This window comes from Pseudomonas germanica (assembly GCF_019614655.1).
GTDB lineage: Bacteria > Pseudomonadota > Gammaproteobacteria > Pseudomonadales > Pseudomonadaceae > Aquipseudomonas > Aquipseudomonas neuropathica.
Genome location: NZ_CP071586.1, coordinates 4817672 through 4932778, shown reverse-complemented (window position 1 = coordinate 4932778; position 115107 = coordinate 4817672). Strand labels below are relative to the sequence as shown.

The window sequence follows — 115107 nt, the reverse complement described above, 5'->3', positions numbered from 1 at the left end:
CTTAACCCGATGACCAGCCTTATGGCCGCCTTTCAAGGGGTTCTTGTTTCCGGTCAGTGGCCGCAATGGGAAACTTTGTGGCCGATCACCACCCTGGCGGTGTTTTTGTGTTTTGTGGGTATGCGTTTTTTCCGCAAGCACGCAGGCGAAATAGTGGACGAACTTTGATGGGTAGCATTACGGTTGTTGGACTGGGCAAAGCATACAAACAATATCGCACGCGTTGGGGGCGATTGGCTGAGTGGCTCATTCCCAAACTAAAGCCCCGACATACCCTTAAGTGGGTATTACAAGACATCAGCTTTTCTGTAAATGCAGGTGAGGCGGTAGGGATAATCGGGGTCAATGGTGCAGGCAAAAGCACGTTGCTGAAAATGATTACGGGCACTACCCAACCTACAACCGGGAGTGTAGACATAAATGGGCGAGTCGCCGCTCTGCTCGAGTTGGGTATGGGGTTTCACCCTGATTTTACGGGTAGACAGAATGCCTATATGGCCGGTCAGTTGCTTGGGCTTTCTCTGGAGGAGGTCTCTCTGCATATGTCGGAAATCGAGGCGTTCGCCGACATAGGTGATTACATTGATCAACCGGTGCGTGTGTATTCCAGCGGTATGCAGGTGAGGCTGGCATTTGCAGTGGCAACGGCAGTGCGTCCAGAGATTCTCATCGTCGATGAAGCCTTGTCGGTGGGGGACGTTGCTTTTCAGCGAAAGTGCTATCGACGGATTGAACAGTTTCGTGAAAAGGGCACAACTCTGCTTTTTGTGACTCACGATACTGAAACAGTTAAAAAAATCTGCGATAAAGCGCTCTTCCTTCAGAATGGAAGTGTCGCCGCTTTTGGTGCTGCGAAAGACGTATGCGATACCTACGAACAAGTTTTGTTCGGCGGTGGGAAGAAATCGGCTCTGCCAGTCGCAAAGAGTGTCGAGGCTGTGGTTGATCCCAGCTTGCTGAGTAGTTGTGAACTTTCTTATGGCGACGGCCGCGCGGTTGTTGAGTCGATATGGATGGAAAGCTCGGAGGGGCATCCTGCCAACGTTTTTGGCAGCAACGATAGTTTGATACTGAAGTATCGCGTTCGTTTTACCGAGGAGGTGACACAGATCGCCTTTGCCTTCATGGTCAAGACGCGTGATGGTATTGCGCTGTTTGGTATGGATACCGCGGATATGCCTGAAGTGAAAGGCAGAACCTTCAGTGCCGGCGAAACGCTCCTGCTAAAATTTGAATTTGGTAATTCATTTGCCCCCGGAACCTATTACGTGAACTGCGGTGTACGGGATGACACGGGTGATGTTGCTTTGTTTTTGCATCGCCGTATTGATGTTGTCCTGTTTCGCGTGCGAGCAGATGAGGGTACGTTTGCGAAAACTGGCGTTATAAATGTCCCAGCAAAATTCGAACTTGCAATGGAGTAAGAGGGTGAGCATTTTAAAGGATTCTAAAACCTGCCCTGTATTTGTTCACTCTTTGTTTCGGGCGGGAAGTACTTACATATTTAGTGTTTTTAGAAGCTCGAGCGCAGGCTACTGGTGTTATCAGGAACCGATGAGCGAGTTTGTCTTGTCTGCGCGCAACGAGCGTGAAAGCATGCTTGCTGCAGATGACAATCTGGCAAAAGTGCTGCGTCATCCGGATATGAAGGGGGCGTATTATTCCGAGTTGTATAGCGTATCTGACGAATGTATAACGAAGCTAGACGAGTCCTGCATCTATGATGGTTATTTTGCCACGACTCCAGAGCAGGCGGGCGTACCATACTTATCAGGTTTGATATCTTCGGCCAAAGGCAGACCACTTATACAAGAGTGTCGTACAAGCTCTCGTATCGGTGTGATCAAGAATGCATTGGGCGGTCGTCATATTTATCTCTGGCGAAATCCTTGGGATCAGTGGTGGTCTTACAAGGTGGATCACTACTTTGATGATGCAAATCAGATGTGTATCAATGGTGCGCATCACCCCGAAATTATTAATCGCTTGATCGACGAAATCGGATTCAACGGTTTGACGGAAGGGAACATTTTTCAGAAGTTTTCGTGGTTCTACCAGAACCGCTTGTCTCCGGAAAACAGTTACCTTGTTTTTTATGTGCTTTGGTTTCTAGGCTTGAAAGAAGGCCTGAAGCACTCTGAACTGCAGATCAATATTGATCGACTCAGCGACAGTTTAGAGTGCCGAAATGACATTACCCATGCTCTTAAGGAAATGGGTATCGACGGGCTCGATTTTTCTGAATGCTCAGTTCCTCAAGCCGTGTACGGTGCTAAAGACAAAGCTTTCTTCAACAGCGTTGAGCAACGGGCCCATGGTCTATTACTTCTATCAGGGACATCACAGACGCTTATTGATGAGGTTGTTGCGCTTCGTAAAGCAAGCGAGCCTCTGGTTTGGCAACGTGATTATAGAACCGATCCCGGCGCCAGTCTAATTCGGGATGCTGAAAGAGCGCGTGAATTAGTTCTCGGTTTTGAGAAGAGGGTGGTGGACGCGAGCGTTGATCATCAGCGGAAGTTACTTGGTGAGCACGAAAGATATAGCTCCATAGAAACAAGTTTGTTAGCCGAGACGGAAAAAGTAAGAGCACTTGACGCCAAGTGTTTGGAGTTTGCTGAAATCCTAGTCGAAGCTGAAACTAAAATATCGGAAGCGAACGCGGAGCGTCAGAAGGTCGAGGACAAACTCGTATTGAGGGAGGCTGAGTTTGAGTGTGCGCATTTGGAGTCTAAAGCGTTAGTGTTCGAACTTGAAAGACAGATTAAAGAATTAATGACGAGTGCTTCATGGCGGCTAACCAGGCCGTTGCGAGTTTTGAACAAGCTGATAAAGGACCCAGGTACTAATTTGAAGGCTTCTCCATTATTGAAGATCAAGCACAAGCTAAAATCTTTCATTTCTCGTTTAATGCGAAAGGCAGTTGAAAATCCGAGAATCAAGGGTTGGGCTGTCGGTTTTCTTTCGCGTCGCCCGGTATTGAAGGCCCGGCTTAAACGGATTGCGTGGGGAATGCAACAGAGTCATGTTGGCGCCGTGAGTCCATCCAGCACCACGGTAGACACGTCAACTTCATATGCACAGCTTTCAAGTTTTAAGAAAAAAGGGAACGGTGAAGAGTTGAAATCACCCCTTGAGTCTTTTTTCTACTGAGTATTTATTTTGAAAAAAATATTGGCATTTAGCTTTTTTCCTGCATTTACGCCTGTCTCGAATGGTGGTGAATCTAGGGTTTTTAATTTTTACAGGTCTCTGAGTCGTACGCATCAAGTTACCTTGTTGAGCTCAACTCACCAAGGCAGTGATGAAGAGCGTGTTTTTCATGGTGTCAACTTTATCGAGCGTAGAATTCCTAAGGATATCGCGTTTAATGAAGTCTGGGCTGCACTGTCCAAAGTTTCCGGGAAAGGTGATCTGTCAGGTCCTGCCCTTGCTGTGTGTGCCAAGTACCCAGGCGCTTTGCACGATGCTTATCTTGAAGAGTATGAGTCGGCGGATATAATTATCCATGACTTCCCATTTACCATCGACTATGACGTGTTTGCCGGTTTTGATAGTAAACTACGTGTTTATAACTCTCAGAATTGCGAAAGTATCCTCTATCGTTCCTTGCATAGCGATGCCGGATCGGATGATATTCCGAACTTGGTAATAGGGCTGGAAAAGAAGATACTTGAACTCTCGGATCTGGTTTTTTACTGCGGTGACGATGACCTCGTCGCATTCCGTGACTTGGCGCCAGCTGCGAAATTCGAAACTGTCTTTGTTCCTAACGGTATGACACCTGTTCGAACGGCGTCTTTGAAGGAAAATTCGAACTCAGGTTTTTCTACTGTTTTCATGGGCAGCGGCCATTTACCTAACCAGATAGCTGCGCTGACACTTGTTAATGAAATTGCGCCTCTAGTGCCAGAGGTGAAGTTCAATATTTTGGGTACATGCCTCCCTGAAGGTAAGTATCCCGCTAACGTCATCCGTCATGGTCGGGTGAGCGATACGCTGAAAGAGGAGTTGCTGGGGGCTAGCCACTTGGCATTGAATCCTATGTCCACTGGCAGTGGGTCCAATATTAAGGTGTTGGAGTATCTGGCTAGAGGTCTGCCGGTTCTTTCAACTGAGTTCGGTGTGAGGGGACTTTCTGGTCAGGAGGACGAGCATTTTCTCATCTCTTCACTGGAGTCGTTTGGTCAGGCCATTAGAGATGCAGCGAACTCTCCTGAGCGTCTCTCGTGTATAGGTCAGGCCGGACTATCATTTGTAAATGCCAACTATACATGGGATGCCATTGCTGAAAACGCTAGTAAAAAAATAGTAGATGTCTATCAACGCAATAAAGAAAATACTCCAAAGAATCTTGTAACGGTATTGAACGATTACAATTCTTTTGCGGGAATTGGCGGTGGTGCAACTAGGACGCGTGGATTATACGCCGCAGTTTCCGAGACGAGTACGGTTGTATTTTTATGCTTTTCCAGTGATCGTTTCTTGCAGGTAGATCGTCACAATGACAATACATTAGTCATCGCTGTTCCAAAAACTGCGGAGCATCTAGGAGAGTTACAATACGTCAATGCACAATCGCATATATCGTGCGACGACATCGTTGCCGGCCGACATTGCGCACTTAATCCTCTGCTGGTCAAAGTCTACCAGGCCTTGAGGGGGAACTCTCAGAGTGTTGTAATTGAGCATCCATTCATGGTGGAGTTACCAGTCGCACATGCTGACCGATTTGTTTACTCGTCCCAGAATAATGAATTGACGCTGAAAACGCGTCTATTGGAACACCATCCACTCAGGCACTCTTTGATAGATGATGTTGCTGAGTTTGAGCGTAAAGCCGTTGAACTTTCGGCGCTGACGATTGCTGTTTCTGACGATGATGCCGATAGTCTGCTCAGAAAGCGTCGTACAGCAGGGCCCGCGATAGTTGTACGCAATGGATCTGCGCCTGCAGCATTAGTAGATGCAGAAAATGCAAGTAAAATTCAGGCCGGTATTTCTGCCCGGTCCGCGGTTTTTCTTGGCTCCGCGCATATGCCCAATGTTGACTCCGCGAACTACATTGTTGAGCACATTGCTCCAAACTGCCCGGACGTCGAGTTCCATCTGATCGGCTCCGTGTGCAGTTCGATTAGTGGCAAGATGACTCGAAATGTTCATCTATGGGGTGTTTTGGATGATTCGGACAAGTCCGCAGTTATGCAGTCATGTTCCATTGCCATCAACCCCATGATGTCTGGCAGCGGTTCGAATGTGAAGTTGGCCGACTATCTCGCCAACGGATTATTTGTGGTGACGACGATTTTTGGGCAGCGAGGGTATCCTGACGTCATTCAAGATCATATCAATGTAGTGACGCTGGAGGATTTTCCCTCGGCGATAATGACTGCGCTGTCCGATGTGGAACTGCAAACACCCGAAGTAAGACTGTTACGTCAGTCCATATTTAATCGTTGCTTGTCCATGCAGGCGCTGGCGGCAGATTTTGTTTACGCGTTAAAAGGCCTTTCAGTCCCTAAGAAGCGTGTGCTCTTTGTAACTTATCGTTATACCTCTCCTGCCATGGGCGGTGCTGAGTTGATGGTTGAGCAACTGTTGAGGGCTCTTGGCAGAAATAACAACTTTCAAATTGATGTTGTTGCGCCTGAAGTCAGCTCGATGCACAGCAAATTCCGATTTGCGGAAGACTATCATTTCAACGCGAATGACAGTGCGTTCATCAATATGCACAACGTCAGATTTGCTCGCTTTCCTATTCAGCCATCAATGGGGCAATCCGCGACGCAGGGGCTGGAGCGTGCCTGGCAATTGCAACCGACATTCGAGCGTATCATCTCGGATTCTGTGAAAACGGGATTTGATCGCAGTGGCCTGACTTGGGGCTGGGCATTGCCGGAAGGTAAGGCAATAAAAGCCTCTCGCTGGGCGTATGCCACGTGTGGGTTGTATGTTGTGGAGGATACAGACGTTCGAATTGACGGCTTCGCCCACCAAAAGGCTTATGTGACGGTAATGGACGCTCAAGGGGTGATAATCCTGAGCTCGGAAGTTCAGGGGCAGTTTGTGTTGGCGTTTTCCGCTCCGGCAGGGGAGTTGGAAATAACAACATCAATTGGATCCTCTCGACATGAAGATCCTCGTCCTCTGGCATTTATGATGACAGCGTTGTATTTCAATAGCGTGCAGCTTGATATCTCCAACCCGTCGCTGGTTAATTTGGCTACTGTCGATGCCGAGACGGCGTTTGAGGTGTTGGCGGACGCTGCCAAGGGGACTCGTGATCCCTTGAATGTTAAGCTAAGTGATATACGCGGTCCTTTCTCCGAAGCCCTTGAGAATTATGTTGAGTCTCAAGTAAGTAATTATGATTTGGTGATTACTCATAATCACGTATTTCGCCCGGCTGTTGTCGCGGTTGAAAGTGCCAAGCGGCACGGGGTGCCGGTAATTATCATACCTCACGCGCACTTAGATGATGATTTTTACCATTTTCCAGACATTAATGACGCGGCACGAGACGCTAGTCTGGTATTAGCTTCGCCTCTTGCTGCTTGCGAGTTTTATCGTCGCCGAGGGGGTAATGTCAGTTATCTGCCAGCCGGGATTGATACCAGTGAAATATTCCATCAAGACGACGTAGATGCCTTTCGAGCTGTCTTTTCGGTAGATCGCCCCTTTGTTTTAGTGTTGGGCAGAAAATCAGGCGCGAAGGGCTATAAAGACACGATTGCAGCCGTTGAAAAGTTAAATGCAAATGGTAAGAACTTACATGTAGTACTGATTGGACCTGACGATGACGGTGTGCCCGTGTTATCTGCCCATGCGAGCTACTTGGGCAAGCAGCCCAGGAATGTTGTTCGTGGAGCGCTCATGTCGTGTCTTTCATTGATTAACATGAGTAGTAGCGAGAGCTTCGGCATCGTGCTGTTGGAAGCTTGGTTGGCCGGTAAACCGGTAATTGCGAACAGTGCTTGTGCAGCTTTTCATGATATGGCGATTGATGGTGTCAATGCCGTATTGACGGAGCGCGAAGGATTAGAAGAGGCAATCACTCGATTGATTCGAGATCCTGCATTGTGCGCGACACTGGCGGAGAACGGACAACGCATTACTCATGAGTATGACTGGTCGGTTATCGGTGATCGTTTTATCACCACATGCAACGAGCTTCTGATATAGCGTTCGAGTTTATATATTGGTTTTTTGCGAGGAGCAGGCTTTGAGTTTACTTATAAGTCGTTCCTCGAATTGTTAGAGGGAATTGATTCTATAAAGGTCGCATGCTACTTGGTCGACGGAGAAGGAAATATGGTCGGTATTGAAAGTGATTCTTTGAAAGTGGCTGTGACTTTATTGGTGGGTGATTTGAGCCTCTATTGGCTTGGGGGATCGAAGGTTCAAGTGGCATATTTGCATAACGTTGATGGCGTCTGTTTTTTACCGGCTGCCAATCACAGAGATGCAATAAGTTTAGGCACGAGGGGGCAGCGTTTTGAATAGCAATGATTTTGGCGTGAGGCCATTGAAGTGGCTCGCATTGGTCCTTGTAATATTGGCTTGCGTGTTTTACGTGGTTTACCTTGGTCACGCGATTCTAAGTGAAAGAGTCTTGTACGCTGACGGTTCGAATTTTTTTGTGCAACTGTTGAGTCAGAATAAGGTATGGCCAGTTGCCGATGATCCAAAGCACATACGGTTGTTTGCGAATATAGTAAATCAACTTCCTGTTGCTATTGCTATTAAGTTAGGAGTGGAAAACCTAGGCTGGTTGAGGTTCCTGTTTGGTGCTGGAACGTTTTTGGGGCCGGTGTTTGTTTATTTTTTCTGTTTTTTATTGAGTCGTCGGGCAAATGACTATCGCGTTTTTTTCTTTGCTCTAGCAAGTCTGGTTACGTGCGCGATTCCATCCGATATATTTATTCTTAATCAGTCTTTTATATCTTTGGCGTTTGCTTGGTTGCTGATTCATTATTTGCTGTTGAAGATAAATTTTCGATGGTTTGACTGGCTAGTGATAGCTATTGTTTCTTTGATATTGTTCAGAGGGCATGAAAATCTGGTTCTTTGGGGCGGCAGTATATTTTTTGGCGCGCTGACTGCATTCTGGTTCGGCGGAACAGGCGGTAATTTTTGTAAAAATTTACACCTCTATGTACTTGGCGCTGTCGGCCTAGCCCAGTCGCTGTTTGTTCTATATTGGCAGTTTAGTCATCCGGTTGGTCAGGAAACAAATGCCTTTCTAGAGCTTGTCAATTTTGCAATGCCGCGGGAAATGTGGGTAGGCAATACTAGAATAAGTCTATTGGCAACTGTTCTACTTATTGTTGCTGGGCTTTACGGATGGATAGCTCGTAGCATAAGCGCGGGCGGCGGAGCAATTTTTTTGCTGGTCTTTTTAATATTTTTGTCGTTGTCGGGTCTTGCGGTGTATGCCGGGGTTTCAGCAATACAGGATTTCAATCTGACTGATCCGCGCAGAGAGTTTAATTATCGGTTTCTGATGACTATCGGATCCACGGGATGGATGCTCTCTTCAATTATATTTGTGCGTGCAAAAGTTAATTTTGATGTGCGTGGTGCTTATTTTGCGATTGTCGCGCTCTCAGTCAGCCTGTTGTCCGCGTCGCTCTGGCAGGTCTCCAATAGTATACAATGGCTCGAATTCAAGAATGCCGCTCTGCACGAGCTTAGTGTGGCGCCAGGGCCAATTTTACAGCCTGAGTCAGTGAGAGAAATACTGATTTCGGAGCAGCGGGAGTATGCTTATAAGTATCGTTGGGTCTGGACGTGGCCAGTATTCGGTATGAGCTTACAGAAAGATGGTCGGGTCGTTAAAATATTTAGGCCGGAAGGCTTTGATGATTATTTCAAACCTCCCAAAAAGATTCCTTTTGTTCCGCTTTCGGGCGGCGAATATGGTAGCGAAGGACCCGGGTTGTATTCATTTGACGGTTTTCAGGCCGCTGGAAAAAATAAATAATGAAGTTGTTTCTAGGGTTCTTACTGGTGTCTGGAGTCGGGTGGATTCTTGATCTGCTTTCCTATACGACTTTGACCCAGGCTTTTGATGTGTCACCTGCCTTTGCGAATTTCGCATCATCCATGGTCGGTGTTACATACGTATGGTTGATTGCGCTAAATCGGGTTTTCAAACAAGGTGGGCACGGAAAATATATTTTTCTACCGATCTATTGGACTTATCAAGCGGTGTCTATCTTAGGGTATTCGATGCTGATTTCCATCGTCGTTGTAAAACTGGTAGATTTTGGGATTGATCAGGTACTGCCACTGCCAGCGGCTGTTCTGGCGAAGCTAATGGTCACGCCCGTTAATTTATTGACGAATTTCCTGTTTATGACTGTTCTTACGAAATTTATGAGTACTGACTCCGATGGCCAAGTCCGAAGCTAATCCGAAAATCCTGGTTTTCATCCCTGCCTATCGCTGTGAAACGCAGATTACTCGCGTTATCGATCAGTTTGATGAGAGCGTACAGGCTAGGATCGATACCGTTATGGTTGTTGATAACCGCTCGCCTGACGGTACCCTGGAGGCTGCCATTGAGCGCGGCAAATTGGTCCTAAAGAATTGTAATTTCATCGCTTGGTGTAACGATGACAACTATGGTCTGGGAGGATCGCACAAAGCAGCCTTTCGCTATGCAGTAGATAATGGGTTTGACTACCTTGTTGTGCTGCATGGCGACGACCAGGCCGATATTCGTGATTTGATGCCTCAGCTCGAATCAGAGTTGGATAAAGGTGTTGATTGCTTGTTAGGTGCACGTTTCATGCGTGGTAGCCGTTTGAAAGGATATTCCTGGTTCCGTACATTCGGTAATCGGGTTTATAACGCACTGTTTTCCATGGTCACAATGCGTGCTATTTATGATTTGGGATCTGGATTGAACCTTTATCGTGTGGCGGCGTATCGTGACTTCTACTACAAAGCATTTCCTGACGACTTGACGTTCAATTATGTGATGCTGTTGGCAAGCTATCAGCGCAAGCAAGTAGTGCGTTTTTTCCCCATCAGTTGGAGAGAAGACGACCAGATATCGAACGTCAGATTGTTCCGTCAAGCATTTAAAGTCTTGAGGTTGCTTGCGGGATTTGGCATGCGCCGCGATAGCTTTGTTTCTACAGAACTGCGCTCTCGGGCATTTGATTCTTACACGGGGCAAATTCGCTATAGCCAAGGCTCAGCTTCCAATGAGTAAAAGCTTGAAGGTCTACTTCGGACTGCTGCTGATCGTGGTGATGGGTTGGCTGTGGTTACGTGCGCCGGATATCGCCAGTTTTGGTCGTGAGACACAGTGGGCTGGTCTGGTGGGTATTACTCTGCTTTATCTCGGCTCACATGTATTGCGTATGCTGCGCCTGGTGCTGTTGACGCTTGATGATCGCGATAAGGCGTTTCCTCTGGTTGCGGCGCATACATTGACAGCTTTTCCAAGTAGCTTTCTGCCATTCAAGCTGGGCGAGATTTTACGCCTTGCTTCCTTTTTTCATGTGTACGGGAAACGGCAGAAGGCGCTGGCGGTATGGTTGGCGGAGCGCTTTGGAGATGTAGTGGTGATCTCCGCCTTTATTCTGGGGTTGTACATTTTTAATATTCAAGTCGTGCCCGCAATGCGCACTGTCTTTGTATTATTTGTACTGGCCAGTGGTTTGAGTCTGTTGGGGTTCTTCGCTGTTGCTAAGATCTTTGTATATTTGAATCGTCATCTTGTACTGACTAGCTACACGCCGCGCGGACTGACCGTGCTACGCGCGAGCCAAGTATTACGCAGGCTTGAAGTCGCGATCTATAAGTCCGTCGAGGGGCGTGTGTCAGGTTTCCTGCTGCTCTCTGTACTTATCTGGTCTGTCGAGATTCTGGCGTTGTCTTTATTTATTAACCAGCTTGGGATCGGAGATCCGGATCTCGCGGCGCTGTTCACCTCCGGTTTGCTGGCGAGCTTACCCGGCGGCGGGGGAGTCTCGAATGCCTTCGGTCTCTACCAGTCGCTGGGTCTGGTGGCGTTGACATTGGTATTTCTGCTCGTCGTTTCGTTGCCGGCGCGCTCCAAAATTCTAAGGACCCGAGATGTCTGAAGCATATACCAAACTATTGCTTATCCTTGATGATCGCGAGTTCGCCTTTGGTGAAGTGCGCAGCTTGGTTGGCTCCCGCCGATTCGGTGATATCGTCTTCAAGCGCCGACCACTGATCGAACATTTCCTTACCGCGCTGCCGGCGTGGAGTCGATCACGTGTGATTCGTTTGCAGAATGAAGATGATCTTGTCGCGCTGCGCTCTACACTGGAAGCGTGTAGTGAGGATACATCTGTCTGCGTTATCGCCGGGCGTGCCGGCTTTTCACAACCTGAACGCCTCACCCAGTTGATAGAGCGCCTGCCGTATGCTGAAGAGGACTTTACCGATACGTTGTACAAACCGATGCTGGTATTTCTGCGCAATGCCCACATGTTGGTCGACCAATGGTCGGCGTTTCTGGCGGCACCTCTTCATACATGGGATAGGGCGTGGCAGGGCGCTCAGCGTTTGCAGTCGGTCGAACCCCTGGATTTAGGCAAGATCCGCGATTTCCTTTCTTACACCAGCGGTTCTACAGCAACGCGCCATTTCAACGAAATGCAAATGGACGCGTATTACTACACGAAGCGATCCACTGACAAGACCAAGATGCGCGCGGAGTATTCCTTTTATAGCCTCGCTCCCGAAGGCATGCGGCCTTGGCTGATACAGCCTTTTGATTTTCAGGATGATGGTGATCGCGCATCTTACAAAATGCTGCGTTATTACTTGGCAGATACTGCTTTGCAATGGGTTCACGGCGCTTTTGAGCCCGATACGTTCACTTCTTTTGTTGACCGTCTGCTGTTTTTTCTCGCGGAGCGCTCAAGACAAACCTGCACTAAGGAGCAGTCGGCTGCCACGGCGCGAGAACTGTTCGTTAATAAACTTGAAAAACGGGTTGAGCAGTTTCTTGCGATGGAGGAGGGACAGCGGATCAATCGTTTGGCTGCTAGCGCTACTCCTGAACTGGATGTTTCACGCCAGCTAGAGCGTTTTGTGAAGCTCTACAAACGCTTCGAGAAAGGATTTGCATTTGATTACCGTGTGGTCGGGCACGGTGACCCTTGCTTCTCCAATATACTTTATGATCAACAACGCTATCTGCTAAAGCTGATCGACCCTAAAGGGGCGCTGACGGAGGAGGGGCTGTGGACACACCCTTTGTATGATCTGTGCAAGGTGTCGCACAGCGCATTGGGCGACTACGATTTTATTAACAATGGTCTCTACAATGTAGGTTTCACCGACAGTAATCAGTTGTTGCTGAGTTTTAAACACACCAATCACGCCGTCCTGAAACCTGTCTTTGTTCAGCGAGTCAAGGCGGCAGGCCACGACGTTCGCGTCATGCGTCTGGGCGAAGCATCATTGTTTTTGTCGATGCTGCCGCTGCACATAGATTATCCAAACAAGGTGATTGCTTTCCTGCTGAACGCTCACCACATACTCAATGAGGTTGAAAGTGAATCAAGAGTTTGAGAGCGTCGACGGTGTATTGGTCGTTGATATTGACGGCACGCTGTGTGGAATTAAAACGGCGAATCAGTCGTACGCAGATCTGATTCCCGATCAGGCCATGCTGGCTAAACTTCGCGAATACCAGGCTAAAGGTTATCGAATCTTACTGTTCACTGCGCGTAATATGAACACTTATAAGGGTAATCTGGCGCTTATTAATAAACATACTGCACCAGTTCTTCTCGAGTGGCTCGCTAAGTGGGAAGTTCCTTACGACGAAATTCTGTTTGGCAAGCCTTGGCCGAGAAAACGCGGCTTCTATATTGATGATCGATCTGTGCGCCCGGACGAGTTCCTCAACATGACCGAAGAAGAAATCCATAAATTGCTGGGGCAGGAGTAGGAGTCTGAGATGTCGGTGAATATTGTTATTACTATGGCGGGCCGCGGATCGCGCTTCTATGAGGCTGGATATACGGTACCAAAGTATGAAATCCCCGCGCACGGCAAAAGTCTGTTCGATTGGTCGATGCTTTCTTTACGGAATTTTCTTACAACCGATTGCCGTGTGATCTTTGTATGCCTTGAAGAAAATAACTCGGCTGATTACGTTCGCAGGCAGAGCGAGGCAATGGGGCTTCGTGATGTGCACGTTATCGAGATTGGGCAGGTAACTGATGGCCAAGCGACAAGTGCGTATCTGGCACGTGAATTCTGGCGGCCGGAGGATCCTCTGCTTATTTATAATATCGATACGTACGTTAATCCACGCGCCTTGCTCCCAGAGTCTATTCGTGAGGGTGCTGATGGATGGGTTCCGTGCTTCCAGGTTCCGGGCGATCATTGGAGTTTCGTAAAATTGGGCGATGATCAGTGGGCTACCGATTTGGCTGAAAAGCAGCGTATTTCGGATTTCGCATCAATCGGTCTGTACTGGTTTTCACGAGCTGAAGACTATGAGAAAGCCTATGACCGTTTCTTTGCTGACTCCCAAAATCTTGTTCGCGGCGAGCGTTACATTGCGCCACTTTATCGACAACTGATTGCCGAAGGCCGGAAAATTTCTATAACTGATCTTGCTGTTAATGACGTCCATGTATTAGGTACACCGGCGGAATTGAATGCATTTCTCGAACTGAACCAAGAAGATTTGCTTGTCAATTGATTGATGCGCGTTGAAATTGGCCAGCTAAAGTAAGTTCCCGTATTCGGCGAGTGCATTACAAAATGTTACCCGCCGGGTCGTCTCGAGTGACGCTCGGCGCCCACCTTTCAATCGATCAGTGGTACGACGGGGTTATCCTCTATTGTCTTGGAGATCTTGGCGGTGGGTTGGAGCGGGGTGAAAGGTCGCTTCCGACGCCGCTGTCGTGAGTACGCGAATTCAATGATAATCTGAGATGTCAGTGATACGAGGTACCGGTGTGTCCAATAAAAATTTAGTTTTCCAGGCGTCTGTTGTCGACGCTTCAACGAGAGCGCTGGTCAAGTCGCAAAAGCCGATCACTTTATGGTTGACCGGGTTGAGTGGCGCTGGCAAATCCACCATCGCAAACGCGCTGGAGCTGGCTCTGGTCGAGCGTGGTCGACATACTTATTTGCTGGATGGCGACAATGTACGTCTGGGTCTGTGTAAAGACCTTGGGTTCAGTGATGCTGACCGGGAGGAAAATATTCGTCGAATTGCAGAGCTGGCCAAATTGTTCATGGATGCCGGCCTGATCGTGATCACTGCATTCATCTCCCCATTTCAACATGATCGTGCCTTGGCTCGCGATGTGATCGGCGATGAAAAATTTATCGAGGTCTTCATTGACACTCCCTTGTCAGAGTGTGAGCGCAGAGATCCAAAAGGCCTATACGGGAAGGCTCGCTCCGGCGTAATCAAGAACTTCACGGGAATCGACTCGGCCTATGAAAGCCCGCTGAATCCCGATGTTCGTGTCAATACTCTGGAAGAGAATCTGGAAACCTGCGTGGCGAAAATTCTCGACTGTCTGAATCAGCGGGTAGTGGCATGAAGACTCTCGTCATTATCGGCGCAGGTTTTAGTGGGACAGTAACGGCCATTCAGTTTTTGAAGCATTGCCCGCCTGGCGCTCAAGTTATTTTGATCAACCGCTCAGGCGGTATGGCTCGTGGCCTGGCGTATGGAACAAATAGTGCTCAGCATCTGCTCAATGTTCCGGTTGGCAACATGACAGCTTTGGTAGATGAACCTGAATCTTTTCAAAAGTTTTGCCAGGAAACCGATCGGAGCGTTTCGGGCTCATCATTTGTGCCTCGTAAGCTTTACGGCGATTACCTGTCTTTCTTGCTGGATTCGGCCGTGGAGCGTGCAGAAGACACTTCGCTTCAGCGATTGGCGGCGGAGGTGCGCAGCCTCAGGTCTGGTCAGAAGGGCGTGATCGTAGAACTGGCAGATGGGGAGCAATTACGTGCAGATCACGTCGTACTCGCATTTGGACACTTTGCCCCACTGAATCCTCAATGTGTTGCACCTGCCATCTCCGCTGGCTGCTATCAGCAGGATCCTTGGGATCGTGAACGTCTGTTACCCGATGCAGGCAAGCCCGTCCTTCTTATAGGTGCCGGGCTGACCGCTCTGGATGTAGCACTCAACATCGATCAGCGCAATTCACGCCCAATCTACATGCTGTCGCGCCGTGGCTTGCAGCCATTGGCTCATCGCCCTCATGGTAAGGGACTGGCGTCGAATGCAGGAATCAGCGAGCGATTGTTTGGCGTGGAGCCTACAGCGAGCAATTATCTTCGCGAAGTTCGCAGTCTTGTTAAAGCGGGTGCTGCTGAAGGACGGGACTGGAGGGATTTCATTGCAGCCTTGCGTCCCGCAACGCCAGCGCTTTGGGCTCGATTGCCGGAGATCGAGCGACGCCGTTTTCTGCGCCACCTGCAACCCTACTGGGATGTGCATCGTCATCGTGTTGCCCCTGAGACCCATGAGCGCTTTCTAGAGGCTCTGGGCAGCGGACGAATCATTTCCTTGGCAGGGCGAATCAAGGACATGAGCCCTGAAGGCGAGGGCGTGCGTGTGAGCTTTCAGAGACGGGGTAGCGATCAGACCGAATATGTCGATGTCGGGCAGGTTATCAATTGTACCGGGCCCAATTCGAATTTACGGTATGTCGATGATCGGTTGATTACCCAATTACGCGATGAAGGACTTCTCCAGCCAGACTTACTGGGTTTGGGTTTGCATGTAGATGAACGCCTGGCGGTTAAAAATGCTGACGGGAATGTTTCAACATGGCTTTCCTATATAGGGCCGATGCTCAAGGCCGATTTATGGGAAGCCACAGCTGTACCTGAATTGCGCGAGCTCGCGAAAAATTTGGCTTGCAGGCTTGCCGATGACTTTCGCCAGGATCCCCGGGCAGGTTAATCCAAGCGTCTAAAAAGTCGCCCAGGGGGCGGCAAATGGCGGTTCATGGGGTACTATTCTCCTGTTCCGCAAAAAAATGCACAGTCTTGGCCTCATCCGCATTGCCAGGCTAGATTTTTTCTTGTTATCAACAACGTTCAAATGGAGTTTAGAGGATTCGCATGAAAGCAATCGTTACTGGCATTACCGGTCAAGACGGCGCCTACCTGGCGGAACTGCTGCTGGAGAAGGGGTACACCGTTTACGGTACCTACCGTCGTACCAGTTCTGTCAATTTCTGGCGTATCGAAGAGCTGGGTATCCAGCAGAACCCTAACCTGCATTTGGTCGAATATGATCTGACAGATCTCTCTGCCAGCATCCGTTTGCTGCAAACCACTGAAGCCACCGAGGTGTATAACCTCGCCGCGCAGAGCTTTGTGGGCGTGTCGTTCGAGCAGCCAATCACTACTGCTGAAATCACTGGTCTTGGTGCTGTGAACCTTCTGGAAGCGATCCGCATCGTCAATCCAAAGGTGCGTTTCTACCAGGCTTCGACGTCTGAAATGTTTGGTCAGGTGCAGGCCATCCCGCAGGTCGAGAGCACGCCTTTCTATCCGCGCAGCCCTTACGGTGTCGCCAAGCTTTACGCTCACTGGATGACCATCAACTACCGTGAGTCGTACGGTATTTTTGCGACCAGCGGCATCCTGTTCAACCACGAATCTCCGCTGCGTGGCCGTGAGTTTGTAACTCGTAAAATCACTGACTCCGTAGCCAAGATCAAGCTCGGCCTGCTCGATAAAATGGAGTTGGGCAACCTTGATGCCAAGCGTGACTGGGGTTTCGCCAAGGAGTACGTAGAAGGTATGTGGCGTATGCTGCAGGCCGACGTACCGGATACCTTCGTATTGGCGACCAATCGTACCGAGACCGTCCGTGATTTCGTATCCATGGCGTTCAAGGCCGCTGGTATCACTATTTCCTGGTCGGGTACTGCTGAAGCCGAACAGGGCACTGATGCTGCTACCGGCAAGGTACTGGTTACCATCAATCCGAAGTTCTACCGTCCTACCGAAGTTGAGTTGCTGATCGGCAACCCGGCCAAGGCCAAGGAAGTGTTGGGTTGGGAACCGAAAACTTCGCTTGAAGAGCTTTGCCGCATGATGGTCGAGGCTGACCTGCGCCGTAACAAGCAAGGGTTCTCTTTCTGATGATCAATGCTGGCAAACGTGCGCTGATTACGGGTATTCATGGATTTACCGGTCGCTACATGGCGGCTGAGTTGCAAGCTCATGGCTACGAAGTTGTCGGGATGGGTAGTCAACCCTCCGACGATCACAATTATCATCAAGTCGATCTGGCTGACGGTATTGGTCTACGCACGTTGCTGGCAAAGATTCAGCCGGATGTCGTTGTGCACCTTGCAGCTCTGGCATTTGTCGGACATGGTGCGGCGGATGCGTTCTATCAGGTCAACTTGATAGGCACGCGTAATCTGCTGGATGCTATTGCCGCTAGCGGGAAGGCTCCGGATTGCGTTCTGATTGCTAGCAGCGCCAATGTCTATGGCAATGCATCAGGTGGCATGTTGTCGGAAGCTACAGTGCCGGCTCCTGCCAACGATTACGCCGTTAGCAAGCTGGCCATGGAGTACATGGCCAAGCTCTGGATGGATCGTCTTCCCATAGTTATCGCGCGGCCATTCAATTACACAGGTGTTGGGCAGGCCGAGAACTTCCTGTTGCCGAAAATCGTCTCCCATTTCCTGCGCAAGGCGCCAAGGATTGAATTGGGTAACCTCGATGTTTGGCGCGACTTCAGTGATGTTCGGGCTTTGGTCAAGGCTTATCGTGGTTTGATCGACGCGAAACCCTTGGGGCAGATCGTGAATGTCAGTTCGGGACAAACGCACTCACTTCGAGAGGTTATCGAGTTGTGCAAGTCGCTGACTGGGCATGACATCGAAGTCGACGTGAATCCAGCGTTTGTTCGCGCCAACGAGGTGAAAACCTTGTGCGGGGATAACTCGAAGCTGCGGGATCTGGTTCCCGGATGGGCAACGGCGCCTTTGAGCGAAACCCTGAGCTGGATGCTGACGGTTGATAAATGAAGTTAATTCTTTCTGTTGAGCCGGTCCGTTTTCCACTGACCGGCATTGGTCGCTACACCTATGAGTTGGCGCTGCGACTGCAGCAGAATCGTGAAATTACTGACCTGCAGTTTTTTGCAGGTCGGCGATTTCTACCGTCGTTGCCTGCTGCTTCCGATACGTCGGGTAACGGTTATGGTCTGAAGCGAGCCGTTCAGAAGAATTTCCTGGCGGTTGAGGCCTATCGTTTGCTGATGCCATTGCTCAGGAAGCGAGCGCTTAAAGGTCATGGTGAATTTCTTTACCACAGCCCCAATTATTATCTGCCTCCGTTTGCCGGACGCAGTGTTGCTACCTTTCACGATCTTTCTCCCTTTACGTGGTCCCACTGTCATGCGCCGCAACTTGTGCGCTATTTGCAGAAGGAGCTCAAGACGACGTTGGTCAGGGCTGATGCTTTGATAACGGACTCTGAATACACGCGTAAAGAGTTGTCCGACTATTTTTCCTGGCCTATTGAGCGGATTCACACTGTGCCGTTGGCCAGTTCTGCCGAGTTTCATCCTCGGTCCGCGGACGACCTTCGGTTGACTCTGTCGCGACATGGTCTTGAGGTGGGCGGCTACAGCTTGTTTGTGGGTACCATCGAGCCGCGCAAGAATATTGATACCTTGCTCAATGCTTATTCACGTCTGCCACTGGAGCTGCGCAAGCGCTGGCCGCTCGTGTTGACGGGTTACTATGGATGGCAAAACGAGGATATTCATAACCGGCTTGAAAGCGCACGTCGCGAGGGCTGGGCCTACTATCTCGGTTTTGTTCCCAGCGAAGACTTGCCTCTGTTGTTTGCCGGTGCGCGGCTATTTACCTTCCCTTCGTTGTACGAGGGTTTCGGTTTACCGGTGCTAGAGGCTATGAGTTCGGGCGTTCCCGTCGTTTGCTCCAACAGTTCTTCCCTGCCAGAGGTTGCCGGTAATGCGGCACTTATGTGCGAAGCAACGGACACGCTGGCGTTGACTGAGCTTTTGCGCCGAGGCCTTGAAGATGAGGTGTGGCGCGCCAGTGCCATTGAACAGGGATTACTGCACGCAGCGAAGTTTTCCTGGGAGCGGTGCGCAAAAGAAACGTTCGAGGTTTATCAGAAGGTGGTCGACGGGCGATGATCAAGGTTCTGCACTTCTTCAAGACTTATTACCCGGAGACAATGGGGGGCATCGAACAAGTCATCTTTCAGATTGCCGAAGGTGGTTTACAACACGGGTACGAGTCCCAGGTGCTCTATCTCAGTGAGCGAGGGGCTGCACGCAATGAACCGATTGCGCATCATCTGACCCATCGCTCAAAACTGGATCTTCACGTTGCTTCTACGGGATTCTCGTTTTCGGCGCTCAGGGATTTCATCGAGCTGGCTCGAGAAGCGGATATTGTTCACTACCATTTTCCGTGGCCTTACATGGATCTCGTTCATTTTGCGAGTCGAGTCGGCAAGCCCAGTGTGGTCAGCTATCACTCCGATATCGTCAAGCAGAAAACGCTGCTCAAACTTTATCAGCCATTGATGAATCGCTTCCTGTCCAGTGTTGACTGTATTGTCGCGTCGTCGCCAAATTATCTGGCAAGCAGCCCGGTTTTGACACGATTTGAAGATAAGGTACGTGTTGTTCCTTACGGTCTGGATCGCTCGACTTATCCCGTCCCTTCTGCAGAGAAACTGGCATTCTGGCGAGACCGGTTGGGTGAGCGTTTTTTTCTTTTTGTAGGTGCCCTGCGTTATTACAAGGGCCTGGATTTTTTGCTTGAGGCAGCCAGGACGACCGGGTTACCGGTGGCCATTCTTGGAGGCGGGCATCTTGAAGCAGAACTCAAGGCTCAAGCCGCGGAAGCGGGTGTGTCCAACGTGCATTTTCTGGGGTTGTTACCTGACGAAGACAAGGCTGCGCTGCTGACACTTTGCTACGCTTTTGTCTTTCCGTCGCATTTGAGATCGGAGTCTTTCGGAATTTCCCTGCTCGAAGGGGCTATGTACGGAAAACCGATGATCTCTTGTGAAATTGGATCGGGCACCACCTACATCAATATTGCCGAAGAAACCGGATTGGTCGTCCCTCCCAGGGATTCCATTGCATTGGCACAGGCTATGACAAGGCTGTGGAGCGAACCTGCGACAGCTGCCAGGATGGGCTTGGCCGCCGAACGCCGGTTTGAGGAGGTGTTTTCCTCAAGTTTGATGGCGCAATCTTACGCTGATATTTATCGCTCGTTGCTATAAAGCTTTTCGCAACCCATGTTAATGGGCTGTCAGGACAATGCCTCGTCTGGCGGATGTTTGCGGATAATTAGAGTCGATTTTTTTTCGTTTTATTGTCTGGCTACTTGCGCGCAAGTTTTTCTCAAGCAAAGTTTGTTTCATTTAATATTGCTTGTTGCAGAGTGTGTGCGTGAGTTTGCCAAAGAACTTGGTTTGTTAACAGTCTGTAAGCCGCGCAAAATGCAGCAGTGAATTTTGCCTCAATGAAGGCGGGTTTCAGGGTGTGTTTTTATGACGTGGCGCAAGTTGTCTTTTCCTGCTGCTTTGAAGTGGCCAAGAATCGCGTAATTCAATAGACTGCCACTCGCATATCCCTCGACGAAGCGATCTCCATGGTTGCTGCAGTCACGCATCCATTTGCCGCTTCAACGAGGCTGTTGTCGACAGGCAAGCATTGATTTCTTAGCTCAAGGTGCTTTCATGAGATCCAAGACATTCCTGATTACCGGCGGTAATGGTTTTCTGGGGAGAGCACTTATAGATCGGCTAATGCTGGAATCGGATTGTTCTGTCGTCGCGCCGATGCGTTCCAGAACTCATGAGCATGCTCCAGGCGTGGACGTTATACCCTTCGAAGGTCTCAGTGGGGCTAACGATTGGAGTCGCGTCCTGACAGAAGTTGATGTTGTCGTTCATGCGGCAGCGCGCGTTCACGTCATGGACGAAGTCGCGGTCGATCCCTTGGCTGCCTTCCGGGAAATCAATGTCGACGCGACTTTGAACCTCGCTCGTCAGGCTGCGGCATCGGGAGTTAAACGGTTTATCTTCGTCAGTTCGGTGAAAGTTAACGGCGAGCGCACTTCTCCAGGCGCTCCTTTTTACGCTGATGATGTGCCTGCCCCGCTTGACGCTTATGGCATTTCCAAATTTGAAGCCGAGCAGGGCTTGAAGCGACTGGCGCAGGTTACGGATATGGAAGTGGTGATTATTCGCCCGGTTCTGGTCTACGGTCCGGGGGTGAAAGCTAATTTTCTCACTATGATGCAATGGCTGGATCGTGGTGTTCCGTTGCCATTTGGCTCAGTGCGTAATAGCCGCAGTCTGGTGTCAGTAGGCAATCTTGTGGATCTCATCGTGACCTGTGCCGACCATCCGGGTGCTGCCAATCAAACTTTTATGGCGAGCGATGGCGAAGATGTTTCTACAAGTGACCTGTTGCGCAAGCTGGGCCAAGCGTTGGGGAAGACCAGTTATCTCTTGCCTGTTCCGGTATGGATGATGGAGCGGCTGTTGGCATTGGTAGGACGGCGGTCTATATCTCAGCGGCTTTTCGGCTCTCTGCAGGTCGATATCAGTAAAAATCGACAGTTACTGGGTTGGACCCCGCCCATCAGTGTCGATAAGGGCCTAGGCCTGACCGCACAGCATTTTCTGGAAACCCGCAAATCATGACTTATGGATGGTTCCTTTCCGTCTTTCTCTGCCTATCCTTCTCCCTCACTTGGGCGTTACGCCGTTACGCGTTGGCGCGCAGTTTGATGGATATTCCGAATGCGCGCAGTTCGCACTCTGTGCCTACTCCTCGTGGCGGTGGCGTAGCGATAGTGATCGCATTTGTTTTTGCGCAAGTAGTGTTATGGGGCGTCGGAATTACTTCGGGTAGCGCTTTTCTCGCTGTTGCCGGCGCTGGAAGTCTGGTTGCAGTGATTGGCTTCATGGATGACCACGGCCATATCGCGGCGCGCTGGCGTCTGCTGGGGCATTTTCTGGCTGCGGGATGGCTGTTGTTCTGGATGGGCGGCATGCCCGTGGTGGAGGTACTCGGAGCGCAGGTCGATCTGGGTATCTTTGGTCATTTCTTGGCACTGTTTTATCTCGTATGGCTGCTCAATCTTTACAACTTCATGGATGGCATCGATGGCATCGCAGGTGTCGAGGCGGTTTGTGTTTGTCTTGGGGCGTGTGTGTTGTATTGGCTTGTCGGTGCAGCAGCGTTGATCTGGGCTCCGTTGATGTTGGCTGCGGCGGTGATGGGCTTTCTCTGCTGGAATTTTCCGCCGGCAAAAATTTTCATGGGTGATGCGGGTAGCGGATTTCTTGGCGTTGTTCTGGGCGGTCTTTCTCTGCAGGCTGCGTGGCATGATCCTTCACTATTTTGGGGCTGGCTCATCCTGCTCGGTGTGTTTATCGTGGATGCCACCTTCACGTTGTTCCGGCGCCTGCTCAGAGGAGACAAACTGTATGAGGCTCACAGAAGCCACGCCTATCAGTTTGCTTCCAGGCAATTTGGCCGGCATTTGCCCGTAACCTTGGCAACAGGCTTGATCAATCTATGCTGGCTGTTGCCGATTGCGGTAGGTGTTACACGGTTTGGGCTTGGCGGCGTATGGGGTGTACTTTTAGCCTATATCCCGCTGGTTTTTCTCGCGATCAGGTTTCATGCGGGAGAGCTCGAAAAGACCGCTTAGTATGGAAAAGAACACAGTTCTGGTATCCAGGTTTAGAGTCATGATGGCGGCTTGTGGTGATTCATTACGGTGATCAGCATTTGAAAGAGGGAAACTGAGGTGCTTGAAGAGTTAATGGATAAAGTCAGAGAGCGTCTCGTTGGACTTCCACGGCGGCGCAAACGACTGATACAGGTTGGCACAGACATCTTTCTGGTTTGGGTGGCCCTGTGGTTGGCATTCATCGTGCGCTTGGGTATCGATGATATGTACAACCCCTTCAAAGTCCACTTCTGGCTATTCGTCTGCGCCCCTGTTGTGGCCATTCCATTGTTCATTCGCTTCGGCATGTACCGTGCCGTCATGCGCTATTTCGGCAACGATGCACTGATTGCGATTATCAAGGCTGTCAGTTTGTCTTCGCTGATTCTGGCGGTTGTCGTTTATTGGTACAGCAATCACGAAGCGGTTGTGCCTCGCTCGATCATTTTCAATTACTGGTGGTTGAGCCTGGTCATCATTGGGGGGTTGCGGTTATGTATGCGGCAATACTTCATGGGGGACTGGTTTACAGCCGCGCAGCATGTTCCTTTTGCCAGCCGCGACGATGGTCTGACCAAAGTTGCGATATACGGCGCAGGTGTTGCAGGCAATCAACTTGTCGCCGCACTGCGTATGGGGCGCGTTATGCGCCCTGTTGCCTTTATCGATGATGACCCGGGTATTTCCGATCGCTCGATCTCAGGCCTGCAGGTTTACAAACCCAAGCATATTCAGCAGATGATCGACGTCACAGGAGCGCAGGAAATCCTTCTCGCGTTGCCATCGTCGACTCGTGCTCGGCGCCGGGAAATTCTTAACTTGCTGGAAGGCTTTCCACTGCATGTTCGTAGTGTGCCGAATTTTTCCGATCTGGCGAGTGGCCGGGTCAAGGTCGAAGATATTCAGGAAGTCGATATTGCGGACCTGCTGGGGCGCGATGCCGTTCCAGCTCAGCCTGATCTTCTGGAGCGTTGTATCAAAGGCAAGACTGTCATGGTCACAGGTGCCGGCGGTTCGATCGGTTCGGAGTTGTGTCGGCAGATTTTTGCGTTGGAGCCAACCGCGCTTCTGTTGTTCGAACACAGTGAATTCAATCTCTACAACATTCTTTCAGAGCTGGAGCAACGCAGCTCTCGAGAGTCGGCTCCGGTTCGATTGCTTCCCATACTCGGGTCCATACGTCACCAGGATAAATTGCTCGATGTGATGAAAACCTGGAAGGTCGACACGGTTTATCATGCGGCCGCCTACAAGCATGTGCCCATGGTCGAACACAACATCGCCGAGGGTGTGTTGAACAATGCAATCGGGACGCTCAATACTGCTCAGGCTGCCTTGCAATCCGGCGTAGCAAATTTTGTGCTGATCTCGACCGATAAGGCGGTGCGGCCCACTAATGTCATGGGCAGTACCAAGCGCTTGGCGGAGTTGACGCTTCAGGCGCTCAGTCGTGAAGTCGCGCCGGTATTGTTCGGAGACAATGCAAAAGTTTCCCGGGTTAACAAAACCCGTTTCACGATGGTTCGCTTCGGCAATGTGCTGGGCTCCTCCGGGTCGGTGATTCCGCTGTTCCACAGCCAGATCAAATCCGGCGGGCCGCTGACCGTCACTCATCCGAAGATTACCCGTTATTTCATGACCATCCCCGAAGCCGCGCAACTGGTTATTCAGGCCGGTTCGATGGGGCAGGGTGGCGATGTGTTTGTGCTGGACATGGGCGAGCCGGTGAAAATCGTCGAACTGGCAGAGAAGATGATCCACTTGTCCGGTTTGAGTATTCGTTCCGATCGCAATCCGCAGGGCGACATCTCCATCGAGTTCACGGGGTTGCGTCCAGGTGAAAAGCTCTATGAAGAGCTGTTGATCGGCGACAACGTCGCTGCAACACCGCATCCGATGATCATGACGGCCAATGAGGATCATCTACCTTGGGAAGTGTTAAAGGTTAGATTGGCCAGTTTGTTGGCGGCGGTTGATGAGGATGATTACTCGCGCGTTCGCCAGTTATTGCGCGAAACCGTCAGCGGCTATACCCCCGATGGCGAGATCGTCGACTGGATCTACCAGCAGCGTCGTCTCGAACCCTGATTGTTTCACATCCTGTAACGCACGCATTTTTGACATCCCTCCACCATGACCTAAGTTTGGAGAGCAGCTTCGGAAAAGCTGCTTTCTCAAACGATGATGGAGCGTCACTAATGCGTACCGGTTACTTCTATTCTCTGATCTTTGCTTTCCTCACCAGCGCCTCGATCGCCGCTATTGCCGCGCCTGTTGCGCCGGCGGAGTCACCCAAGGCGCCGTTGGTGATGGAGACAACTGCACCTTCCCAAAGCGCAAAAGTCGACCTCAACGATGCCGATGCGGCAACGCTGCAAAAGGAACTGGCGGGAGTCGGAGAGGCCAAGGCCAAAGCGATTGTTGCTTATCGTGAAACAAACGGGCCGTTTGCGTCGGTGGATGAGTTGCTGGAAGTGAAGGGTATCGGTAAGGCGATTCTGGATCGCAATCGCGACAAGCTGGAAGTCAACTAAGCTGAGTGTTTAATGCCAAGGGGGCCGGTCATTGACCGGCCTTTTTTACTTGCGCAGCGCATGGCTGCGGGTAGTGGAAGAGAGGGCAGCAGTCCGACGATTTAAAATTACGGCTATCATATTGCGTTTGGATTATGCCTATAATAATTTGCCGCTGCGTCGAGCCAACACATCTCATCGGCAACTCCCTTCATCAAGCATTCCAGGAGCATTCTCATGAATTCCGCACAATCTCTAGGTACTGCTCTCGTCACTGGCGCATCGTCCGGAATCGGTGCGATTTACGCTCAGCGCCTGGCGGCGCGTGGTTTTGATTTGCTGCTGGTTGCCCGTGACAAGGATCGTCTGGAAAGTGCTGCGAGCCAGTTGCGGGATGCCCACGGCGTTCAGGTCGAAGTGCTGAAAGCAGACCTGACGCAAAAGGATGATGTACTCAAACTCGAACAACGCCTGCGCAGCGATTCCAGCATCAGTTTGCTGGTGAATAACGCCGGTGTGGCGTCGGACGGTTTACTGGCTAACGCCGACATGGATCAGTTGGAGCGGTTGATCCAGTTGAATATCACCGCCGTCACGCGCCTGGCATCGGCGGCTGCTGCCAGTTTCGCCAAGGCCGGGCGTGGCACGATCATCAATATCGCCTCGGTGGTGGCATTGTTTCCGGAACGTTTCAACGCTACTTACAGCGCCAGCAAAGCTTATGTACTGAGCCTGACGCAGTCGCTGAACACTGAACTCGAAGGCACCGGCGTGCAGATCCAGGCCGTGCTGCCGGGTGTGACCCGCACCGAAATCTGGGAGCGTTCCGGTATCGATGCCCGTGGCATTCCGGCAGAAATGGTCATGGAGGCGGGCGAGATGGTTGATGCGGCGCTGGCCGGTCTGGATCAGGGCGAGTTGATCACCATTCCTTCGCTGCCTGACGCAGGCGAATGGCACGCCTTTGTTGCGGCTCGCCATGTCATGGCGCCGAACCTTTCCCGCAGTGCTGCTGCGCAACGCTATAAGTCCGGCAATTGAATTGATCAGAGGTCACCACAGTATGGATTCGCGTCGAATAGTCGTCACGGGCATGGGCCTGGTTTCACCCTTGGGCAGCGATCTCGAAGTCGTATGGCAGCGTTTGCTGGCTGGGCGTTCTGGTTTGCGTAACTTGCCTGAGGCAACGGTCGCTGATTTGCCCACGCGAGTCGGCGGCGCGGTGCCGACGCTGGAAGAGGACGCTGAAGCAGGTTTCGATCCGGATCGCGCCACGCCGCCCAAGGAGCAGAAGAAGATGGATCGCTTCATTCTGTTCGCCATGGAGGCTGCCCGACAGGCGCTGGAGCAGGCCGACTGGCATCCTTCAGAAAGCAAAAGTCAGGAGCGTAGCGCAACGATCATCGGTTCCGGTGTCGGTGGTTTCGGCGCGATTGCTGACGCCGTACGCACGACCGACAGTCGCGGTCCTCGGCGTTTGTCACCGTTTACCATCCCGTCGTTTCTGGTCAATCTCGCGGCGGGTCACGTGTCCATTCAACACGGCCTCAAGGGGCCTTTGGGTGCGCCGGTGACGGCGTGCGCTGCGGGTGTCCAAGCGATCGGCGATGCGGCGCGCTTGATCCGCGCCGGCGAAGCGGATATTGCCGTGTGTGGCGGTGCGGAAGCCTGCATCGACCGCGTCAGTCTGGCCGGTTTCGCGGCAGCGCGGGCACTGTCGAGCGGTTACAACGACACCCCGCAGCGCGCCTCGCGGCCGTTCGACAGCGGGCGCGACGGTTTCGTCATGGGCGAGGGCGCGGGGTTGTTGGTGATCGAATCCCTGGAGCATGCGTTGGCGCGTGGCGCGACGCCGCTGGCGGAGCTGGTCGGCTATGGCACCAGCGCCGACGCCTATCACCTGACGGCCGGGCCGGAAGATGGCAGTGGGGCACGTCGGGCGATGACGCTGGCATTGGCGCAGGCGGGTATCGAGCCGGATCAGGTGCAGCATCTCAATGCCCACGCCACGTCGACCCCGGTCGGGGATCTGGGTGAATTGGCGGCGATCAAAAGTGTTTTCGGCGAAGAGAATAAAATCGCGGTGACGTCGACAAAATCGGCCACAGGTCATCTGCTCGGCGCTGCCGGTGGGCTTGAAGCGATTTTCACGCTATTGGCGATCCGTGATCAGGTGGTGCCGCCGACGCTCAACTTCGACAACCCGGATCCGGCGAGTGCCGGTGTGGATATCGTCCATGGCGAGGCGCGGTCAATTCCGATCGAATATGCACTGTCCAATGGTTTCGGGTTTGGCGGGGTCAATGCCAGCGTATTGTTCAAGCGCTGGCAGGCTTAGTCGCGGTTCTTGAGGTGATCGCGGGTGATATCGAGGATGCGTTGCGCAAACCCGGCATCCGCGACACTGCGCGACAGCATCAGTGCACCGACCAGGGTCGACATGATGACGATGGCGCGGTCAGCGCTGTTCTCGCCTTCGAGGCTGTTTTCGATCTGCTCCAGCCGTGCGTTGAGTACCACGTCACTGGTGGGACTCGGTTGCCCGCGCAGCCCCAACTCGGAAGAAATGGTCAGCAGCGGGCAGCCTTCATCTGGCGATGTCTGGTGCCATTCGGACAGATACGTCTCGATGAACACATCTAGCGCGTTGTCCTGGGCAAAAATCTCGGCACATAACCCGTCGACCTGGTTGCCGGCCTCTTGCAAGGCCTTCTCGACCAACTCGTCCTTGGACTTGAAATGTGAGTAGAAACCGCCATGGGTCAGACCCAGCGCTTTCATCAGGGGTTGCAGGCCGGTAGCGCCGATTCCGTCCTTGCGAAAGCGTGCCGAAGCCTCCTTGATGATGCGCTTATGGGTCTGGGCTTTATGGTCCTGCGAATAACGCATCTGGAACTCTCCGCAACAATGTCCCCATCTTAACCAAGGAAAATTAGATGGTGACTGTACTTCTACTTCTTAAAAGCGTGCAGATAGCTCCAATGGCTATAAAAAGCGCAAACCCCGCCGATCAGGCGGGGTTGTGTTCAGCGGTCTTGGGCGTCTTTGGCGTCCGCTTCGGCATTGCGTTGGGCAACGCGTCGGCGTTCTTCATCGGTCAGATCGACCTTATTGGCGGTGTCGCGCAACATCATTAATCCGCCGACGATCGAGCCGATTGCAACGACCAGAATCAACCAGGCATACCAAGGCATAACGGCTCTCCTTAAGGGCAGGTCGACGGACGAGGATTTCGCCGTGCAACGCTGCATACCACTTTTGAGCGAAGTGAACTCGCAGTGGTTCCATTCTAGGCCGCTTGCACCCGGTACACCCGAAATCCCTGTAGGAGGTGCCGAAGGCTGCGATCTTTTGATCTTGAAAAGCAAAGATCGCAGCCTCGTTTCACTCGTCAGCTCCTACAGGAGACGGGTCGTTACAGGCCGGTGAGCATCGCATCGGCTGGTGCGTCGGCACGCAGTTGTCCGGTCAGCAGGAAGTAGCAGAAACCGACCGCCATGAAGCCAAGGAAGATCAAGCCGATCAACGTGTTAAACCACGCCATCGCCACCAGACACACCACCGCCAGCACCAATGCAATCAGCGGAATCAGCGGATAGCACGGCGCGCGAAAGGTGCGTTCCAGATTCGGCTCCGATTTACGCAGTTTGAACAGGCTGAGCATGCTCATGATGTACATCACGATCGCACCGAACACGGCCATGGTGATCATCGCGGCGGTAAGGGTCATGCCACCGAGGTTGATCAGGCCGTCGCTGTAAATCGCGGCGATGCCGATGATGCCGCCGACAAGGATTGCCCGGTGCGGCGTCTGGAAGCGCGAGAGTTTCGCCAGCGAGGCCGGTAGATAGCCGGCGCGGGCGAGGGCGAAGAACTGGCGTGAATAGCCGAGGATGATCCCGTGGAAACTCGCCACCAACCCGAACAGGCCAATCCATACCAGCATATGCAGCCAGCCGGAGTTATCGCCGACCACGGTTTTCATCGCCTGCGGTAACGGGTCGTTGATGTTGGCCAGGGTGCGCCAGTCACCCACGCCGCCAGCAAAGAACATCACACCCATGGCCAAAAACACCAGCGTCAGGATGCCGCTGATGTAGGCCTTTGGAATCGTGCGTTTCGGATCCTTGGCTTCTTCGGCAGCCATCGCTGCGCCTTCAATCGCCAGGAAAAACCAGATCGCAAACGGAATCGCGGCGAACATCCCGGCAATCGCTGGCGCACCGAACACATCCGAACCGGCCCAGCCATTCAGTGCGAAGTTGCTGAAGCTGAAGGCCGGCGCGACCACGCCCATGAACACCAGCAACTCGGCCACCGCCAGTACGCAGACCACCAGCTCGAAGGTCGCCGCCAGTTTCACCCCGAGAATGTTCAGCCCCATGAACACGATGTAAGCGCCGACCGCCGCATGCTTCGGATCGAGTGCCGGAAACTGCACATTCAGGTAGGCGCCAATCGCCAGCGCGATGGCCGGTGGCGCGAAGACGAATTCGATCAGCGTCGCCAGGCCTGCAATCAATCCGCCTTTTTCACCAAACGCTCGACGACTATAGGCAAACGGCCCGCCCGCATGAGGAATCGCGGTCGTCAGTTCGGTGAAACTGAAAATGAAGCAGGTGTACATGGTCGCGACCATGAACGAGGTCACCAGAAAACCCAGCGTCCCGGCCACACCCCAGCCGTAACTCCAGCCGAAATATTCCCCGGAAATCACCAGCCCTACGGCAATGCCCCACAGGTGCAAGGTGCCCAGTGTGGGTTTGAGTTGTGTGTTCATGCGTTTGCTCCCTGAACGGTTTGGAAAGCTCGGGGGAGGGCGTGTGCAGTGGGCGTGCCATTGCTGTGAAACAAGTCGTAATGAGTTGAAAGCTGTCGTATCGGGGATGTTCGCGGTGGAATAGCTGCTTTTTGTGCGCCAGTTGAGTGCGATGTTGTTCGTTATGCCGTCTTCGCGAGCAAGCTCGCTCCCACAGGGGAATGCATTTCAAATTGTGGGAGCGAGCCTGCTCGCGAAGAGGCCTGCCCATACGGCGCAAAACCCACCTGTAACGCCGGCATAAACCCACTCTTTACGCTTTCTTTATGCCCAGCCAGACCCCTCGCTCTCGTTCCTTTACAGCCTCCTTTCCGACAATGCCTCCACACGCGGCAATACGCCGTAACACGGAGATCTTCCATGAGCGTTCTGGACGGGGTGTCACTGCTGTTGGCAGTGGGGCTGTTCATTTATCTGTTGGTTGCGCTGTTGCGCGCGGATCGGAACTAGGAGCGGCTATGCACAGTTATGACTATTGGCTGATCCTCGCGTTTTTTGCGGTGGTCTTGCTGCCAGCGCCGTTCCTCGGGCGCTTCTACTACAAAGTGATGGAAGGCCAGCGGACTTGGCTGACACCGGTTCTCGGCCCGGTCGAGCGCGGTTGCTATCGCATCGCCGGGGTTGATCCTAACGCCGAGCAGAGCTGGCAGAAGTACACGCTGGCGCTGCTGGCCTTCAACCTCGCCGGTTTCCTCCTACTGTTCGCGATTCTGCTGTTTCAGGATCACTTACCGCTGAACCCGCAAAATCTGCCCGGCCAGGAATGGACCCAGGCGTTCAACACCGCGGTCAGTTTCATGACCAATACCAACTGGCAGTCCTACAGCGGTGAAGCGACGCTCAGCTATCTGAGCCAGATGGTCGGCCTCACCGTGCAGAACTTCGTCAGCGCCGCCACCGGCCTCGCCGTTCTGGTCGCACTGTGCCGTGGCATCGGCCGCAAATCGACGAAAACCCTCGGCAACTTCTGGGTCGACATGACCCGCGCCACCCTCTACGGCCTGTTGCCGCTGTGCCTGCTGCTGGCGCTGTATCTGGTCTGGCAGGGCGTACCGCAAACCTTCGCGCAGTATGTGAACGCAGTGACGATGCAGGGCGTTGATCAAGTGATCCCGCTCGGTCCGGCGGCCAGTCAGATTGCGATCAAGCAACTGGGCACCAACGGTGGTGGCTTCTTCGGCGTCAACTCGGCGCATCCGTTCGAGAACCCGACCGCGTGGAGCAACTTGTTCGAAGTCGCTTCGATCATTCTGATTCCGGTGGCGCTGGTGTTCACTTTCGGCCACTACGTCAAGGACCTGCGTCAGAGCCGCGCGATCATCGCCTGCATGCTCGCGCTGTTCCTGATCGGCGGCGCGACCTCGCTGTGGGCTGAATATCAACCGAACCCGACCCTGAACAACGCTGCCGTTGAACAGACCGCGCCGCTGGAAGGTAAAGAAGCGCGCTTCGGCACCACCGCTACCGTGCTGTGGTCGGTGACCACCACGGCCGCCTCGAACGGTTCGGTCAACGGCATGCATGACAGCCTCAACCCGCTCAGCGGCATGGTCGCGCTGGTCAACATGATGGTCGGCGAAGTGATCTTCGGCGGCGTCGGTGCCGGGCTCTACGGCATGTTGCTCAACGTGCTGATCGCGGTGTTCCTCGCCGGTCTGATGATCGGCCGTACGCCGGAATACCTCGGCAAGAAACTCCAGGCGCGCGAAGTGCAATTGCTGGTGGTGACTTTGCTGGTGATGCCGGTTGGCGTGCTGGTGCTCGGTGCGATTGCCGCAGCGGTTCCCAGTGCCGCGGCAACCATCAGCAACCCCGGCCCGCACGGTTTCAGCCAGTTGCTCTACGCCTACACATCGGCGAGCGCCAACAATGGCTCGGCGTTCGGTGGCCTGAGCGCGAACACGCCTTTCCATAACCTGATGCTGGGCCTGGGCATGTTGATCGGTCGCTTCGGCTACATCCTTCCGGTTCTGGCATTGGCCGGCAGTCTAGCGATGAAGAAAACCGCACCGATCGGCCAGAACAGTTTCCCGACTCATGGCCCGCTGTTCGTGACCCTGTTGACCGTGACCATTTTGCTGGTGGGCGGCCTGACCTTCTTGCCGACTCTGGCGCTCGGCCCGATTGCCGAACATTTAAGTATGGGCTTCTAAGGAATCCATCATGAATATGCACGTTCCTGCAAAACCTGCAGAGCCGACCAAGTCGGCAGAAGCACCGAAAACCGCGATCTCGGCCCTGTGGCGGCCGGCGCTGGTGCAAGCTTTCGTCAAGCTCGACCCACGGCAACTGAAGCGTTCGCCGGTGATGCTGGTGGTTGAGTTGACGGCGATATTCACCACCGTGCTGTGCTTCATTCCTGACGCGGATGTACCGACCTTCGTGGCCGCGCAAATCGCCCTGTGGTTGTGGTTCACCGTGTTGTTTGCCAACTTCGCTGAAGCTTTGGCCGAAGGTCGCGGCAAGGCCCGTGCCGACAGCCTCAAGGCCGGCAGCGAAGGCCTCAGCGCACGTCGTAAACAGGCTAACGGCAGCTTGCAAGTGGTGCCAGCGGCAAGTCTGCGCAAAGGCGATGTGGTGCGCGTCGAAGCCGGGGAGATGATCCCCGGTGATGGCGAAGTCATTGAAGGTATCGCGGCGGTCAACGAAGCGGCGATCACCGGTGAATCGGCGCCGGTGATTCGCGAATCCGGCGGTGACCGTTCGGCCGTCACCGGCAACACGCGACTGGTCTCCGACTGGTTGCTGGTGCAGATCACCGCCAATCCGGGCGAGTCGACCCTCGATCGCATGATTGCGCTGGTCGAAGGCGCCAAACGCCAGAAAACCCCGAACGAAGTGGCGCTGGATATTCTGCTGATCGGCCTGACCCTGATCTTCCTGCTGGTGGTCGTGACCCTGCAACCGTTCGCCCATTTCGCCAACGGCAGCCTTCCGCTGGTGTTTCTGGTGGCGCTGCTGGTCACGCTGATTCCGACCACCATTGGCGGTCTGCTGTCGGCCATCGGTATCGCCGGGATGGATCGTCTGGTGCGCCTCAATGTGATCGCCAAGTCCGGTCGTGCGGTGGAAGCGGCGGGCGACGTGCATGTGTTGCTGCTCGACAAGACCGGGACCATCACCTTCGGTAACCGTCGTTGCAGTGCGGTGTATGCCGCGCCGGGTGTGAGTGGTCGCGAGCTGGCCGAAGGCGCGCTGTTCGCCTCGTTGGCTGACGAAACCGCTGAAGGTAAATCCATCGTCGAATACCTGCGTGGTCTGCACCCGCAGCCTGAGCCGGCGCTGGAAACCTTGACCGCTGTGCCGTTCAGCGCTGAAACCCGTTTGTCCGGCGTCGACTATCAAGGTCGTGTCTACCGCAAAGGTGCGGTGGATTCGCTGCTGAGTTTCCTCGGCCAAAAGCGCTCGGATCTGGCTCCGGCCCTGTCGCGGGAAATCGACAAGATCGCCCAGAGCGGCGGCACGCCGTTGCTGGTCTGCGCCGACGGCAAACTGCTTGGCGCGATCCATCTCAAGGACGTGGTCAAACCCGGCATTCGTGAGCGTTTTGCCGAACTGCGCAAACTGGGGATTCGTACCGTGATGGTCACCGGCGACAACCCGCTGACCGCCGCTGCCATCGCCGCTGAAGCAGGCGTCGATGACGTCCTCGCTGAGGCCACGCCGGAGAAAAAACTCGCGCGCATTCGTCACGAGCAAAACGACGGTCGTCTGGTTGCGATGTGCGGCGACGGCGCCAACGATGCCCCGGCGCTGGCCCAGGCTGACGTGGGTATGGCGATGAACGACGGCACCCAGGCTGCACGCGAAGCGGCGAACATGGTTGACCTCGACAGCGACCCGACCAAGCTGCTCGACGTGGTGCAGATCGGTAAGGAGTTGCTGGTGACACGCGGTGCGCTGACGACGTTTTCCATCGCCAACGACGTGGCCAAATACTTCGCGATTCTGCCGGCGTTGTTCGCTTCGATCTATCCGCAACTGGGCGTGCTGAACATCATGCAACTGACCAGTCCGCAGAGCGCGATTCTCTCGGCGATCGTCTTCAATGCCTTGATCATCGTTGTGCTGATTCCGCTGGCGCTGCGCGGTGTACGCGTGCAGGCGGCGAGTGCTGCAGCGTTGCTGCGACGCAATCTGCTGATCTACGGACTGGGCGGGATTCTGGTGCCGTTCGTGGGGATCAAGGCGATCGACATGTTGCTCACGGCGCTGCATCTGGTGTGAGGCCGGAAAAAGCCCCTCACCCTAACCCTCTCCCAGAGGGAGAGGGGACTGACCGAGTGGTTCAACAGAGGTACACCGACCTGAAATACCGAGCCGAACTCAGGTCTTGAACTGCACAAGGATCGGCTCCCTTTCCTCTTGTCACCTTCGTGGGAGAGGGGACTGATTGAGGTGTTTGCGAGAGCTACACCAACCTGAAATAACGAGCCGAACTCAGGTCTTGAAAAGCACAGAAATCGGCTCCCTTTCCCTCGCGCACTTATAGCGAGGGGACTGATTGAGGTGGTTGCATGAACTACACCGACTTGAGATACCGAGCCGAACTCAGGTCTTGAAAAGCATACAAGTCGGCTCCCTTTCCCCCTCGCCCCCTTGGGGGAGAGGGCTGGGGTGAGGGGGAAAAGATCTCCCTGACACCCCGCAAAAGTTTGCCCAACGAATTCGAGGATCTTGAAATGTCCACAATGATACGTCCGGCCCTGAGCCTGCTGGTGCTGATGACCCTGGTCACCGGTGTCGCCTATCCACTGGTGGTGACCGGTGTTGCGCAAGTCGCATTCCCCGCCCAAGCCAATGGCAGCCTGGTGCGAGACGCCGACGGCAAGGTCCGCGGCTCGTCGCTGATCGCGCAGGATTTTGTCGGCGATGCGTGGTTTCATCCACGTCCCTCCGCCGGTGCGTTTGCGACCGTTTCCAGCAGCGCGAGCAACCTGGCCCCGAGCAATCCGGCACTGGCAACCCGCGTGATCGACGACGCCAACAAACTCCAGGTTCCCGGCCAAGGCCCAGTGCCATTGGCCCTGCTCACCACCTCCGGCAGTGGCCTCGATCCGCACTTGCCACCGGCGGCAATTGCCTATCAACTGGCGCGAGTTGCGGCAGCGCGAAACTTGCCGGTATCGACTCTTCAGCAACTGCTCGATGCGCATATCGAACAGCCGCTGGTGGGGCCGCCGGTGGTGAATGTGCTTGAGCTGAATATGGCACTGGAAAAACTCTGAATCAGCGGCGCGGCCATTCGCGAGCAGGCTCGCTCCCACAGGAATATGCGTTCCAAATGTGGGAGCGAGCCTGCTCGCGAATAGGGCCGAAAGAACATCGCATAACTATCAGCAAGAGAGAACATCAAGCATGAGCGACTCCGGCCGCGCCGACGCGCTGTTAGCAGACCTGCCCCGTGACGGCCGTGGCCGGCTCAAGGTTTTCCTCGGCGCCGCTCCCGGTGTCGGCAAGACCTACGCCATGCTCCAGGCCGCCCACACGCAATTGCGCCAAGGCGTGAAAGTCATCGCTGGCGTCGTCGAAACCCATGGCCGCGCCGAAACCGAAGCGCTGCTCGGCGGCTTGCCGCAGCAAGCGTTGGTGCGCTCGGAATACCGTGGCGTGATGCTCGAAGAAATGGACCTCGACGGCATTCTCGCGGCCAAACCGAAACTGGTGCTGGTCGATGAGCTGGCCCACAGCAACGCCCCCGGCAGTCGCCACACGAAACGCTGGCAAGACATTCAGGAACTGCTCGCCGCCGGCATCGACGTGTTCACCACGGTCAACGTCCAGCACCTGGAAAGTCTCAATGATCAGGTGCGCGGCATCACCGGTGTGCAGGTGCGCGAAACCCTGCCGGACTGGGTGCTGCAAGAAGCTTACGAACTGCTGCTGATCGACCTGCCGCCGCGCGAATTGCTCGAGCGCTTGCGTGAAGGCAAGGTCTACGTGCCGGAGCAGGCGCGTGCGGCGATCGATGCGTTTTTCACCCAGACCAACCTCACCGCATTGCGCGAACTGGCGATGCAAACCGCTGCCGCACAGGTCGATAACGATCTCGCCCAAGGCTATCGCCAACTCGGTCAGGCGGCCCCGGCAGTGCGCGGGCGCTTGCTGGTCGGCGTCGATGGTGATGCTCAGGCCGAACGCCTGGTGCGCCATGCAAGTCGCGTTGCCCAGCGCCGGCATTTACCGTGGAGTCTGGTGCATGTCGATAACGGCAGCGTACGCGACGAGCAATCGCGCCTGCGCCTGCAAAGCGCTCAGCAACTGGCCGAGCGCCTGGGCGGTGAAGTGGTGTTGCTGCGCGCCGGTGAGGTGGCAAAAACCCTGATCCAGCACGCTGCCGAACGCCGTGCGAGCCTGGTGTTGGTTGGGCAGTCCCGGCCACGTCTGCGCCGGCGTCTATTCGGCGGCGGACTCGCAGCGCGCCTTCTGCGTCAGGCCCACGGACTGGAAATCAACGTCCTCGACAGCGATCAGCAACAGCATCAACCGCGCCCGCGCAACGCGCTGACCCTGGTGTGGTTCGACTATGCCTTGGCGCTGGTCGCCACCGTATTGGCCACCGCCCTGGCGTGGGCAGTGTCGAGCGTGCTGCCGCTGCCGAACATCTCGCTGGTGTTCCTTGCGGCGGTGCTGTTGGTGGCGGTGCGCAGCAGTCTCGGCCCGGCGCTGGCCTGTGCCGCGCTGTCGTTTCTGACCTATGACTTCCTGTTTATCCCGCCGAATTTTTCCTTCAGCATTCAGCGCGAAGAAGACGTCCTGACTCTATTGTTTTTCCTGTTGATGGCGGCGCTCACCGGCAACCTCGCGGCGCGTCAGCGTCGGCAATTGCAGGCCCTGCGCGACACCCAGGAAGAGACCACTGAACTGCTCGACCTGTCGCGCAAACTCACTGCCGCGACGGATCGCCAAGCGGTGGTCAGCGCTGCCGCGCAACACCTCAATGGCTGGAGCGATCTGCAGTTATGTCTGCTCAACCGGGACGGGCAGGGCGGCTGGAAGGTCGAGACCGGCGGGCCGTTGGAGTTTACCGAGTCCGAACGCGCCGCCGCTGACTGGGCCTGGCAACACGATCAACCGGCAGGCATGGGCACTGGCACGCTGCCGTTCGGACGCTGGTGGTGGTGGCCGCTGTCGGTCGAGGACGGGCCGCTGGCGCTGCTCGGTGTCTGCGCCAAAGAAGGCCAGACCTTGAGTGGCCAGCGTCGGCGCTTGCTCACCGCATTGAGTCAGCCGCTCGCCCAAGCGCTGGCGCGCGCGCAGTTGGCTGATGACCTGGAAGCCGCGCGCCTGCACGGTGAAACCGAACAACTGCGCAGTGCCTTGTTGGCCTCCGTATCCCACGATTTGCGCACGCCGCTGACGGCCATGCGCGGCAGCATCGACAGCCTGTTGGCCCTCGGCGAAGCGATCCCGCTGGAAGATCGTCGTGAACTGCTCGAAGGCACCCGCGATGAAGCCGAGCGCCTCGATCGCTACATTCAGAATCTGCTCGACATGACCCGCCTCGGCCACGGCGCGCTGAAGCTGGCGCGGGACTGGGTGTCGCCGGCCGATATCGTCGGCAGTTCGCTCAATCGCCTGCGCGCGGTGCTCGCGCCGTTGCAGGTCAGCACTGATGTGCCGGCCGAGTTACCGCTGTTGTTCGTGCATGCGGCGCTGATCGAACAGGCGCTGGTCAATGTATTGGAAAACGCCGCACGTTTCTCACCCGCTCACGGTCGCTTGCAACTGAGCGCAGGCGCGGATGACCAAGAGATTTTCTTCTCGGTCAGCGACGAAGGGCCGGGGATTCCGGAGGATGAGCGGGCGAAGATTTTCGACATGTTCTACACCGCTGCCCGAGGGGATCGTGGCGGCCAGGGCACGGGCCTCGGCCTAGCGATCTGTCAGGGCATGGTCGGCGCACACGGCGGGCGCATCAGCGTCGCCGACGGCATCGAGGGACACGGCACCTGCATCACTTTGCACTTGCCGTTGCAGACGCAACCGGGGATGGACGATGAAGGCTGAAGCTGACTGCGCTACTCTCTTGCCAATCATTTGTGTTGATGTGAATTCATGAGCCAGACCACGACCATTTTGGTCATCGACGACGAACCGCAGATCCGTAAGTTCCTGCGCATCAGCCTTACCTCACAGGGCTATAAAGTGCTCGAGGCCGGCAACGGTGCCGAGGGTTTGGCGCAAGCGGCGCTGAACAAACCGGACCTGCTGGTGCTCGATTTAGGCCTGCCGGACATGGATGGCCAGCAAGTGCTGCGCGAGTTTCGCGAGTGGGCGACGGCGCCGGTGCTGGTGCTGTCGGTGCGCGCCAGCGAAGGGCAGAAAGTCCAGGCGCTGGATGGCGGCGCCAATGACTACGTGACCAAGCCGTTTGGCATTCAGGAGTTTCTCGCCCGAGTCCGCGCCTTGTTGCGCCAGGCTCCGGCAGGGGAGGCGCAGCAGGCGGCGCTGAGCTTCGGCCCGCTGACCGTGGATCTAGCTTATCGGCGGGTGTTGCTCGACGGTGTCGAAGTGGCGCTGACCCGCAAGGAATACGCGGTGCTGGCGCAACTGGCACGGCATCCGGGGCGGGTGATTACCCAGCAGCAATTGCTCAAGGATATCTGGGGGCCGACGCACACCGAGGACAGCCATTATCTGCGGATTGTGGTGGGGCATTTGCGCCAGAAGCTGGCGGATGATCCGACGCGGCCGCGGTTTATCGTGACCGAGGCGGGGGTTGGCTATCGGCTGTTGAGTGACAACAGTCTTTAGCCATTTGTTGTCCCGGCAGACGCCATCGCTGGCAAGCCAGCTCCCACAGGTTTTTCAGCTGTGATTGAAATCTGTGTATCACCTCGATCACTGTGGGAGCTGGCTTGCCAGCGATGAGGCCCTTAAAGACTGCGGAAAACTTCAGGGCTCTCTGCTCTGCTCACTGTCATACCGATCCAGCGTATCCCGCGCAATCTCGCGTCCCAACGCGATCAGCTCCGGCGCCTTGTAAAACTCGAAAAACCGGCACACCCGCTTCGGCACATTGATCAGGATATCCGGCGGATATCCGGCGATCTTGTACTGCGCCAGCGAGGTCTGCATCACCTCGAAACTCTGGTTGATCAAGTCCAGCAACGAGGCCGGTCCGACGTTATCGATGATGAATGAACCGGTCGCCGATTTCGGTGCGCCTTCACGCTCGGGCGCGGCTGCCGGTTGCTGGCTCTCCGGCTCGGCGCCGTCCAGCCAGGGATTGATGTCCGCCGCTTCGGCGCGCAGCGCTTCCTGTTCGAGCCGCAACAATTGCTCGGCCTGTGTACGGCGGAATGGCATCTTCGATCCCAGCGAACTGATCAGGCTATCGAAGCGTGAGCGAAAAGCGGCAGGGCGCTGGATCACCGGCAGTTTGTAGTGACGCTGATTGGTCGAATTGAGATTGACCGCAATGATCAGATCGCAGTGGCTCGACACCACCGGCACGATCGGCAACGGGTTGAGAATGCCGCCGTCGACCAGCATGCGATTGCCCTGCATCACCGGGGTGAACAGGCTGGGAATCGCCGCCGAGGCTCGCATCGCCTGATGCAGGCAGCCTTCCTGAAACCAGATCTCCTGCTGGTTGGTGAGGTCAGCGGCGACGGCGGTGTAGGGGATGCGCAAGTCTTCGATGTTGACATCGCCGACGATCTTGCGGATCTGCCCGAAGACCTTTTCGCCGCGAATCGCGCCGAGGCGAAAACTCACGTCGACCAGGCGCAGCACATCCAGATAATCGAGACTTTCGATCCAGTTCTTGTAAACATCGAGTTTGCCGGCGGCGTAGATCCCGCCGACCACGGCACCCATCGAACAGCCGGCAATGCAGGCGATTTCGTAACCGCGTTTCTCGATCTCTTCAATGACCCCGATATGGGCATAGCCCCGGGCGCCACCGGAGCCCAGTACCAGCGCGACACGTTTTTTTTTCATCCAGCGTCCTCCCGACAAGGTTCCACAATGCACCCATCGCCGGGCAGGCTCAATCGCCGAGGTCGTTGAGTGCGCCGGTGACGTCGTTTTTTCGCTACTGCATGGCCCTTCAGCGCTATCCTTCTCAGTTGCGCGGTTTCACCCGCCGGCAAGGCACTTTTTCGCAGCCTTACCGTCTTACCTGCACGACTGTTGACCTATTTTGAGGTGTGAGTGATGAAAGCCTGGATCTGTGTGCCGTTGATGGCTCTGGCATTGGCCGGTTGCGCCGGTAAAACCGCTTACCGCGACAGCTGCGGCAGCCAGCTCGACGCGGCCTGGCATGAGCTGGATCTGGCCAAGGCTGAAGGCTTTGCCGGCACTGTCAGCTACTCCAAAGCGTTGTCGCTGCTGACCGCTGCCAAGACTCAGCAGCAATTCGAAGGGTTCGAAGGCTGCAGCAAGAAAGCCGAGAAGGCGCGTTTCTACATTCGCGAATCCCGCGCCGGCCGCTAAGCTGCTGACGTGAAGCAAGGAGGCTGCGTTCGCTGGGCAGCAGAATGATCTTCAAGCCATTTGAATCAGGAGCAAGTGATGTCTGCGTTGGTTGACCGGTTGGTGGCTCATGTCCTGAGTCTGGAAGTGCGCCTGCTAGCCTGTCAGGCACGGCTCACTGCACGGACCGACCCCGAGGCGCTGCATGATCTGCGCACCACAGTGCGGCGCTTGCGCAGTCTGTTGCGGCCATTGCGTGGCTTGCCCGGGGTCGAGCAACTGGAAGATGCCGCCTCGGCGGTCGGCCAATTGACCACGCCGTGGCGTGATCGCGAAGTGCTCGCGGCGTATCTGCTCCTGCATGATCAGCCTGAGGCCGCGCAACGGCGCATGGCGCAAATGGCCGAGGCCTATCCGGCGCTGGCGGCGAGCGCCGAGGTGGCTTCGCTGTTGATGATTCTCGACGCTTTCCCGCGATTTCTGCGTGCGTCTCAGCGTCAGGGCTTGCTCAAGGGCTTGGACAAACGCATCGAAAAACGCTTGGGCAAGCAATGGCAGAAACTCGACGAGGCGCTGCACGACCCCGCTCACGACCGTCATCGCCTGCGCCTGTTGATCAAGCGCGTGCGCTACGGCATCGACGCCTATCCCGAACTGGATCGCTTGCCCGAGGCGGCGCTGGCTCGCCTCAAGTCTGCCCAAGGCGCGCTGGGCGACTGGCACGATTGCTGGCAGTGGCTGGCGAAGGCTGAGCTTGAGGCGGATCTGCAGCCCTGTGTCGCCACTTGGCAGGCGACCATGATCAAAGCCGAAAGCAAGGCTGATCGCGTGCTGGAAAAACTCAGTTCAGCCTGCTTCAAATAACCTTAGCCCCGCGATATCCCCTGTAGGAGCTGCCGAAGGCTGCGATCTTTTGATTTTGATTTTTAACAACAAGATCAAAAGATCGCAGCCTTCGGCAGCTCCTATAGGGTTTTGTGTCTGTATTTGAAATACGCTAAGGCCTTTCTGTCAGCCCATTTGACCGGAATAGACGCTGCGGCGCTCTGCAGCTCTGGTTAAGATCCCTGCATTCCTTTCTTGTTTTCTGAGGTTGCCATGCGCTTTAGCGATCTGCTCGAGGCGGTCCGCCGCCAACCGGAACTGACGATCCCTGCCGAATGGGGCCAGGGCCGTGCCAGTTTCGGTGGTCTGGTGGCTGCGCTGCAATACGAAGCCATGCGCGCGAAAGTCCCGGCAGATCGCCCGGTGCGTTCGCTGGCGATCACCTTTGTCGGCCCTGTCGAACCTGAAGTCCCGGTGAGTTTCGAAGTCGATGTACTGCGCGAAGGCAAGGCCGTCAGCCAGGTCATGGGCCGGGCGATGCAGAATGGTCAGGTGGTAACGATCGTTCAAGGCAGCTTCGGTGCTTCGCGGCCGTCGGAGGTGGCAGTCGAAGCCTATCCGGCGCCGTCAATGAAACACTGGGACGAATGCCAGGAATTACCCTATATCAAAGGCGTGACCCCGGAGTTCATGCGTCATCTGGCAATGCGCTGGAGTGTCGGCGGCATGCCGTTCACCGGCACGCAATCGCGGCTGATGGGCGGCTGGGTGCGCTTGCGTGGGGATGTCAAAGAAGAACCGGTCAACGAGGCGCATCTGCTGGCCTTGGTCGATGCGTGGCCGCCCGCGCTGTTGCCGTATCTGAAGAAGCCTGCACCCGGCAGCACGCTGACCTGGACCATCGAATTCGTTCAGCCACTACGCGACTTGAGCACGCTGGACTGGTGCCAGTACCTGGCCGACATCGAGTATGCCGCCGATGGATACGGCCATGTCGCCGCCAAGTTGTGGAGCGCGGAAGGAGAGTTGATTGCGATGAGTCGCCAGACCGTTACGATTTTCGCCTGACTCAATGCCGACGGTGGCGTTCACGCCAGGCGCGCCACCAGCCGCCACTGAGAAAGAAGCGCGGGAAGGTCAGGAACTGCTCGACCAGTAAACGCGACATCGCATCTTTACGATCACTGAACGGCTCGGAGGCTTGCGCCTCCAGGCTGTGGCCGTGGCGCTGCAAACCCAGCGCCGCGATGATGCCGATCACGCCGATGGCCACACTGGCCAGACTCAGGCTGAACACCCCGGAGACGATCAGCAGAAACGCGACGATAAACAACGGCACGGCAATCAGGTGCAGCACCAGATTGGTCGGGTGCTGATGATTGCCCGGGTATGCGCGCCATTGCCACGCGGGAAGGTTGGGATGACGTTTGCCCATGTTTTCTACTCCTCGATCCTTGTTGAACACATGGTTGAAGAATAGGCCTGGGCACGGAGGGCGGCGAATCAAGGTTGGCTATTGAAGTGATAGGCGTCATCGCAAGATTCGATGTTGCCGGGGCTGACGCTTTCGCGAGCAGGCTCGCTCCCACATTGGATCAGTGCGCACACAAATCCCCTTGTGGGAGCGAGCCTGCTCGCGAAGGGGGCATCAGAGTTTCAGTTGACCGATCGCCTTGCTCAATTCCCCGGCCAACGTCGCCAGTTCATTACTCGTGGTCGCCGAATCCACAGTCTGCTGCACCGTGTTCTCGGTCACATCGCGAATGCTCACCACCGCTCGGTTCATCTCCTCGGCGACCTGACTTTGCTGCTCCGCTGCCACGGCAATCTGCGTATTGCTTTCACGCATCTGCGCCACCGCGCCGGTGATTTCCGCCAGCGCCGCGCCAGCCTCCTGCGCCTGCTGCACGCAGTCGTCGGCCTTGTACGAACTCTCCTGCATGAAATCCACCGCATCGCGAGTGCCGGCCTGCAAGGCCGAGACCATCGTGGTGATCTCGTCGGTCGAGGTCTGCACACGTTTGGCCAGGTTGCGCACCTCATCGGCCACCACCGCAAAGCCGCGGCCCATCTCACCGGCGCGGGCCGCCTCGATGGCGGCGTTCAGTGCCAACAGGTTGGTTTGCTCGGCAATGCTGTGAATCACGCTGACCACGCCGTTGATCTTCTGACTGTCCTCGGCCAGCCGTTGAATCATCTCGGCCGTCTGCTGCACTCCGCTGGAGAGTCCGGCAATCGACTGCTGCACCCGCGCGACCACTTGCTGACCGCTGCCGGCGAGGCCATCGGCGGTCTGCGACAGGTCGCGGGTGGCGCCGGCGTGCTGGGCGATGTGGTAAACGGTGGCGGTCATTTCGTTGATCGCGGTGGCGGCCTGATCGGTTTCGCTCTGCTGGCCGAGCATGCCGTGGCGCACTTCGTTCATGCTCGACGCTAGCCGTGCCGCGCCGACATCCAGTTGCCGCGCGGTGTTGGCGACGGTCGTCACAACGCGCTGGTAACCGGCCTGCATCGCGTTAAACGCATTGGCCATCTGCCCGACTTCGTCTTTGCCGGCCAGCGGCACACGGGCCGAGAGATCGCCGCTTTTCTCGACGTGGAGCATCACGTCTTTCAAGGTGTTGAGCTGGCTGAGCAGGAAGCGGATTAACAGTTGCGAGGCGCACAGCATGGCGAACATCAGGATGAACACCGCCACCGCATAGTTGGCGAAACGTTCGCTGAACACTTGGCTCAGGCTCGGACCATAGGCAATCACCGCGACCTGCTGGCCATCGGCGCGGCTGAACACTTCGGCGCCCATCAACGGATTTTCGCCGAACAGCGGCAGGTGATTGATCTCGTTCCAGCCGTTGCTTTCCGTGATTTCCAGCAAGGGCTGATCATTCAGGCGCGGTGCTTCGCCGCGTTTGAAGGTCAACACCTGATCGGCCTTGGGCAATGGCTGACCGACCGGCCAGGCTTTAAGCAGTTGTGCTTGGGCTTGCGCCGAGGCCTGTGATGCGTGACTGCGCGCCTGTTGTTCGAGTTGCACGGCGTACAGCACCAGCAACAGGGTAGTGACGAAGGCGACCGCATTGACCGCCCAGAATTTGTATTTCAGCGAGATATTGCTAAGCCAGGCACCCATGGAGGTCTTCTCTGATAGCGGAAACAGTTTTGGCAAGGTGCCATTATTGTGCCGCTATGCAGAAGGCTCGATTTGATGTGGGTCAAGAGATCAAAAGATCGCAGCCTTCGGCAGCTCCTACATTGGGATGGCGTATGCCCTGTAGGAGCTGCCGAAGGCTGCGATCTTTTGTGGCTTACGCCAATGCGGGAAGGTTGTAGAACGCGCGGGCACACGCGGTGGTGTGTGCCGCCAGATCTTCCTCGGTTTCGCCACGATGCAGCGCCACTTCGCGCAGTACTTCGGTCAGATAGGCCGGCTCATTACGCCCGTTCTTCGGCTTCGGGCGCAAGGAGCGCGGCAGCAAGTAAGGCGCGTCACTTTCCAGCATCAAGCGCCCGCGTTTGATCTCTTTCACCAGCGGATGCAAATGCGTGCCACGGCGCTCGTCGCAGATCCAGCCGGTGATGCCGATATGCAGATCCAGGTCGAGATAGCTGAACAAGGCTTTTTGCTCGCCGGTGAAGCAATGCACTACAGCGGCGGGTAATTGATCGCGGAAGTCTTTGAGTATTTCCAGCAGGCGCTGGCTGGCGTCACGCTCGTGCAGGAACACTGGCATTTGCAGTTCAACGGCTAGCGCCAAGTGTTCCTCAAGGACTTTTTCCTGCTGTGGGCGCGGGGAGAAATCCCGGTTGAAATCCAGCCCGCATTCGCCTACCGCGACGACATTGGATTCTTTCAGCAAATTGCGCAGGCGGCGCGCGCTGTCTGCGTTCCAGTCGCTGGCCGAATGCGGATGAATACCGGCGGTGGCGAACAGGCGCTGGCCGCTTTCATCGAGTTGCTGGCACAGCTCCAAGGCTTGCTCGCTGCCCTCGACGCTGGTGCCGGTCAGCACCAGTTGGCATACGCCCGCGGCATAGGCGCGCTCGAGTACGGCCTGATGTTTGTCGGCGAAACTGGGGTTGGTCAGGTTGACGCCGATATCGATGAGTTGCATGGTTGCTACCTCGGGCCGAAGGCCGGAAAGCATACCAGAGCTGTAGATTCATAAGAAAAGCCAAGAACTACAACGAGTTATAGCTGTCTGTTGATGCCGCGACGCAGACCGGTTTGGTAGAAGTGCCATTACTGTGCCGGTCTCTCGCACGTTGCCAGCGCTCATGGCGCTCTGTTTTCGTCGGTGATTTCGACCTTTTAAAGATGAAATCGCCCCGTATTCTTTCCGGAGAGTGGATGGTTCGTCCCTCGGTTTTGCTCCTGTTGTGTGGCTCGCTGCTACTGCCGATGACGGCGGTCGCGCGCCTGCCCGGGCCACTGCAAGCCGTGCCGGCGGCCAAGGTGCGTGACTTGTCCGAGATTCGCAGCAGCCGCGTGTTGCGCGTACTGGTCAATCAGAGTCGCAACAGCTCCGGCGAAGTCCAGGGCCAGGCCATCGGCGTCGAATACCATCGCCTGCGCGCCTTCGAGCAATACCTCAATGGCCACGCCCGCGATGGTCAGGAAGTCACCCTCAAGATCATTCCCAAAGCCAAGGATCAACTGCTCGGCGCCTTGCAACGTGGCGAAGGTGATCTGGTCGCGCCGGGCGAATTGCTCGATCTGCAACCGGGCTATGCCGTAGCCAGCAGCGAACCGATTGCCAGCAATGTGCCGCTGGTGTTGGTAGGGATCAAGGGCGAGCGGCGCTACACCAAGGTCGAGCAGCTTTCCGGCAAAACCCTGGCGTTGCCCACCGGCAGTGCGGCGGGGGAGGCGGTCAGTCAGCTCAATCAGAAACTGGCGTTGCACAAACTGGCGCCGATCAAGATCGAATGGGTCGATCCGACCCTGGCGGTCGAAGACGTGCTGGAGATGGTTCAGGGTGGCATTTTCCACCTGACCATCGTCGAGCAACCTATCGCCGAGCGCTGGGGCAAGATCTTGCCGAAGCTGCGTTTTGACCGGCAACTGATAATCAGCGAGCCGGGCGAGGAGTACTGGTTCGTACGCCGCGATGCCTCGATGTTGCGCGCGAGCATCGATCGCTTTCTCGGCGGTTACAAGAAGCCATCCAATGAAGATGCGGCGTTTTTGCGCATCTATCGTCGTCTCTATCAAGTCCACTATCCCTTGGCCAAGGCTGATCGCCAGCGCCTGGAAAAACTGCGCCCGACCCTGCAAAAGCATGCCGACGCGCAGAACATGGACTGGCTGAATCTGGCCGCACTGGCGTTTAAGGAGTCACGCCTGCAACCCAATGCCCGCAGCGGCAGTGGTCCGACCGGGCTGATGCAGATCACGCCTTCTGCCGCTCAGCGAGTCGGCGTGAACAACATTCAGAATCTCGATGCGAATGTGCAGGCCGGGGCCAAGTACCTGGCGATGATCCGCCGCAAGTTCTTCAACAGCCCCAAGCTCAATGAGCGTGAACGCATGGCGTTCACCCTGGCGGCCTACAACATCGGCCCTGAGCGCGTGCAGGGCATGCGCGCCGAGGCCCGGCGGCGCGGGTTGAATCCCAACCAGTGGTTCTTCCAGGTCGAGCGCATCGCCATGGAGCAGGTAGGAATGGGGCCGGTCAGCTATGTTAATAGCGTGAACAAGTATTACTTGGCGTTCGACCGGGAGCGGGAGTCGTTGGAGCCCGGGGTACAAAAAGTCGTCTCACGTAAATGATCTAATAAACTGATTGTTATGGCGAAATATTTGCGCTTTTAACATGGAATTTATTGATTAATATAGCGGCCAACCAACACACACAACTTCTCGCAAAAACAAGGAATGCCCATGAGCTCTCTGATCAACAAAGTACTGTTCACTCGCGCTGGCTACGGTCTGACCATCCTGCGCATCGCTGTCGGCGTGATCTTCGCGGCTCACGGTTCGCAAAAACTTTTCGGTCTGTTCGGTGGTTATGGTCTGGCAGGCACGGCGCAGTACATGGACAGCATCGGTCTGCACCCGGGCTACCTGATGGCCACATTGGCGGGCGGTACTGAGTTCTTCGCTGGCCTGGCGTTGATCATTGGCCTGCTGGTGCGTCCGGCAGCATTGGGCCTGACCTTCCTGTCGCTGGTGGCGATCTTCACCGTACATATCAGCAACGGTCTGTTTATGGCCAACAACGGTTACGAGTTCGCCCTGGCTCTGCTCGGTGGCAGCCTCGCCGTCCTGATCGAAGGCGCCGGCAAGCTCTCGGTGGATCGCGCCATCGCCGGTTAAGCGCTCTGGCTCAAGGAACAGGCCCGCATTGTGCGGGCCTTTTTTTGTTGCGGCTGATTCTTGACACTGATCGGTCACGTTCTCTAGGATGTTGCCCATGCGCCGATTTAAACAGCTACTTGCGGGGCGCCAGGTGACTTAAACAGTTGCCGTCAGAAGCCGGAACAGGGCTTCGAAATACCGCTAAAGCGCTGGTTCGGTGTTGCCTCTCACCTGCCATGCAGACTTTTGAGGCAGAGACACGACACGATGAATGCACTACGCCCTCCAGCACGTCCCGCACCGATCACGGCGCATATCACCCAGCGCAACCCGAAAATCCTTCTTGGCGGCAAACATCAGCCAACGCTGCTGCGTTATCTCGATGGCTGGCCACGGCGCAGTGGCGGTCCTGCCGCGTTCCTGATCCAGTTCGTTGAAGACGGCGAGTCGCTGTCACGTTTTGCCAGTGACAGTTTTGATCTCGCGGTGATTCAGACACCGAGCGCTGAAGATGCGCCGGAGATGATCAAGCAACTGGTCCGCGTTGCGCGGCAGGGCCTGATCACCCGCCGCTGATTCGCTTTACGGATAGTCGATGGCGACGATGTAAACGAACTGCTCGCCGGTCGGCGTCTGCACCCGGACTTCTGCATCCAGCGCCTTGCCGATCAAGGCGCGGGCCAGTGGCGAGTCGATGCTGATCAGGCCCAGTTTCAGATCCAGTTCATCGGGGCCGACGATGCGGTAGCGCGATTGCTTGCCGTCTTCGTCTTCGATGGTCACCCAGGCGCCGAAGTAGACTTTGTTCGGATCGCTGGGTTTTTCACTGACGACTTTCAACGCTTCCAGACGTTTGGTCAGAAAGCGCACGCGACTGTCGATCTCGCGCAGCATCTTCTTGCCATAGGTGTACTCGGCGTTCTCCGAGCGATCGCCTTGAGCCGCGGCCTCGCTGACCGATTGCGTCACTTGCGGGCGGCGCACATGCCACAACTCATGGAATTCGGCGCGCATCCGCGCTTCACCTTCAGGGGTGATCAGCGCGGTGCCGGCGGTGCGGGGAGGGCGATAACGGCTCATGGCAACTTCTTGTGATTAAGACCGCTTGAGTCTATCAACCCTCACGTAACACTGTCAGTGGACTTGCATTGAGTGCCCGGCGCGTACCGAACACGCCGGCGCCACCAATCAACGCCGCGCCAATCAATGGCAGCACCAGCAACCACGGATGCGGGTGCCACGGCAGATCGAACGCGTAGCGATACAACACCAGACTCACCACTTCCGAGCCGATCGCGGCGAGTAATCCGCTGACTGCACCAAGCAGGCCGAATTCGATGCGCCGCGCCTTGATCAGCAACTGCCGTTCCGCGCCCAATGCACGCAACAGCGCACCTTGGCGGATACGTTCATCCAGCGTTGCCTGCAAACCGGAAAACAGCACGGCCATACCCGCTGCCAACACAAACAACAGCACATATTCGACCGCCAAAGTGACTTGGGCGAGGATGCTGCGCAGCTGTTCGAGCAGCGCTTCTACCTGAAGAATGGTCACCGCCGGGAAGGTACGCGACAGTTCGACGATCTGCTGGTCATGGCCCGGGGCCAGATAGAAGCTGGTCAGGTAAGTCGCCGGCAGATCCTTCAAGGTGCCGGGCTGGAAGATCATGAAGAAGTTCGGCTGGAAGTTGTCCCAGTTGATCTCGCGCAGGCTGGTGACCTTCGCTTCACGATTGACGCCGCCGACGCTGAACACCATGTGATCGCCGAGTTTGAGCTTGAGGCTTTCGGCGACTTTGCCTTCCACCGATACGCCGGGAACACCGTCGGTTGGCTGATCTTTCCACCACTCACCGGCAGTGAGCTTGTTGCCCGCCGGCAAATCCGCCGCCCAGGTCAGGCTCAAGTCGCGCTGCACAGCGCGATCGCCCGCCGAATCCTTGCTGACGATTTGCTGCACAGCTTCGCCGTTGATGCTGATCAATCGGCCGGGTACGACCGGATAAAGAGGTGCGGCTTGCGCGGACACTTTGATCAGATGATCGGTGAACGCCTGTTTGTCTGCTGGCAGGATGTTCAGAGCAAAGTAGTTCGGCGCATTTTTCGGCAACTGGTTTTGCCAGGTGTCGAGCAATTCGCCGCGCAGCAGGGCAATCAAAGCCATCGACAGCAGAATCAGACCGAATGCCAGCGACTGACCAGCCGCTGCCAAGGGATGGCGCAGCAACTGGCCCAGACCCAACCGCCACGGCAGCGAAGCACGGGCGAGCATCCGCCGCAGGCTTTGCAGCAGTAACAACAGCAGACCGCCCAACACCAACGCGGCGACCACGCCACCGCCGAGCAGAGCGAATGTCAGCAGCAGATCGAGGCTCAGGCGCCACATGATCAGGCCGAGCGCACCCAGGGCGGCGCCGTAAACCATCCAGGTGCTCGACGGAATCGGCAGCATGTCGCGGCGCAGTACACGTAACGGTGGCACACGACCCAGTGCGGCCAGCGGCGGTAAAGCGAAACCGGCCAAGGCCACCAGCCCGGTGCCGATCCCGGCGATCGCTGGAAACAGACCGCCCGGTGGCACGTCGCTTGGCAACAAATCATGCAGCAGCGCGAACAGGCCCAGTTGGGCCAACCAGCCGAGCAACGCTCCACTGAGCGCGGCGAACAAGCCGAGCACGGTCAACTGCAAACTGAACAGCACCATGGTTTCCCGGCGCGAAAGACCGAGGCAGCGCAGCAAGGCGCTGGCATCGAAGCGGCGACTGGCAAAACGGTTAGCCGACAACGCCACGGCGACACCGGCCAACAGCACGGCGACCAGACTGGCCATGTTCAAATAGCGCTCGGCCTTACCGAGTGCACCGCCAATCTGCCGGTTGCCATCGCGGGCGTCCTGAATCCGCTGGTTCGCGGCGAGCCCGGGTTTGATCAGTTGCCGATAGGTTTCCAGCGCCTGCGGTTCACCCCGCCACAGTTCGCGGTAACTCACGCGGCTGCCGGGCTGTACCACGCCGGTGGCCGCGAGGTCGTCGAGGTTGATCATGACCCGCGGCGTAAGGCTATAGAAGTTGCCGGCGCGATCCGGTTCGTAGGTCAGCACGCGGGTCATTTTCAATGTCTTCATGCCGACATCGATGCTGTCGCCGATTTTCAGATCCAGCGCGGTCAGCAGGCGTGCCTCGACCCAGGCTTCGCCGGGTTGCGGTTCGCCACCGGTTTCTTCAGTGGCGAAAGGCGCTGGCGCGCTCTTCAGTTCGCCGCGCAACGGATAGGCGCGGTCGACGGCTTTGATGCTCGACAACTGAATGCCATTGTCAGTAGCGATGACGCTGGAAAACTCCACCACTTGCGCATGCTTCAGGCGCAGTTCGGTGCCGCTGCGAATCTGTTCTTCACGGGCTGGAGAGCTGCCTTCCAGCACCAGATCGGCACCGAGAAATTCGGTCGCGCGCAGCATCATGGCGCCGTTGAGGCGGGCGCCGAAATAACCGATGGCGGTACTTGCCGCCACCGCCACCACCAGCGCGAAGAACAACACGCGCAATTCCCCGGCGCGGGCATCGCGCATGAGTTGGCGTATGGCGAGACTGAACAGACGCAACAGCGGCAAACGTGCCATCAAGGCTCCAGAGGGGCGACCAACAGCCCGGCTTCAAGACGGATCAGGCGCCGGCAGCGATGGGCCAGGCGTTCGTCGTGTGTCACCAGCACCAGGGTGGTGCCGCGTTCCTTGTTCAATTCGAAGAGCAAATCGCTGATGCGCTCACCGGTGTGGCTATCGAGGTTGCCGGTCGGTTCGTCGGCAAACAGCACGTCAGGTTCGGCTGCGAAGGCGCGGGCAATGGCCACACGTTGCTGCTCGCCACCGGAGAGCTGGCGCGGCGAGTGCGTCAGGCGCTGGCCGAGGCCGACGCGCTGGAGCAATTCGGTGGCGCGGTCACGCGCATCTTTGCGGCCGTCGAGTTCCAGCGGCAGCATGACGTTTTCCAGTGCGTTGAGGCTGTCGAGCAACTGAAAGGACTGGAAGACGAAGCCGACATGCTCGGCACGAATGCGTGCACGCTGGTCTTCATCAAGATTGCTCAGGCCCTGGCCGGCGAGGATGACTTCGCCGCTGCTCGGCAAGTCGAGGCCGGCGAGCAGGCCCAGGAGGGTGGATTTGCCCGAACCGGACGCGCCGACGATGGCGAGGCTGTCGCCCTTGTTCAGTTCCAGGCTGAGTTCGTGCAGGATAGTCAGTTCACCTTCCGCGCTGGGAACCACTTTGCTGAGGTTCTTCGCGGTGAGAATGCTTGCGCCCATGGAGAATCCGATGCGTGTGTGGTTTTTGAGTGCTGGCCTGGCCTTGATGTGCATGGCCCAGAACGCAGCGGCGGGTACTGTCCTGATCGTTGGCGATAGTATCAGCGCCGGTTTCGGACTGGATACCCGCTTGGGGTGGGTGTCGTTGCTCGAACAACGGCTCAAACAGGAGGGTTTCGACGACAAAGTGGTCAATGCCTCCATCAGCGGCGACACCAGCGCCGGAGGCCAGGCACGGCTGCCGGCGCTGCTTGCAGAGCATAAGCCTGAGCTGGTGATCCTCGAACTCGGCGGCAACGATGGCTTGCGTGGAATGCCGCCAACTCAATTGCAACAAAATCTTGCCTCGATGATCGACAGCTCTCGTCAGAGCGGGGCCAAGGTGCTGCTGCTCGGCATGCAACTGCCGCCCAATTACGGCAAGCGTTACACCGATGCCTTCGCCGAGGTCTACGGCAAACTCGCCGACGATAAAAAGATCCCCCTGGTGCCGTTTTTTCTCGACGGTGTGGGCGGTCATCCGGACCTGATGCAGGCCGATGGTCTGCACCCGGCAGCCGGGGCTCAGGGCAAGTTGCTGGAAAATGTCTGGCCGACGCTAAAACCGCTGTTATGAGGCTTTTCTAAGGACAGGCTTTCGGCTAATGTGGCGCCCCCTTATCTGGAGCCCCCGATGTCGCGTTCTGCCTGGTCCCTGTTTGCCTACCAACTGATCGAGCCTGACGAACAGCTGGATCTGTTCGCCTGCCAGGAAGTGCGGGTGCATCTGGTGACCCGTCAACTCGAACTCGGTGGCTCGGCTGATCGCACCCTGTGCGGCAGCTTGCTGCCGGCGCAACCGCGCTGGTCGAGCGTTGATCGCCGGGTGTTTCAGGATCAGCGCCTGTGTTCGCTGTGCCGGGCGATTCTGGAATCGCAGAAGCGCGGCACCTCGCCGATCTGGCCAGAGCTGCGTTTCGAGCTTTAAGAGCAAAAGATCGCAGCCTGCGGCAGCTCCTACATGGGTTCGCGTAATCCTGTAGGAGCTGCCGAAGGCTGCGATCTTTTCGCATTCAGCACGCTCCATCGGCGTGGCTCCCCGAATATTCAAAGTGCGGTGTACAATCGCGCTCTTATACCCTTGTTGATCATGCGAAGGATTTTCCGGATGTTGCCGCGCTTTCCTGCCGTCACCCGCTGCCTGTCACTTGCCGCCCTGTGTGTGGCCGGTCCCGTTGCTGCATTGGAGTTTCCCCTGCCACCACCCGGTGAAGACATCATCGGTCAGGTGCAGGTGATCAAAGCCAAGTACGAAGACACCTTCGCCGATCTGGGCACGAAGTACGATCTGGGCTACTCGGAGATGGTCGCGGCCAACCCGGGCGTCGATGCCTGGTTGCCGGGTGCCGGCACTGAAATCGTCTTGCCGACCCGCTTCATTCTGCCGCCGGGCCCGCGCGAAGGCATCGTTATCAACCTTGCCGAATACCGCCTCTACTACTTCCCGAAAGGCCGCAACGTGGTGTACACGTTCCCGCTGGGTATCGGTCGCGAGGGGTGGGGTTCGCCAATCGCACACACCTCGATCATCGCCAAAACGCCAAACCCGACCTGGACGCCTCCAGCATCGATCAAGGCTGAACACGCCGCAGACGGTGATCCGCTGCCAAACGTAGTGCCGGCCGGCCCAGACAATCCGTTAGGCCCGTTCAAGTTCACCCTGGGTACGCCGGGTTACCTGATCCACGGTTCGAACAAGAAATTCGGTATCGGCATGCGTACCAGCCACGGCTGCTTCCGCATGTTCAACAATAACGTGCTGGAAATGGCCGGCATGGTGCCGGTAGGCACGTCGGTGCGTATCCTCAACGATGCCTACAAGTTCGGCAGCAGTGGCGGCAAGGTTTATCTGGAAGCGCACACGCCGATCGACGACAAGGGCAACCCGTCTGTGGTCGACAAGCACACCGCAGTGATCAACGCGATGCTCAAGCGTGAAGACGTCACCAGCAACCTGCGCGTGAACTGGGATGTGGTGCGTGATGTGGTCGCGGCCGAAGATGGCCTGCCAACGGAAATCGGCACGCCGAGTGCCTCGGCCCCGATGGTTTCGAGTACACCGATCGACTTGCAGCAGTAAGTCGAGGTTAAAGGCCCGCCGATGCGTACAGCGCCGGCGGGTTTTTTAATGCCCGGGCAAAAGCATCGGGCACAAAAAAGCCGACCCGAAAAATCGGGTCGGCTCGATAACAACCCCGAAGGATTATTACTTGCGGCTAGCTTTGTCCAGCATGCGCAGAGCACGCTCGTTAGCTTCGTCAGCAGTCTGTTGTGCTTTTTGAGCAGCAGCCAGAGCTTCATCAGCTTTACGGTAAGCTTCGTCTGCACGAGCCTGGGAGCGAGCAGCTGCGTCTTCAGTAGCGGTCAGACGTGCTTCGGTTTCTTTCGATGCGCTGCTGCAACCGGTAGCCAGAACTGCGGCCAGAGCCAGAGCAGAGAATTTCAGAACGTTGTTCATCGTGTTCCCCTTCAAGGACTTTCAATTAAGTGGCTGTCTCCTCACGATTGAGGAAATAGCCGGCGTACATACTACCCATTACTTGTAGTAAGTAAACTGACGTAAGGCAAGAAGCAAAAAAAATTGTAGGCGTTGATTCTTTTTCGAGCAACTTTTAACTGCGCTGTTTAAAAAATATACAGCTACAAGCCCCGAGCTGAGCGAGTTAATGCGAAAAAGTTCCCGTTGCCACGTGCTGTTTTTGCAGTCTTGGCTAAAGTCTTTCTAGATGAATACGTCGACACTTTTGTTCCGAATTTGCGTGCTGCTTCGCTTATCTTTGTCCATGTTGAGGTGACTTTAAAAAAGGCTGCACGTCTTAAGTCTCAACATCCGGCAATGTTCAGGTGACCGGTTTGGCAAGATCTTCTTCCAGGCCCACCCTGCGTCCATCGGAGCAACCCCCCGTCAACCCGCTTGATGACGAGCGTACCTTGAGCATTTTTGCCAATGGTGCCTACTATTTATCAGGTGCCAGGTTGCGCGAGATCGGTGTGGCTCTTCTCGGTGTCCATCAGGCACGGGGTGGCGTAGATGTTCCTTCGCCGGAAAAACATCGGTAAGGTAGGGGTCAGAATTCAAGACCCGCGAGGAGTAGTGATGAGCGAGGCGTTGTCCATCCACCATGACCAGGCTGGTCATCAGTTCGAGACCAATGTGGACGGTCATCGTGCCTACCTGACCTATATGGATCTGGGGAAACAGACCCTGGATATCTATCGCACCTTCGTGCCCAATGCCCTGCGTGGCCGTGGCATTGCCGCAGCGCTGACCGAAAGCGCGCTGCAGTACGCCGAAGAAATGGGCTATACGGTGATCCCGTCGTGCTCCTACGTCGAGCGCTACATGGAGCGTCATCAGCGCCGCGCCGCCAAGATCTGAATCGCATACACAAAAACGCCGGGCATTGCCCGGCGTTTTTTTATGCCTGTAAAACGTGTATCAACTGCGCTGGCGTTTTGGCAGAACATCCTTGAGCTTTGCGTGCATGCTGCGCAGGGTGTTCTCGGTAGCGGACCAGTCGATGCAGGCATCGGTGATCGACACGCCGTATTGCAGGTCGGCGAGGTCTTTCGGAATCGCCTGGCAGCCCCAGTTCAGGTGACTTTCGACCATCAGGCCGATGATCGACTGGTTGCCTTCGAGGATCTGGTTGGCGACGTTCTCCATCACCAGCGGTTGCAGGGCCGGATCCTTGTTGGAGTTGGCGTGGCTGCAGTCGACCATGATGTTCGGCTTGATCTTCGCTTTGTTCAGCGCCTGCTCGCACAGGGCAACGCTGACCGAATCATAGTTCGGCTTGCCATTACCCCCGCGCAGCACCACGTGACCGTAGGCATTGCCTTTGGTGGTGACGATCGACACGCCACCTTCCTGGTTGATGCCGAGGAAGCGATGCGGGCTGGAGACCGACTGCAAGGCGTTGATCGCCACAGTCAGACCGCCGTCGGTGCCGTTCTTGAAGCCGACGGCCGAGGACAGGCCGGAAGCCATCTCACGGTGAGTCTGCGATTCAGTGGTACGTGCGCCGATGGCCGACCAACTGATCAGATCCTGCAGGTACTGCGGGGAAATCGGGTCAAGGGCTTCGGTCGCGGTCGGCAGGCCTTTTTCGGCCAGATCCAGCAGCAACTGACGACCGATGTGCAGACCGTCCTGAATCTTGAACGAGTCGTCCAGGTATGGATCGTTGATCAGGCCTTTCCAGCCCACGGTGGTGCGTGGCTTCTCGAAATACACGCGCATGACCAGATACAGGGTGTCGGAAACTTCCGCAGCCAGCACCTTGAGGCGATCGGCGTATTCGTGGGCAGCCTTGATATCGTGGATCGAGCACGGGCCGATCACTACGAACAGACGGTGGTCGGTGCCATCAAGAATGTTGCGAATGACTTCGCGGCCCTTGGTGACGGTGCGCAGGGCAGCATCGCTCAGAGGGATATCACGCTTGAGCTGATCGGGAGTGATCAGGGTCTCGTTAGAGGCGACGTTTAGGTCGTTGATCGGTAAATCAGCCATCGTTTACTCGTCAGGTCACGGGTGCCGGCCGCCAGCGATCCCCGCGCGGCGGAGCACAGCAGATTTAAGCGCGTCGGGGAGCGGAACCTTAGCGCGTAAAGCGCCTGCTCGACAATGGGCAAAAGGTGCTTTAGTCCAGCGCTGGCTGCGCAAAAGCCTTGCGCACGCTGTCGTGGGAGAACTCGTCGGCGTGTTGCTCGACCCATTGCAGGGCCACCGCCTGAATTTCTTGCAGGTCATCGTGGGTGTCGTGCATGCGGCAGTAGCGCTCGATCTGACACACTTGCTCACCCATTCGCGCACTGAACAGCGTCTGCTCATCGGTAAACGCGATGCCCACCAGATAGCCTTTTTTGCGCCGCAGGCACCACGCCACGTAGCCCGGATAACAAATGTCGGCATTCACTGACGGCATGCGCACTTGCAGCGCCGTGCCATGGCGCCAGGCACGGTGGTAATTGCAAGCGATGCCGCCGAGGCTGATAGTGTGCAGCTGTTGCCTGGAAATACACTCAGGCTTGAGCAAGGTTAATTCAACCGGCACCTCGTCCGGATGAGGAATGAAACGTCCCATGAGCACAGACTCCCTGTGTCAGCCATTTGACATTGTTTCCCCCAGTATAGTGGTCGAATCCGAACTGACCGATTTCGACGCCGACCAACGGCTGTTGGCGATGAGCGGCGTTTCGCTGGTGATTTTCACCAGCGTCGGCTGCGCCAGTTGCCGTTATGCCCGCGAAGTGTTGCCGGCTATGGCGCTGGGGATTGATCGTCTGTGCTGGATCGATGCCGGCGACAACGGCGGGTTGGTCGAGCGCTATCAGGTCTTTCATTTACCGGCGTTGTTCGTGGTGCGCGACGGCGAGTTCTTTGGGGCATTGCACACGCGCCTGACGGCCGATGCGTTGAACGCGGCGCTGGCGCAGGCACTGGGGCGAATTGCAGAGGAGTTGCCATGATGGGGGCAGTGAATAAACCGGTCGTAGGGATCATCGGCACCGGCGCAATTGGTGGTTTTTACGGTGTGATGCTGGCGCGCGCCGGTTTCGACGTGCACTTTCTGTTGCGCAGCGAGTTTTCGGCGGTGGCTGAGCGCGGTTTGCAAATCAACAGCGCGGTGTATGGCCCGCTGACGTTGCATCCGGCGCAGGCCTATTCGTCCGCCGAAGACATGCCCAAGTGCGACTGGTTGCTGGTGGGGGCGAAAACCACCAGCAACGCAGGTCTCGCGCCTTCAATCATTCAAGCGGCCAAACCGGACGCGAAAGTACTGGTGCTGCAAAACGGTCTCGACGTCGAAGACAGCTTGCGTGAGCTGCTTCCCGATTCCTTGCATCTGCTGGGCGGCTTGTGCCTGATTTGCGTACACCGCGAAGGTCCGGGTCTGGTGACCCATCAGGCACTCGGCGCGGTCAACGTTGGCTATCACAGCGGCCCGGCCATGGATGATGGCGCGCGCATGGCGATTGTCGAGGAGGGCAGCGGGTTGTTTCGCGCTGCCGGCATCGATTCCCAGGCAATGCCCAATCTGCAACAGGCGCGCTGGCAGAAACTGGTGTGGAATATTCCCTACAACGGACTCTCGGTGTTGCTCGGTGCAAGCACCACGCCGTTGATGGCCGATGTCGACAGCCGCGCGTTGATCCAGGCGTTGATGGCCGAAGTGGTGCAGGGCGCCAAGGCCTGCGGCCACGACGTGCCGCCGGGATACGCCGAGTATCTGTTCATGATGACCGAGAAAATGCCCGACTACTGGCCGAGCATGTACCACGACTTTTTGCATAAACGACCGCTGGAGCTGGAAGCGATCTACGCTCGGCCATTGGCGGCAGCGAAAGCAGCGGGTTGTGAGTTGCCGCGCATCGAAGCGTTGTATCGCAATTTGAGTTTTATCGACCGGCGCAACATTTAAGCCGGTCGCTCTGGGGGAAAGCATGGCCAAAAACATCGATGACAAACTGGTGCTGGCGATTTCGTCGCGCGCCTTGTTCGACCTGAGCGAGAGCCACAAGGTCTATCTGTCGAGCGGCGTTGAAGCCTATCGGCAATATCAGATCGAGCACGAAGACGAAATTCTTGCGCCCGGCGATGCCTTCCCGCTGGTGGAAAAACTGTTGGCACTCAACAGTCGCCTCGGCCGAGCACGGGTCGAGGTGATTCTGGTCTCGCGCAACAGCGCCGACACCGGCCTGCGCGTGTTCAACTCGATTCACCATTACGGTCTGGCGATTTCCCGTGCGGCGTTTGTCGGTGGGCGCAGTCCGTATCCGTATCTCAAAGCCTTTGGTTGTGACCTGTTTTTGTCGACCCATGCCGAAGATGTGCGCGCGGCGCTGGATGCCGGTTTCGCCGCTGCGACGATTCTTTCCGGCGGAGCGAGCCGTGCGGCCAGCGACGAATTGCGCATCGCCTTCGACGGCGACGCAGTGATTTTTTCCGACGAGTCGGAACGCGTCTATCAGTCCGGCGGGCTCGAAGCGTTTCAGGCCAAGGAGCGTGAGTCGGCTCGCGAGCCGTTGCGCGGTGGGCCGTTCAAGGGCTTTCTGGCGGCGCTCAATCTGTTGCAGCGCGAGTTTCCCGATGACGATTGCCCGATCCGCACGGCGCTGGTCACTGCACGTTCGGCGCCGGCCCATGAGCGGGTGATCCGCACCTTGCGCGAGTGGGACATTCGTCTCGACGAGTCACTGTTTCTCGGTGGCCTGACCAAGTCGGCGTTTCTCGAAGCGTTTGCTGCCGACGTGTTTTTCGACGATCAGGCCGGCCACTGCGAACTCGCCCGCGAAGTGGTCGCCACCGGTCACGTGCCTCACGGCATCAGCAATGAGCCGTCCATCTAAAGCCCTGTGCTTCAAGACGTTGCGTCGCCCGTCGTAGTCGCCAAGGCACTGCTAAGCTGAATCAAATCTCCGCCATGTTGGCACGCGAGGAGGTCATATGATTCGTTCGATGCTGTATGCCACTGACCTCGGTCTGTACGCACCGTTAGTCATGCAGCATGCCCTGGCATTGGCGCGAACGTTCAATGCCGATCTGTACGTGGTGCACGCGGTGGAGCCGATGGGGTTGTTTGCCGAATCGGTATTGCAGAGTTATCTCGACGAGCAGGCATTGAACGAATTTCACAGCCAGGGTCTGAAAACTGTCATTGCCAATATCGAGCAGCGGGTGCTGGACAGTTTTCGCGAAGAATTGGGAGATGAAGGCGAGCTGGATCTGCAGCGCATTCGCGCCGTGCGCGTGCTGCAGGGCGATCCGTCGCAGGTGATTCTCGACCAGGTGCAGAAACTCTCCGTCGATCTGCTGATCGTAGGCAGTCATAGCCATGGGGTGGGCGCGGAAACGCCGTTGGGGCGCACGGCGGCGCGGGTCCTGCAATTGGCCAAGGTGCCGGTTTATCTGGTGCCGTTAGTGGAGCGGCGGCGGCGGGAGGATCGCTAAGGCAGGAATAATGGCGCTTTGATAAAAAAGTTCTAGATTTATTATTCAAACCATTAATATAGTTATATACCGTCGCTGATGCCCGTGGCGTCTACCTGCTTTGAGGGATTCATATGAAGCTTCAACAATTGCGCTACATCTGGGAAGTGGCGCACCACGACCTCAACGTTTCCGCTACAGCCCAAAGCCTTTACACCTCGCAACCGGGCATCAGTAAACAAATCCGCCTGCTGGAAGACGAACTCGGCGTCGAAGTGTTTGCCCGCAGCGGCAAACACCTGACCCGCGTGACCCCGGCCGGCGAGCGCATCATCACCACCGCCGGTGAGATTCTGCGCAAGGTCGAAAGCATCAAGCAGATCGCCCAGGAATTCTCCAACGAGAAGAAAGGCACCCTGTCGATCGCCACCACCCACACCCAAGCACGTTATGCACTGCCGCCGGTGATCAGCAATTTCATCAAGCAATACCCGGACGTGGCGCTGCACATGCACCAGGGTTCGCCGATGCAGATCGCCGAAATGGCCGCTGATGGCACTGTGGATTTTGCCATCGCCACTGAAGCGCTGGAGCTGTTCGGCGATCTGGTGATGATGCCGTGCTACCGCTGGAATCGTTGCGTGGTCGTACCGCAGGGCCATCCGCTGACCAAGTTGCCAAAGCTGACCCTGGAAGCGCTGGCCGAATACCCGATCGTGACTTACGTGTTCGGTTTTACCGGTCGTTCGAAACTCGACGAAGCTTTCAGCCATCGTGGTCTGACACCGAAAGTGGTGTTCACCGCAGCCGACGCCGACGTGATCAAGACTTACGTGCGTCTGGGGCTGGGCGTGGGCATCGTCGCTAAAATGGCAGTCGACACCAAACTCGACAACGATCTGGTGGTGCTGGACGCCAGCGAACTGTTCGAATCGAGCGTGACCAAGATCGGTTTCCGTCGCGGCACTTTCCTGCGCGGCTTCATGTGCGACTTCATCGAGAAGTTCGCGCCGCACCTGACTCGCGAAGTCATGGCCAAAGCCATTCAGTGCCACAACAAGCAGGAACTGGAAGAACTGTTCGACGGCGTCGAACTGCCGGTTCACTGATTCGTTGAATCAAAGCACCTCGGTGACAGCAAACTGTTGCCGGGTGCCCGCCACCAGAATCTCCACCTCATCACCTTCGCACTTGCCCAGCAGACCTTTGCCCAGCGGCGAGCGCGGAGTGATGACGGTAATCGGCTGACCGACCACATCGACTTTCAGGCCTGCTGCATCCGGCGCCAGAAACAGCCATTGCTCGCGACCCTTTTCGTCCTCCAGGCCGAGCAGGGCACCGACTTCGATACCACGATTTTCATCGTAGGCTCGCAGCGTCAGGTTCTGGCACAACGCCAGTGACTTACGGATTTCCTCGACCCGTTTTGCTTGCCCGGCTGCCAGATACGACGCTTCCAGACCCAGCGTGTCGTACTTGTTTTCGGCGATGTTTTCTTCGTGCGTCGCGGTTTCGTAAGCGGTTTGCGCGGCGCGTTCGGCGATGTCGAGGTCGATGCGCAGTTTGTCGAGAATCAGTTGGTGGACGATGTGCTTGTTCATGATCAATCGCAAAATTGCAAAACGTTGGCGCGGCTTTTTTCGCTCGGGGCCGTCTGATCCTGTTGCAGCCAGAACTGGCACTTCGGATTGGACAGGTTACGCGTGCTGCCGCGTGCCTGATCCAGACGTGCCTGTTGTTCGTTCTTGCGCAGGTTTTCTTCGTACTGCTGGAACTGCGGGCTCGGCGGCGCAATATCCGGTTGTACCTGCACGGCCGGCGGATTGGCCAGTTGCTGCACCGCTTGTGCAACCGGTGCCAGTTGTTCTTTGAAGACAAACTGCGACAGCAGCCAGCAAGTCAGCGCAATGGCGACAAAGCCCAGCCACATGCCCAGGGCAATGCTGCCGGTCAAATGCAGCGCGCTAAGCTGAACAGGCAACGGGCGACGCGGATTGGGGCGATACGGCATGGCTGCCTCCTGGCGGATGATTGCGGGCAAGTGGCGATTGTCGCACGAAGATTAATCGCCGTCGGCTCTTCTGCGCGAGGTGATTTATGCGGACAATCGCAGCTTTTGCCAACGGGAGTCTTGAATGCCGCAATTGAAACCCCGCTGGGATATTTTTTGCACCGTGGTCGACAACTTTGGCGACATCGGCGTGACCTGGCGCCTGGCCCGGCAATTGGCCGCTGAGCACGGTTTGACGGTGCGATTGTGGGTCGATGATCTGCGCGCCTTCGAACGCATTTGTCCGGCGATTGATATCAACGCCTCACAGCAATGGCAACAAGGTGTCGAAGTGCGGCACTGGCCAGCCGAGTGGGTGCACATAGAGGCGGCGGATGTGGTGATCGCTGCGTTCGCCTGTCAGTTGCCCAGTGATTACATGGACGCGATGGCCACGCGAGAGCCGCCGCCCTTGTGGATGAACCTCGACTATCTCAGCGCCGAAGACTGGGTGATTGGTTGTCACGGCTTGCCGTCGGTCAAATACAAATCGGTGCAGAAGTTCTTTTTCTTTCCCGGATTCCAGCCAGGCACTGGCGGGCTGTTGCGTGAGCGCGGCTTGCTCGAGCAGCGTCGGCAGTTTCAACAGGATGCCGAAGCTCAACGGCAATTCCTGCAAGGTCTCGGGATCGATCCTGCGTCTGACGCCGAGCTGATTTCGTTGTTTGCCTACGAGAATGCCGGGCTGGCCAGTTGGCTGGACGTTTTGGCGGCGGACTCTGCGCCGACTCACCTGTTGGTGCCGGAGGGGCGGATTCTTGGCGACGTGGCGCGCTGGCTCGGGGTGGAGACCCTGAGGGTGGGCGAGATTAATGTGCGGCAGTCTTTGACTGTGCAGGTGTTGCCGTTCGTCCGTCAGGATCAATACGATCAGTTGCTCTGGTGCTGTGATTTCAACGCGGTGCGTGGTGAGGACTCGTTCGTGCGGGCGCAGTGGGCGGGGCGGCCGATGCTCTGGCACATCTATCAGCAGGACGAAGACATCCATCTGGACAAGCTTGATGCCTTCCTCGCGCTTTACACAAAAGGTCTATCACCGGCCGCTGCCGAGGCGATGAACGGTCTGTGGCGAGCCTGGAGCGCCGGTCAGCCCATCGGTGAACAGTGGCTCGAAGTCCGCAATCATTGGCCAGAACTGCAGGAAAATGCCGAAGCGTGGTGTCTGGAACAAGGCTTGCAGGCCGATCTTGCCGCAGCGCTGGTACAGTTTTACCTAAATTGGATATGATACGCGGCCTAGATTTTTGTAAATCCCATCCAAATTCGGATATTCGCAATGAAAACTGGTAAAGAACTGAAACCCGGTACCGTGATCCGTCTCGAGAACGATCCTTGGCTGGTTCAGAAAGCTGAATTCACCAAGTCGGGCCGTAACAGCGCGATCATGAAGACCAAGCTGAAAAACCTGCTGACCGGTTACAAGACCGAGATCGTTTACAGCGCTGACGACAAACTGGACGACGTAATCCTCGACCGCAAAGAAGCGACCCTGTCCTTCATCAGCGGCGACACCTACACGTTCATGGACACCACTGACTACACCATGTACGAGCTGAACGCTGAAGACATCGAAGCTGTTCTGCCTTTCGTTGAAGAAGGCATGACCGATGTTTGCGAAGCGATCTTCTTCGAAGAGCGTCTGGTTTCCGTAGAGCTGCCGACCACCATCGTGCGCGTAGTTGACTACACCGAAGGTTCGGCTCGTGGCGACACTTCCGGCAAAGTCATGAAGCCAGCCAAGCTGGCCAACGGTACCGAGCTGCAAGTTGCTGACTTCATCGAAATCGGTGACAAGATCGAAATCGACACCCGCGAAGGCGGTTCCTACAAAGGCCGTGCCAAATAAGCACTGCTTTTTACGGAAAGAAAAAGCCCGGCCATTGAGCCGGGCTTTTTTGTGCCTGCGATTTGAGCTTCACACAATCCCCTGTGGGAGCGAGCAGGCTCACTCCCACAGGGGATTGTGGTTACTTCAAGTGTTGCTTGAGTTCTTCAGATGCCTGCAACATCGCCGAACGTACTGCCGGCACCTGGCTGACCACGTTAAGCAAACCGTAATCGTGGATCATGCCGTTGTAACGCACCGACGTCACCGCTACACCGGCCTCGTCGAGTTTGCGTGCGTAGGCTTCACCTTCATCACGCAGCACATCGGCGCCTGCGGTCTGCACCAGTGCTGGCGGCAGGCCCTTCAGTTGTGCAGTGGTGGCCCGCAGCGGCGACGCGTAAATCTCGTTTCGCTGCTTGGCGTCGGTGGTGTAGTTGTCCCAGAACCACTTCATCATGTTGCGCGTGAGGAAGTGCCCTTCGGCGTACTGGTTGTAGGAGCCGGTGTCGAAATTGGCGTCCGTCACAGGCCACAACAGCACCTGGAACTTGATCGCCGGCGTGCCTTTGTCTTTGGCCATCAGTGCAACCACGGCCGCCATGTTGCCGCCGACGCTGTTGCCTGCGACGGCCAGACGTTTCCCATCGACATTGATTTCTTTGCCGTGCTCGGCGACCCACTTCGTTGCCGCGTAGGCCTGGTTGATCGCCACCGGGTAATGCGCTTCCGGTGAAGGCGTGTAATTGACGAACACCGCCGCCGCTCCTGAACCGACCACCAGATCCCGCACCAGCCGCTCGTGCGTCGGGAAATCGCCCAGCACCCAGCCACCACCGTGGAAGAACATGAACACTGGCAGCTCGCCCTTGACCCCGGCCGGCCGGACGATGGTCAGGCTCAACGGTTGGCCATCGACCTGGATGGTTTTCTCGCTTATGTCCGCTTTGGGCAGCGTCAACTTGACCCCGGACTGCGCGCCGACCAGCACGGCGCGGGCATCTTTGGGTGTCAGCTGTTCCATCGGTTTGCCGGTGCCGGCATTCAGCACATCGAGAAATGCCTGAGTGTTGTGTTCGACATCACCGGCAAATGCACTGTGGATGGACAGGGCGAGAAGGGTACCGGTCAAGACTTTGCTGAAAGTGTGCATGTTCATTTCCTGTTCGGGCCTGGGGTATCAGCAGTTAAACGGTGACGTGCAGACGCACATCGACGTTGCCACGGGTGGCGTTGGAGTACGGGCAGACCTGATGGGCCGCGTCGACCAGCGCTTGTGCGTCGGCTTGTTCCAGGCCAGGCAGGCTGATGTGCAAATCGATGTCGAGACCGAAGCCACCGGGGATCTGGCCGATACCGACATGAGCGGTGATCGAGGCGTCGTCAGGGATTTTGCGTTTGGTCTGGCTGGCGACGAATTTCAGTGCGCCGATGAAGCAGGCCGAGTAGCCGGCCGCGAACAGTTGCTCTGGGTTGGTCGCCGCGCCGCCGGCACCGCCGAGTTCTTTCGGAGTGGCGAGTTTGACGTCGAGGATGTTGTCGCTGGAGATCGCACGACCATCACGGCCGCCAGTGGAGGTTGCGATTGCGGTGTAGAGAGTTTGCATGGTGTGAGCCTCATTGGGTGTGGTTTTGTGCGCTAATTGTTTGTGCGCTAAGTAAGTGCGAGGTGAATGTATCGCGCGAATATTTAGTGCGCAAGATAAATTTTTGAAAAAGCTGCACTTCCACGAAGGGGCGGGTATGAGAGGGTGGCTGTAAGGCTTGAGTTAGAGCGGATTGCGCGGTAGATCAGGTGGTGAAAATATTTTGCTGTCGATGAACCCAATGTGGGAGCGAGCCTGCTCGGGAATGCGGTGTATCAGTCACCATTCATACCGACTGACACTACGCATTCGCGAGCAGGCTCGCTCCCACAGGGACTGTGTGAAGGTCAGATCAGGCTTTCTTGCAAGTGACCGCGTAGCGCCTGCAACTCTGATTGCAGCTTCTGCAGGCGTTCCAGAGAGAAGCCGCTGGCGCCGAGGATGCATTGCGGAACGGTCTGGGCTTTTTCTTTCAGCGCTCGGCCTTGCTCGGTCAGCTCGACAATCACTACCCGCTCATCCTCACGACTGCGCGTGCGGCTGAGCAACCCTTCGCCCTCCAGGCGTTTGAGCAGCGGAGTCAGCGAGCCGGGATCGGTCAGCAACCGCGAGCTGATTTCTCCGACCGTCAATCCATCCTTCTCCCACAACACCATCATCGCCAGGTACTGCGGATAGGTCAGGTTCAAGGCTTGCAGCAGCGGCTTGTAGACCTTGGTCATCATCAGCGAAGTGGAATGCAGGGCGAAGCAGGCCTGGTTATCCAGCAGCAGGTCGTCGCAGGTGTCGCGTTGGGAAGTCATGTCAAAGCCTTGTTCGGTGATGGTCATGAATCTAGCGCTCGAATCTTTAATGCGCCAGATAATTCTCCGGATCTAATGGCGGCCGAGATCCCGTTGCAGCGCCAGATCCCACGGCGGCACTGGACTGAAACGAGTTTTGAGGTATTCAAGCAACAAGCGGCTGCGCGAGTTGGTTTGCTGTTCCATGCGCAGTGCGTAGATGCCGGTGGATTCCGGGGCCGGCAGACCGTTCTCGCAGAACAGCGGGACCAGTTCACCGCGCAGCAGGTATTCGCTCGCCAGCCAGGTCGGCAAATGCGCAATCCCTAATCCCGCCAAAGCCCCACACACCAGCGCTTCGGCATTGTTGGCGCTCATGCGGATGCGCGCCGGGCGGTGCAAATGCATCTGGCCGTCCTGCTCGAACCGCCAGGCGAAGGGCGGGGCGAGGCCTTCCCAGTCCAGACCGTCATGTTCACCAAGTTGTGCCGGACTGCCGGGCACGCCCCGGCGTTTGAGATAGTCAGGACTGGCACAGGCTATGCGCACCATGCTCGCCAAAGGCGTGGCCACCAATCGCGTGTCAGCCATTTGCCCGGCACGCAGTACCAGATCGACCTTGCCCAGGTTCGAGCCGCCCATGTCGACGAAACTGTCGATCAAGTGCAACTGCACATCCAGCCCCGGGTAGAGGACGAGAAAGTCGGCGATCACAGGTGCCAGATGCCGTCGCCCGAACGCGGCGGGGGCGTCGATGCGAATCAAGCCTTCCGGCGCGCTGCTCAAGGACACGGCTTCGGCCCGCGCCAGTTGCAACTCGGCGACAATGCGCCGGGCACGTTCAGCAAACGCCAGACCGGCGGGTGTGGCTCTGACGGCGTGGGTGCTGCGTATAAATAACTGGCTGCCGACGGCGCTTTCCAGGCTGTCGATGCGTCGCGCAACGGCCGAAGGTGTCAGCGGATGACGGCGCGAGGCGGCGGAAAAACTGCCACTCTCCAGCACATCGAGAAACAGCCCTAACTGTTCAGTCAGTTGGTTGGGGTTCATAAGAATTCACGCTTGTGCGAAATCAGCATAGCCATTGTGCGTTGCTGTGCGTTTCCCCGCCAGCCACGACTGCGTAGGATGAATCGCCTGACGTAAGAGGAATTGAGCTGTGATGGAGTTTTTGTTGTACCTGCTGTTCGGCGCCGCGCTTGGCACCCTTGGTGGCATTTTCGGTATCGGTGGCGGTTTGATCGCCATTCCGTTGCTCGGTGTGTGGTTCGGCCTCGATCAGCAGATTGCCCAAGGCACGGCGCTGGTCATGGTGGTGCCGAACGTGATGCTGGCGCTGTGGCGCTATCACCAGCGCAATCGCATCGAACTGCGGCATGCGTTGCCCTTGGCGGTGATGGGTTTTTGCTTTGCGTGGATCGGTTCGATCTGGGCGGTGGGTATCGATGCGCAAACCATGCGCATCGGTTTTGTCGCTTTCCTGGTGGTGCTCTCGGCGTACAACCTGCTGAAGATGTTCGGCAAGCAACCCGCTGCGACTTCCGAGATGCGCTATTCCTGGCCTTGGCTCGGCGTCCTCGGTGCGGCGTCCGGAACCATGGGCGGCTTGTTCGGTGTCGGTGGTGCCGTGGTGGCAACGCCGGTGCTGACCAGCCTCTTCGGCACCACGCAAGTGGTCGCTCAGGGCTTGTCGCTGGCGCTGGCGTTGCCAAGCACCGGCGTGACCCTGGTGACCTACGCGGTGCATAACGAAGTGGACTGGATGATTGGCCTGCCGCTGGCCATCGGCGGTCTGGCGAGCATCAGTTGGGGGGTGAAAGTTGCCCACGCCATGCCGGAAAAACTTCTGCGCGGGCTGTTCTGCGGTTTCCTGGTGCTGTGTGCGGTGATGCTCGCGTTTAAAGTTTAAAACCTTCGACGATATGCTCGGCCAGGCACTCGGTTATCGGCGACGGATTGTTCAGGTTGCGGATCAGCATGATGCTGGCCTCGGGCAACAGCGGCAGATCTTCGGCGGCGCCGAGAATGCGCATGTCCGGGGTGATCAGGCTTTCCAGTTGCGCGGTGATCGCCAGACCCGCACTCACCACCGCCATCAACGCCGAGAGGCTGGTGCTGTTATAAGCGATGCGGTATTCGCGGCCCATCGCATCCAGTGCGTTACACGCCCACAAGCGGCAGAAACAATCACTGTTGAACATCGCCAGAGGTAGTGGCGTTTGTTCGTGGGCGCTGAAATTCTGCGCCTCGGCCCAGACAAAACGCTCCTTGCGCAGCAACTGACCGATTTCGTTGCCCGGTTCACGGGTGACGATCGACAAATCCAGGTCAGTACGCTGCAACAGTTGTTTGGTCGATTCGCAATGCACTTCGATCTGGATCAGTGGATAGAACTGCGCAAACCGCGACAGGATCCCCGGCAGAAAACGCATCACGTAGTCATCCGGCGTGCCGATGCGCACGGTGCCGACCATGTGCGGCTCGCGCAAGGTGTTGAACACTTCGCTGTGCAGCTTGAGGATGCGCCGCGCGTATCCGAGCAGCACCTGGCCTTCAGCGGTCAGGCGCACCTGGCGTCCGTCGCGCTCAGACAACTGCCGCTGCAACACGTCTTCTTCCAGGCGCTTCATCTGCATGCTCACCGCCGATTGCGTGCGGTTGACCATTTCGCCGGCGCGGGTGAAACCGCCCTGATCGGCAATCGCGACAAAGGTGCGCAGGACATCGGTATCGATACTGGGGTAGGCCGACAATTGATGAATCTCCGTGATGCATGCCATCAGAAACATTCGTTGGATTGATCTTAGCGCCGGCGCGAGACTTGAGCCATCCACAAAGGAGGCAACACGATGAAAGGTCAAAGAGAGTATGTAGATGACGCAAAATTTTCCGGCCACGGCCATATCGTTTCCGACCTGCTGCACAAGTTTAGCCGCTGGTACGAATTGCACCGTGAACGCGAGTTGCTTGCCAGTCTGAGCGACGAAGCGTTGAAAGACATCGGCGTCAGTCGTGCCGATGTTGAACACGAGTCCGTGCGGCCGTTCTGGGATGATCCGATGCATAAATGACCCGTTGCATAAATGATCAGCAGAACGCTACACAAACCCTCTTCCAGTGAGGTAGGTTGCGAGCAGACAAGGAGATGCTCATGCCCGCGACTCTGGCCTTTTCCCTCAAACAGGCGCGACGACTGGCGCTGGCTGCCCAAGGGTTCAACGGGCGCCAGCCGCCGACCGTCAAGGCGCCACACGTCAACCGGCTGATCGAAAGGCTGGGTTTGCTGCAAATCGACTCCGTCAACGCCGTGGTGCGCTCGCACTACCTGCCGCTGTTTTCCCGTCTCGGTTCCTATTCTTCCGACTTGCTCGACCAGGCTGCCTGGAGTTCGGGGCGACGTCGCACGTTGTTCGAGTACTGGGGACACGAAGCCTCGTTGCTGCCGATGTCGATGTATCCGTTGCTGGGCTGGCGCATGCAGCGGGCCAGGCGTGGCGAGGATATTTATCAGCAACTGGCCAGATTCGGTCGCGAGCAGCAGGACGTGGTGCGTCGGGTCTTGAATTCGGTGCAAGAGCAGGGCGCGTTGGGCGCCGGCAGCCTTTCAACCCGTGCAGACAAAGCCGGGCCGTGGTGGGACTGGAGCGCGGAAAAACATGCGCTGGAGTGGCTGTTCGCGGCGGGTGAAGTGACGGTGGCGGGGCGGCGTGGTTTTGAGCGTTTGTATGATTTGCCGGAGCGGGTGATCCCTTCATCGATCCTGCAACAGGCGTTGCCTGATGAAGCCGAAGCGCAACGCGGGTTGCTGTTGCACGCGGCACAGGCCTTGGGTGTCGGTACTGAAAAAGACCTGCGTGATTACTTTCGCCTGAATCCGGCGGATGCGCGGCCACGTCTCGCGGAACTGATTGAAGCCGGGCAGTTGCAGATGTGCGAGGTTGCCGGTTGGCGGCAAATCGCCTATTGCCTGCCGGAGCCGAGCGTCCCGCGCAAGGTCATGGCCAGTGCGCTGCTGTCGCCCTTTGATTCGTTGATCTGGGAACGCAGCCGGACTGAGCGCTTGTTCGATTTCCGTTATCGGCTGGAGATTTATACGCCACAGGACAAACGGGTTTACGGCTATTACGTGTTGCCGTTTTTGCACAACGAGCGGATTGCTGCGCGGGTGGATTTGCGGGCTGAGCGGGCGGCGGGGCAGTTGGCGGTGCATGCGGTGCACGAGGAAGAGCCGGGGCTGGATGAGCAGGGGATGCTGGCGCTGGCGGAGAATCTGCGGCGGATGGCGGATTGGTTGGGGCTGGCGCGGGTGCAGTTGAATTGTCAGCGCGAGAGTGCGGCGCGGTTGCGGGTGGCATTGGCACAGATTGGGGGCGACTGAACCGGCCTCTTCGCGAGCAGGCTCGCTCCCACATGGGTTTTGTATACGACACAAATCCAGTGTGGGAGCGAGCCTGCTCGCGAAGGAGGCGACGCGGTCTAGCGGCGAACCTGTTTCAGGGTTTCAGCGATCAAAAACGCCAACTCCAGCGACTGATCAGCATTCATCCGTGGATCACAGTGCGTGTGATATCGATCCGACAAGCCATCTTCAGTAATCGGCCGCGCACCACCGATGCACTCGGTGACATTCTGCCCGGTCATCTCGATGTGAATGCCGCCGGCGTAAGTGCCTTCCGCCTCGTGCACCTGGAAGAACTGTTTAACCTCGCCAAGGATCTGCGCGAAGTCGCGGGTCTTGTAGCCGCTGCTGGCCTTGATGGTGTTGCCGTGCATCGGGTCGGAACTCCACAGCACTTGCTTGCCTTCGCGCTGCACCGCGCGGATCAGCGCCGGCAGGTGATCGCCCACCTTGTTCGCGCCCATCCGAGCAATCAGGTTGAGGCGCCCCGGATCGTTGTCCGGGTTGAGCACGTCGATCAGGCGGATCAGGTCATCGGGGTCCATGCTTGGGCCAACTTTGACGCCGATCGGGTTGTTCACCCCGCGCAGGAATTCGACATGCGCGCCGTCGAGCTGACGGGTACGGTCACCGATCCACAGCATGTGCGCCGAGCAATCGTAGTAATCGTTAGTCAGGCTGTCGCGGCGCACGAAGGCTTCTTCGTAGTTCAGCAGCAGTGCTTCGTGGGCGGTGAAGAAGCTGGTTTCGCGCAGTTGCGGCGAGCTGTCCATGCCGCAGGCGCGCATGAACGCCAGGGTTTCATCGATGCGGTCGGCGAGGTGACTGTATTTTTCTGCCAGCGCCGAGTTGGCGATGAAATCGAGGTTCCACTTGTGCACTTGGTGCAGGTCGGCAAAACCGCCCTGGGCAAACGCGCGTAGCAGGTTCAGGGTCGCGGTGGACTGGTGATAGGACTGCAGCAGGCGCTCCGGATCCGGCACGCGGCTCTTTTCGTCGAAGCCGATGCCGTTGACGATGTCGCCCCGGTAGGCCGGCAGCGTCACGCCACCGATGGTCTCGTCGTTGGCCGAACGTGGTTTGGCAAACTGACCGGCCATGCGCCCGACTTTGACCACCGGGCAGCCGGCGGCGAAGGTCATGACGATCGCCATTTGCAGTAACACTTTGAACGTGTCGCGAATCTTCGCGGCGGAGAATTCGGCAAAGCTTTCCGCGCAATCGCCGCCCTGCAGCAGGAATGCCCGGCCCTGGGTGACTTCGGCAAACTGGCGGCGCAGTTCGCGCGCTTCGCCGGCAAACACCAGTGGCGGATAACTGGCCAGCGTCTGCTCGACCTGGCGCAGATGCGCCGCGTCAGGATATTGGGGTTGTTGCTGGATCGGCAGGGCGCGCCAGCTATCAGGACTCCACGGTTGGCTCATCACGGTCTCTAATTGGTTCTACGCACGGGAAGCCCATGGTAGCAGCAATTAGTGCGTGACCTGCTCCCGCCCCATCGCCGACAATCGCCGCTTTGCCACGGCGCCACAGCGGTGCCATCGCGTCACCGCGCCCGGTGACCATCAGGAGACGAAATGACTGAGGAGCGCGTCGAGCATCTGCTCGCCGAAGTACAGGATGAGTTCGGCGTGATTCGCGTGCTGGAAGTGGCCGATTACCGCTTTCTCGAATTCGGCGATGCGATCGAGCAGAGCTGCGTGTTCACCGCCGACCCGAGCTGGCTCGAATACGATTACACCCGGGCGATGCTGATCGGCGCGTTGTGCCACGAGCAGCCGGAGAGCGCGCTGTTTCTAGGACTCGGCGCCGGTACATTGACCCAGGCCTGCCTCAAGTTCCTGCCGCTGGAAGATGTCGAAGCCATTGAACTGCGTCCGGATGTGCCGCGCCTAGCCATCGAATACCTTGGCCTGGACGATGATCCGCGGCTGTACATCCGTGTTGGCGATGCGCTGGAGTTACTGCCGACGGCTGAGCCGGCGGATCTGATTTTTGTCGACCTGTATACCGATGTCGGCCCGGGCGTCGGGCATCTGGCCTGGAGTTTTCTCGGCGACTGCCAGAAGCGTCTGAATCCGGGTGGCTGGCTGGTGATCAATCAGTGGGCCACCGATGACGGCAAGCCTCTGGGCGCGGCGTTGTTGCGCGGGCTCTATCACCGGCATTACTGGGAATTGCCGGTGAAGGAGGGCAACGTGATTCTGATTGTGCCGGCGGACCTCGATCAGGAGTTGGACATGCAGGCACTGACGGCCCGGGCTGAAGCGCTGGCGCCGCGGTTGGGGTATTCGTTGCAGTCGTTGATCAACAGTATTCGCCCAGCCACCTGAGGCGTCAGTGCTGTCCCCATCGCTGGCAAGCCAGCTCCCACAGGGTTCGCGCCGTACGCAAAATGTGTGAACGACTCGGTCACTGTGGGAGCTGGCTTGCCAGCGATGGCGCCCTGACAGGCGCCATAATTCTCAGATCCCCTTGAATATGCCAGGCCGCCGCTCCACCAGCGACCGCACCCCTTCCTTGGCATCCTCACTCGCCAACAATTTCTTCACCAACGCCGGTAACCCTTGCGCGGCCGCCGTCTCACCCTCATACCTTGCCTGCCGCGCCGACATCAACGTCGCCTGTACCCCCAACGGCGCCTGCCGGGCAATCCGCTCAGCCAATTCAATCGCCCGCGGCAACAGGTCTTCGCTGGCCATGACTTCCTGCACCAACCCCAGGTGCAACGCCTCGTGCGCATCAAACTCATCGCCGGTCAGCAGCCAGCGCATCGCGTTGCCCCAACCGGCAATCTGCTGAAAACGTAAAGTCGCACCACCAAAAGGAAAGATCCCACGCTGCACTTCCATCTGCGCGAAGCGGGTATTGCTCGCACACAGGTTTATATCGGCTGCCAGCATCAGCTCGATGCCGATGGTCAGGCAGTAACCCTGCGCGGCGACAATCACTGGCTTGCTCACCCGTGGCCCGACGAAAACACCCCATGGATCGCAACCGCCGGTCGGAACCTGCCAGCCCTGGGCGAGGGCCGAACTGGCGTTGACCAGATCCAGGCCAGCGGTAAAGTGCTCGCCATGCCCGAACACCACCGCCACCCGCGCTTCGCTGTCGGCCTCGAACTCGCCGTAGGCCAGGCTCAGCTCGTTGAGCAGGTCGAGGTCGAAAGCATTGCGCTTGGCCGCTCGATCCAAGCCAATCAGATGGACGTGACCACGACGTTCACGGCTGACGCGGCCGGGGCAGGGCTGATTCATGGCGAAATCCTCGGGCGGGAAGGGCGGGTGCAGCGACGGTATGCCGCACATCAGTGAATCGTTTAAGCGTCATCGCCCGCAGGGCCGGGCCTTTGAAAAATAGACCTTCGCGCGATTATCCGCAAAACCCCGTTACACAGCGGTGACACGCTCATTCAGGCAATAAAAAAAGCTCCCTTTTTGGGCAAAATCCGGTATAGTGCGCGCCGGCCTTTAACCGGGCCGCGTTTAGGTAGCGCATTTCCCGAAGTCAGCTTCGGCTGCACGTCCGCATTGCGGGCTCTTCCCGGACGATTCTTTTTTTCATTCATTCGTTTTCGCAAATCCCCGCCGACAAAGCTGCCAGGGCGACTCTTGAGTCTCAACACGGCATGCGCAGCTTTGGAGCATGGGTCTTTGCGGATGCACTTAGAGGCAGACCCATGACCCAGGAAACCGGCGGATTCGCCGCTTTTAATCTTAACCCGAATATTCTTGCAGCCGTCGCAGCGACTGGCTACGAAGAGCCTTCGGCGATTCAGCAGCAATCGATCCCGATCATCATGGCCGGCCAGGACATGATTGGTCAGGCGCAAACCGGTACCGGTAAAACCGCCGCGTTCGCACTGCCTATTCTGCACCGCATCGATCCTGCCAAGCGCGAACCGCAAGCCCTGATCCTGGCGCCAACTCGTGAGTTGGCGCTGCAAGTAGCAACCGCTTTTGAAACCTACGCCAAGCAAATGCCGGGCGTTACCGTTGTGGCCGTTTACGGCGGCGCGCCTATGGGCCCACAACTGAAAGCAATCCGTAATGGCGCACAGATCGTTGTCGCCACTCCGGGCCGTCTGTGCGACCACCTGCGTCGCGACGAAAAAGTTCTGTCGACCGTGAACCACCTGGTTCTCGACGAAGCTGACGAAATGTTGAAACTGGGCTTCATGGATGACCTGGAAGTCATCTTCAAGGCTCTGCCAGCGACCCGTCAGACCGTTTTGTTCTCGGCGACCCTGCCGCAGTCGATCCGCGCCATTGCCGAACGCCACCTGCGCGATCCGCAACACGTGAAGATCCAGACCAAGACCCAGACCGTTACCGCGATCGAACAGGCTCACCTGTTGGTTCACGCTGACCAGAAGACTTCGGCCGTTCTCAGCTTGCTGGAAGTGGAAGATTTCGACGCTCTGATCATGTTCGTACGCACCAAGCAAGCGACCCTGGATCTGGCCAGCGCCCTCGACGCCAAAGGCTACAAAGCCGCGGCGCTGAACGGTGACATCGCCCAGAACCAGCGTGAGCGCGTCATCGACTCGCTGAAAGATGGCCGTCTGGACATCGTTGTCGCGACCGACGTAGCTGCTCGTGGTCTGGACGTTCCGCGCATCACTCACGTGTTCAACGTTGACATGCCGTACGACCCAGAGTCCTACGTTCACCGTATCGGCCGTACTGGCCGTGCCGGTCGCGAAGGTCGTGCACTGCTGCTGGTGACTCCACGTGAGCGCCGCATGCTGCAAGTGATCGAGCGTGTAACCGGTCAGAAAGTCGCTGAAGTTCGCCTGCCGGACGCTCAAGCCGTTCTCGATGCACGCATCAAGAAACTGACCAACAGCCTGTCGCCACTGGTCGCTGATGCCGAATCGACCCACGGTGAGCTGCTCGATCGTCTGACTGCAGACATCGGCTGCACCCCGCGTGCTCTGGCTGCTGCGCTGCTGCGCAAAGCCACCAACGGTCAAGCGCTGAACCTGGCTGCCATCGAGAAGGAACGTCCACTGGTGCCGAACAACGCACCGCGTGGCGACCGTCCTGAGCGCACCGGTGATCGTCCTGATCGTGGTGACCGTGAGCGTCGCGCGCCAATGCCTTTGGGCGAAGGCCGTGCTCGTTGCCGTACCGCGCTGGGTGCGCGTGACGGTATCGCTGCGAAAAACCTGCTGGGCGCCATCCTCAACGAAGGCGGTCTGGCCCGTGAAGCGATCGGTCGCATCCAGGTGCGTGACAGCTTCAGCCTCGTCGAGCTGCCGGAAGATGGTCTGGACAAACTCCTGACCAAACTGAAGGACACTCGCGTTGCCGGTAAGCAGCTGAAACTGCGTCGCTATCGCGAAGATTGATCCGCCCTTGGGCTGATTGATCGCACATAAAAAATCCCCGACTGGTTCGGGGATTTTTTTTGCCTGTTTTTTGCCTTTGTGGGAGCGAGCCTGCTCGCGAAGGCGTCAACCGAAACGATAAATATCCATGCCCAGCGCGCCCATCGTGAAACCCTGATGAGCAACGCTGAACTCTCCCCCCGCGCCCCGGGCAAAATACAACGGCAACAAATGCTCATCGCTCGGATGGCTGCGCACCGCATTTGGTGCCTGCTGGCGATAATCATGCAGCGCTGCCTCATCGTCGGCCGCCAACTTCTCGATCACCCAGTCACGGAAATCCCGCGCCCACGGCTCGACACTTTCCGGGCCGGCGTGCCAGTCCAGTTCGCGCAGGTTGTGCGTGATGCTGCCGGAACCGATCAGCAAAATGCCCTGATCACGCAGACTCGCCAGCGCGCGGCCGACCCGGGTTTGCAGCGCCGGGCCCGCGCGGCTCGGTAGCGAAACCTGCACCACTGGAATATCCGCCAGCGGGTACATCAGCGACAGTGGCACCCAAACACCGTGATCGAACGGGCGTTGCGGATCGAGACGGGCAGGCAGGTTGTTGGCAGTCAGTAGATCAGCCACCTCAGCAGCCAGTTGTGGATTACCCGGCGCCGGATACTGCACTTCAAACAGCGCCCGGGGAAAGCCGCCGAAGTCATGCCAGGTTTCCGGTTGTGCATGGCTGCTGACCTGCAGTTCCTGGCTTTCCCAGTGCGCGGAGACGATGACGATGGCTTTGGGTTTCGGCAATTCGGCGGCCAGACGAGCCAGAGCCGGGCCACTGGCGCCGGGCTCCAGGGCCAGCATGGGTGAACCATGGGAAATGAACAGGCTGGGCAACATGGCGGGTTCCTGAGCGTTAAGATGGCTTCATCTTCAGTCAGATCATTGATCTAAATCTAATATAAGTTTTAACGCTTTTTGATCGAATTATTGGGAGTGATGCATGCAGCCTGAGTTTTGGCACAAGAAGTGGGCTTCGGGGCAGATTGGTTTCCATCTGCCCGAGGTAAACCCGTATTTGCAGCGGCACTGGGCGGTATCGGCTGCGGCGCGAGTGCTCGTGCCTCTGTGTGGGAAAAGTCTGGATCTGGCGTGGCTGGCCGGACGTGGTCATCAGGTGCTCGGGGTCGAACTGTCGGAAAAGGCTATCGAGGACTTTTTCAGTGAATATCAGGTGCAGCCGCAGATTAGCCAGAAGGGCGCGTTCAAGGTCTATCGCGGTGATGCCATCGAACTGTGGTGCGGTGACTTTTTTGCGCTGACGGCCGCCGATGTGGCCGATTGCGCCGCGTTGTACGACCGCGCCGCGCTGATTGCCTTGCCGGCGCCGATGCGTGAGCGTTATGCGGCGCATCTTCAGCAGATCCTCCCACAGGGCGTGCACGGGTTGCTGATTACCCTGGATTACGATCAGGCGCAGATGCCGGGGCCGCCGTTTGCGGTGGGGGATGATGAGGTGCAGCGGTTGCTGAGTGGTGCCTGGCAGGTGCCGGTGCTGGAAGAGCAGGATGTGCTGGGGGAGAGCGGGAAGTTCCTTCAGGCTGGCGTGACGCGGCTGGAGGAGCGGGTTTATCGGGTTTCTTCTCGATAGTTTTTGGCTGACAGTGCCTGCTCGCGAAGAGGTCATCAGCAACAATCCATTATTTGCACAGAAACAAAAAAAGGCCCGCATCACTGCGGGCCTTTTTCATTGTTACACCGGTCGGATCAACCGCGACGACGCAGGGCGTCGATACGCTCTTCCAGCGGCGGGTGGCTCATGAACATGCGGGCAAAGCCCTGTTTGATACCACCGTTGATGCCAAAGGCGTTAAGGGTGTCTGGCATGTGCACCGGCAGACCTTGTTCGGCGCGCAGGCGTTGCAGTGCGCCGATCATTGCGCTGGTGCCGGCCAGGCGGGCGCCGGCTTCGTCGGCACGGAATTCGCGCTTGCGCGAGAACCACATGACGATCGCACTGGCGAGAATGCCCAGTACCAGTTCGGCGAAAATGGTCGCCACGTAGTAGGCGATGCCCTGGCCTTCTTCGTTCTTGAAGATCACCTTGTCGACGAAGTTGCCGATGATCCGTGCAAAGAACATCACGAAGGTGTTCACCACGCCCTGGATCAGCGCCAGGGTGACCATGTCGCCGTTGGCGACGTGGCCGATTTCGTGGGCCAGCACGGCTTTCACTTCATCGGGTGAGAAGCGCTCGAGCAAGCCCTGGCTGACCGCGACCAGTGCGTCGTTCTTGTTCCAGCCGGTGGCGAAGGCGTTTGCTTCGTAGGCCGGGAAAATACCGACTTCGGGCATCTTGATCCCGGCTTCGCGGGACAGTTGCTCGACAGTTTGCAGCAGCCATTGCTCATGCCGGGTACGTGGCTGGCTGATGATCTGGGTGCCAGTGCTCATCTTCGCCATCCACTTGGAGATGAACAGCGAGAACAGCGAGCCGGCGAAACCAAAGACTGCACAGAAAACCAGCAGCTGACTAAGGTCGAGATCAACCCCGTTGGCCGCCATGAACCCGTTGAAGCCGAAAAGGCTCAGGGTGATGCTGGCTATCAGCACGACCGCCAGGTTAGTGGCCAAAAACAGCAGGATGCGCATCATGGTTGTAGAAATCTCCTCAAGCTAAAGATGTAGCGTACTGCGGGGTATATAAGGTGCTGCACCGGGCTATTCAACTGAGTGACTATTTCAAACTGTGTCCTACAGCGGATTCTTCGGTGCCTGGCACATTTCCCACGACAGATAACGATAGGGATGACGGCCAGCCGCGACCCGTCGCCATTAAGCTGGACGCAGGTAAACGGTACGAATCGCAAGTGTAGAAGGCGTGCGCGGACGCGGAACGCAGAAGTGTTGCTGAATCAGACAGTGCGCAACGTTTGGCCGTTGCGCACTGCTGGCCAGTTACTGGCGGTAGGACTTGAGGAAGTTGCCGATACGGCCGATGGCCATTTCCAGATCGTCGACGCGGGGCAGGGTGACCACGCGGAAGTGATCCGGCCACGGCCAGTTGAACGCCGTGCCCTGTACCACCAGCAGTTTCTCGGAGAGCAGCAGGTCGAGGACGAATTTCTCGTCGTTATGGATCGGGCAGACCTTCGGGTCGATCTTCGGGAACGCATACAGCGCGCCCATCGGCTTGACGCAGCTCACGCCTGGAATGTCGTTAAGCAATTCCCAGGTGCGGTTACGCTGTTCCAGCAGGCGACCCTGCGGCAGCACCAGGTCGTTGATGCTCTGATAGCCGCCCAATGCGGTCTGGATCGCATGCTGGCTTGGCACGTTGGCGCACAGGCGCATGTTGGCCAGCATGTCGATGCCTTCGATGTAGCTCTGCGCGTTGTGCTTCGGTCCGGAAATGGCGATCCAGCCGGAGCGGAAACCCGCCACACGGTAGGACTTCGACAGACCGTTGAAGGTCAGGCAGAGCAAGTCCGGGGCTAGCGACGCGGTGCAGATGTGTACGGCATCGTCGTACAGAATTTTGTCGTAGATCTCGTCGGAGAAGACCACCAGATTGTGCGCGCGGGCGATTTCCAGCATGCCCAGCAACACTTCCTTCGAATACACCGCGCCGGTCGGGTTGTTCGGGTTGATGATCACCATCGCTTTGGTGTTCGGGGTGATCTTGGCTTTGATGTCGGCCAGATCCGGGAACCAGTCGGCGCCTTCGTCGCACAGGTAATGTACGGCGTTACCGCCGGCGAGGCTGACGGCGGCAGTCCACAGCGGATAGTCCGGGGCGGGCACCAGCACTTCGTCGCCGTTGTTGAGCAGCGCTTGCAGCGACATCACGATCAGTTCGGATACGCCGTTGCCCAGATAGATGTCTTCAATGCCGACACCTTCAACATTCTTCTGCTGGTAGTACTGCATCACCGCTTTACGCGCGCTGAACAGACCTTTGGAGTCGCTGTAGCCTTGCGCGGTCGGCAGGTTGCGGATCACATCCTGAAGAATTTCGTCCGGCGCTTCGAAACCAAACGGCGCCGGGTTGCCGATGTTCAGCTTGAGGATGCGCTGGCCTTCCTCTTCCAGTCGTTTGGCGTGCTTGAGCACTGGGCCGCGAATGTCGTAGCAGACGTTGGCGAGCTTGTTCGATTTGCTGAACTGCATGGCGATGTGATCCCGAAAATGAACGATCCAGGCGGCGGGTGGACAACCGTACTGGGATTCCTGCGTCTTCACACAGGCGGACGTCTTGAGCCGTGGCTCCCATAATCCGTTTGAATGCGCCCGGTCTGGCTGCCAGACTGGTGCGTGACGAGGCGCAATCATACGTGCCGCCCGATCCGTGGAAAAGGTACAGATCGGGCTTTTTCAGCCGCTGAGGTGTGATGATGGAAAAGTTGGAAAAAACCCTGGAAGAATGGCGTGCGATGCTCGACCCTGAGCAATACAAAGTTTGTCGTCTGAGTGCGACCGAGCGCCCGTTCTCCGGCAAATACAACGACACCAAAACCGACGGTGTCTACCACTGCGTTTGCTGCAACGAAGCGCTGTTCGATTCCAAGACCAAATTCGATTCCGGCTGCGGCTGGCCGAGCTTCTACGCGCCGATTGGCGAAAGCGCGATGACCGAAATCCGTGACATCAGCCACGGCATGATCCGCACGGAAGTGAAGTGCGCGCGCTGCGATGCGCATTTGGGTCATGTATTCCCGGACGGCCCGCCGCCGACTGGTTTGCGTTATTGCATCAATTCGGTTTGCCTGGATCTGGTTCCACGCGCATAAACGAATGAAGGCGACCTTCGGGTCGCCTTATTATTCGATAATTAAATTGCACACAATTTAATTGCTCGCTATGTTTGATCTTTCTTGACTGTCTGCGGAGCCCGACGCCATGAGCGACAACCTGTTGAACATTCCGTGCACCACCATCAAGGGTGAGCAAAAGACCCTGGCCGATTTCGCCGGCAAAGCGGTTCTGGTAGTCAACACCGCGAGCAAATGCGGTTTCACCCCACAGTACAAAGGCCTCGAAGAACTGTGGCAGACCTACAAGGATCAGGGTCTGGTGGTCCTGGGCTTTCCGTGCAATCAGTTCGGCAAGCAGGAGCCGGGTAACGAAGGGGCGATCAGTGAGTTCTGCGAGCTGAACTTCGGCGTCAGCTTCCCGCTGTTCAAGAAGATCGACGTGAACGGTGGAGACGCGCATCCGCTGTTCGTGCAGCTGAAAAAACGCGCGCCGGGTCTACTTGGCTCCCAAGGCATCAAGTGGAACTTCACCAAGTTCCTGATTGGCAAGGACGGAAAACTGGTCAAGCGTTTTGCCCCGACCACCAAGCCGCAGGAGCTGAGCGGCGAGATCGAAGCCCTGCTCAAATGAACAGCTTGCCGGTCGATTCGCTGAAGCTCGACAACCAGTTGTGCTTCAAGCTGTACGCCGCTTCCCGGGCGGTGATTCGTGCCTACAAACCGATGCTCGATCAGCTCGGCCTGACGTACCCGCAATACCTGGCGATGCTGGTGTTGTGGGAATGGCAGGACGCTGCGCCGGAGCAACCGACGGTTAAGGCGTTGGGCGAGCGTCTGGCACTGGACTCGGGCACGCTGACGCCATTGCTCAAGCGTCTGGAACAGTTGCAATGGGTACAGCGCCAGCGTTCAACGCGTGACGAGCGCGAAGTGCACTTGAGTCTGACACCGGCAGGCCAAGCCTTGCGCGAGCAGGTCGGGCCGCTCAAGGCCCGATTGTTGTGCGACAGCGGGGTGGATCTGGACCGTCTCAATGACCTGCGCAGCGGACTTGATCACTTGTTGGGACAGATCAAAGCGCTGGCGTAGTCGGGATCCACTGATCGAGCAGTGCCGCCAGCTCTTCACGGCGGAACGGCTTGGCCAGATAGTCGCTCATGCCGGCTGCGCGGCAGCGTTCGCGTTCCTCGGACATGGCGTTGGCGGTCAGAGCGACGATGGGCAGGCTCGGCCAGCGCCCGCTCTGACGGATCTGCCGGCTGGCTTCGTAGCCATCCATCACGGGCATGTTGCAGTCCATCAGCACCAGATCGAATTCGTGATACTCCAACTGATCCAGCGCTTCGGCACCGTGGGCGGCGACGATGACCTCGCAGCCCAGTTTGCCGAGCATGCCTTTGGCCACCAGTTGATTGACCGGGTTGTCCTCAACCAGCAACACCCGCCCGCGCCGCACCGAGGGAGACGTTTCGAGTTGCGCATCGTTAACGGCGACCACGTCCGGTTGCAGGGTGCGTCGCAGGTTCTGGTACAGAGCATTTCGCGCCAATGGTCGGGCCTGTTGCTGCAGAGGCGCGAGTGCGGCGGCTTCTTCGCTCGGCAGGAAACTGCCGTAGGCGGTTACCAGCAAAATCGGCGCCCCAAGCGTCGGGCGCAAGCCGAACAGACACTCCGGACAATCGGTGATCACCACGTCCGGCGTCAGGCCCAGCAGTGAGTCATCGATGGTGCGCTGCTCATATGTAAGTCCCCACACCGGCAGCAGGCTCTGCAACAGTTCCGCCAGTCCACTGCTGGCAGCGGTGATGGCGAGGATTTTCCCGTGCAGCGGCGCCGGAACCAGTGCGCGGGTATGACACGGCAGTGGCAGCTCGGCACAGAACTGACTGCCGAACCCGGTCTCGGAGCTGATGGTCAGGCGCCCCTGCATGGCTTCGCAGAGGTTGTAAGTCAGCGCCAGACCCAGCCCGGTGCCGCCGTATTGTCGAGTGATGCCGGCGCCCGCTTGAGTGAACGGCTGGAAGATTTTCAGCTGCGCGTCCTGGGCGATACCGATGCCGGTGTCGCAGACCTCGATGCGCACGCCATCCTTGTACGCCGACAAGCGCACATCCACCCGGCCGAAGCGGGTGAATTTCAGCGCGTTGGACAGCAGATTGCTGACGATCTGCCGCACGCGGGTCGGATCGCCCAGTACCAGTGCCGGGAAGTGCGGGTCGATCAGGCAGGTCAGTTCGACGCTCGGCGCGGCATTCTGCGACAGCAGGTTGGCGGTGTCTTCGATCAATGAGCCAAGATCGAACGGGATGTGCTCAAGCTCCAGTTGCCCGGCATCGAACTTCGACAGGTCGAGAATATCGTTGAGCAATTCGACCAGCACTTTGCCCGAGTCGTGGGCGATCGACAGTTGTTGCTGCTGTTCGGCATTCAACGGACCGTCGAGTGACAGCGCGATCATTCCCAGCAGGCCGTTGAGCGGCGTGCGGATCTCATGGCTCATGTTGGCGAGGAACGCCGAGCGGGCCTCGGCCATTTCCAGGGCGGTGCTGCGGGCGACTTCGAGTTCCTGATTGGACTGGCTCAGCCGTGCGTTGATCGCCTTGAGTTCAGCGGTGCGCGCCGAGACGATGTTTTCCAGTTGTCCGAGGTAGTCGGTCAGACGGTTTTCGGCGTTGCGTCGCTGCTGGATCTCGGTGGCAATGTTCTCGAATTGCTGATTGGCGACTTTGACCAGCACGCCGATTTCATCGTTGCCGTGCCCGGACGGGCACTCCAGCGTGGTCGGCTCGGCGCTGCGCGGGTCGCGCCCGCTGAGTTCGCGGATGACCCGCACCAGTGGTTTGGTCAACATCACATAGAACAGCGCCAACAGGATGCCGGTGAGAATCAGGCTGCGGGCGAAGCCATTGAGCAGGGTCACCTCGGCGCGGCGCAGGAAGCGGCTGCCGAACGCATAGGTGTCGACCTCAAGGCTTAACACGCCCAGCGATTCATTGGGCAGATGATCCAGATACAGACGGTCTTCGAACTGGCGTTTGGCGCCAAACAGGAAGTCGCTGATGACCCGATAGCCGCTTTGCAGTTCCGGGCGTTTGACGCTGGCCAGCACCGTATTGTTGTTGTCGATCAGTTGCGCAGAAATGATTGCCGGCGAGCGCAACAGGCCCAGGGTCAGTTCCTGCGCCAGTTCGGCGTCGATGTTGTAGGCGATCCGTGAGGCCGGGTTATGGCTGATTTCCAGCAAAGACAGGATTTCACGGTTGATGGAGGCGTCTTCACTGGCATAATCGATGCCGATTTGCAGCAGGCTGAGCAGCGTGCCCAGAATGAACCCGACCAGCACGGTAAGCCTGGCTTGCTTGTAAGACAGCCGGTGGGTGAATTTGATATCCATGGGGTGTTGAACCACTTCCGTTTCCCTTCGCTGCTCAAGCATAGTCGATCATGTATGGATACCGAGGTTCCCGAATCGCCTTGTAACAAGGCTTGGTAGGGTGATTTTTATCTGTGTGTCGTCGCAGGATTCACCATCATCACTGTGAACGTGCCCGAGGAGAAGACGTGGATTCCCGATTAAATGCTTTTCTTGAACGCGCCGAGTCGGTTCTGGCGCGTATCGAACCGTTGTTGCCGGCACCACGGCCGGTGATCGACTGGGGCACTTGTCTGGCGGCGCGCTGGCAACGCGACGGGCGCAGCGGCTATCTGATGCCGCTGGACGTCAGCCTCGACATGCGCCTGTCCGACCTGATCGGCGTTGACCGTCAGCTCGAACAACTGGGGCGCAACACCCAGCAGTTTCTCGATGGTATGCCGGCCAACCATGCGTTGCTCTGGGGTTCGCGCGGTACCGGCAAGTCGTCGCTGGTGCGGGCCTTGCTGGCGGAACACGCCGCCGCCGGCCTGCGCCTGATCGAGATCGAGCGTGATCATCTGGCGGATCTGCCGCGGGTGGTCGAGCAGATCGGCAAGCTGCCACAACGCTTCGTGCTGTTTTGCGATGACTTGTCGTTCGAATCCGGTGAAGGCGATTATCGCGTGCTCAAAAGCGTCCTCGACGGTTCGCTTGAGCAGGCCCCGGACAATGTATTGCTGTACGCCACCTCCAACCGCCGCCACCTGGTGCCGGAAAAGGAGAGCGATAACGAAAACTGGAAACGCGTCGACGGCGAACTGCATCCCAGCGAAGCCGTTGAAGACAAGATCGCGCTGTCGGACCGTTTCGGTCTGTGGCTGTCGTTCTATCCGTTTACCCAAGAACACTTCCTTAACGTCGTCGAACACTGGATCGGCCAGTTGGCCGCCAAGGCCGGCCTGAGCTGGCAGCGCGACGAAGCACTGGACATCCTTGCGGTGCGTTGGGCCACCGGCCGCGGTAATCGCAACGGACGTTGCGCGTACCAATTCGCCCGTTACTGGGTGGGACTGAAATTGTTGGAGCACAAGGCATGATTGATTTGCAACAAAGCGGCCAGGGCCTCGAAGGCTATGGCATGTTGGCCGCACAACTGGAATCGCTGCTGGCGGACGAGCGTGATTTTATCGCCAACGCCGCGCAGTTTTCGGCGTTTCTGTTCAACCAGCTCGATGACCTGAACTGGGCGGGTTTTTACCTCAACCGCAACGAAGAACTGGTGCTTGGTCCGTTCCAGGGGCAGATCGCCTGCGTGCGCATCCCGTTTGGCCGTGGTGTGTGTGGCGCGGCGGCGGCCACTCGGCAAACCCAGCGCGTTGAAGACGTACACGCGTTCCCGGGGCATATCGCCTGCGACAGCGCCTCGAACAGCGAACTGGTCGTACCGTTGGTCAAGGAAGGGCGCCTGATCGGTGTACTCGACCTCGACAGCCCGAAACTGTCGCGTTTTGCCGCGCAGGATCAGGCCGGCATCGAGCAACTGGCGGCAATTTTCCTGCGTCTGACCGACTGCTGATCACGCGGTGAGGCCAGCCTTGTGCAACAGGCTGGCCGGATCGACGTTATCGATTTGACCGGGATCGAGAAAACGCACGGCGTACTGCATGTAAACGCCTTCGTTGATGAACAATCCAAACAGCTGGGCATCGATGTGCGCCTCACGGCACATGGTGGCCATGATCGCCAAGGCCTCGCTCAGCGTTTTGGCCTTTTTGTACGGGCGATCGGCTGCGGTCAGCGCCTCAAAGATATCGGCAATCGCCATCATCCGCGCGGGCAGGCTCATGTCCTCACGCTTCAGGCGTTTCGGGTAACCGGAGCCGTCCATTTTTTCATGATGGCCGCCGGCGATTTCGGCAATGCTGTCGAGGTGGCCGGGGAAGGGCAGGTGGCTGAGCATCATGATCGTCTGCACCATGTGGTGATTGATCATGTAACGCTCTTCGCGGGTCAGGGTGCCACGGTTGATGCTCAGGTTGTACAGCTCGCCGCGATTGTATTTGTGTTGCGGTACATCCAGTTTGAAGCCCCATGGATTGTCTTCGGGGATCAACTCGTTCGGGTCGCGTTCAAGCAAGTGCTCCGGCTTGTCTGCCAAAAGCTTTTCACTGACCGGCAGATTCGGTGCCGGCGTGCGCGCCTGACGCCGGTTCTCTTCCCATGACACGCCCAAGCGGTCATCAAGGGTGCGCAGCCAGGTGCGTTGCGCCAGATGGTCAAGGCGCTGCAGATCCGCCTCTGCCATCGCTTCACTGCCCAGATTACAGCGCGCGACAAACGTAAAATCGTCGTCCAGCGCCGTCAGCGTGGCATCGCGCAATTTGGCCAGTGCAGTCTCATCGCCGCCCAGAGCACACGCCTGCCAATAGCTGATCCAGGCATCACGCTTGAGCACTTCGAAACGCGTGCGAATTTCATGAATACGGTCGTTGATGGTTTCCAGTTTGGTGGCCTTGTCGACCACATATTCCGGCGTCGTCACTTTGCCGCAGTCGTGCAGCCACGCGGCAATGTGCAAGGCTTCCCATTCATCCTCGCTCGGTTGGTAGGCACTGAACGCCGGCGCCTCGCTTGCCGCTGCCGCTTGGGCGAGCATCAGCGTCAACTCTGGCACGCGCTGACAATGGCCGCCGGTGTACGGACTCTTGGCGTCGATAGCGCCAGCGAGCAGTTGAATGAAGGCGTCGAGCAATTGCTTCTGGCGGGCTTGCAGGCGTTGGCTCTCGATACTGACCGCCGCCGCGCCCGAGACAGCCTGGAGGAACGCGATGCGATCAGGGCGCAGTTTTTCCAGATCGGCTGCCGTGCCGCTGTCGCTCACCAGCAGAATCAGCAGGCCGATGGTTTCGTCGTGGCGGTTGTGCAGGCGGATGCCGATCAGATGGATGCGGGGCGATTGCATTGCCAGCAGGACCTTCTGCAAGTCGCCGGCCTGATCGACGCCGAAGTTGCTCACCACGTTGTTGGCGCCGACCAATTGTTCAAACCACGCCGGCCCTTTGTTCTGTTGCAGGTCGTGTCCCTGAATGTCGAATGCTTCCAACGCCTGAGACGTACCATCGATCACCAGCCCGTATGGCTCCATGCGGCTGCTGTCGCTTTCACGCAGATAGATCAGCCCTGCCTGTGCCTGAGCAATCTGCACCGTTTCAAACAGCACCCGTTGCAGCAGCGGGGCGAAGCGGGTTTCGGCGCCGAGGGTGTCGGTAATCCGAAAGAAACTCGCCAGAGTGTCTTTCATCCGCGCCATCGACACACTCAACTGGTCGACTTCAAGCACCGGCGAGCGGCGGGCCAGAGGAAAGTTGAAATCGAAACTGCGAATCGCGTCGGCTTCCTTGACCAGCGCATGCAACGGCTTGACCAATATCCGCGAAATCACCCAGCCCAGCGGCAAGCACAGCAGCAGGGTCGCGAGGGTGATCAGCGCGCCTTGCCAGCGCAGGCGGTAGGCATCGATCAATAACTCGTCCTCGGGCACCAGCAGCGCCAACTGCAAACCTTTCGGGCCGCCCTCCTGAATGCTGCTGCGGGCGACGATCCACTGGCGACCATCGGCTTCCAGGCGATTGCCCGCGGCTGCGCCGGACAACAGCGCATGCAAGCCCGGACTCAGATCCGCCGCTTTGGCCAGATGCGCGCCGCTACTGTCGACGATCAGGCGTTCGCTGTCGGGATAGGCCACGGCGTTGCCGTCGGCATCGAACAGGGCAATTTCGGTGGAGGGTGTGACGACATGTTTGCTCAGCGCCGCCGACAGGGCGACCAGCGTCAGGTCAGCACCGATGACGGCGTTCTCGCCGCTGCGTCGGGCCAGCGTCGTGCCGACATTGCGCGTGGAGAAAAACACGTAGGGCTCGGTGGTGATTTGTTCGTTTTGCTGGCGAGCATGGTTGAACCACGCGCGGCTACGCGGATCGTAGCTGTCGTCGGGGTTGTCCTGACGGCTGATCAGCGACAATGTCTGGTCAAAAAACAGCGATTGCGAGTGCACCGCGCCCTGCGGGTCATGTTCGATACTCCAGACCTGATACGCCGCCGCTTCAGGGGCCTTGAGCAATGTCTTGATGGCGGCGCTGCGCAGCGGACGCACCATGAAGAAATCGCCATTGGCATAACCCAGATATAGCGATGCCAGATTGGGATTGTCGTTGAGCGACTGGCTAAACGGTCGGAGCAAGGGCAAGCGTTGTTCAAGGCGCGCGGCCTGAGTGGCGGGGTCATCCGCCAGCAAACTCAGCAGGTGACGAATCGGCTGATAGGTTGCGGACATGTCCAGACGTACGTCTTGTTCGATCCTTTCGAACAGCTTTTCGCTGCTCGACAGGATGATCTGCGTCGTCTGGTGGTAATTGAACAGGCCCAGTACGACCCCGGTGAGCAGCAACAGGAATGTGAACATGACGCTGATGTGTACATGCAGCGGAAACCGGCGTTGCTCCGGGCGCAGTGGGCTGGGCATTTCGGACTCTCCATGATGGTTAACTCACTGCTCAGCGCCAAGCATAGTTAAGGCAAGCTCATTGTGCTTCGATCCGACACCGCCAATTGTTGCTGTAATGCCTGCTCCAGTTCGAGCATGGCGCGGTTGCTCGCCTCGCAACGGCGAGCAACTTCGTCTGTCGCCATGGCCTCGGCGCAGGCCTGCTCAAGGGCATCGCAACACTCGATTACGCGCGATGCCTGCGCGATACGTGCCGCGCCCTTGATTTTGTGAGCGACCACCGCCAGCGCCCCGCGATCCTGTTCCGGCGACAGCGCGAGCAGTTCCTCTCGGTCGAGACGGCTGCTTTTGAGCAATTCCGCCAGCAGACGGCGAGCCTGGGCCGGATTGCCACCGGTCAGCATGTTCAGGTTTTGCAGGTTGAAAGCCGGCGGCGCTGATGTCGGTGTGATGCCATCGACCCACTGGCTGAGCAGGCTCAGGCTCAGGGGTTTGAACAGGCAGTCGTTCATGCCGGCCTGCTTGCAGCGCTGGATTTCTTCGGGCTGCGCATTGGCCGTGAAACCCAGCACGGTGCATGGCGGACAGCGCGCTTGCAGTTCCTGCTGACGAATGGCGCGGGTCAGATCATAGCCATTCATCAACGGCATGTTGCAGTCGACAATCACCAGATCGAAGTGACCGGTCTTCCACAGTTCCAGGCCGCTGCAACCGTTCTCGGCAATGCTGAAGTGATGGCCGAGAAACTCCAGTTGTTGACACATCAGCAGGCGATTGGCGGGATGGTCGTCCACCACCAACACGCGTAAGGGGGTCTGCGATGCCTTGATTGGGGATTCACTTTTGACCGTGCTCAGCTGTATCGGCAGCGTTTCCAGTGCCAGCGAGACGCAGACCTGGGTGCCGATGCCAGGCTGGCTGCTCAATTGCAATTGCCCGCCCATCATTTCGCACAGGTTGCGGCTGATCACCAGCCCCAGGCCGGCACCACCTCTGCCTTGCTGGCTGCTGTTTTCCGCTTGGGCAAACGGTTCGAACAAGCGCTGCTGATCCTCGGCACTGATACCGACGCCGCTGTCCTGTACGGTCAGCTGCATCAGGGCGCGGGCAGGTACATCGGTGTTCATGAGGTCGAGGGTGATCCGCACATGCCCCTGTTCGGTGAATTTGATCGCATTGCTGACCAGATTCGACAGCACCTGCTTGAAACGCAGTGGGTCCAGATGCACATCGACGGCCAGATCTGGTGGGTTGAAGATGACTTGCAGGGAGAGGTTTTTCTGCCGGGCGAGACCGTCGAAGATCCTGGCGACTGACGTCACCGTATCGACCAGATTGACCCGTTCCGGGCAAAGACTCAGACGCCCGGATTCGATCCGTGCGATGTCGAGAATGTCGCCGATCAAACCCAGCAAGTCCTTGGCCGAGTGGTACGCGGTGTCGATGGATGAGCGATCCGGATGCTGCGGATCCATGCGTTTGAGCGTCAGTTCGAGCATGCCGATCACCGCGTTCATCGGCGTGCGGATCTCGTGGCTCATGGTCGCCAGAAAGGTGCTTTTCGCCCGGTTGGCCTCATCCGCCCGTTCTTTGGCCGTACGCAACTCGTCGAACAGCTGGCGGCGCTCGCTGATGTCGATCCAGCCGCCAATGATGCCTTTCACCTCACCGCTGGAGTCGCGGTACGGCAGTATCCAGTGATAGATCGTCAGACGCCGGTTGCCGATGTGCAGGGGCCGGTCGACGACCATCGGCGTGCCTTCGGCAATGACACGCTGGTAATCGGCCTGAAACGCTTGGGCCTCAAAGGCATTGCTCAGGGAGCCCTCGATGACGTTTTTGCCGATGACTTCCTCGCGGCGGGCATTGAATGCTTCGAGATAGCTCTCATTGCAACTTTGCAACCGGCCCTGGCGGTCGCGCACGTAAATTGGATGCGGTGTGCCGTCGACCAGCGAACGCATGAATTCGAACTGGTCGTTCAGCGCTCGTTCGGCAGCCTGGCGTTTTTTGATCTGGTGGCGCATGTAAGCGTTCCAGACCAACAGCAACAGCAGTAACAGGAAAGCGCCGATGATCACTTGATAGAACAGGCGTTGGTAGTTGTGCCAGATGTTCTGCGAGACAGTGGAGTAACCGCGCCAGCGCCCATTGATCACCCCCAGTTCGTCGGGCGCGATGCTCAACAACGCCTTGTTGATGATCGACGTCAGTTCCGTGTTGTCCCGCGCGGTCGCCAGTGAAAACGCCGCCTGGCCCGTGCCGATCGTGGTGGTGATCTGCAGCGCCTGATTGAAGATTCGCGAAGAAATGAAATAGTTGGCAATCACCAGCGAGTTCACCGCACCGTCGACATGGCCTTCAGCGAGCTGGGACACCGCGCTGAACGTATCTGCCGTTTCGATCAACTGGATGCGCGGATATTCCCGACGCAGGTACTCGACCATCGGATTGCCTTGGGCAATCGCCAGTCGCTTGCCCTTGAGCTTGCCCAGATTGGTCGGACCATCCGCGCTTTTGCGGGTCAGCAGAACGTAGGAGTTTTCCAGATAGGGACGACTGAAGTTGAGGGTTTTCTCGCGCTCCGCCGTCGGCAGTAATGCGGCGATCAGATCGGCTTGATGACGGTCGATCTGCTGGATCATTTCCGCGTCGTTGCGGCTGCGACGGATCTCGAAACGCAGGCCGGTGCGCAGGCGGATCAGCTCGAGCAGGTCGGCACTGATGCCGCGAAAATTACCGTCGTTGTCAAAGAATGTCAGCGGCGCGAACGCTTCATTGACCACCACACTGACCACCGGATGTTGTTTGAGCCACGCTTCTTCGCGCTGGGTCAGTTGCAGTTTCCGGTCGGTGAGCAGCAGATCACTGCCAGCGCTCCAGCGCTTGGCAATATTGTCACGCTCACTGGCCGGCACAGCTTTTAGTACTGTGTCGATGATGGCCAGCAGTTGTGGGTTGTTGCGGCGCACGGCGAAGCTGAATCCCTGGGCTTCCTGCTTGCCGAAATTGGCCATGCGCACGTTGTTCAGATAACCCTTGTTGATCATGTAGTGAGTTGAAAGCGTGTCGCCGAGAAACACATCGGCCTGATCGAACGCTACGGCGTTGATTGCATTCTGGTAGGAGGGGTAGCAGGTGATGAGCGCTTTGGGGTACAGCGCTTTGACTTCGGGCAACGGCAGATAATGATAGACCATGCTCAATCGCAGTCCGGCCAGGCCTTCGGTGAGTGAGCGGGTTTCGTCCTCGCGGGTAACCAGCACCGGCATGTCAACGGCGTAGGGTATCGACAGCGCCAGGTTGGCATTGCCCGCTTCGAAGCCGTTCGCGGTACCGAGCAGGTCGATCCGGCCATCGACCAGTGCGCTAATCGCCGCGTCCCGAGAGGGAAAGCGCTGCACCCGGATCGGTAGACCGGTGGCCTGGCCTAGGAGCCCGGCGTAATCGGCCGTCAGACCTTCGTAATCCTTGCCACTGGTCGTCATGTCAAAAGGCGGGTAGTCGGGCGCGGAGGTGCCCACGACCAGTTCGTTACGTGTCAGCAGCCACTGCCGTTGGGAGTTTTCGAGCGTGACCGGAACTGGCTCGTCCGCCGACCGGCTGAGCAAGGCATAGTCAGGTGAGGTGCCGGGCATGGCGAACACATTGGCGCTCAGGTAAAAACCTGCGCTCAACGCAATTAAATAGTCCTTTAAACGGCTGGGCATGCGGGCTCTCACACGAGTGCGTTTCGTTTGGCCATCTCGATAAGTTCTACAAGGGATTTGGCCTTGAGTTTTTGCATCAGACGTTTTTTGTAGGTGCTGACGGTCTTATTACTTAGAAACATGCCCTTGGCTATTTCCTTGTTAGTGCGACCCTGGGCGAAAAGTTGCAAGACCATCAACTCACGATCATTAACAGATTTGAATAATTCAAGTTCGGCAAAACGGATATCGTCGCTGCGCACCGGATTCAATGCCTGGCTGGGGAAGTAGTTGTAACCGGACAGTACCGCTTTGATCGCACTGACCAGTTCACTCAAGTCTTCCTGTTTACAGACATAACCCGATGCGCCGGATTGCATGCAGCGAATGCCGAACAGCGTCGGACACTGTGCCGTCAGGATCAGGATCTTTAACGGGGAACCCATGGCATTGAAGCGAGCCAGTACTTCGAGGCCATCCAGCTTGGGGATGCTCACATCGAGAATGACCAGATCGGGCATGCACTCGCGCACCATTTGCATGGCATCGACTCCGTTATCGGTTTCACCGACGACCTTGTAACCTTCATGCTCCAGCAGCATTCGAACGGCGAGACGGATGACCGGGTGATCGTCGACAATAAAAACGGAGTTCATAATCAAATCCCATGCAAGCACGAATAAAGCGCGCACCTTAGCTCAGTTGAATGAGCACTCGCATGAAGTGACATGGCTTCAGTCACGATATCGGATTAATCCTACAATTAATGAGGAAACGGACTACAACCAAACTAGGTTTGACGTAAGGAAGTGCTGGATTTGAACGGGCTTATAGTTTGACTTGAATGATTTGCAAGTACTGGCCGTAAATGGCTTTTTAAAGATGTTTAAAGTTGCTGAGTCATCGGCGCAATAATTGCCGCTATTCCAGCCATATCAGACGCCCGTCGACACTTGTGGGTCGATAATCACAGGCTGTGTGGATACGGACGGCCATCGTTATGGCCGCCCGTAGGCGAGCGGGTCAGTGACTGGAGCGCCCGGTCATTTCCAGCGCCATGTCGCTGGCGTAGCTGTCGGTCATGCCGGCGATGAAATCGATCATGCGCAGAAACGACGTGTGTAACGAACCCTGCGGATCCGGTGCGTTACTGCCCAGCAGATCGAGAATGCGCCGGCTTTTGAACGACGGTGTACGACCGTTGTGTTGTTCCAGCGCCGCGCCGCAGAACGAGTTGAGCAGAATCTCGAGCGTGGTATAGGCGCCGATTTCATGCAGGGTTTTGCGTTTGTCCTGAAAGATTTTCTTGCGGGCGATGTCCTTGGCATTCAGCACGCAACGCTTGGCCGGGCCGTGCATGTGCTCGACCAGATCGCCGTGCAGCGTGCCGGCGAGGAGGGCGTCCTGTTGTTCGACAAAGGCCCGTGCGGCGGCGTTGGTCAAATGCTCGATGGCCTTGCCGCGCAGGATCGCCAGTTTGCGTCGGCGCGAATCCTGCGGGCCGAGTTGGCGATAGGTTTCCGGCAGATCATCACCCACCAGCCCGAGCAGCAGCGATTCGACTTCGGCGTAGTCCAGCAGCTCCATTTCGAGACCGTCTTCGAGATCAATCAGCGCGTAGCAGATGTCGTCGGCGGCTTCCATCAGGTACACCAGCGGGTGACGCGCCCAGCGCTGGTCTTCGATTTGCGGCAGGCCCAGTTTGTGGGCGATCTGCTCGAGCAGCGGCAACTCGCTCTGATAGCAGCCGAATTTGTGTTTCTTGTAGCCCAGGGAGTCGGCGTGGCGCGCGGTCCACGGGTACTTCAGGTAAGTGCCGAGGGTGGCGTAGGTCAGTCGGGTGCCGCCGTCGAACTGGTGATACTCCAGCTGAGTCAGGACCCGGAAACCCTGGGCATTGCCTTCGAAATTGAGGAAGTCAGCGCGTTCGGCTTCGCTCATGCCGTCGAGCCAGCCGCGTCCGGCGGCCTGCTGGAACCAGTGGCGGATGGCGTCTTCACCAGAATGGCCGAACGGCGGATTGCCGATATCGTGGGCCAGACACGCCGATTGCACCACCATGCCGAGATCGGCCGGGTCGCACCATTCGGGCAAGGCATTGCGCAGGGTTTCACCCACCCGCATGCCCAGCGAACGGCCGACGCAACTGACTTCCAGCGAGTGGGTCAGGCGCGTGTGAATATGATCGTTGCTGGTGACCGGGTGGACCTGGGTCTTGCGCCCGAGACGGCGGAAGGCGCCGGAGAAGATAATGCGGTCATGGTCTTTGTGGAAAGGGCTGCGGCCAAGTTCTTGCGGGCTGTGCAGCGGCTTGCCGAGGCGTTCGCGGTTGAGCAGGGTGTGCCAATCCAAGGCTGATTCTCTCCGTCAGGTGACTGGGGGCGTTGGCCCCTAGCTTCCCGGTTCACGTCCGCCCCTGCAAGCGGAACTACAGTCCGGCGGCGTCAATGTCGATCAGCAGCAAACGTTCACCGTTGTCGAAAAACTGCCCGGCTGTCAGGCAGTACTGATTGCTGGTGGCATCGCGGTAGGTATTGGAGAGCGTCAAGCGCCGCTCCTCCCAACCTTCGGCGAGCAAATGATAGAAGTACGGGCGCCACGACCAGTTGTGCCCCAGATAGCGATTGTCGGCGACCCAGCCATGCTGCCGCCATTCCAGATTGGGCGTCAGTTGCGTGCCGTGGCGATCGCATTGATAAAACCGCAGCAGCCAGGGGAAGGCGTCCAGTTGTGGCAAAGCGCTCAAAGGGGCATGGGCCTGAGCCCAGGCTTGCAGGATCGACATCAGTTCAGCGAGTTGCTGGCGCATTTGCATCAGTCGTCCGCGCTCCACGAGTTTCTGCCGGACATAGCGCTGGCGCAGCTCGGCGAAGCGTTGGACGAACGCGTCACTGGGGAAAAACGCCTCCTGTGCCCGTGCGAACAGGAATCCCTGCACATAGCGCGATCCGCATTCCAGGGCGAAATTCAACTGCGCTTCGGTCTCGACGCCTTCGGCGATGATCCAGCAGCCGGTCTTCTCGGCCATCTGCGCGAGGGCCTTGACCACGTCGCTGCTCGGCCCGCCCAGTGCCGCGGCCTGGAACAGGCGCATATCGAGTTTGAGAATGTCCGGTTGCAGCGCCAGCACCCGATCCAGTTGCGAGTAGCCGGCGCCAAAGTCGTCGATGGCGATTCTTGCTCCCGCCTCGCGATAGCGCGCGACGACTTCGGCCAGACGTTGACCATTGCCACCCAGTTCGGTGATCTCGAAGACGATGCGTTGCGGATCGATACCGTAGCGCGCCAATTGTTTGAGGCTGGGCAGGGCCTGATCGGCGCGCAGGCGACTGATCCAGCGTGGCGACATGTTCAGGCTGAGAAACCAGTCTGCCGGCGCTTCATGCAAGCGGCTCAAGGCGTTATCGCGGATCTGCCGGTCGAGACGGCGCAGGGCAATGGCGGGCGTGCGCGGGTCGGCGAATAGAGGCCCAACCGAGTTCAGTTGACCGTCGGCCTGGCGCAGGCGCCCCAGCGCTTCGACGCCGGCAATGCGTCCGGTGGCGGTATCGATGAAAGGCTGAAAGCAGGCGAGCGGTTGCCCGTCGATCACGGGGCCTCCTTAGTGGTTCTTGTTCTGGTGAACCCCGCCGACCGGGTAGGCGCACGGGATCGAATCTCCGGATAAAGAGATTCATCCCGCCGACAGTGCAAGAATGTAGCCAGATGTATCTGTTTAGCGTTTCGCCGAGCTCTGCATCACCAGTTTGATCAGCGGCCCGAGGCTGGTGCCGAGCCGGATCAAGCGGGTCAGGCCACCGACACCGCCGCTTTTCGCGCCTTTGCCGGTGATGAAACCCAATAGCGTAACGGCGGCCACGCCCCACAAAGGCGCGTGTTTGATGCCGAAACCACCTTGCAGGTTTTGCGACATGCCGCGCATGCGCTGCAGAGGCTGCAACACTTGCCCGGCTTCATGGCGGATTTCCTGACGATGCATTTCCATGCGCAAGCGGATCAACGCCTTGCGCATTTCCCGACGCGAGCTGTTGTGTGGCAGTTCAGGCAGGCTCATGGCAGCAGGCGCTCCCGGTCGTTGGCCAGCTCTTCGAGCGTGCCGTGGAAAGGCGAGGACTCATCGAAGATCGCAGCCTTGAGGCGCAGCGCGCAGAAGATCGAGGCCAGGGTATAGAACACGCACAGGCCGATAATCGCAGCAAGGCGATAAGTGTCCCAGAACACAATCATCACCAGTGTCGATAAGCCCACCAGTAATAACAGGGCAAAGACTAACGCCAGGCCTGCGAAAAGCAACAGGCTGACGGTACGTGATTTCTGCTCCTGCAATTCAATGCCGAACAATTCGACATGACTGTGCAGCAGACCGAGAACGGCGGCGCCCAGGCGTCGCGTGGAAGAGGCGGTGCCCGCAGTCGGGCCGGATTCACCGATCGACATAATCAGCGCCGGGTAGCCAACAGGCCGATCAGGAAGCCGACACCGGCGGCAATACCGACGGACTGCCAAGGGTTGGCCGAGACGTAATCTTCGGTAGCAGTGACTGCCGCCTGACCGCGATCACGCAAGGTTTCTTCGGTCAGTTTCAAGGTTTCGCGGGCGCGCAGCAGGCTGTCGTGAATCTGCTCGCGCAGCTCATCGGCCTGATCGCCGGCCAGGGTGGCGGTGTGCTCGAGCAAGCGTTCGGTGTCGGCGACCAAAGTCTGGAAGTCGTTCATCAGGATTTCTTGAGCGGTCTTTGCCTTGATGCTGGCCATGGGTGGATCTCCGTAAGTGACGTCTGAAGCGTTCGAGTATGAGCCTTGCGCGAAGGTTCAGTACAAATGACTGGTACAACTTTTGCTGTGTCGTGGTGCGTTCCCCGGCGGTTGTGCGCTGTTGTCGGGCGTGCGCCTCGAGAAACCTTATCCCAAACAAGCCCGGTTCGTGTCAGGACATCGACCTCGTGCGCCAAAGCGGTTCGCCGGACCTTCGGATCTGTGACTGCGCGGTCGCAACTTGGTGCATGAAATGTGCGTATGAACCGCTTTGGTGCCTTTTTCGCCTTTAGGTCTGCCTGCTTATGGAAAATCTGCAAAGCGCTGTGGACACCCTGGTTCACAGCTCCAATACCTTGTTCATTCTGATCGGTGCGGTGATGGTGCTGGCGATGCATGCCGGTTTCGCCTTTCTGGAAGTCGGTACGGTGCGCCAGAAAAACCAGGTCAATGCGCTGTCGAAAATTCTCAGTGATTTCGCCGTCTCGACCCTGGCCTATTTCTTTATAGGCTATTGGATTTCCTATGGCGTGACGTTTATGCAGCCGGCGGCGGTACTGAGTGCCGATCACGGTTATGGACTGGTGAAGTTTTTCTTCCTGCTGACCTTTGCCGCAGCGATCCCGGCGATCATTTCCGGCGGTATCGCCGAGCGCGCGCGTTTCGTGCCGCAGTTGTGCGCTACGGCCTTGATTGTCGCGTTCATCTACCCCTTTTTCGAGGGCATGATCTGGAACGGCAACTACGGTTTGCAAGCGTGGCTGACGGCGCAGTTTGGTGCCGCTTTTCATGACTTTGCCGGTTCCGTAGTGGTGCACGCCATGGGTGGTTGGCTGGCGCTGGCGGCGGTATTGCTGCTGGGGCCGCGTAATGGCCGTTATCGCGACGGTCGTCTGGTGGCGTTCGCACCGTCGAGCATTCCCTTTCTGGCGTTGGGTTCGTGGATTCTGATTGTCGGCTGGTTCGGCTTCAACGTGATGAGTGCGCAGACGCTGCAAGGCGTCAGCGGTCTGGTGGCGGTCAACTCGTTGATGGCGATGGTCGGCGGCACCATGGCGGCGCTGCTTGTCGGACGTAATGACCCGGGCTTCCTGCATAACGGCCCGTTGGCCGGGTTGGTGGCGATCTGTGCCGGGTCGGATTTGATGCATCCGGTTGGTGCCCTGGTGACGGGCGCGATCGCCGGTGCACTGTTTGTCTGGTGCTTTACCGCCGCCCAGGTGAAATGGCGCATCGACGATGTCTTGGGTGTGTGGCCATTGCACGGCTTGTGCGGCGTGTGGGGCGGGATTGCCTGCGGGATCTTCGGCCAGACTGCGCTCGGCGGTATTGGCGGCGTCAGCTTGATCAGCCAGTTGATCGGCACCGCGCTGGGTGTCGCGGTGGCGCTGATCGGTGGCTTCGCTGTGTACGGCGTGATCAAGGCGTTGCATGGGCTGCGCCTGAGTCAGGAACAAGAGTATTACGGCGCCGACCTGTCGCTGCACAAGATCGGCGCGGTAAGTCAGGATTAAGTCTCGGCATCGTCGCTACCGGGATAAAAACCGTGAAGCAGCCGATAGCGGTCGATGCGCACCTGATCGACTTTTTCCTGCACCTGATGTGCCGGCAAGCCAAGCATGATCAAGGCGTGGGAGGCGAGCATCAGGCTCGATTCCAATAGTTCCGGCACCACTTCGGTGGCGCCGGCGGCTTTCAGTTCGGCCCACTGGCTGTCGTCGCGGGTACGCACCAGTATCGGTACGTGGGCGTTGAGCCGACGTGCTTCCTTGAGGATACGCAGGGCAATGTCGCTCTGATCCACGGCAACCACCAGCAGTCTGGCGCGCAACAGGCCAACAGCAGTCAGCAGATCGCCGCGCGACGAGTCACCGTAATGCACGTCGCTTTCTCCACTGGCGGCTTCCTGTACCCGCACCGGGTCATTGTCCAGCGCAATAAAAGGCTGCTTGGCGTTGCGCATGAAACGACCGATGGATTGGCCGACGCGGCCGTAGCCGCAAATCACCACATGCTGGTTGAGGTCGGCATTGAGTGCGCTGATCTCTTCGATCTGCGCCTCCTGATTGGGTTTGCGGTGCAGCACTGCTGCGATGCGTGGCGCTGCGCGCAGCAACAGGGGCGTCAACAACATCGAGCAGAACGTCGCTGCGAGCAGCAGGTCGCTCAGTGCTTCGGGCATCATGCTGTGTTGTTGCATCTGTGCCATCAGGGCGAAGCAGAACTCGCCCCCCTGGGCCAGCGCCAGACCGCTGCGCCATGCTGTTTCGCTGTCACTGCCGCGCCACTTCACCAGCAAGGCGACGACGATACCCTTGATCACCATCAAGCCGACGGTGAGCCCGAGGATCAGCAGGCTGTGACTGACGAACAGTTGCAGGTCGATGAGCATGCCGATGCTGACGAAAAACACCCCGAGCAGAATGTCGCGGAACGGCCGGATATCCGCCTCGATCTGGTGTCGATAGTGGCTTTCACCGAGCAACATGCCGGCCAGAAATGCACCAAGGGCAGGGGACAGCCCCAGCAGGTGCGTCAGCCAGGCGGTCAAAAGCACAATCACTAGCGCCAGCAGCACAAACAGTTCTGCCGAGCGCGAGGCGGCCACCTCATGAAACAGCCGCGGCAGTAACCAGCGACTGGCCAGCAGCAGACCGACAAACAGCACCACGGTTTTTGCCAGGGTCAAAGGCAACGCCCAGTACCAGACTTGCTCGCTGCTGCCGGCGAACACCGGCACCAACGTCAGCAGCAATACCGCGATAACGTCCTGAAACAGCAAAACGCCGACAGCATTCTGGCCATGACTGCTGAACACCTCGCCGAGGCTGCCCAATTCTTTGGTCACAATCGCCGTTGATGACAACGAAAGCCCGGCGCCGAGCAACAGCGCTGGCGTCATCGGCATGCCCAACAGCATCAGCAACAGACCGAGCAGCGCCGTGCTGATCAGCACTTGCTGGCTGCCGAGACGAAAAACCACCTGGCGCAGAGCGATCATCTTCGACAGGGAGAACTCCAGGCCCAGTGAGAACAACAGAAACACCACGCCCAGCTCGGCTACGTCAGGCAAGTGTTCGCTTTCGTTGACCCAGTCGAATGCACTTGGCCCCACCAGCAATCCCACACACAGATAGCCCAGCACCGGCGGCAGCCGCAGGCGACGGAACAGGGCAATGACCACGAGGGACGAGGCGAGGATGATCAACAGATTGGCAAACACTGGACACTCCGATGGCAGATCAGGCTTTTCAAGCGTAGAGGCAAAAAGACCGGGAGGATCGCGCAAATGATTTTTCTGTGGACTGATTTGCGTCAGGGTTTTGCCTGTGAACCTTTGTTGGGGAGCTGGAGCCTTTGGGCGGCGCTGGCTCGACGGGTTTTCAGGTGCGGCCTAGAATAGGCCCACTCATTTTTTGGTTGAGCAATCATGCCTCCTGAATGTCAGCTGTTCGGCACCCTTGGATGCCACTTGTGTGAAGTCGCCGAAGCCGAGCTGATGCCTCTTGTCGAGCATGGTTTGTTGGTTGAACTGGTCGATATTGCTGAGGATGAGGCTTGGTATGCGGCTTACAGCCTGCGAATTCCGGTACTGCGCCGTGTCGATACAGGTGCTGAGCTGGGCTGGCCATTCAGCGCTGATGAGGTTGTGGCATTTCTGCGTTGATCCGCATTTTCCGGTTCATCCCGCCGGTCGCTACTGCCATGCATTCCTTGGCATTTTGCGGTTTCATCGGTTACTGTATGTTCATACAGTAAATGCGTCAGAGGGATGAACCGTGGTCAATGTCGAACAGTTGAAAAACAGCGTGAACCGGATGTCGGTTGACGTGGTGCGCGAGGCCGTTCTCGAATTGCGCCTGGACGGGCTGGTCACGGAAGGCAAGACGCCGTTCAACAAGCTGCATTTCAACACTTGCTTTGCCGAAATCGAGGCCTTATTTCAGCGTGCCGGTTACCACAAGCAACTGGATGTGGTCGGTTATCAGGGGCTGCTCTACGCCTTGTACGATCCGGGCCGCTGGGAGGCAGTTGATGTATTGCGCTGGCTCAAGGAATTCACTGACGCCGCAGCGCTGAAAACAATTCCGGCCTGAACATTCTGCGCTAGGTTCGTTTCCCTCAGTGCTGGATAATGCCGCCCTGCATTGAGGGTTCGATTTTCGTATGTCCACATCTACATTTTCTGCTGCTCAGAATCAGGCGAGCACGCTTTATCTGCCGCCCGGTAAATGGCTGACCGTACTCGATTGTCTGTGCGAGCATTTCAGCGCCATTGACCGCGTTCAATGGCTGGACCGCATCGCTCGGGGACGTGTGCTGGACGGCCATGGCCAGCCGATCCCGGTGGACTTGCCTTACAAGGAAGGTCTGCGGATTCATTATTTTCGCGAAGTGCCGGACGAGAAGCCGATCCCGGTAGTCGAGTCGATCCTGTATGCGGACGAACATCTGGTGGTGGCTGACAAACCGCATTTTCTGCCGGTGACGCCCGCCGGCGAATACGTTGAGCAAACCCTGTTACGCAGGCTGATTCATCGCCTGGACAATCCTCACTTGGTGCCGCTGCACCGCATCGACCGGCATACGGCGGGGCTGGTCATTTTCTCGGCCAATCCGCAAACCCGATCGGCTTATCAGTCGCTGTTCCCCACGCGGCAGATCGACAAGCGTTATGAGGCCATCGCTCCGGCACTGCCCGATCTGAATTTCCCCCTGGTGCACAAGAGCCGTCTGGTCGACGGAGAACCGTTTTTCCGCATGCAGGAAGGCGCCGGAGCCAGCAATACCGAAACGGCGGTGGAGGTTCGGGAAAAGCATGGCGATCTGTGGCGTTATGGATTGTTTCCGGTGACCGGCAAGAAACATCAACTGCGCGTCCACATGACTGCGCTGGGGGCGAGCATCTGCAACGATCCGTTTTATCCCCAGGTGCTGAAAGACGTCGAGGATGACTATGCCAATCCTTTGAAGCTGCTGGCGCAAGGCTTGCGGTTTATCGACCCGGTGACCGGTGAGGAGCGCGAATTCGAGAGCCGGATCACCTTGCAGTGGTGATACTGACTTCACTTTTTAGAGCGCCCATGAAAAAGCCCGCAATCAATGCGGGCTTTTCTGTATCCGGTATCGAACCAGAGCTTACAGCTCTTTAACGGTACGAACCTGATCCTTGTTGATGCGGGTTTCTTTGCCGTCCAGCTGTTTGAACTCGTAGAAGCCCGAATCGTCATCGTATTTCGGGGTGTCGACGGCCTGGATTTCGCGACCGTCATTCAAGGTGATCACTGTAGGCGACGAGCAACCGGCGAGGGTGGCAAGGCCCAGTGCGAGCATGAAAGTGGCGAGGGTCCGTTGAGTCATGGGTGTGTCTCCGAATGGGAATTCTTTTGGTTACTGAGCTTGAGACGTATACAAGGCTTGAGAGTTCCTTGAATGGTGTCAGTCTGACACAGTGTTATGGGAATTTAACAGTTCGGGGGTGTTCAGGTTGGCCAGCCGCGGGTCGTTTTCAGGGCACTCCAGGGCAGTGGCGCCTAGATTGCGCATGACCCGGCCGGGGCTGCGTTCACCGGCATTCCAGGCATCTTCGAAGGCCGTTAGAAGGGCCACCGGAATCACACACAGCAAGGGTTCCCAATGCTCGTCATGGCGCAACATTAAAGGTTTTTCAGGATGCTGATTGGCAGTCTCGCGCATGCTTTGCAGCAGCGCGGCGTCAATTCGCGGAACGTCGCACGGCAAAACCAGCAGGTGGCTATGGCGCGCCGCTTTCAGACCGGCACGAATACCCGCCAATGGCCCCGGAAAATCGTCCTCGTCATCGACCACCAATTGATCGGCAAACGGTGCGTAACGCGCGCGGTTGCGGTTGCAGGAGATGATCAGGTCGTCAGTCAGCCCGCGTACCTTACGCTGCAAATGTGCAATCAACGGTTCGCCCAGCCACTCGACCAGACCTTTGTCCTGACCGCCCATGCGTTGGCCGCGCCCGCCTGCCAGGAGCAGAATGGAGCAGGGGGGCAATTGCGAATCGCGGGTCATGGCAGCTCTCCAGAGGGGCGGCGAAAAAATAGGGCGCTGTGATATAACACCGGGCTGTTTCTCCTACAACTGGACGAGCCTATGAAAGCCAAGGCTGATGTACCTTTCGTGCCGCTCAATATTGCGGTGCTGACAGTCAGTGACACCCGAACTCTGGAAACCGACACCTCAGGCCAGGTCTTCGTCGATCGCTTGACGGCGGCGGGCCACCGTTTGGCGGAGCGGGTTTTGCTCAAAGATGACCTCTACAAAATTCGCGCGCAAGTCGCCAGCTGGATTGCCGACGATGTCGTGCAGGTCGTGCTGATCACCGGCGGTACCGGATTTACCGGTCGTGACAGCACGCCGGAAGCGGTTGCCTGCCTGCTGGATAAACAGGTCGACGGGTTTGGGGAGTTGTTCCGGCAGATTTCGGTAGCCGATATCGGTACCTCGACAGTTCAGTCCCGGGCGCTGGCCGGTCTGGCCAACGGCACGCTGGTGTGCTGTTTGCCAGGTTCGACCAATGCCGTACGCACCGGTTGGGATGGCATCCTGGGCGAGCAGTTGGACGCGCGTCATCGTCCGTGCAACTTCGTGACTCATTTGAAGCAGGCAGCGCCTTGTGAATCCCGTGGGTAAGCCGGGCAAGACCGGAGCGCTGATGCCGGTCGAGCTGGCGCTGGAGCGCCTGCTCGACATGGCCGAGGCCTCGCTGATTGTCGAGCATGAGTATTTGCCGCTGGCTCAGGTTCAGGGGCGTGTGCTGAGCGAAGACCTGATTTCGACGCTGGATCTGCCACCCTGGCCAAACAGTGCCATGGACGGTTATGCGCTGAATCTGACCGACTGGACGGGCGAACCGATGCCGGTCAGTCAGAAGGTGTTTGCCGGGCAATCCCCCGAACCGCTGAAGCCGGGCACCTGTGCACGGATCTTCACCGGGGCGCCGGTGCCCGCGGGCGCTGATTGCGTGGAAATGCAGGAAAACGCTGAGGTTCAAACCGATGAAAGGGTGCGTTTCCTTGAACCGATGAAGGCCGGGCAGAACATTCGCCCGCAAGGTCAGGAAACCACAGTCGGTGAACTGATCCTGCCCGCCGGAACTCGGCTGGGTCCGATAGAGCAGGGATTAGCCGCATCGTTGGGCTGTGCCGGGTTGAAGGTCGTGCGCAAGGTTCGTGTCGCGGTGATTTCCACTGGCGATGAATTGGTTGAGCCGGGCCAGGCCCTGGGGCCGGGACAGATATACAACAGCAATCGAGTGTTGCTGTGCAGTTGGCTGCAACGCCTGGGCTGTGAGGTAGTTGATGCCGGTATTCTTCCGGACGATCTGGCCACAACCCGAGCGCGTCTGGGTGAGTTGCAGGATGTTGATCTGATTCTTTCCACCGGTGGCGTGTCGGTGGGTGAGGCGGATTTTTTGGGTGTCGCATTGCGTGAAGAGGGCGAGCTTGCCCTTTGGAAGCTGGCGATCAAACCCGGAAAACCGCTAACTTTTGGCCATTTCCGCAACGTGCCGGTCATTGGCTTGCCAGGCAACCCGGCGTCGACACTGGTGACCTTTGCGCTGCTCACTCGGCCTTATCTGTTACGCCGTCAGGGCGTTCGGGTCGTCGAGCCGCTGAAGTTCACCGTGCCAGCGGGGTTTGACTGGCCGGTGGCAGGCAATCGGCGTGAGTACCTGCGAGGCCGTCTTGAGCAAGGACGGGCGACTGTCTACCGCAACCAGAGCTCAGGTGTACTGCGTAGCGCCGCGTGGGCAGATGGATTGGTCGAAGTGCTGGAAGGTCGCACGCTGAGCGTCGGAGACGAAGTGGTCTTCATCCCGCTGAGTGACTTGCTCGACTGATCGCTATCTCGTAAATGCAGGCGTCGGCTGACTCAGGCGGCGCCTGCAATGACTGATTCAATTAATTGCTGATCAATGTCACAAGCTGATCGAATCGGCTATTGGCCACCCAGCCCAGCAAACCCAGCACTACCGCTGTTGCACCCGCCGAGTAGGCAAGCCGGTGTTTGATCGTTCGGACATCACCGCGAATTTCGTCCATGTCCCGTCGAAGGTATTTGAGATGGGTTTCCAGCTCGGTAACACGGGGTTCCATATCAACTTCTCCAGTGGTTCTGGCGCTGTTTTTGAAATCGGACTTGTGATTCGCGCGACTTTCGACAATGGGGCCAACCGGGCTCATGGGTATTCTCGCTTCATGACCAGGCATGGAAGCATCCACCGATTGTTTCAACTGTTTGCTTGCAACCTTTTCCAGCTCTCGAACCGGCAAGAGCCCATGGGGTGTATCCACTCATTACATGCACGTCCCTGTGTGTTGGATTGAAAATCGATACCGCCAACACACGGTGACTCAATGCTCGAACCGGGTCAATTAAGCCGATTCCGCATGTTTTGTAAGAAAAAGTACCGCTGTGTAGGACGTCCGGCGCCAGGAGGCTGAATTAATTACGGGTATGACGGCTTTTTTGCGTGCGCCAGTGGTCAAGATGTCTTAACCGATCAATTTGGGAGTGATGTTATGAGTGAACGCCGGGCGCTGTTGATTCTGCATGGCAAGCAGGCAATCAACGAGGCGGTACGCACCGCCGTCGAGGACAAGCGCAAGCAAGGCTGGGAGCTGGCCGTGCGTCTGACCTGGGAGGCAGGGGACGCACAGCGCTGGGTAGAACAAGCCTTGGCTGACGGCTACACGAAAATCATTGCCGGGGGCGGCGATGGCACCTTGCGCGATATCGCCGAAGCGCTCGCCGCGCATCCTGGCAAAGCCAGTCTCGTACTCCTGCCTTTGGGCACTGCCAACGATTTTTCCCGTGCCGCCGGCGTACCACTGGAGCCTGCCGAAGCCCTTGAGCTGCTCGATGTGCCACCGCGCGCCATCGATCTGGGTGAAGTGGGCGGGCAGATTTTTCTCAACATGGCCACCGGTGGTTTCGGCAGCCAGGTCACGGCCAATACCTCCGAGGACTTGAAAAAAGTACTTGGCGGTGCTGCCTATCTGTTCACTGGCTTGTCACGATTCAGCGAGCTGCATGCCGCTTACGGCGAACTTCAGGGGCCGGATTTTCACTGGCGTGGCGAGCTGTTGGCACTGGGTATCGGCAATGGCCGACAGGCCGGCGGTGGACACGTGTTGTGCCCGGAGGCGCTGGCCGATGATGGCTTGCTGGATATCAGTATTCTGCCGGCGCCACAGGAGTTGGTGGGCACCTTGAAGACGCTGCTCAGCGATGGCTTCGGGATCGACAACATGTTTGTTCGCACCCGTTTGCCATGGGTCGAAATCAAGGTGGCCGAGGGGCTGTGCATCAATCTTGATGGCGAACCGCTCGAAGGTGACAGCATGCGATTCGAGGCGCGTCCGGCGGCGTTGCGCGTGCATTTGCCGGAACATTCTCCCTTGTTGAGCAGCGCCGGGCTGGTCAGTCGTCCAGGCTGATGATCTGCTCACGCACGGCGAACAGCACCAGACCCGCCACGTCGTAGATTTGCAGTCGCTTCATGATCTGTGAACGGTGGGTCTCGACAGTCTTGATGCTCAGGCCCAGGCCATTGGCGATTTCCCGGGTGGATTTTCCGCGCACGATCAAGCGCAGGATTTCCAGTTGGCGCGCGGTCAGATTGTGCGAGTCGGCTGCCTCCGGCTGCTGCTTCTGATTACGGGTCAGGGCTTGATTGATCACGGTATGGGCGATGGCCGGGCTCAGGTAGCGCTCGTTGTTGCGCAAGGCTTCCAGTGCATGCTCAAGTTCTGTCGCTGTGGTGTCCTTGAGCAGGTAGCCGTGGGCGCCGGATTCCAGCGCCTGCATGATCAGCGCCGGATCGGTGTGCATCGACAGGATCAGCACCTTGCTCTGCGGGCGTACCCGCTTGAGCCGTTGCAGGGCTTCCAGGCCACCGGTTTCTTTCATGGAGATATCCAGCAACACGATATCCGGATTCAGTTGCTCGACCATTTCGAGCAGCTGCGAACCGTCATTGGCCTCGCCAATCACCGCGTAACCGGGAATATCCAGCACCAGAGCGCGCACGCCGGCCCTGATCAGCGAGTGGTCATCCACCAGAAGTAAGTTGCAAGTCAACGCATAACCTTATTCGTACTGGCCCGCTCGAGTGCGCGTGGCGCCCACGGGAAGAGTGCTTCGATTTGAGTGCCTTTGCCCGGTTCGCTGATGACGTTCAGGGTGCCACCCAGTTGCTCGATTCGTTCGGCCATCCCGGCCATGCCTCGTTGTCCTTCACGACCGGGGTTGGCCGCCGGGGCGAATCCCAGGCCGTCATCGCTGATCAGCAACGTCAGACCTTTGGGCAGACGTTGCACGCGTATCACCAGATTTTTTGCCTGGGCATGACGCAGGATATTGGTAACAGCCTCTTGGGTAATACGAAAGGCGGCGACTGCCATTTCTTCCGGAATGCCATTGAGCCGCTGCTGGCAATCGAGGCTCCAGTGCACGTTAGTGTTGGCCAATGTCTTGAGCAGGTGCGCACGCAGGCTGGCTTCAAGTCCCAGGCTGGTCAACTGGCGTGGGTTGAGAATGGCTGAAACGTCGCGCACCTTGTTGAGGGTTTCTTCCAGGGTGTCGCACAACGCGGTGCATTGTTCCTGCAAGTCGTCGGGCATGCGCCGCTTGAGCCATTCGCTTTGCAGTTTGGCGGCCGTTAGCAGTTGGCCGATATCGTCATGCAGTTCGCGGCTGAGGCGATGGCGCTCGTTTTCCTGGACTTCCAGCAAGCGGTCAGCGAGTTCCTGCGGCTGAAACTTGATTGATTTGCGTGACAGTCGATATTGCACCCAGACGCACGCAGTAGCAGCGATCTCGAGCAGCAGCAATCCCAGGCAAAGTGGTGTTGAAAGAGCGTAGGTCAGCAGACTGCCGAGCGTGGCCGCGACACACAGTATGAGTGTGAACCGGCGAGCATTTTCGCGGGAGGGTGGCCATGTAGTGATTGACTTGAGGCTGGCGTACATAACGGATGGAGCCAATGGATGTTCGCTGCGGGCAGACCGGCCGGAGGCTGACGGGTCTCTGTCTGAAAATGCTGTCAATTATATTATTGATTTCAACGCGGTTCAGTAAACGTATTGGCCGCCAACTATCAGTGGACAGCGATCTCTGAAGTCACTGTGCCACTAATTTGAAAGCAACTAATGGGCGGCATAATACCACTTAAGATACCGTTGGTCGCGTTTGCTATATATGTCCATTGAGTCAGGAAATACGTGATATTGGACGCAAGTTCCATAATGGAAAAGTCGATTTGTTGTGTTCGATAGATGTCAGTGTTGCCTGAAGTTGTGCTTGTTTGCACACAGGTAAACCCTGAGGCCGGCACAAAATATCGGCGTCGGCTTTCAGTGATTATTTAGTTCGACTTGTCGCTGGCAGGTATGAACTATTCAATTGCGACGTTCAACGCTTGTGTTCCAAGTGCTTGCGCGGGTACCGAGTGCGGGTCAGGCTTGTCCCGAGTAGGGCAGTTGGGGCAAACGTTTGCCCGTCCGGGGCGGCTGATGGCGGCTTTGGCTGACCTGGAAGGCGAATGCTTCGAGCAGCAAAGCCTGCTCACTTTCATCCAGACTCAGTTGCCCGGTCTGCTGATCGACCAGTTCAAGCTGCCAGGCCATCAATGTGAAGCAATCCTGCAAGGCCTGCAGGGCCTGTTCGTGAAGGTCGACGTGTTCCTGATTGAGGTTGAGCAGACTGTAAATGTGCAGGGAAAACTCGGAAATCGCCTCAAGCGCGAGGGCTTCAGCCCTGCGTGCGAGTTTCAGCAGAGTACTGAGCATGCACTCGATGGCGTCCTTGTCATTGCTGATCAATTGCAGGTGGCTGAGGCATTCTTCGGACTTGGCCAGGAGTTGCTCGGCCTCGACAAGGAATTCGGGGAAGCGTTGTACCCACTCTTTGCGGTCCATTGGCATGCTTATCTCCACAACGTCATGTCTGATGAGGGAATGCCGTGTGTGGCGACGATCGTGAATCGTCGGGAGATCGCGCCCAGACGTGCAAGTGCACAGACTGAGAGGTTCCAGAGGGCTTGTTTCCACTGAACTGCGATCGCACACAATAGCCTGACTCCGTTCATGCAATGAGAATGGCGTCACATTAATGGCTATTGGATATTGCGAATATCAGGTTGGGCCTGATTGTTACTAGGGGAATCCCTTAGGCGCGGGAACCTACCGTGCAAACCGAGGTCGCGCCGCAGAGAATGTAGCAGATGAAAATCACCGGGCCAGTAAACCATGATGTTAATGTGACATCAATGCCTGTTCATGGCATTTTTGATGGGGTCGGGTATGGCAATCAAGAACTGCGATTTGCCGCCGATAACCTCACATAGTGAATTCATCAGAACAAGCCCAGGAGTCATTGATGGCCGGCATTCTCGACACGGTAGACCAACGCACGCAACTGGTGGGTGAGAATCGCCTGGAAATTCTCATGTTTCGACTGGCCGGGCGTCAGTTGTTCGCGATCAACGTGTTCAAGGTTCAGGAAGTGCTGCAACTGCCGAAACTGACTTTGATGCCGCAGCGTCACCCGTTTGTATGCGGAGTGGTCAATCTGCGCGGTCAGACCTTGCCGGTGATCGATCTGTCGCAGGCGATCGGTATGCGTCCGTTGGTGCCGGGGCCCAACAGCACGATCATCGTCACCGAATACAACCGCTCGGTGCAGGCCTTCCTGGTGGGCGGTGTGGATCGCATCGTCAACATGAACTGGGAAGCCATTCTGCCGCCGCCGACCAGCGCCGGGCGTCAGCACTATCTGACCGCGATCAGCAAGGTCGACGATCAACTGGTGGAAATCATCGACGTCGAGAAAGTCCTCGCCGAAATCGTCCCGTACAACGCCAAGGTCTCGCGTGAAAAACTCGATGATCCGGTGCTCGAGCGCGCCCGTGGCCGTGAAGTGCTGTTGGTGGACGACTCCAACGTGGCACTTTCGCAATTGCGCGACACCCTCGGCCAGCTCGGGGTAAAAATGCACATTGCCAGCGATGGCCTGAAGGCGTTGAACATGCTCAAGGCCTGGGCGGATACCGGCGTGAACATGACCGACAAGCTGCTGATGATCTTCACCGATGCGGAAATGCCGGAAATGGACGGCTATCGCCTGACCACCGAAATTCGTAACGATCCGCGTCTGCGTGGCTTGTACGTGGTGCTGCATACCTCGCTGTCCGGTAGCTTCAACGACTCGATGGTGAAGAAGGTCGGCTGCGACAACTTCCTCTCCAAATTCCAGCCGGACAAACTGGTCGACGTCGTTCGCCAGCGTCTGATGCTCGACGAAGTTCCGGCCTGATCACACACCCATTGTAGGAGTGAGCCTGCTCGCGATCGCGGTGTGTCAGCCCCGAATCATTACCTGACACACCGCTATCGCGAGCAGGCTCACTCCTACAGTTATTGCTCTTTGATTCCTGATCAAGCTCGTATAGGGTGGCGTTTTTACCCTTCAGGGAGCTGGCCATGCTGCGTCTGAGCGCGCTTTATCGTTACCCGTTGAAATCCGGCAAAGTCGATGTGCTGCAAAGTGTTGATCTCGACAAGCTGGGGCTTGATGGCGATCGACGCTGGATGCTCGTGGACGAGGCCAGCGGCCGCTTTCTTACCCAGCGCGCTGAAGCGAAGATGAGTCAGTTGTCGGCGCTATGGAATGCGCAGGGCGGTCTGAGCCTTAGTGCGCCGCAACAGCCTCCCATCGAAATCGCCTTGCCGGGCAACGATGCCGAACTGCGCGGCGTGACGATCTGGCGTGACACCTTGCGCGTGCCGGATGCCGGTGATGAGGCGGCGCGCTGGGTCAGCGATTTCATCGGCAAGCCGACCCGGCTGGTGCAGGTGCCGCTGGATCGCGCCCGGACCACCCAGGCAGGCTTCGGCAAGGATGACGATCAGGTTGCGTTCGCTGACGGATTTCCACTGTTGTTGATCGGCGCGGCATCCCTGCAGGATCTTGCACAAAAGGTCGGACGACCGCTGGAAATGCTGCGTTTTCGGCCGAACCTGGTGATCGAAGGCAGTGAGGCTTATGCCGAAGACAGTTGGAAGCGCATTCGCATCGGTGACGTCGAGTTTCGCGTGGTCAAGCCGTGTTCGCGTTGCATCCTCACCACCATCGACCCGCAAACCGGTGAGCGCAGTGCCGATCGCGAGCCTCTGGCCACCTTGCAGAAGTACCGCGCCGAAGCCGATGGTGCGATGTTCGGCCAGAATCTGGTCAACGACAACAATGGCCGACTCGAAGTCGGCATGCCGGTGGAGATTCTCGAGTAATCCGTCTCTGAAACGAAAATGCCCGTGTCCTTGGACACGGGCATTTTTTATCGCAGTGAAAGCCGTGGGTTTAGCCGCGGTACTCGCACAGGTAAGCGGTGTCGACCGCAACTTTCAGCTGGAACTTGCTGTTGGCCGGGACGTTGAACTGGCTGCCGGCGGCGAAGGTTTCCCAGTCGCTGCTGTCGGGCAGTTTGACGGTCAGTGCGCCGGAAACCACATGCATGATTTCACGCTGAGCGGTGCCGAATTCGTATTCGCCCGGGGCCATGACGCCGATGGTCGCCGGACCTTCAGCGGTGCCAAAGGCGATCGACTTGACGGTGCCGTCGAAGTACTCGTTGACTTTAAACATGGGCGATTCCTCGAAAAGGGTTAGAAATTGGAGGCGGCCAGTATGCACAAGGCTTTTCGCGCCGTCACCTGCCCGGCGTCTGTCCGGTTAGTTCTCGAATTGACCCTAGAGTGGCAAGACCAGTGGCAACAACCGCGCGGTGTTGCGCGCATCTTCCAGCGCCCGGTGCTGCTGGCCGCTGAACTGCATGCCAGCCAATTGCAGCGCACCGTTGAGGCCTAATGGACGCTCCAGGCGGCGGGCCTTGGCGAAGCGTTGTTTGAGATTCATGTGCGGCACCTTGCTCAAGCCACTGTCGATTTGCAGACGCTGCCATTCCTGCAACAACTGCTTGCGGTCGTAATCGCCCCAACTGGCCCAGCCTTCAAGGCGTGTCTGATGTTGCGTGAGCCAGCGTTCGAACGCCGGCCAGACTTCAGTCAACGGCTGTGCCGAGTCGATATTGGCTTGGGTGATGTGTGTCAGTTCACGACAGAAAGGCGTGAGCAACGGCCGTCGCGTCGGTTTGACGAAACGCTGGAAGTGATCCTGCTCGCGCCCGGCGCGATCGACCAGGGTGGCGCCGATCTCGATAATTTCCATTTCGGTGACTGGCCAGCCACCCTCATCGGTGGTGGCTTCCAGATCTATGACCAGCCAGTGAGGCATCGCAGGGTTCCTGATTTCCGCGTTCTGATAACTCAGAGCGTAGTCAAAACCCGCACGGGCGTGTGGGCGACTACTCGACCTGTAACAGAACCTGACGATTTTTTACCTGATCGCCGACCTTGACCTGCACCCGCTTGATAACGCCGTCGATGCCGGCCTTGAGCGGGTGCTCCATTTTCATTGCCTCCAGCACCACCAGCAACTGACCTTTACTGACCGGACTGCCTTCGCTGACGAGAACGTCGACGATGGCGCCGTCCATCGGCGCTTTCAGAGTGCCGGAGCTGACGCTGGTCTGACTGTCGATCACCGCGTGAGTTCGATACTCCAGGTGCAGACTGCCGGGATGGCTGAACAGCCAAAGGTGCCCGCTATCCAGTCGATACGCGTGACGCTGGCGCAAACCGTCGAGTTCCAGTGTCAGCGATTGCGTGTCCTGGTCGATGAGTTTTAACTCGAGCGTGCGCTCGGCAACCTGCACGGTGAAGGCGCCTTGCGCGTGAGCGAGCAGTTGCGCTGTCCAGTTCTGATCATCAAGCCCGAGTCGATAATGCAGCGGCACACTGGCATTGTTGCGCCAGCCGGTGAGCGGCGCGCGGTGGGCGAGGGCGCTTGATTGATAGAAAAGCATCGCTGCAATCGCCAGTTCCTCGGCATTCGCAATGTAACGGTGCAAGCAAGGGTGTTCGCTAAAGTACCGGGCAATGAACGCAGTACTGAATTCGCCACTGATGAACTGCGGATGTTGCAACAGGCTGGCCAGCAAGCGTTGATTGCTTTGCACGCCCAATAACACCGTGTCCTGTACCGCGCGCAAGAGTTTGCGCCGGGCTTCTTCGCGGGTGGCGCCAAAGGCGATCACTTTGCCCAGCATCGGGTCGTAGAACGGGCTGATCGATTGCCCTTCCAGCAAGCCATGATCGATTCGCGCACCGTGCTGCAGCGCCGGCTCCCAGGCTTCTACTCGACCGGTTTGCGGGAGGAAGTCTTGCGCGGGATCTTCGGCGTAAAGCCGCACTTCCATGGCATGTCCGTTGAGCTGCACCTGGTCCTGGGTCAGCGGCAACGGCTGCCCCTCGGCGACCAGCAATTGCCACGCGACCAGATCCAGCCCGGTGATCAATTCAGTCACCGGATGCTCGACTTGCAGGCGCGTGTTCATCTCCAGAAAGTAGAACTGCCCGCGCGCATCGAGCAAAAACTCCACGGTGCCGGCGCCGACATAGTTCACTGCGCGGCCAGCCTTCAATGCTGCCTCACCCATGGCCTGGCGCAGTTCGGCGGTCATCACCGGGCAGGGCGCTTCCTCGATGACTTTCTGATGGCGACGCTGGATCGAGCAATCGCGTTCGCCGAGGTAGATCAGGTTGCCGTGCTGATCGCCGAACAACTGCACTTCGACATGCCGCGGTTCGATCAATGCCTGTTCGAGGATCAATTCGTCGCTGCCGAAACCGTTCAGTGCTTCGGAGCGCGCGGTGCGTAATTGCGCCGGCAAATCAGCGCCGCTGTGCAGCAGGCGCATACCGCGCCCGCCACCGCCGGCACTGGCCTTGATCATCAGCGGATAGCCAATGCGCTCCGCTTCACGCAGCAGGGTCGCATCGTCCTGTTCGGAACCTTGATAACCGGCGATGCACGGCACACCCGCTTCGAGCATGGCGATTTTTGACTGGCGTTTGCTGCCCATCAATTCGATGGCTTCGACGCTGGGGCCGATGAAGATCAGCCCGGCCTGTTCGCAGGCGCGGGCGAACTCGGCGTTTTCCGAAAGAAAGCCGTAGCCGGGATGGATCGCGTCAGCGCCGCTGCGGCGAGCGGCGTCGAGGATCGCAGGGATGTTGAGGTATGACTGTTGAACGGGGGACGGACCAATGCGAACGGCTTGGTCAGCCATCTGAACGTGCAGGGCCTTGGCGTCGGCATCGCTGAAGACGGCGACGGTGCGATAGCCCAAGGCTTGGGCGGTGCGCTGGATGCGGCAGGCGATTTCACCGCGGTTGGCGATCAGGATTTTGTGGATGGCGGGCATGGTGATCTTCCTGAGTATTTGGCGGTGAATGTGATGGCCTCATCGCGAGCAGGCTCACTCCTACATTTGGAATGGATTTCCCCTGTAGGAGTGAGCCTGCTCGCGATGCTTTTAAGTGGCCCACCGAGGTTTACGCTTTTGCACAAATGCCATGGTGCCCTCGATCCCTTCGTCGCCTGTCACCGCTTCGCTAAACCACTGCGCCGCCTCATCGAGCAATTCACTTGAAGGCTGCCCGGCACTCGCCAACAACAATTTCTTGGTCATGGCATTCGCCTCCGGCGCGCAACACAGCACATGTTGCAACACCTCATCCTGCCGCTCAGCCAGCGCTTGTGCATCCTGCTCGACGAAATGCACCAGCCCCAGACGGCGTGCCTGGTGCCCATCGAAACGTGCGGAGGTCAGTGCCAGTCGACGGGTTTCGGTGAGGCCGATGCGCTGCACCACAAACGGCGCAATCTGCGCCGGCAGTAAACCGAGACTGGTTTCCGGCAAACCGAATTGCGCTTGATGATCGGCAATCGCGATGTCGCTGATACAGGCCAGACCGAAACCACCGCCGAGCACCGCGCCTTGCAGCACAGCGATTAGCACTTGCGGTGCGTGCTGTGCTTCTTCCAGCAGGGCGCCGAACGCGCGATTCAGATCGCGGTAAGCCTCGGTGCCCTGAGCGCGGGCGTTGGCCATGTCCTTGATATCGCCGCCGGCACAAAAATGCCCGCCGGCACCGCTGAGCACCAACGCCCGAACAGCGCGGTCATCACGCACAGCCGCCAGCACCGTGCGCAGTTCGCTGACCATCTGCAGGCTCAT

Annotated in this window: 111 protein-coding genes (2 of these 111 only partly in view); 66 read left to right on the top strand and 45 right to left on the bottom strand. The window is 57.5% G+C overall.

The genetic code is table 11. The annotated features are described in order from the left end of the window. The 23 genes from J0G10_RS21750 to fabF form a co-directional block, all read left to right on the top strand. Positions 1-168, top strand: partial view of an ABC transporter permease gene (locus tag J0G10_RS21750; protein ID WP_220556678.1) — the 3' portion only. It extends 627 nt beyond the left edge of the window; 168 of the gene's 795 nt are visible here — the last part of the coding sequence; the start codon falls outside the window, past its left edge; its stop codon occupies positions 166-168. Continuing rightward, a complete protein-coding gene (locus tag J0G10_RS30155) occupies positions 168-1424 on the top strand; it encodes an ABC transporter ATP-binding protein (protein WP_220556677.1) in 1257 nt (418 codons plus the stop codon). The genes J0G10_RS21750 and J0G10_RS30155 overlap by 1 nt, the downstream gene beginning before the upstream one ends. Before the next feature lie 4 nt (positions 1425-1428). Continuing rightward, positions 1429-3153, top strand: coding sequence for a hypothetical protein (locus J0G10_RS21740; protein ID WP_220556676.1), 1725 nt, complete (start codon positions 1429-1431; stop codon positions 3151-3153). Positions 3154-3162: 9 nt separating this feature from the next. Next, positions 3163-7182 (top strand): glycosyltransferase, encoded by a 4020-nt coding sequence (locus J0G10_RS21735; protein WP_220556675.1) that lies wholly within the window; start codon positions 3163-3165, stop codon positions 7180-7182. Positions 7183-7495: 313 nt separating this feature from the next. Then, positions 7496-8983 carry a hypothetical protein gene (locus J0G10_RS21730; RefSeq protein ID WP_220556674.1) on the top strand — a complete coding sequence of 496 codons (1488 nt, stop codon included), beginning with the start codon at positions 7496-7498 and terminating at the stop codon, positions 8981-8983. Continuing rightward, positions 8983-9414 (top strand): GtrA family protein, encoded by a 432-nt coding sequence (locus J0G10_RS21725; protein ID WP_220556673.1) that lies wholly within the window; start codon positions 8983-8985, stop codon positions 9412-9414. The genes J0G10_RS21730 and J0G10_RS21725 overlap by 1 nt, the downstream gene beginning before the upstream one ends. Beyond that, positions 9395-10222, top strand: a complete 828-nt coding sequence (locus tag J0G10_RS21720; protein WP_122707322.1) for a glycosyltransferase family 2 protein — start codon at positions 9395-9397, stop codon at positions 10220-10222. Before J0G10_RS21725 ends, J0G10_RS21720 begins: the two co-directional genes overlap by 20 nt. A 4-nt stretch (positions 10223-10226) precedes the next feature. Then, the gene (locus J0G10_RS21715; RefSeq protein ID WP_163032979.1) at positions 10227-11099 is read left to right on the top strand and encodes a lysylphosphatidylglycerol synthase domain-containing protein; all 873 of its coding nucleotides are present in this window, start codon (positions 10227-10229) and stop codon (positions 11097-11099) included. Continuing rightward, on the top strand, positions 11092-12564 hold the full coding sequence (locus tag J0G10_RS21710) for a protein kinase family protein (RefSeq protein WP_220556672.1): 1473 nt from the start codon (positions 11092-11094) through the stop codon (positions 12562-12564). The genes J0G10_RS21715 and J0G10_RS21710 overlap by 8 nt, the downstream gene beginning before the upstream one ends. Next, positions 12548-12946, top strand: a complete 399-nt coding sequence (locus tag J0G10_RS21705; RefSeq protein WP_241089713.1) for an HAD family hydrolase — start codon at positions 12548-12550, stop codon at positions 12944-12946. The genes J0G10_RS21710 and J0G10_RS21705 overlap by 17 nt, the downstream gene beginning before the upstream one ends. A 9-nt stretch (positions 12947-12955) precedes the next feature. Continuing rightward, entirely contained in the window at positions 12956-13708 is a 753-nt protein-coding gene (locus J0G10_RS21700) for a glycosyltransferase family 2 protein (RefSeq protein ID WP_122707314.1), read from the top strand. A 259-nt stretch (positions 13709-13967) separates the two neighbouring features. Further along, positions 13968-14564, top strand: coding sequence for an adenylyl-sulfate kinase (cysC, locus tag J0G10_RS21695; protein WP_374046154.1), 597 nt, complete (start codon positions 13968-13970; stop codon positions 14562-14564). Then, the gene (locus J0G10_RS21690; RefSeq protein ID WP_122707310.1) at positions 14561-15946 is read left to right on the top strand and encodes an FAD/NAD(P)-binding protein; all 1386 of its coding nucleotides are present in this window, start codon (positions 14561-14563) and stop codon (positions 15944-15946) included. The genes cysC and J0G10_RS21690 overlap by 4 nt, the downstream gene beginning before the upstream one ends. 161 nt (positions 15947-16107) lie before the next feature. Further along, entirely contained in the window at positions 16108-17139 is a 1032-nt protein-coding gene (gene gmd / locus J0G10_RS21685) for a GDP-mannose 4,6-dehydratase (protein WP_095048546.1), read from the top strand. Further along, entirely contained in the window at positions 17139-18038 is a 900-nt protein-coding gene (locus J0G10_RS21680; RefSeq protein ID WP_095125156.1) for a GDP-mannose 4,6-dehydratase, read from the top strand. The genes gmd and J0G10_RS21680 overlap by 1 nt, the downstream gene beginning before the upstream one ends. Beyond that, positions 18035-19180 carry a glycosyltransferase family 4 protein gene (locus J0G10_RS21675; protein ID WP_220556671.1) on the top strand — a complete coding sequence of 382 codons (1146 nt, stop codon included), beginning with the start codon at positions 18035-18037 and terminating at the stop codon, positions 19178-19180. Before J0G10_RS21680 ends, J0G10_RS21675 begins: the two co-directional genes overlap by 4 nt. Next, positions 19177-20286 (top strand): glycosyltransferase family 4 protein, encoded by a 1110-nt coding sequence (locus tag J0G10_RS21670; protein WP_281062439.1) that lies wholly within the window; start codon positions 19177-19179, stop codon positions 20284-20286. The genes J0G10_RS21675 and J0G10_RS21670 overlap by 4 nt, the downstream gene beginning before the upstream one ends. A 459-nt stretch (positions 20287-20745) precedes the next feature. After that, entirely contained in the window at positions 20746-21717 is a 972-nt protein-coding gene (locus J0G10_RS21665) for a UDP-glucose 4-epimerase family protein (RefSeq protein WP_220556670.1), read from the top strand. Then, on the top strand, positions 21714-22733 hold the full coding sequence (locus J0G10_RS21660) for an MraY family glycosyltransferase (protein ID WP_220556669.1): 1020 nt from the start codon (positions 21714-21716) through the stop codon (positions 22731-22733). Before J0G10_RS21665 ends, J0G10_RS21660 begins: the two co-directional genes overlap by 4 nt. 114 nt (positions 22734-22847) lie before the next feature. Next, positions 22848-24842: a polysaccharide biosynthesis protein gene (locus tag J0G10_RS21655; protein ID WP_095048539.1), complete on the top strand. Its 1995-nt coding sequence runs from the start codon at positions 22848-22850 to the stop codon at positions 24840-24842. Positions 24843-24952: 110 nt separating this feature from the next. Next, complete coding sequence (locus tag J0G10_RS21650) at positions 24953-25288, top strand: ComEA family DNA-binding protein (RefSeq protein WP_093435238.1); 336 nt, start codon at positions 24953-24955, stop codon at positions 25286-25288. Positions 25289-25504: 216 nt separating this feature from the next. Then, a complete protein-coding gene (locus J0G10_RS21645; RefSeq protein WP_220556668.1) occupies positions 25505-26308 on the top strand; it encodes an SDR family NAD(P)-dependent oxidoreductase in 804 nt (267 codons plus the stop codon). A gap of 22 nt (positions 26309-26330) precedes the next feature. After that, positions 26331-27605: a beta-ketoacyl-ACP synthase II gene (gene fabF / locus J0G10_RS21640; protein ID WP_095048537.1), complete on the top strand. Its 1275-nt coding sequence runs from the start codon at positions 26331-26333 to the stop codon at positions 27603-27605. Here fabF and J0G10_RS21635 read toward each other — a convergent pair. The 3 genes from J0G10_RS21635 to eat all read right to left on the bottom strand — a co-directional run bounded on the left by J0G10_RS21635 (position 27602) and on the right by eat (position 30047). Beyond that, the gene (locus J0G10_RS21635) at positions 27602-28156 is read right to left on the bottom strand and encodes a TetR/AcrR family transcriptional regulator (RefSeq protein ID WP_095125150.1); all 555 of its coding nucleotides are present in this window, start codon (positions 28154-28156) and stop codon (positions 27602-27604) included. The genes fabF and J0G10_RS21635 overlap by 4 nt on opposite strands. A 137-nt stretch (positions 28157-28293) precedes the next feature. Beyond that, entirely contained in the window at positions 28294-28461 is a 168-nt protein-coding gene (locus J0G10_RS21630; protein WP_007908505.1) for a DUF2897 family protein, read from the bottom strand. 221 nt (positions 28462-28682) lie between these two features. Next, entirely contained in the window at positions 28683-30047 is a 1365-nt protein-coding gene (gene eat / locus J0G10_RS21625) for an ethanolamine permease (protein ID WP_095125149.1), read from the bottom strand. A gap of 399 nt (positions 30048-30446) precedes the next feature. On the opposite strand from eat, the gene kdpF reads away from it, so the two are divergent. The 6 genes from kdpF to J0G10_RS21595 all read left to right on the top strand — a co-directional run bounded on the left by kdpF (position 30447) and on the right by J0G10_RS21595 (position 38843). Then, on the top strand, positions 30447-30536 hold the full coding sequence (gene kdpF / locus J0G10_RS21620) for a K(+)-transporting ATPase subunit F (protein ID WP_007899818.1): 90 nt from the start codon (positions 30447-30449) through the stop codon (positions 30534-30536). An 8-nt stretch (positions 30537-30544) separates the two neighbouring features. After that, positions 30545-32239: a potassium-transporting ATPase subunit KdpA gene (gene kdpA, locus J0G10_RS21615; protein ID WP_095125148.1), complete on the top strand. Its 1695-nt coding sequence runs from the start codon at positions 30545-30547 to the stop codon at positions 32237-32239. Between the two features lie 10 nt (positions 32240-32249). Continuing rightward, positions 32250-34313 carry a potassium-transporting ATPase subunit KdpB gene (gene kdpB / locus J0G10_RS21610; RefSeq protein ID WP_220556667.1) on the top strand — a complete coding sequence of 688 codons (2064 nt, stop codon included), beginning with the start codon at positions 32250-32252 and terminating at the stop codon, positions 34311-34313. 455 nt (positions 34314-34768) lie between these two features. Beyond that, positions 34769-35314 carry a potassium-transporting ATPase subunit KdpC gene (gene kdpC / locus J0G10_RS21605; protein ID WP_095048532.1) on the top strand — a complete coding sequence of 182 codons (546 nt, stop codon included), beginning with the start codon at positions 34769-34771 and terminating at the stop codon, positions 35312-35314. A 130-nt stretch (positions 35315-35444) separates the two neighbouring features. Further along, entirely contained in the window at positions 35445-38096 is a 2652-nt protein-coding gene (locus tag J0G10_RS21600) for a sensor histidine kinase (protein ID WP_095048531.1), read from the top strand. Between the two features lie 48 nt (positions 38097-38144). Continuing rightward, positions 38145-38843, top strand: coding sequence for a response regulator (locus tag J0G10_RS21595; protein ID WP_220556666.1), 699 nt, complete (start codon positions 38145-38147; stop codon positions 38841-38843). A gap of 141 nt (positions 38844-38984) precedes the next feature. Here the strand turns inward: J0G10_RS21595 and J0G10_RS21590 are convergent, their stop codons facing one another. Continuing rightward, the gene (locus tag J0G10_RS21590) at positions 38985-40034 is read right to left on the bottom strand and encodes a patatin-like phospholipase family protein (protein WP_095048529.1); all 1050 of its coding nucleotides are present in this window, start codon (positions 40032-40034) and stop codon (positions 38985-38987) included. Between the two features lie 216 nt (positions 40035-40250). On the opposite strand from J0G10_RS21590, the gene J0G10_RS21585 reads away from it, so the two are divergent. The 3 genes from J0G10_RS21585 to J0G10_RS21575 all read left to right on the top strand — a co-directional run bounded on the left by J0G10_RS21585 (position 40251) and on the right by J0G10_RS21575 (position 42401). Continuing rightward, positions 40251-40529 (top strand): hypothetical protein, encoded by a 279-nt coding sequence (locus J0G10_RS21585; RefSeq protein WP_007908543.1) that lies wholly within the window; start codon positions 40251-40253, stop codon positions 40527-40529. A 78-nt stretch (positions 40530-40607) separates the two neighbouring features. After that, positions 40608-41372, top strand: coding sequence for a CHAD domain-containing protein (locus tag J0G10_RS21580; protein WP_220556665.1), 765 nt, complete (start codon positions 40608-40610; stop codon positions 41370-41372). A 234-nt stretch (positions 41373-41606) separates the two neighbouring features. Next, complete coding sequence (locus tag J0G10_RS21575; protein WP_220556664.1) at positions 41607-42401, top strand: acyl-CoA thioesterase; 795 nt, start codon at positions 41607-41609, stop codon at positions 42399-42401. Between the two features lies 1 nt (position 42402). Here the strand turns inward: J0G10_RS21575 and J0G10_RS21570 are convergent, their stop codons facing one another. The 3 genes from J0G10_RS21570 to J0G10_RS21560 form a co-directional block, all read right to left on the bottom strand. Further along, complete coding sequence (locus J0G10_RS21570; RefSeq protein WP_095048527.1) at positions 42403-42768, bottom strand: DUF962 domain-containing protein; 366 nt, start codon at positions 42766-42768, stop codon at positions 42403-42405. 213 nt (positions 42769-42981) lie between these two features. Then, complete coding sequence (locus tag J0G10_RS21565) at positions 42982-44463, bottom strand: methyl-accepting chemotaxis protein (RefSeq protein WP_095048526.1); 1482 nt, start codon at positions 44461-44463, stop codon at positions 42982-42984. Positions 44464-44638: 175 nt separating this feature from the next. Then, a complete protein-coding gene (locus tag J0G10_RS21560) occupies positions 44639-45445 on the bottom strand; it encodes a TatD family hydrolase (protein WP_220556663.1) in 807 nt (268 codons plus the stop codon). 236 nt (positions 45446-45681) lie between these two features. Here J0G10_RS21560 and J0G10_RS21555 point away from each other — a divergent pair, with 236 nt between their 5' ends. From J0G10_RS21555 to J0G10_RS21545, 3 genes are all read left to right on the top strand, one after another. Beyond that, a complete protein-coding gene (locus tag J0G10_RS21555) occupies positions 45682-47103 on the top strand; it encodes an MltF family protein (RefSeq protein ID WP_220556662.1) in 1422 nt (473 codons plus the stop codon). A 111-nt stretch (positions 47104-47214) separates the two neighbouring features. After that, positions 47215-47649 (top strand): DoxX family protein, encoded by a 435-nt coding sequence (locus J0G10_RS21550; protein ID WP_007908568.1) that lies wholly within the window; start codon positions 47215-47217, stop codon positions 47647-47649. A gap of 249 nt (positions 47650-47898) precedes the next feature. Then, positions 47899-48207, top strand: coding sequence for a hypothetical protein (locus J0G10_RS21545; RefSeq protein WP_093435191.1), 309 nt, complete (start codon positions 47899-47901; stop codon positions 48205-48207). Positions 48208-48213: 6 nt separating this feature from the next. Here J0G10_RS21545 and greB read toward each other — a convergent pair whose 3' ends face one another. The 3 genes from greB to J0G10_RS21530 are packed head-to-tail and all read right to left on the bottom strand — an operon-like array spanning position 48214 to position 51933. Beyond that, on the bottom strand, positions 48214-48711 hold the full coding sequence (greB, locus tag J0G10_RS21540; RefSeq protein WP_003226818.1) for a transcription elongation factor GreB: 498 nt from the start codon (positions 48709-48711) through the stop codon (positions 48214-48216). 34 nt (positions 48712-48745) lie between these two features. After that, positions 48746-51250, bottom strand: a complete 2505-nt coding sequence (locus tag J0G10_RS21535) for an ABC transporter permease (protein WP_220556661.1) — start codon at positions 51248-51250, stop codon at positions 48746-48748. Beyond that, a complete protein-coding gene (locus tag J0G10_RS21530) occupies positions 51250-51933 on the bottom strand; it encodes an ABC transporter ATP-binding protein (protein ID WP_220556660.1) in 684 nt (227 codons plus the stop codon). Before J0G10_RS21530 ends, J0G10_RS21535 begins: the two co-directional genes overlap by 1 nt. A gap of 10 nt (positions 51934-51943) precedes the next feature. On the opposite strand from J0G10_RS21530, the gene J0G10_RS21525 reads away from it, so the two are divergent. The 3 genes from J0G10_RS21525 (at position 51944) to J0G10_RS21515 (ending at position 54052) form a co-directional block, all read left to right on the top strand. Continuing rightward, a complete protein-coding gene (locus tag J0G10_RS21525) occupies positions 51944-52549 on the top strand; it encodes an arylesterase (RefSeq protein ID WP_016985507.1) in 606 nt (201 codons plus the stop codon). A 57-nt stretch (positions 52550-52606) separates the two neighbouring features. After that, positions 52607-52900, top strand: coding sequence for a hypothetical protein (locus tag J0G10_RS21520; RefSeq protein ID WP_007908575.1), 294 nt, complete (start codon positions 52607-52609; stop codon positions 52898-52900). Positions 52901-53080: 180 nt separating this feature from the next. Beyond that, positions 53081-54052 carry a L,D-transpeptidase family protein gene (locus tag J0G10_RS21515; RefSeq protein WP_093435185.1) on the top strand — a complete coding sequence of 324 codons (972 nt, stop codon included), beginning with the start codon at positions 53081-53083 and terminating at the stop codon, positions 54050-54052. 126 nt (positions 54053-54178) lie between these two features. Here the strand turns inward: J0G10_RS21515 and oprI are convergent, their stop codons facing one another. Then, positions 54179-54430: an outer membrane lipoprotei OprI gene (gene oprI, locus J0G10_RS21510; protein WP_003199355.1), complete on the bottom strand. Its 252-nt coding sequence runs from the start codon at positions 54428-54430 to the stop codon at positions 54179-54181. A gap of 639 nt (positions 54431-55069) precedes the next feature. Between oprI and J0G10_RS21505 the strand changes: the two genes are divergently transcribed. Continuing rightward, positions 55070-55351 carry a GNAT family N-acetyltransferase gene (locus tag J0G10_RS21505; RefSeq protein WP_003226804.1) on the top strand — a complete coding sequence of 94 codons (282 nt, stop codon included), beginning with the start codon at positions 55070-55072 and terminating at the stop codon, positions 55349-55351. A 60-nt stretch (positions 55352-55411) separates the two neighbouring features. On the opposite strand, the gene J0G10_RS21500 is transcribed toward J0G10_RS21505, so the two are convergent. Both J0G10_RS21500 and J0G10_RS21495 read right to left on the bottom strand, forming a co-directional pair. After that, positions 55412-56488 carry a 3-deoxy-7-phosphoheptulonate synthase gene (locus J0G10_RS21500; protein WP_007908583.1) on the bottom strand — a complete coding sequence of 359 codons (1077 nt, stop codon included), beginning with the start codon at positions 56486-56488 and terminating at the stop codon, positions 55412-55414. A 130-nt stretch (positions 56489-56618) separates the two neighbouring features. Next, positions 56619-57062: a PilZ domain-containing protein gene (locus J0G10_RS21495; protein ID WP_095048467.1), complete on the bottom strand. Its 444-nt coding sequence runs from the start codon at positions 57060-57062 to the stop codon at positions 56619-56621. Between J0G10_RS21495 and J0G10_RS21490 the strand changes: the two genes are divergently transcribed. The 5 genes from J0G10_RS21490 (at position 57061) to cysB (ending at position 61017) form a co-directional block, all read left to right on the top strand. Next, entirely contained in the window at positions 57061-57447 is a 387-nt protein-coding gene (locus J0G10_RS21490; RefSeq protein WP_194933999.1) for a thioredoxin family protein, read from the top strand. The genes J0G10_RS21495 and J0G10_RS21490 overlap by 2 nt on opposite strands. Further along, positions 57444-58400 carry a putative 2-dehydropantoate 2-reductase gene (locus tag J0G10_RS21485; protein ID WP_220556659.1) on the top strand — a complete coding sequence of 319 codons (957 nt, stop codon included), beginning with the start codon at positions 57444-57446 and terminating at the stop codon, positions 58398-58400. The genes J0G10_RS21490 and J0G10_RS21485 overlap by 4 nt, the downstream gene beginning before the upstream one ends. 22 nt (positions 58401-58422) lie before the next feature. Then, on the top strand, positions 58423-59328 hold the full coding sequence (locus J0G10_RS21480) for a 5'-nucleotidase (protein ID WP_034155247.1): 906 nt from the start codon (positions 58423-58425) through the stop codon (positions 59326-59328). A gap of 97 nt (positions 59329-59425) precedes the next feature. Next, entirely contained in the window at positions 59426-59929 is a 504-nt protein-coding gene (locus J0G10_RS21475; protein ID WP_095048464.1) for a universal stress protein, read from the top strand. 113 nt (positions 59930-60042) lie between these two features. Beyond that, entirely contained in the window at positions 60043-61017 is a 975-nt protein-coding gene (cysB, locus tag J0G10_RS21470; RefSeq protein WP_003183769.1) for an HTH-type transcriptional regulator CysB, read from the top strand. A gap of 9 nt (positions 61018-61026) precedes the next feature. On the opposite strand, the gene J0G10_RS21465 is transcribed toward cysB, so the two are convergent. Together J0G10_RS21465 and J0G10_RS21460 are read right to left on the bottom strand one after the other, a co-directional pair. Beyond that, positions 61027-61509, bottom strand: a complete 483-nt coding sequence (locus tag J0G10_RS21465) for a GreA/GreB family elongation factor (protein WP_095048463.1) — start codon at positions 61507-61509, stop codon at positions 61027-61029. A gap of 2 nt (positions 61510-61511) precedes the next feature. After that, positions 61512-61919, bottom strand: coding sequence for a hypothetical protein (locus tag J0G10_RS21460; protein ID WP_095048462.1), 408 nt, complete (start codon positions 61917-61919; stop codon positions 61512-61514). 124 nt (positions 61920-62043) lie between these two features. On the opposite strand from J0G10_RS21460, the gene earP reads away from it, so the two are divergent. Together earP and J0G10_RS21450 are read left to right on the top strand one after the other, a co-directional pair. After that, complete coding sequence (gene earP / locus J0G10_RS21455; protein WP_220556658.1) at positions 62044-63186, top strand: elongation factor P maturation arginine rhamnosyltransferase EarP; 1143 nt, start codon at positions 62044-62046, stop codon at positions 63184-63186. A gap of 48 nt (positions 63187-63234) precedes the next feature. Continuing rightward, entirely contained in the window at positions 63235-63804 is a 570-nt protein-coding gene (locus tag J0G10_RS21450) for an elongation factor P (protein ID WP_007908599.1), read from the top strand. Positions 63805-63925: 121 nt separating this feature from the next. On the opposite strand, the gene J0G10_RS21445 is transcribed toward J0G10_RS21450, so the two are convergent. The 4 genes from J0G10_RS21445 to J0G10_RS21430 form a co-directional block, all read right to left on the bottom strand. Continuing rightward, positions 63926-64936, bottom strand: coding sequence for an alpha/beta hydrolase (locus tag J0G10_RS21445; protein WP_220556657.1), 1011 nt, complete (start codon positions 64934-64936; stop codon positions 63926-63928). 34 nt (positions 64937-64970) lie between these two features. Further along, the gene (locus tag J0G10_RS21440; protein ID WP_007908600.1) at positions 64971-65390 is read right to left on the bottom strand and encodes an organic hydroperoxide resistance protein; all 420 of its coding nucleotides are present in this window, start codon (positions 65388-65390) and stop codon (positions 64971-64973) included. A gap of 326 nt (positions 65391-65716) precedes the next feature. Further along, on the bottom strand, positions 65717-66172 hold the full coding sequence (locus J0G10_RS21435) for a MarR family winged helix-turn-helix transcriptional regulator (RefSeq protein WP_176471266.1): 456 nt from the start codon (positions 66170-66172) through the stop codon (positions 65717-65719). A 72-nt stretch (positions 66173-66244) separates the two neighbouring features. Continuing rightward, positions 66245-67201 (bottom strand): LysR family transcriptional regulator, encoded by a 957-nt coding sequence (locus J0G10_RS21430; protein WP_220556656.1) that lies wholly within the window; start codon positions 67199-67201, stop codon positions 66245-66247. 109 nt (positions 67202-67310) lie between these two features. On the opposite strand from J0G10_RS21430, the gene J0G10_RS21425 reads away from it, so the two are divergent. Next, positions 67311-68060: a sulfite exporter TauE/SafE family protein gene (locus tag J0G10_RS21425; protein WP_220556655.1), complete on the top strand. Its 750-nt coding sequence runs from the start codon at positions 67311-67313 to the stop codon at positions 68058-68060. Here J0G10_RS21425 and J0G10_RS21420 read toward each other — a convergent pair. Then, complete coding sequence (locus J0G10_RS21420) at positions 68050-68904, bottom strand: LysR substrate-binding domain-containing protein (protein ID WP_220558884.1); 855 nt, start codon at positions 68902-68904, stop codon at positions 68050-68052. The two genes, J0G10_RS21425 and J0G10_RS21420, sit on opposite strands and share 11 nt — an antisense overlap. Before the next feature lie 96 nt (positions 68905-69000). On the opposite strand from J0G10_RS21420, the gene J0G10_RS21415 reads away from it, so the two are divergent. Both J0G10_RS21415 and J0G10_RS21410 read left to right on the top strand, forming a co-directional pair. Next, positions 69001-69222 carry a DUF1127 domain-containing protein gene (locus tag J0G10_RS21415; protein ID WP_095048457.1) on the top strand — a complete coding sequence of 74 codons (222 nt, stop codon included), beginning with the start codon at positions 69001-69003 and terminating at the stop codon, positions 69220-69222. Positions 69223-69302: 80 nt separating this feature from the next. Next, positions 69303-70529, top strand: coding sequence for a winged helix-turn-helix domain-containing protein (locus J0G10_RS21410; RefSeq protein ID WP_220556654.1), 1227 nt, complete (start codon positions 69303-69305; stop codon positions 70527-70529). Between the two features lie 98 nt (positions 70530-70627). Here the strand turns inward: J0G10_RS21410 and J0G10_RS21405 are convergent, their stop codons facing one another. Next, on the bottom strand, positions 70628-71974 hold the full coding sequence (locus tag J0G10_RS21405) for a class II 3-deoxy-7-phosphoheptulonate synthase (protein WP_220556653.1): 1347 nt from the start codon (positions 71972-71974) through the stop codon (positions 70628-70630). Positions 71975-72127: 153 nt separating this feature from the next. Between J0G10_RS21405 and J0G10_RS21400 the strand changes: the two genes are divergently transcribed. Then, positions 72128-72883: a spermidine synthase gene (locus J0G10_RS21400; protein ID WP_095125136.1), complete on the top strand. Its 756-nt coding sequence runs from the start codon at positions 72128-72130 to the stop codon at positions 72881-72883. A gap of 132 nt (positions 72884-73015) precedes the next feature. Here the strand turns inward: J0G10_RS21400 and J0G10_RS21395 are convergent, their stop codons facing one another. Continuing rightward, positions 73016-73807 carry a crotonase/enoyl-CoA hydratase family protein gene (locus J0G10_RS21395; RefSeq protein ID WP_034155234.1) on the bottom strand — a complete coding sequence of 264 codons (792 nt, stop codon included), beginning with the start codon at positions 73805-73807 and terminating at the stop codon, positions 73016-73018. Between the two features lie 422 nt (positions 73808-74229). On the opposite strand from J0G10_RS21395, the gene J0G10_RS21390 reads away from it, so the two are divergent. Then, positions 74230-75903, top strand: coding sequence for a DEAD/DEAH box helicase (locus J0G10_RS21390; RefSeq protein WP_008088238.1), 1674 nt, complete (start codon positions 74230-74232; stop codon positions 75901-75903). A gap of 105 nt (positions 75904-76008) precedes the next feature. Here J0G10_RS21390 and J0G10_RS21385 read toward each other — a convergent pair whose 3' ends face one another. After that, positions 76009-76776 carry a DODA-type extradiol aromatic ring-opening family dioxygenase gene (locus J0G10_RS21385; protein ID WP_220556652.1) on the bottom strand — a complete coding sequence of 256 codons (768 nt, stop codon included), beginning with the start codon at positions 76774-76776 and terminating at the stop codon, positions 76009-76011. 103 nt (positions 76777-76879) lie between these two features. Between J0G10_RS21385 and J0G10_RS21380 the strand changes: the two genes are divergently transcribed. Further along, on the top strand, positions 76880-77527 hold the full coding sequence (locus J0G10_RS21380) for a thiopurine S-methyltransferase (protein ID WP_095048452.1): 648 nt from the start codon (positions 76880-76882) through the stop codon (positions 77525-77527). A 116-nt stretch (positions 77528-77643) separates the two neighbouring features. Here J0G10_RS21380 and htpX read toward each other — a convergent pair whose 3' ends face one another. Both htpX and J0G10_RS21370 read right to left on the bottom strand, forming a co-directional pair. After that, positions 77644-78531, bottom strand: coding sequence for a protease HtpX (gene htpX / locus J0G10_RS21375; protein ID WP_007908619.1), 888 nt, complete (start codon positions 78529-78531; stop codon positions 77644-77646). A gap of 303 nt (positions 78532-78834) precedes the next feature. Next, positions 78835-80046, bottom strand: coding sequence for a pyridoxal phosphate-dependent aminotransferase (locus J0G10_RS21370; RefSeq protein ID WP_007908620.1), 1212 nt, complete (start codon positions 80044-80046; stop codon positions 78835-78837). 224 nt (positions 80047-80270) lie between these two features. Between J0G10_RS21370 and msrB the strand changes: the two genes are divergently transcribed. From msrB to J0G10_RS21355, 3 genes are all read left to right on the top strand, one after another. Then, entirely contained in the window at positions 80271-80666 is a 396-nt protein-coding gene (gene msrB / locus J0G10_RS21365) for a peptide-methionine (R)-S-oxide reductase MsrB (RefSeq protein ID WP_095125134.1), read from the top strand. A gap of 109 nt (positions 80667-80775) precedes the next feature. Next, on the top strand, positions 80776-81261 hold the full coding sequence (locus J0G10_RS21360) for a glutathione peroxidase (protein WP_016985485.1): 486 nt from the start codon (positions 80776-80778) through the stop codon (positions 81259-81261). Further along, the gene (locus J0G10_RS21355) at positions 81258-81719 is read left to right on the top strand and encodes a MarR family winged helix-turn-helix transcriptional regulator (RefSeq protein ID WP_095048450.1); all 462 of its coding nucleotides are present in this window, start codon (positions 81258-81260) and stop codon (positions 81717-81719) included. Before J0G10_RS21360 ends, J0G10_RS21355 begins: the two co-directional genes overlap by 4 nt. Here J0G10_RS21355 and J0G10_RS21350 read toward each other — a convergent pair. Further along, positions 81703-84024: a hybrid sensor histidine kinase/response regulator gene (locus tag J0G10_RS21350; protein WP_220556651.1), complete on the bottom strand. Its 2322-nt coding sequence runs from the start codon at positions 84022-84024 to the stop codon at positions 81703-81705. The two genes, J0G10_RS21355 and J0G10_RS21350, sit on opposite strands and share 17 nt — an antisense overlap. A 167-nt stretch (positions 84025-84191) precedes the next feature. On the opposite strand from J0G10_RS21350, the gene J0G10_RS21345 reads away from it, so the two are divergent. Further along, complete coding sequence (locus J0G10_RS21345; protein ID WP_220556650.1) at positions 84192-85082, top strand: ATP-binding protein; 891 nt, start codon at positions 84192-84194, stop codon at positions 85080-85082. Beyond that, complete coding sequence (locus J0G10_RS21340) at positions 85079-85561, top strand: GAF domain-containing protein (RefSeq protein ID WP_220556649.1); 483 nt, start codon at positions 85079-85081, stop codon at positions 85559-85561. Before J0G10_RS21345 ends, J0G10_RS21340 begins: the two co-directional genes overlap by 4 nt. On the opposite strand, the gene J0G10_RS21335 is transcribed toward J0G10_RS21340, so the two are convergent. The 8 genes from J0G10_RS21335 to J0G10_RS21300 all read right to left on the bottom strand — a co-directional run bounded on the left by J0G10_RS21335 (position 85562) and on the right by J0G10_RS21300 (position 96932). Beyond that, positions 85562-88507, bottom strand: a complete 2946-nt coding sequence (locus tag J0G10_RS21335) for an HD domain-containing phosphohydrolase (protein WP_220556648.1) — start codon at positions 88505-88507, stop codon at positions 85562-85564. It lies immediately after the preceding gene. A gap of 47 nt (positions 88508-88554) precedes the next feature. Next, positions 88555-92199, bottom strand: coding sequence for a transporter substrate-binding domain-containing protein (locus tag J0G10_RS21330; RefSeq protein ID WP_220556647.1), 3645 nt, complete (start codon positions 92197-92199; stop codon positions 88555-88557). A gap of 8 nt (positions 92200-92207) precedes the next feature. Then, positions 92208-92834, bottom strand: a complete 627-nt coding sequence (locus tag J0G10_RS21325) for a response regulator transcription factor (protein ID WP_007908640.1) — start codon at positions 92832-92834, stop codon at positions 92208-92210. Between the two features lie 367 nt (positions 92835-93201). Next, complete coding sequence (locus J0G10_RS21320) at positions 93202-94530, bottom strand: deoxyguanosinetriphosphate triphosphohydrolase (protein WP_095048444.1); 1329 nt, start codon at positions 94528-94530, stop codon at positions 93202-93204. A 76-nt stretch (positions 94531-94606) separates the two neighbouring features. Further along, positions 94607-95770, bottom strand: coding sequence for an EAL domain-containing protein (locus tag J0G10_RS21315; protein WP_093435124.1), 1164 nt, complete (start codon positions 95768-95770; stop codon positions 94607-94609). 123 nt (positions 95771-95893) lie between these two features. Continuing rightward, positions 95894-96232: a hypothetical protein gene (locus tag J0G10_RS21310; RefSeq protein WP_093435122.1), complete on the bottom strand. Its 339-nt coding sequence runs from the start codon at positions 96230-96232 to the stop codon at positions 95894-95896. Then, complete coding sequence (locus J0G10_RS21305; protein WP_007908652.1) at positions 96229-96615, bottom strand: phage holin family protein; 387 nt, start codon at positions 96613-96615, stop codon at positions 96229-96231. The genes J0G10_RS21310 and J0G10_RS21305 overlap by 4 nt, the downstream gene beginning before the upstream one ends. A gap of 2 nt (positions 96616-96617) precedes the next feature. Next, the gene (locus J0G10_RS21300) at positions 96618-96932 is read right to left on the bottom strand and encodes a DUF883 family protein (protein WP_007908653.1); all 315 of its coding nucleotides are present in this window, start codon (positions 96930-96932) and stop codon (positions 96618-96620) included. Positions 96933-97237: 305 nt separating this feature from the next. On the opposite strand from J0G10_RS21300, the gene J0G10_RS21295 reads away from it, so the two are divergent. After that, the gene (locus J0G10_RS21295; RefSeq protein ID WP_095048442.1) at positions 97238-98446 is read left to right on the top strand and encodes an ammonium transporter; all 1209 of its coding nucleotides are present in this window, start codon (positions 97238-97240) and stop codon (positions 98444-98446) included. Here J0G10_RS21295 and J0G10_RS21290 read toward each other — a convergent pair. Then, complete coding sequence (locus J0G10_RS21290) at positions 98443-100155, bottom strand: cation:proton antiporter (protein WP_095048441.1); 1713 nt, start codon at positions 100153-100155, stop codon at positions 98443-98445. The genes J0G10_RS21295 and J0G10_RS21290 overlap by 4 nt on opposite strands. 207 nt (positions 100156-100362) lie before the next feature. Here J0G10_RS21290 and J0G10_RS21285 point away from each other — a divergent pair, with 207 nt between their 5' ends. The 3 genes from J0G10_RS21285 (at position 100363) to J0G10_RS21275 (ending at position 101990) form a co-directional block, all read left to right on the top strand. Beyond that, positions 100363-100599, top strand: a complete 237-nt coding sequence (locus tag J0G10_RS21285; RefSeq protein WP_016985470.1) for a glutaredoxin family protein — start codon at positions 100363-100365, stop codon at positions 100597-100599. A gap of 112 nt (positions 100600-100711) precedes the next feature. Then, a complete protein-coding gene (locus tag J0G10_RS21280) occupies positions 100712-101029 on the top strand; it encodes a transcriptional regulator (protein WP_093435111.1) in 318 nt (105 codons plus the stop codon). 70 nt (positions 101030-101099) lie between these two features. Beyond that, positions 101100-101990 (top strand): pseudouridine synthase, encoded by an 891-nt coding sequence (locus J0G10_RS21275; RefSeq protein WP_095125130.1) that lies wholly within the window; start codon positions 101100-101102, stop codon positions 101988-101990. A gap of 81 nt (positions 101991-102071) precedes the next feature. On the opposite strand, the gene J0G10_RS21270 is transcribed toward J0G10_RS21275, so the two are convergent. Together J0G10_RS21270 and mobA are read right to left on the bottom strand one after the other, a co-directional pair. After that, positions 102072-102293: a YgdI/YgdR family lipoprotein gene (locus J0G10_RS21270; protein WP_007908660.1), complete on the bottom strand. Its 222-nt coding sequence runs from the start codon at positions 102291-102293 to the stop codon at positions 102072-102074. Between the two features lie 78 nt (positions 102294-102371). Further along, a complete protein-coding gene (gene mobA, locus J0G10_RS21265; protein ID WP_220556646.1) occupies positions 102372-102974 on the bottom strand; it encodes a molybdenum cofactor guanylyltransferase MobA in 603 nt (200 codons plus the stop codon). Between the two features lie 81 nt (positions 102975-103055). Here mobA and moaB point away from each other — a divergent pair, with 81 nt between their 5' ends. Together moaB and J0G10_RS21255 are read left to right on the top strand one after the other, a co-directional pair. After that, positions 103056-103595: a molybdenum cofactor biosynthesis protein B gene (gene moaB, locus J0G10_RS21260; RefSeq protein ID WP_095048438.1), complete on the top strand. Its 540-nt coding sequence runs from the start codon at positions 103056-103058 to the stop codon at positions 103593-103595. Continuing rightward, positions 103579-104805 (top strand): molybdopterin molybdotransferase MoeA, encoded by a 1227-nt coding sequence (locus J0G10_RS21255; RefSeq protein ID WP_220556645.1) that lies wholly within the window; start codon positions 103579-103581, stop codon positions 104803-104805. The genes moaB and J0G10_RS21255 overlap by 17 nt, the downstream gene beginning before the upstream one ends. Before the next feature lie 61 nt (positions 104806-104866). Here J0G10_RS21255 and J0G10_RS21250 read toward each other — a convergent pair whose 3' ends face one another. Next, positions 104867-105175 carry a hypothetical protein gene (locus tag J0G10_RS21250; RefSeq protein WP_175559630.1) on the bottom strand — a complete coding sequence of 103 codons (309 nt, stop codon included), beginning with the start codon at positions 105173-105175 and terminating at the stop codon, positions 104867-104869. A gap of 312 nt (positions 105176-105487) precedes the next feature. Between J0G10_RS21250 and yegS the strand changes: the two genes are divergently transcribed. Continuing rightward, positions 105488-106405 carry a lipid kinase YegS gene (gene yegS, locus J0G10_RS21245; protein ID WP_220556644.1) on the top strand — a complete coding sequence of 306 codons (918 nt, stop codon included), beginning with the start codon at positions 105488-105490 and terminating at the stop codon, positions 106403-106405. Here yegS and J0G10_RS21240 read toward each other — a convergent pair. From J0G10_RS21240 to J0G10_RS21230, 3 genes are all read right to left on the bottom strand, one after another. Beyond that, positions 106389-107048 carry a response regulator gene (locus J0G10_RS21240; protein WP_093435094.1) on the bottom strand — a complete coding sequence of 220 codons (660 nt, stop codon included), beginning with the start codon at positions 107046-107048 and terminating at the stop codon, positions 106389-106391. The genes yegS and J0G10_RS21240 overlap by 17 nt on opposite strands. Further along, a complete protein-coding gene (locus tag J0G10_RS21235; protein ID WP_095048436.1) occupies positions 107045-107938 on the bottom strand; it encodes a sensor histidine kinase in 894 nt (297 codons plus the stop codon). The genes J0G10_RS21240 and J0G10_RS21235 overlap by 4 nt, the downstream gene beginning before the upstream one ends. A gap of 486 nt (positions 107939-108424) precedes the next feature. Beyond that, on the bottom strand, positions 108425-108892 hold the full coding sequence (locus tag J0G10_RS21230; RefSeq protein ID WP_095048435.1) for a hypothetical protein: 468 nt from the start codon (positions 108890-108892) through the stop codon (positions 108425-108427). 454 nt (positions 108893-109346) lie between these two features. On the opposite strand from J0G10_RS21230, the gene J0G10_RS21225 reads away from it, so the two are divergent. Then, positions 109347-110282, top strand: coding sequence for a chemotaxis protein CheV (locus tag J0G10_RS21225; RefSeq protein WP_064391361.1), 936 nt, complete (start codon positions 109347-109349; stop codon positions 110280-110282). 167 nt (positions 110283-110449) lie between these two features. Then, a complete protein-coding gene (locus tag J0G10_RS21220) occupies positions 110450-111256 on the top strand; it encodes an MOSC domain-containing protein (protein ID WP_220556643.1) in 807 nt (268 codons plus the stop codon). A 70-nt stretch (positions 111257-111326) separates the two neighbouring features. Here the strand turns inward: J0G10_RS21220 and ppnP are convergent, their stop codons facing one another. The 4 genes from ppnP to J0G10_RS21200 form a co-directional block, all read right to left on the bottom strand. Beyond that, complete coding sequence (gene ppnP / locus J0G10_RS21215) at positions 111327-111611, bottom strand: pyrimidine/purine nucleoside phosphorylase (protein ID WP_003226701.1); 285 nt, start codon at positions 111609-111611, stop codon at positions 111327-111329. A gap of 105 nt (positions 111612-111716) precedes the next feature. Then, positions 111717-112259, bottom strand: a complete 543-nt coding sequence (locus J0G10_RS21210) for an exonuclease domain-containing protein (protein WP_220556642.1) — start codon at positions 112257-112259, stop codon at positions 111717-111719. 70 nt (positions 112260-112329) lie between these two features. Continuing rightward, a complete protein-coding gene (locus J0G10_RS21205) occupies positions 112330-114291 on the bottom strand; it encodes an acetyl/propionyl/methylcrotonyl-CoA carboxylase subunit alpha (RefSeq protein WP_220556641.1) in 1962 nt (653 codons plus the stop codon). Positions 114292-114402: 111 nt separating this feature from the next. Continuing rightward, positions 114403-115107: the 3' portion of an enoyl-CoA hydratase/isomerase family protein gene (locus J0G10_RS21200; RefSeq protein ID WP_220556640.1), read on the bottom strand. Its footprint extends 93 nt past the window's final position; the window shows 705 of its 798 coding nt (coding positions 94-798); its start codon lies beyond the right edge, outside the window; it ends in the stop codon at positions 114403-114405.

Coding starts and splice junctions, on each gene's coding strand:
- kdpA (WP_095125148.1), top strand. CDS start 30,545: ATGCACAGTTATGACTATTGGCTGATCCTCGCGTTTTTTGCGGTGGTC.
- J0G10_RS21430 (WP_220556656.1), bottom strand. CDS start 67,201: ATGAACCCCAACCAACTGACTGAACAGTTAGGGCTGTTTCTCGATGTG.
- cysB (WP_003183769.1), top strand. CDS start 60,043: ATGAAGCTTCAACAATTGCGCTACATCTGGGAAGTGGCGCACCACGAC.
- J0G10_RS21600 (WP_095048531.1), top strand. CDS start 35,445: ATGAGCGACTCCGGCCGCGCCGACGCGCTGTTAGCAGACCTGCCCCGT.
- mobA (WP_220556646.1), bottom strand. CDS start 102,974: ATGACCCGCGATTCGCAATTGCCCCCCTGCTCCATTCTGCTCCTGGCA.
- J0G10_RS21285 (WP_016985470.1), top strand. CDS start 100,363: ATGCCTCCTGAATGTCAGCTGTTCGGCACCCTTGGATGCCACTTGTGT.
- J0G10_RS21340 (WP_220556649.1), top strand. CDS start 85,079: ATGATTGATTTGCAACAAAGCGGCCAGGGCCTCGAAGGCTATGGCATG.
- J0G10_RS21575 (WP_220556664.1), top strand. CDS start 41,607: ATGCGCTTTAGCGATCTGCTCGAGGCGGTCCGCCGCCAACCGGAACTG.
- J0G10_RS21680 (WP_095125156.1), top strand. CDS start 17,139: ATGATCAATGCTGGCAAACGTGCGCTGATTACGGGTATTCATGGATTT.
- J0G10_RS21645 (WP_220556668.1), top strand. CDS start 25,505: ATGAATTCCGCACAATCTCTAGGTACTGCTCTCGTCACTGGCGCATCG.
- J0G10_RS21305 (WP_007908652.1), bottom strand. CDS start 96,615: ATGTCGATCGGTGAATCCGGCCCGACTGCGGGCACCGCCTCTTCCACG.
- J0G10_RS21655 (WP_095048539.1), top strand. CDS start 22,848: ATGGATAAAGTCAGAGAGCGTCTCGTTGGACTTCCACGGCGGCGCAAA.
- J0G10_RS21515 (WP_093435185.1), top strand. CDS start 53,081: ATGTTGCCGCGCTTTCCTGCCGTCACCCGCTGCCTGTCACTTGCCGCC.
- J0G10_RS21580 (WP_220556665.1), top strand. CDS start 40,608: ATGTCTGCGTTGGTTGACCGGTTGGTGGCTCATGTCCTGAGTCTGGAA.
- J0G10_RS21590 (WP_095048529.1), bottom strand. CDS start 40,034: ATGAAAAAAAAACGTGTCGCGCTGGTACTGGGCTCCGGTGGCGCCCGG.
- J0G10_RS21525 (WP_016985507.1), top strand. CDS start 51,944: ATGCGTGTGTGGTTTTTGAGTGCTGGCCTGGCCTTGATGTGCATGGCC.
- yegS (WP_220556644.1), top strand. CDS start 105,488: ATGAGTGAACGCCGGGCGCTGTTGATTCTGCATGGCAAGCAGGCAATC.
- J0G10_RS21725 (WP_220556673.1), top strand. CDS start 8,983: ATGAAGTTGTTTCTAGGGTTCTTACTGGTGTCTGGAGTCGGGTGGATT.
- ppnP (WP_003226701.1), bottom strand. CDS start 111,611: ATGTTTAAAGTCAACGAGTACTTCGACGGCACCGTCAAGTCGATCGCC.
- eat (WP_095125149.1), bottom strand. CDS start 30,047: ATGAACACACAACTCAAACCCACACTGGGCACCTTGCACCTGTGGGGC.
- J0G10_RS21335 (WP_220556648.1), bottom strand. CDS start 88,507: ATGCCCAGCCCACTGCGCCCGGAGCAACGCCGGTTTCCGCTGCATGTA.
- J0G10_RS21310 (WP_093435122.1), bottom strand. CDS start 96,232: ATGAGCCTGCCTGAACTGCCACACAACAGCTCGCGTCGGGAAATGCGC.
- J0G10_RS21205 (WP_220556641.1), bottom strand. CDS start 114,291: ATGCCCGCCATCCACAAAATCCTGATCGCCAACCGCGGTGAAATCGCC.
- J0G10_RS21565 (WP_095048526.1), bottom strand. CDS start 44,463: ATGGGTGCCTGGCTTAGCAATATCTCGCTGAAATACAAATTCTGGGCG.
- J0G10_RS21520 (WP_007908575.1), top strand. CDS start 52,607: ATGTCGCGTTCTGCCTGGTCCCTGTTTGCCTACCAACTGATCGAGCCT.
- J0G10_RS21555 (WP_220556662.1), top strand. CDS start 45,682: ATGGTTCGTCCCTCGGTTTTGCTCCTGTTGTGTGGCTCGCTGCTACTG.
- J0G10_RS21440 (WP_007908600.1), bottom strand. CDS start 65,390: ATGCAAACTCTCTACACCGCAATCGCAACCTCCACTGGCGGCCGTGAT.
- J0G10_RS21385 (WP_220556652.1), bottom strand. CDS start 76,776: ATGTTGCCCAGCCTGTTCATTTCCCATGGTTCACCCATGCTGGCCCTG.
- J0G10_RS21585 (WP_007908543.1), top strand. CDS start 40,251: ATGAAAGCCTGGATCTGTGTGCCGTTGATGGCTCTGGCATTGGCCGGT.
- J0G10_RS21560 (WP_220556663.1), bottom strand. CDS start 45,445: ATGCAACTCATCGATATCGGCGTCAACCTGACCAACCCCAGTTTCGCC.
- J0G10_RS21410 (WP_220556654.1), top strand. CDS start 69,303: ATGCCCGCGACTCTGGCCTTTTCCCTCAAACAGGCGCGACGACTGGCG.
- J0G10_RS21650 (WP_093435238.1), top strand. CDS start 24,953: ATGCGTACCGGTTACTTCTATTCTCTGATCTTTGCTTTCCTCACCAGC.
- J0G10_RS21325 (WP_007908640.1), bottom strand. CDS start 92,834: ATGAACTCCGTTTTTATTGTCGACGATCACCCGGTCATCCGTCTCGCC.
- J0G10_RS21480 (WP_034155247.1), top strand. CDS start 58,423: ATGGCCAAAAACATCGATGACAAACTGGTGCTGGCGATTTCGTCGCGC.
- J0G10_RS21450 (WP_007908599.1), top strand. CDS start 63,235: ATGAAAACTGGTAAAGAACTGAAACCCGGTACCGTGATCCGTCTCGAG.
- J0G10_RS30155 (WP_220556677.1), top strand. CDS start 168: ATGGGTAGCATTACGGTTGTTGGACTGGGCAAAGCATACAAACAATAT.
- J0G10_RS21360 (WP_016985485.1), top strand. CDS start 80,776: ATGAGCGACAACCTGTTGAACATTCCGTGCACCACCATCAAGGGTGAG.
- J0G10_RS21690 (WP_122707310.1), top strand. CDS start 14,561: ATGAAGACTCTCGTCATTATCGGCGCAGGTTTTAGTGGGACAGTAACG.
- J0G10_RS21395 (WP_034155234.1), bottom strand. CDS start 73,807: ATGAATCAGCCCTGCCCCGGCCGCGTCAGCCGTGAACGTCGTGGTCAC.
- htpX (WP_007908619.1), bottom strand. CDS start 78,531: ATGATGCGCATCCTGCTGTTTTTGGCCACTAACCTGGCGGTCGTGCTG.
- J0G10_RS21400 (WP_095125136.1), top strand. CDS start 72,128: ATGACTGAGGAGCGCGTCGAGCATCTGCTCGCCGAAGTACAGGATGAG.
- J0G10_RS21665 (WP_220556670.1), top strand. CDS start 20,746: ATGAGATCCAAGACATTCCTGATTACCGGCGGTAATGGTTTTCTGGGG.
- J0G10_RS21405 (WP_220556653.1), bottom strand. CDS start 71,974: ATGAGCCAACCGTGGAGTCCTGATAGCTGGCGCGCCCTGCCGATCCAG.
- gmd (WP_095048546.1), top strand. CDS start 16,108: ATGAAAGCAATCGTTACTGGCATTACCGGTCAAGACGGCGCCTACCTG.
- kdpF (WP_007899818.1), top strand. CDS start 30,447: ATGAGCGTTCTGGACGGGGTGTCACTGCTGTTGGCAGTGGGGCTGTTC.
- J0G10_RS21445 (WP_220556657.1), bottom strand. CDS start 64,936: ATGCACACTTTCAGCAAAGTCTTGACCGGTACCCTTCTCGCCCTGTCC.
- kdpC (WP_095048532.1), top strand. CDS start 34,769: ATGTCCACAATGATACGTCCGGCCCTGAGCCTGCTGGTGCTGATGACC.
- J0G10_RS21230 (WP_095048435.1), bottom strand. CDS start 108,892: ATGCCAATGGACCGCAAAGAGTGGGTACAACGCTTCCCCGAATTCCTT.
- J0G10_RS21570 (WP_095048527.1), bottom strand. CDS start 42,768: ATGGGCAAACGTCATCCCAACCTTCCCGCGTGGCAATGGCGCGCATAC.
- J0G10_RS21550 (WP_007908568.1), top strand. CDS start 47,215: ATGAGCTCTCTGATCAACAAAGTACTGTTCACTCGCGCTGGCTACGGT.
- J0G10_RS21415 (WP_095048457.1), top strand. CDS start 69,001: ATGAAAGGTCAAAGAGAGTATGTAGATGACGCAAAATTTTCCGGCCAC.
- kdpB (WP_220556667.1), top strand. CDS start 32,250: ATGAATATGCACGTTCCTGCAAAACCTGCAGAGCCGACCAAGTCGGCA.
- J0G10_RS21275 (WP_095125130.1), top strand. CDS start 101,100: ATGTCCACATCTACATTTTCTGCTGCTCAGAATCAGGCGAGCACGCTT.
- J0G10_RS21370 (WP_007908620.1), bottom strand. CDS start 80,046: ATGCAGTTCAGCAAATCGAACAAGCTCGCCAACGTCTGCTACGACATT.
- J0G10_RS21495 (WP_095048467.1), bottom strand. CDS start 57,062: ATGGGACGTTTCATTCCTCATCCGGACGAGGTGCCGGTTGAATTAACC.
- J0G10_RS21595 (WP_220556666.1), top strand. CDS start 38,145: ATGAGCCAGACCACGACCATTTTGGTCATCGACGACGAACCGCAGATC.
- J0G10_RS21210 (WP_220556642.1), bottom strand. CDS start 112,259: ATGCCTCACTGGCTGGTCATAGATCTGGAAGCCACCACCGATGAGGGT.
- J0G10_RS21500 (WP_007908583.1), bottom strand. CDS start 56,488: ATGGCTGATTTACCGATCAACGACCTAAACGTCGCCTCTAACGAGACC.
- J0G10_RS21465 (WP_095048463.1), bottom strand. CDS start 61,509: ATGAACAAGCACATCGTCCACCAACTGATTCTCGACAAACTGCGCATC.
- greB (WP_003226818.1), bottom strand. CDS start 48,711: ATGAGCCGTTATCGCCCTCCCCGCACCGCCGGCACCGCGCTGATCACC.
- J0G10_RS21475 (WP_095048464.1), top strand. CDS start 59,426: ATGATTCGTTCGATGCTGTATGCCACTGACCTCGGTCTGTACGCACCG.
- J0G10_RS21710 (WP_220556672.1), top strand. CDS start 11,092: ATGTCTGAAGCATATACCAAACTATTGCTTATCCTTGATGATCGCGAG.
- J0G10_RS21300 (WP_007908653.1), bottom strand. CDS start 96,932: ATGGCCAGCATCAAGGCAAAGACCGCTCAAGAAATCCTGATGAACGAC.
- J0G10_RS21670 (WP_281062439.1), top strand. CDS start 19,177: ATGATCAAGGTTCTGCACTTCTTCAAGACTTATTACCCGGAGACAATG.
- J0G10_RS21675 (WP_220556671.1), top strand. CDS start 18,035: ATGAAGTTAATTCTTTCTGTTGAGCCGGTCCGTTTTCCACTGACCGGC.
- J0G10_RS21225 (WP_064391361.1), top strand. CDS start 109,347: ATGGCCGGCATTCTCGACACGGTAGACCAACGCACGCAACTGGTGGGT.
- J0G10_RS21380 (WP_095048452.1), top strand. CDS start 76,880: ATGCAGCCTGAGTTTTGGCACAAGAAGTGGGCTTCGGGGCAGATTGGT.
- J0G10_RS21330 (WP_220556647.1), bottom strand. CDS start 92,199: ATGCCCAGCCGTTTAAAGGACTATTTAATTGCGTTGAGCGCAGGTTTT.
- J0G10_RS21235 (WP_095048436.1), bottom strand. CDS start 107,938: ATGTACGCCAGCCTCAAGTCAATCACTACATGGCCACCCTCCCGCGAA.
- J0G10_RS21435 (WP_176471266.1), bottom strand. CDS start 66,172: ATGACTTCCCAACGCGACACCTGCGACGACCTGCTGCTGGATAACCAG.
- J0G10_RS21545 (WP_093435191.1), top strand. CDS start 47,899: ATGAATGCACTACGCCCTCCAGCACGTCCCGCACCGATCACGGCGCAT.
- J0G10_RS21270 (WP_007908660.1), bottom strand. CDS start 102,293: ATGACTCAACGGACCCTCGCCACTTTCATGCTCGCACTGGGCCTTGCC.
- J0G10_RS21390 (WP_008088238.1), top strand. CDS start 74,230: ATGACCCAGGAAACCGGCGGATTCGCCGCTTTTAATCTTAACCCGAAT.
- J0G10_RS21490 (WP_194933999.1), top strand. CDS start 57,061: ATGAGCACAGACTCCCTGTGTCAGCCATTTGACATTGTTTCCCCCAGT.
- fabF (WP_095048537.1), top strand. CDS start 26,331: ATGGATTCGCGTCGAATAGTCGTCACGGGCATGGGCCTGGTTTCACCC.
- J0G10_RS21660 (WP_220556669.1), top strand. CDS start 21,714: ATGACTTATGGATGGTTCCTTTCCGTCTTTCTCTGCCTATCCTTCTCC.
- J0G10_RS21220 (WP_220556643.1), top strand. CDS start 110,450: ATGCTGCGTCTGAGCGCGCTTTATCGTTACCCGTTGAAATCCGGCAAA.
- J0G10_RS21530 (WP_220556660.1), bottom strand. CDS start 51,933: ATGGGCGCAAGCATTCTCACCGCGAAGAACCTCAGCAAAGTGGTTCCC.
- earP (WP_220556658.1), top strand. CDS start 62,044: ATGCCGCAATTGAAACCCCGCTGGGATATTTTTTGCACCGTGGTCGAC.
- J0G10_RS21635 (WP_095125150.1), bottom strand. CDS start 28,156: ATGCGTTATTCGCAGGACCATAAAGCCCAGACCCATAAGCGCATCATC.
- J0G10_RS21505 (WP_003226804.1), top strand. CDS start 55,070: ATGAGCGAGGCGTTGTCCATCCACCATGACCAGGCTGGTCATCAGTTC.
- J0G10_RS21295 (WP_095048442.1), top strand. CDS start 97,238: ATGGAAAATCTGCAAAGCGCTGTGGACACCCTGGTTCACAGCTCCAAT.
- oprI (WP_003199355.1), bottom strand. CDS start 54,430: ATGAACAACGTTCTGAAATTCTCTGCTCTGGCTCTGGCCGCAGTTCTG.
- J0G10_RS21535 (WP_220556661.1), bottom strand. CDS start 51,250: ATGGCACGTTTGCCGCTGTTGCGTCTGTTCAGTCTCGCCATACGCCAA.
- moaB (WP_095048438.1), top strand. CDS start 103,056: ATGAAAGCCAAGGCTGATGTACCTTTCGTGCCGCTCAATATTGCGGTG.
- J0G10_RS21355 (WP_095048450.1), top strand. CDS start 81,258: ATGAACAGCTTGCCGGTCGATTCGCTGAAGCTCGACAACCAGTTGTGC.
- J0G10_RS21460 (WP_095048462.1), bottom strand. CDS start 61,919: ATGCCGTATCGCCCCAATCCGCGTCGCCCGTTGCCTGTTCAGCTTAGC.
- J0G10_RS21700 (WP_122707314.1), top strand. CDS start 12,956: ATGTCGGTGAATATTGTTATTACTATGGCGGGCCGCGGATCGCGCTTC.
- J0G10_RS21485 (WP_220556659.1), top strand. CDS start 57,444: ATGATGGGGGCAGTGAATAAACCGGTCGTAGGGATCATCGGCACCGGC.
- msrB (WP_095125134.1), top strand. CDS start 80,271: ATGGAAAAGTTGGAAAAAACCCTGGAAGAATGGCGTGCGATGCTCGAC.
- J0G10_RS21250 (WP_175559630.1), bottom strand. CDS start 105,175: ATGCCTGGTCATGAAGCGAGAATACCCATGAGCCCGGTTGGCCCCATT.
- J0G10_RS21350 (WP_220556651.1), bottom strand. CDS start 84,024: ATGGATATCAAATTCACCCACCGGCTGTCTTACAAGCAAGCCAGGCTT.
- J0G10_RS21630 (WP_007908505.1), bottom strand. CDS start 28,461: ATGCCTTGGTATGCCTGGTTGATTCTGGTCGTTGCAATCGGCTCGATC.
- J0G10_RS21720 (WP_122707322.1), top strand. CDS start 9,395: ATGGCCAAGTCCGAAGCTAATCCGAAAATCCTGGTTTTCATCCCTGCC.